This window comes from Pseudonocardia aurantiaca (assembly GCF_039526725.1).
Lineage (GTDB): Bacteria > Actinomycetota > Actinomycetes > Mycobacteriales > Pseudonocardiaceae > Pseudonocardia > Pseudonocardia aurantiaca.
Genome location: NZ_BAAAJG010000002.1, coordinates 114,645 through 226,066 on the forward strand (window position 1 = coordinate 114,645; position 111,422 = coordinate 226,066).

Annotated in this window: 112 protein-coding genes, 4 tRNA genes and 3 pseudogenes (1 of these 119 only partly in view); 66 read left to right on the top strand and 53 right to left on the bottom strand. The window is 71.5% G+C overall.

The features are described 5' to 3' along the window. Window positions 1–147 precede the first annotated feature (147 nt). Complete coding sequence (locus tag ABD143_RS02425) at window positions 148–963, top strand: DUF8083 family protein (protein ID WP_343970536.1); 816 nt, start codon at window positions 148–150, stop codon at window positions 961–963. Here the strand turns inward: ABD143_RS02425 and ABD143_RS02430 are convergent. The 3 genes from ABD143_RS02430 to ABD143_RS02440 all read right to left on the bottom strand — a co-directional run bounded on the left by ABD143_RS02430 (window position 906) and on the right by ABD143_RS02440 (window position 3,772). Further along, a complete protein-coding gene (locus tag ABD143_RS02430) occupies window positions 906–2,138 on the bottom strand; it encodes an MFS transporter (RefSeq protein ID WP_343970539.1) in 1,233 nt (410 codons plus the stop codon). The genes ABD143_RS02425 and ABD143_RS02430 overlap by 58 nt on opposite strands. 63 nt (window positions 2,139–2,201) lie before the next feature. Next, complete coding sequence (ygfZ, locus tag ABD143_RS02435; RefSeq protein ID WP_343970542.1) at window positions 2,202–3,311, bottom strand: CAF17-like 4Fe-4S cluster assembly/insertion protein YgfZ; 1,110 nt, start codon at window positions 3,309–3,311, stop codon at window positions 2,202–2,204. After that, on the bottom strand, window positions 3,308–3,772 hold the full coding sequence (locus ABD143_RS02440) for a Fur family transcriptional regulator (protein WP_343970545.1): 465 nt from the start codon (window positions 3,770–3,772) through the stop codon (window positions 3,308–3,310). Before ABD143_RS02440 ends, ygfZ begins: the two co-directional genes overlap by 4 nt. Window positions 3,773–3,957: 185 nt before the next feature. On the opposite strand from ABD143_RS02440, the gene ABD143_RS02445 reads away from it, so the two are divergent. Beyond that, window positions 3,958–5,838: a hypothetical protein gene (locus tag ABD143_RS02445; protein WP_343970548.1), complete on the top strand. Its 1,881-nt coding sequence runs from the start codon at window positions 3,958–3,960 to the stop codon at window positions 5,836–5,838. 45 nt (window positions 5,839–5,883) lie between these two features. Further along, on the top strand, window positions 5,884–6,783 hold the full coding sequence (locus tag ABD143_RS02450; protein WP_343970551.1) for a hypothetical protein: 900 nt from the start codon (window positions 5,884–5,886) through the stop codon (window positions 6,781–6,783). 94 nt (window positions 6,784–6,877) lie between these two features. Here the strand turns inward: ABD143_RS02450 and ABD143_RS02455 are convergent, their stop codons facing one another. From ABD143_RS02455 to ABD143_RS02490, 8 genes are all read right to left on the bottom strand, one after another. Beyond that, window positions 6,878–7,483 carry a heme-binding beta-barrel domain-containing protein gene (locus ABD143_RS02455; protein ID WP_343971597.1) on the bottom strand — a complete coding sequence of 202 codons (606 nt, stop codon included), beginning with the start codon at window positions 7,481–7,483 and terminating at the stop codon, window positions 6,878–6,880. A gap of 17 nt (window positions 7,484–7,500) precedes the next feature. Then, a complete protein-coding gene (locus ABD143_RS02460; RefSeq protein ID WP_343970554.1) occupies window positions 7,501–7,632 on the bottom strand; it encodes a hypothetical protein in 132 nt (43 codons plus the stop codon). A 130-nt stretch (window positions 7,633–7,762) separates the two neighbouring features. Continuing rightward, window positions 7,763–8,062: a DUF1416 domain-containing protein gene (locus tag ABD143_RS02465; RefSeq protein WP_343970557.1), complete on the bottom strand. Its 300-nt coding sequence runs from the start codon at window positions 8,060–8,062 to the stop codon at window positions 7,763–7,765. Further along, window positions 8,062–8,913, bottom strand: a complete 852-nt coding sequence (locus ABD143_RS02470) for a sulfurtransferase (protein ID WP_343970560.1) — start codon at window positions 8,911–8,913, stop codon at window positions 8,062–8,064. Before ABD143_RS02470 ends, ABD143_RS02465 begins: the two co-directional genes overlap by 1 nt. Beyond that, on the bottom strand, window positions 8,910–9,392 hold the full coding sequence (locus ABD143_RS02475) for a DUF4395 domain-containing protein (protein ID WP_343970563.1): 483 nt from the start codon (window positions 9,390–9,392) through the stop codon (window positions 8,910–8,912). The genes ABD143_RS02470 and ABD143_RS02475 overlap by 4 nt, the downstream gene beginning before the upstream one ends. Window positions 9,393–9,598: 206 nt before the next feature. After that, window positions 9,599–10,024: a thioredoxin family protein gene (locus ABD143_RS02480; protein ID WP_343970566.1), complete on the bottom strand. Its 426-nt coding sequence runs from the start codon at window positions 10,022–10,024 to the stop codon at window positions 9,599–9,601. A gap of 64 nt (window positions 10,025–10,088) precedes the next feature. Then, window positions 10,089–10,883, bottom strand: coding sequence for an LmeA family phospholipid-binding protein (locus tag ABD143_RS02485; protein ID WP_343970569.1), 795 nt, complete (start codon window positions 10,881–10,883; stop codon window positions 10,089–10,091). A 19-nt stretch (window positions 10,884–10,902) separates the two neighbouring features. Next, the gene (locus tag ABD143_RS02490; protein ID WP_343970571.1) at window positions 10,903–11,748 is read right to left on the bottom strand and encodes an alpha/beta hydrolase; all 846 of its coding nucleotides are present in this window, start codon (window positions 11,746–11,748) and stop codon (window positions 10,903–10,905) included. Between the two features lie 187 nt (window positions 11,749–11,935). Here ABD143_RS02490 and ABD143_RS02495 point away from each other — a divergent pair, with 187 nt between their 5' ends. From ABD143_RS02495 to pstB, 6 genes are all read left to right on the top strand, one after another. Continuing rightward, window positions 11,936–12,730 (top strand): winged helix-turn-helix transcriptional regulator, encoded by a 795-nt coding sequence (locus ABD143_RS02495; RefSeq protein WP_343970574.1) that lies wholly within the window; start codon window positions 11,936–11,938, stop codon window positions 12,728–12,730. Between the two features lie 42 nt (window positions 12,731–12,772). After that, window positions 12,773–13,639, top strand: coding sequence for a mycothiol synthase (gene mshD / locus ABD143_RS02500; RefSeq protein WP_343971600.1), 867 nt, complete (start codon window positions 12,773–12,775; stop codon window positions 13,637–13,639). Between the two features lie 248 nt (window positions 13,640–13,887). Further along, window positions 13,888–14,997: a phosphate ABC transporter substrate-binding protein PstS gene (locus ABD143_RS02505; protein ID WP_379659802.1), complete on the top strand. Its 1,110-nt coding sequence runs from the start codon at window positions 13,888–13,890 to the stop codon at window positions 14,995–14,997. A gap of 117 nt (window positions 14,998–15,114) precedes the next feature. Continuing rightward, window positions 15,115–16,047, top strand: coding sequence for a phosphate ABC transporter permease subunit PstC (gene pstC / locus ABD143_RS02510; RefSeq protein WP_343971603.1), 933 nt, complete (start codon window positions 15,115–15,117; stop codon window positions 16,045–16,047). Beyond that, window positions 16,047–17,126 (top strand): phosphate ABC transporter permease PstA, encoded by a 1,080-nt coding sequence (gene pstA, locus ABD143_RS02515; protein WP_379659785.1) that lies wholly within the window; start codon window positions 16,047–16,049, stop codon window positions 17,124–17,126. Before pstC ends, pstA begins: the two co-directional genes overlap by 1 nt. 27 nt (window positions 17,127–17,153) lie before the next feature. Continuing rightward, complete coding sequence (gene pstB, locus ABD143_RS02520) at window positions 17,154–17,933, top strand: phosphate ABC transporter ATP-binding protein PstB (protein ID WP_343970581.1); 780 nt, start codon at window positions 17,154–17,156, stop codon at window positions 17,931–17,933. Between the two features lie 80 nt (window positions 17,934–18,013). Here the strand turns inward: pstB and phoU (ABD143_RS02525) are convergent, their stop codons facing one another. The 5 genes from phoU (ABD143_RS02525) to ABD143_RS02545 all read right to left on the bottom strand — a co-directional run bounded on the left by phoU (ABD143_RS02525) (window position 18,014) and on the right by ABD143_RS02545 (window position 24,976). Then, window positions 18,014–18,673, bottom strand: a complete 660-nt coding sequence (phoU, locus tag ABD143_RS02525; RefSeq protein ID WP_343970584.1) for a phosphate signaling complex protein PhoU — start codon at window positions 18,671–18,673, stop codon at window positions 18,014–18,016. 14 nt (window positions 18,674–18,687) lie between these two features. Next, a complete protein-coding gene (gene phoU, locus ABD143_RS02530) occupies window positions 18,688–19,344 on the bottom strand; it encodes a phosphate signaling complex protein PhoU (protein WP_343970587.1) in 657 nt (218 codons plus the stop codon). Between the two features lie 73 nt (window positions 19,345–19,417). Then, a complete protein-coding gene (locus ABD143_RS02535) occupies window positions 19,418–22,963 on the bottom strand; it encodes an LCP family glycopolymer transferase (RefSeq protein WP_343970590.1) in 3,546 nt (1,181 codons plus the stop codon). Between the two features lie 387 nt (window positions 22,964–23,350). After that, window positions 23,351–24,487, bottom strand: coding sequence for a tRNA dihydrouridine synthase DusB (gene dusB, locus ABD143_RS02540; RefSeq protein ID WP_343970593.1), 1,137 nt, complete (start codon window positions 24,485–24,487; stop codon window positions 23,351–23,353). 21 nt (window positions 24,488–24,508) lie between these two features. Then, on the bottom strand, window positions 24,509–24,976 hold the full coding sequence (locus ABD143_RS02545; protein WP_343970596.1) for a superoxide dismutase: 468 nt from the start codon (window positions 24,974–24,976) through the stop codon (window positions 24,509–24,511). Window positions 24,977–25,278: 302 nt separating this feature from the next. On the opposite strand from ABD143_RS02545, the gene ABD143_RS02550 reads away from it, so the two are divergent. The 4 genes from ABD143_RS02550 to ABD143_RS02565 all read left to right on the top strand — a co-directional run bounded on the left by ABD143_RS02550 (window position 25,279) and on the right by ABD143_RS02565 (window position 28,670). After that, window positions 25,279–25,351, top strand: a tRNA-Lys gene (locus tag ABD143_RS02550). Between the two features lie 240 nt (window positions 25,352–25,591). Beyond that, complete coding sequence (locus ABD143_RS02555; RefSeq protein ID WP_343970600.1) at window positions 25,592–26,335, top strand: hypothetical protein; 744 nt, start codon at window positions 25,592–25,594, stop codon at window positions 26,333–26,335. Between the two features lie 435 nt (window positions 26,336–26,770). Next, entirely contained in the window at window positions 26,771–27,550 is a 780-nt protein-coding gene (locus ABD143_RS02560; protein ID WP_343970603.1) for a DUF5819 family protein, read from the top strand. Beyond that, on the top strand, window positions 27,540–28,670 hold the full coding sequence (locus tag ABD143_RS02565) for an HTTM domain-containing protein (RefSeq protein ID WP_343970606.1): 1,131 nt from the start codon (window positions 27,540–27,542) through the stop codon (window positions 28,668–28,670). Before ABD143_RS02560 ends, ABD143_RS02565 begins: the two co-directional genes overlap by 11 nt. Here the strand turns inward: ABD143_RS02565 and ABD143_RS02570 are convergent. After that, window positions 28,593–28,910 (bottom strand): group II intron maturase-specific domain-containing protein, encoded by a 318-nt coding sequence (locus ABD143_RS02570; RefSeq protein WP_343970609.1) that lies wholly within the window; start codon window positions 28,908–28,910, stop codon window positions 28,593–28,595. The genes ABD143_RS02565 and ABD143_RS02570 overlap by 78 nt on opposite strands. Window positions 28,911–29,344: 434 nt before the next feature. Here ABD143_RS02570 and ABD143_RS02575 point away from each other — a divergent pair, with 434 nt between their 5' ends. Beyond that, window positions 29,345–29,908, top strand: a complete 564-nt coding sequence (locus tag ABD143_RS02575; RefSeq protein ID WP_343970612.1) for a hypothetical protein — start codon at window positions 29,345–29,347, stop codon at window positions 29,906–29,908. 614 nt (window positions 29,909–30,522) lie between these two features. Here the strand turns inward: ABD143_RS02575 and ABD143_RS02580 are convergent. Next, window positions 30,523–31,182, bottom strand: coding sequence for a LacI family DNA-binding transcriptional regulator (locus tag ABD143_RS02580; protein ID WP_343970615.1), 660 nt, complete (start codon window positions 31,180–31,182; stop codon window positions 30,523–30,525). Between the two features lie 255 nt (window positions 31,183–31,437). Beyond that, on the bottom strand, window positions 31,438–32,865 hold the full coding sequence (gene rox, locus ABD143_RS02585; RefSeq protein ID WP_343971610.1) for a rifampin monooxygenase: 1,428 nt from the start codon (window positions 32,863–32,865) through the stop codon (window positions 31,438–31,440). Between the two features lie 633 nt (window positions 32,866–33,498). On the opposite strand from rox, the gene ABD143_RS02590 reads away from it, so the two are divergent. Next, window positions 33,499–33,801, top strand: coding sequence for a DUF3592 domain-containing protein (locus ABD143_RS02590; RefSeq protein WP_343970618.1), 303 nt, complete (start codon window positions 33,499–33,501; stop codon window positions 33,799–33,801). 87 nt (window positions 33,802–33,888) lie between these two features. Here the strand turns inward: ABD143_RS02590 and ABD143_RS02595 are convergent, their stop codons facing one another. Beyond that, on the bottom strand, window positions 33,889–34,182 hold the full coding sequence (locus ABD143_RS02595; protein WP_343970621.1) for a muconolactone Delta-isomerase family protein: 294 nt from the start codon (window positions 34,180–34,182) through the stop codon (window positions 33,889–33,891). 95 nt (window positions 34,183–34,277) lie between these two features. On the opposite strand from ABD143_RS02595, the gene ABD143_RS02600 reads away from it, so the two are divergent. From ABD143_RS02600 to ABD143_RS02630, 7 genes are all read left to right on the top strand, one after another. Then, a complete protein-coding gene (locus ABD143_RS02600; RefSeq protein WP_343970624.1) occupies window positions 34,278–35,201 on the top strand; it encodes a LysR family transcriptional regulator in 924 nt (307 codons plus the stop codon). A 109-nt stretch (window positions 35,202–35,310) separates the two neighbouring features. After that, on the top strand, window positions 35,311–36,024 hold the full coding sequence (locus ABD143_RS02605; RefSeq protein WP_343970627.1) for an SDR family NAD(P)-dependent oxidoreductase: 714 nt from the start codon (window positions 35,311–35,313) through the stop codon (window positions 36,022–36,024). Between the two features lie 301 nt (window positions 36,025–36,325). Further along, window positions 36,326–37,642 (top strand): ferredoxin reductase family protein, encoded by a 1,317-nt coding sequence (locus ABD143_RS02610; RefSeq protein ID WP_343970630.1) that lies wholly within the window; start codon window positions 36,326–36,328, stop codon window positions 37,640–37,642. A 22-nt stretch (window positions 37,643–37,664) separates the two neighbouring features. Then, on the top strand, window positions 37,665–38,153 hold the full coding sequence (locus ABD143_RS02615; protein ID WP_343970633.1) for an FMN-binding protein: 489 nt from the start codon (window positions 37,665–37,667) through the stop codon (window positions 38,151–38,153). A gap of 14 nt (window positions 38,154–38,167) precedes the next feature. Further along, window positions 38,168–38,950, top strand: coding sequence for an FAD:protein FMN transferase (locus ABD143_RS02620; protein ID WP_343970636.1), 783 nt, complete (start codon window positions 38,168–38,170; stop codon window positions 38,948–38,950). A 375-nt stretch (window positions 38,951–39,325) separates the two neighbouring features. Next, window positions 39,326–40,741, top strand: coding sequence for a type I glutamate--ammonia ligase (gene glnA, locus ABD143_RS02625; protein ID WP_343970639.1), 1,416 nt, complete (start codon window positions 39,326–39,328; stop codon window positions 40,739–40,741). A 475-nt stretch (window positions 40,742–41,216) separates the two neighbouring features. After that, complete coding sequence (locus tag ABD143_RS02630; protein ID WP_425563737.1) at window positions 41,217–41,759, top strand: HPP family protein; 543 nt, start codon at window positions 41,217–41,219, stop codon at window positions 41,757–41,759. A gap of 74 nt (window positions 41,760–41,833) precedes the next feature. Here ABD143_RS02630 and ABD143_RS02635 read toward each other — a convergent pair whose 3' ends face one another. From ABD143_RS02635 to ABD143_RS02650, 4 genes are all read right to left on the bottom strand, one after another. After that, window positions 41,834–42,589 carry a DedA family protein gene (locus tag ABD143_RS02635; RefSeq protein ID WP_343970645.1) on the bottom strand — a complete coding sequence of 252 codons (756 nt, stop codon included), beginning with the start codon at window positions 42,587–42,589 and terminating at the stop codon, window positions 41,834–41,836. A gap of 66 nt (window positions 42,590–42,655) precedes the next feature. Next, on the bottom strand, window positions 42,656–43,471 hold the full coding sequence (locus ABD143_RS02640) for a type 1 glutamine amidotransferase (RefSeq protein WP_343970648.1): 816 nt from the start codon (window positions 43,469–43,471) through the stop codon (window positions 42,656–42,658). Further along, window positions 43,468–44,727, bottom strand: coding sequence for a MurT ligase domain-containing protein (locus tag ABD143_RS02645; RefSeq protein ID WP_379659787.1), 1,260 nt, complete (start codon window positions 44,725–44,727; stop codon window positions 43,468–43,470). The genes ABD143_RS02640 and ABD143_RS02645 overlap by 4 nt, the downstream gene beginning before the upstream one ends. A 392-nt stretch (window positions 44,728–45,119) precedes the next feature. Further along, window positions 45,120–46,541 carry a sensor histidine kinase gene (locus ABD143_RS02650; RefSeq protein ID WP_343970654.1) on the bottom strand — a complete coding sequence of 474 codons (1,422 nt, stop codon included), beginning with the start codon at window positions 46,539–46,541 and terminating at the stop codon, window positions 45,120–45,122. Window positions 46,542–46,656: 115 nt separating this feature from the next. On the opposite strand from ABD143_RS02650, the pseudogene ABD143_RS02655 reads away from it, so the two are divergent. Beyond that, window positions 46,657–47,106 (top strand): annotated as a pseudogene (locus ABD143_RS02655) (ATP-binding cassette domain-containing protein); the annotation flags it as partial. Between the two features lie 14 nt (window positions 47,107–47,120). Here ABD143_RS02655 and ABD143_RS02660 read toward each other — a convergent pair. Further along, window positions 47,121–48,239 (bottom strand): zinc-binding dehydrogenase, encoded by a 1,119-nt coding sequence (locus tag ABD143_RS02660; RefSeq protein ID WP_343970657.1) that lies wholly within the window; start codon window positions 48,237–48,239, stop codon window positions 47,121–47,123. Between the two features lie 136 nt (window positions 48,240–48,375). Continuing rightward, window positions 48,376–48,789 (bottom strand): hypothetical protein, encoded by a 414-nt coding sequence (locus ABD143_RS02665; RefSeq protein WP_343970660.1) that lies wholly within the window; start codon window positions 48,787–48,789, stop codon window positions 48,376–48,378. A gap of 133 nt (window positions 48,790–48,922) precedes the next feature. On the opposite strand from ABD143_RS02665, the gene ABD143_RS02670 reads away from it, so the two are divergent. The 3 genes from ABD143_RS02670 to ABD143_RS02680 all read left to right on the top strand — a co-directional run bounded on the left by ABD143_RS02670 (window position 48,923) and on the right by ABD143_RS02680 (window position 51,420). After that, on the top strand, window positions 48,923–49,444 hold the full coding sequence (locus ABD143_RS02670; RefSeq protein WP_343970663.1) for a beta-class carbonic anhydrase: 522 nt from the start codon (window positions 48,923–48,925) through the stop codon (window positions 49,442–49,444). A 206-nt stretch (window positions 49,445–49,650) separates the two neighbouring features. Next, complete coding sequence (locus ABD143_RS02675; protein WP_343970666.1) at window positions 49,651–50,505, top strand: L,D-transpeptidase; 855 nt, start codon at window positions 49,651–49,653, stop codon at window positions 50,503–50,505. Window positions 50,506–50,520: 15 nt separating this feature from the next. Then, window positions 50,521–51,420 carry a choice-of-anchor P family protein gene (locus ABD143_RS02680; RefSeq protein ID WP_343970669.1) on the top strand — a complete coding sequence of 300 codons (900 nt, stop codon included), beginning with the start codon at window positions 50,521–50,523 and terminating at the stop codon, window positions 51,418–51,420. Between the two features lie 109 nt (window positions 51,421–51,529). Here ABD143_RS02680 and ABD143_RS02685 read toward each other — a convergent pair whose 3' ends face one another. Then, on the bottom strand, window positions 51,530–51,979 hold the full coding sequence (locus ABD143_RS02685) for an ATP-binding protein (protein WP_343970672.1): 450 nt from the start codon (window positions 51,977–51,979) through the stop codon (window positions 51,530–51,532). Window positions 51,980–52,201: 222 nt separating this feature from the next. Between ABD143_RS02685 and ABD143_RS02690 the strand changes: the two genes are divergently transcribed. After that, complete coding sequence (locus ABD143_RS02690; protein WP_343970675.1) at window positions 52,202–53,104, top strand: DMT family transporter; 903 nt, start codon at window positions 52,202–52,204, stop codon at window positions 53,102–53,104. A gap of 26 nt (window positions 53,105–53,130) precedes the next feature. Here the strand turns inward: ABD143_RS02690 and ABD143_RS02695 are convergent, their stop codons facing one another. Further along, the gene (locus ABD143_RS02695; protein ID WP_343970677.1) at window positions 53,131–53,496 is read right to left on the bottom strand and encodes an RNA-binding S4 domain-containing protein; all 366 of its coding nucleotides are present in this window, start codon (window positions 53,494–53,496) and stop codon (window positions 53,131–53,133) included. A gap of 122 nt (window positions 53,497–53,618) precedes the next feature. Between ABD143_RS02695 and ABD143_RS02700 the strand changes: the two are divergent. Next, window positions 53,619–53,720 (top strand): annotated as a pseudogene (locus tag ABD143_RS02700) (DNA-binding response regulator); the annotation flags it as partial. A gap of 32 nt (window positions 53,721–53,752) precedes the next feature. On the opposite strand, the gene ABD143_RS02705 reads toward ABD143_RS02700, so the two are convergent. After that, a complete protein-coding gene (locus tag ABD143_RS02705; protein ID WP_343970680.1) occupies window positions 53,753–54,532 on the bottom strand; it encodes a 2-keto-4-pentenoate hydratase in 780 nt (259 codons plus the stop codon). Continuing rightward, complete coding sequence (gene malQ / locus ABD143_RS02710) at window positions 54,525–56,492, bottom strand: 4-alpha-glucanotransferase (RefSeq protein ID WP_343970683.1); 1,968 nt, start codon at window positions 56,490–56,492, stop codon at window positions 54,525–54,527. Before malQ ends, ABD143_RS02705 begins: the two co-directional genes overlap by 8 nt. Window positions 56,493–56,701: 209 nt before the next feature. Between malQ and ABD143_RS02715 the strand changes: the two genes are divergently transcribed. Both ABD143_RS02715 and ABD143_RS02720 read left to right on the top strand, forming a co-directional pair. Next, window positions 56,702–58,282 carry an MSCRAMM family protein gene (locus ABD143_RS02715; RefSeq protein WP_343970685.1) on the top strand — a complete coding sequence of 527 codons (1,581 nt, stop codon included), beginning with the start codon at window positions 56,702–56,704 and terminating at the stop codon, window positions 58,280–58,282. A 14-nt stretch (window positions 58,283–58,296) separates the two neighbouring features. Next, on the top strand, window positions 58,297–59,199 hold the full coding sequence (locus ABD143_RS02720; protein WP_379659788.1) for an alpha/beta fold hydrolase: 903 nt from the start codon (window positions 58,297–58,299) through the stop codon (window positions 59,197–59,199). Here ABD143_RS02720 and ABD143_RS02725 read toward each other — a convergent pair. Next, window positions 59,151–60,194: an SPFH domain-containing protein gene (locus ABD143_RS02725; protein WP_343970688.1), complete on the bottom strand. Its 1,044-nt coding sequence runs from the start codon at window positions 60,192–60,194 to the stop codon at window positions 59,151–59,153. The genes ABD143_RS02720 and ABD143_RS02725 overlap by 49 nt on opposite strands. A 306-nt stretch (window positions 60,195–60,500) precedes the next feature. Between ABD143_RS02725 and ABD143_RS02730 the strand changes: the two genes are divergently transcribed. Together ABD143_RS02730 and ABD143_RS02735 are read left to right on the top strand one after the other, a co-directional pair. After that, a complete protein-coding gene (locus ABD143_RS02730) occupies window positions 60,501–61,004 on the top strand; it encodes a cysteine dioxygenase (protein WP_343970691.1) in 504 nt (167 codons plus the stop codon). Further along, window positions 61,001–61,417, top strand: coding sequence for a rhodanese-like domain-containing protein (locus ABD143_RS02735; RefSeq protein WP_343970693.1), 417 nt, complete (start codon window positions 61,001–61,003; stop codon window positions 61,415–61,417). Before ABD143_RS02730 ends, ABD143_RS02735 begins: the two co-directional genes overlap by 4 nt. On the opposite strand, the gene ABD143_RS02740 is transcribed toward ABD143_RS02735, so the two are convergent. Beyond that, complete coding sequence (locus tag ABD143_RS02740) at window positions 61,394–61,843, bottom strand: MarR family winged helix-turn-helix transcriptional regulator (RefSeq protein WP_343970696.1); 450 nt, start codon at window positions 61,841–61,843, stop codon at window positions 61,394–61,396. The genes ABD143_RS02735 and ABD143_RS02740 overlap by 24 nt on opposite strands. A 115-nt stretch (window positions 61,844–61,958) precedes the next feature. On the opposite strand from ABD143_RS02740, the gene ABD143_RS02745 reads away from it, so the two are divergent. Together ABD143_RS02745 and ABD143_RS02750 are read left to right on the top strand one after the other, a co-directional pair. Further along, the gene (locus ABD143_RS02745) at window positions 61,959–63,011 is read left to right on the top strand and encodes an SDR family oxidoreductase (protein WP_343970699.1); all 1,053 of its coding nucleotides are present in this window, start codon (window positions 61,959–61,961) and stop codon (window positions 63,009–63,011) included. A 29-nt stretch (window positions 63,012–63,040) separates the two neighbouring features. Further along, the gene (locus tag ABD143_RS02750; RefSeq protein WP_343970701.1) at window positions 63,041–63,454 is read left to right on the top strand and encodes a hypothetical protein; all 414 of its coding nucleotides are present in this window, start codon (window positions 63,041–63,043) and stop codon (window positions 63,452–63,454) included. 233 nt (window positions 63,455–63,687) lie between these two features. Here the strand turns inward: ABD143_RS02750 and ABD143_RS02755 are convergent, their stop codons facing one another. Beyond that, entirely contained in the window at window positions 63,688–64,470 is a 783-nt protein-coding gene (locus ABD143_RS02755; protein WP_343970704.1) for a phosphotransferase enzyme family protein, read from the bottom strand. Next, window positions 64,467–65,432, bottom strand: coding sequence for a sugar-binding transcriptional regulator (locus ABD143_RS02760; protein WP_343970707.1), 966 nt, complete (start codon window positions 65,430–65,432; stop codon window positions 64,467–64,469). Before ABD143_RS02760 ends, ABD143_RS02755 begins: the two co-directional genes overlap by 4 nt. A gap of 154 nt (window positions 65,433–65,586) precedes the next feature. Between ABD143_RS02760 and ABD143_RS02765 the strand changes: the two genes are divergently transcribed. The 5 genes from ABD143_RS02765 to ABD143_RS02785 are packed head-to-tail and all read left to right on the top strand — an operon-like array spanning window position 65,587 to window position 70,447. Next, window positions 65,587–66,954: an ABC transporter substrate-binding protein gene (locus tag ABD143_RS02765; RefSeq protein ID WP_343970710.1), complete on the top strand. Its 1,368-nt coding sequence runs from the start codon at window positions 65,587–65,589 to the stop codon at window positions 66,952–66,954. Continuing rightward, complete coding sequence (locus tag ABD143_RS02770; protein WP_343970713.1) at window positions 66,951–67,901, top strand: carbohydrate ABC transporter permease; 951 nt, start codon at window positions 66,951–66,953, stop codon at window positions 67,899–67,901. The genes ABD143_RS02765 and ABD143_RS02770 overlap by 4 nt, the downstream gene beginning before the upstream one ends. Then, window positions 67,898–68,776 (top strand): carbohydrate ABC transporter permease, encoded by an 879-nt coding sequence (locus ABD143_RS02775; RefSeq protein WP_343970716.1) that lies wholly within the window; start codon window positions 67,898–67,900, stop codon window positions 68,774–68,776. The genes ABD143_RS02770 and ABD143_RS02775 overlap by 4 nt, the downstream gene beginning before the upstream one ends. Continuing rightward, complete coding sequence (locus ABD143_RS02780; protein ID WP_343970719.1) at window positions 68,776–69,768, top strand: zinc-dependent alcohol dehydrogenase family protein; 993 nt, start codon at window positions 68,776–68,778, stop codon at window positions 69,766–69,768. The genes ABD143_RS02775 and ABD143_RS02780 overlap by 1 nt, the downstream gene beginning before the upstream one ends. A gap of 43 nt (window positions 69,769–69,811) precedes the next feature. Next, window positions 69,812–70,447: an NIPSNAP family protein gene (locus ABD143_RS02785; protein WP_343970722.1), complete on the top strand. Its 636-nt coding sequence runs from the start codon at window positions 69,812–69,814 to the stop codon at window positions 70,445–70,447. Window positions 70,448–70,457: 10 nt separating this feature from the next. On the opposite strand, the gene ABD143_RS02790 is transcribed toward ABD143_RS02785, so the two are convergent. Continuing rightward, window positions 70,458–71,783 (bottom strand): M20 family metallopeptidase, encoded by a 1,326-nt coding sequence (locus tag ABD143_RS02790; protein ID WP_343970725.1) that lies wholly within the window; start codon window positions 71,781–71,783, stop codon window positions 70,458–70,460. A gap of 220 nt (window positions 71,784–72,003) precedes the next feature. Between ABD143_RS02790 and ABD143_RS02795 the strand changes: the two genes are divergently transcribed. After that, window positions 72,004–72,657 (top strand): MEDS domain-containing protein, encoded by a 654-nt coding sequence (locus ABD143_RS02795; RefSeq protein WP_343970728.1) that lies wholly within the window; start codon window positions 72,004–72,006, stop codon window positions 72,655–72,657. A 41-nt stretch (window positions 72,658–72,698) separates the two neighbouring features. Then, a complete protein-coding gene (locus ABD143_RS02800; RefSeq protein WP_343970731.1) occupies window positions 72,699–74,801 on the top strand; it encodes a PAS domain-containing protein in 2,103 nt (700 codons plus the stop codon). Between the two features lie 11 nt (window positions 74,802–74,812). Here ABD143_RS02800 and hrpA read toward each other — a convergent pair whose 3' ends face one another. From hrpA to ABD143_RS02820, 4 genes are all read right to left on the bottom strand, one after another. After that, window positions 74,813–79,006, bottom strand: a complete 4,194-nt coding sequence (gene hrpA, locus ABD143_RS02805) for an ATP-dependent RNA helicase HrpA (protein ID WP_343970734.1) — start codon at window positions 79,004–79,006, stop codon at window positions 74,813–74,815. 29 nt (window positions 79,007–79,035) lie between these two features. Continuing rightward, on the bottom strand, window positions 79,036–79,296 hold the full coding sequence (locus ABD143_RS02810; protein ID WP_343970737.1) for a hypothetical protein: 261 nt from the start codon (window positions 79,294–79,296) through the stop codon (window positions 79,036–79,038). Window positions 79,297–79,971: 675 nt separating this feature from the next. Further along, window positions 79,972–80,808 carry a serine hydrolase domain-containing protein gene (locus ABD143_RS02815; protein ID WP_343970740.1) on the bottom strand — a complete coding sequence of 279 codons (837 nt, stop codon included), beginning with the start codon at window positions 80,806–80,808 and terminating at the stop codon, window positions 79,972–79,974. Then, window positions 80,801–81,481: an SDR family NAD(P)-dependent oxidoreductase gene (locus ABD143_RS02820; RefSeq protein ID WP_343970743.1), complete on the bottom strand. Its 681-nt coding sequence runs from the start codon at window positions 81,479–81,481 to the stop codon at window positions 80,801–80,803. Before ABD143_RS02820 ends, ABD143_RS02815 begins: the two co-directional genes overlap by 8 nt. 25 nt (window positions 81,482–81,506) lie before the next feature. On the opposite strand from ABD143_RS02820, the gene ABD143_RS02825 reads away from it, so the two are divergent. The 4 genes from ABD143_RS02825 (at window position 81,507) to ABD143_RS02840 (ending at window position 83,993) form a co-directional block, all read left to right on the top strand. Beyond that, window positions 81,507–82,391, top strand: coding sequence for a DUF72 domain-containing protein (locus tag ABD143_RS02825; protein WP_343971613.1), 885 nt, complete (start codon window positions 81,507–81,509; stop codon window positions 82,389–82,391). Between the two features lie 28 nt (window positions 82,392–82,419). Beyond that, window positions 82,420–82,908: a CinA family protein gene (locus ABD143_RS02830; protein WP_343970746.1), complete on the top strand. Its 489-nt coding sequence runs from the start codon at window positions 82,420–82,422 to the stop codon at window positions 82,906–82,908. A gap of 249 nt (window positions 82,909–83,157) precedes the next feature. Further along, a complete protein-coding gene (locus tag ABD143_RS02835; protein WP_343971616.1) occupies window positions 83,158–83,532 on the top strand; it encodes a nuclear transport factor 2 family protein in 375 nt (124 codons plus the stop codon). A gap of 14 nt (window positions 83,533–83,546) precedes the next feature. Further along, entirely contained in the window at window positions 83,547–83,993 is a 447-nt protein-coding gene (locus tag ABD143_RS02840) for a DUF1772 domain-containing protein (RefSeq protein ID WP_343970749.1), read from the top strand. Window positions 83,994–84,063: 70 nt separating this feature from the next. Here ABD143_RS02840 and ABD143_RS02845 read toward each other — a convergent pair whose 3' ends face one another. Next, the gene (locus tag ABD143_RS02845; protein ID WP_343970752.1) at window positions 84,064–85,668 is read right to left on the bottom strand and encodes an acyl--CoA ligase family protein; all 1,605 of its coding nucleotides are present in this window, start codon (window positions 85,666–85,668) and stop codon (window positions 84,064–84,066) included. A gap of 73 nt (window positions 85,669–85,741) precedes the next feature. Next, window positions 85,742–85,954 carry a helix-turn-helix domain-containing protein gene (locus tag ABD143_RS02850; protein WP_343970755.1) on the bottom strand — a complete coding sequence of 71 codons (213 nt, stop codon included), beginning with the start codon at window positions 85,952–85,954 and terminating at the stop codon, window positions 85,742–85,744. 113 nt (window positions 85,955–86,067) lie between these two features. On the opposite strand from ABD143_RS02850, the gene ABD143_RS02855 reads away from it, so the two are divergent. Next, window positions 86,068–86,259, top strand: a complete 192-nt coding sequence (locus tag ABD143_RS02855) for a hypothetical protein (RefSeq protein WP_343970758.1) — start codon at window positions 86,068–86,070, stop codon at window positions 86,257–86,259. A gap of 263 nt (window positions 86,260–86,522) precedes the next feature. Here ABD143_RS02855 and ABD143_RS02860 read toward each other — a convergent pair whose 3' ends face one another. The 5 genes from ABD143_RS02860 to ABD143_RS02880 all read right to left on the bottom strand — a co-directional run bounded on the left by ABD143_RS02860 (window position 86,523) and on the right by ABD143_RS02880 (window position 90,838). After that, window positions 86,523–86,738 carry a ferredoxin gene (locus ABD143_RS02860; protein ID WP_343970761.1) on the bottom strand — a complete coding sequence of 72 codons (216 nt, stop codon included), beginning with the start codon at window positions 86,736–86,738 and terminating at the stop codon, window positions 86,523–86,525. Between the two features lie 15 nt (window positions 86,739–86,753). Next, window positions 86,754–87,407 (bottom strand): class F sortase, encoded by a 654-nt coding sequence (locus ABD143_RS02865; RefSeq protein WP_343970764.1) that lies wholly within the window; start codon window positions 87,405–87,407, stop codon window positions 86,754–86,756. After that, complete coding sequence (locus ABD143_RS02870; RefSeq protein WP_343970767.1) at window positions 87,404–88,021, bottom strand: excalibur calcium-binding domain-containing protein; 618 nt, start codon at window positions 88,019–88,021, stop codon at window positions 87,404–87,406. Before ABD143_RS02870 ends, ABD143_RS02865 begins: the two co-directional genes overlap by 4 nt. Window positions 88,022–88,162: 141 nt before the next feature. After that, entirely contained in the window at window positions 88,163–88,960 is a 798-nt protein-coding gene (locus ABD143_RS02875) for an inositol monophosphatase family protein (protein ID WP_343970769.1), read from the bottom strand. A 3-nt stretch (window positions 88,961–88,963) separates the two neighbouring features. Next, window positions 88,964–90,838 (bottom strand): propionyl-CoA synthetase, encoded by a 1,875-nt coding sequence (locus tag ABD143_RS02880; protein ID WP_343971619.1) that lies wholly within the window; start codon window positions 90,836–90,838, stop codon window positions 88,964–88,966. A 219-nt stretch (window positions 90,839–91,057) separates the two neighbouring features. Here ABD143_RS02880 and ABD143_RS02885 point away from each other — a divergent pair, with 219 nt between their 5' ends. The 4 genes from ABD143_RS02885 to ABD143_RS02900 all read left to right on the top strand — a co-directional run bounded on the left by ABD143_RS02885 (window position 91,058) and on the right by ABD143_RS02900 (window position 95,543). Next, entirely contained in the window at window positions 91,058–92,317 is a 1,260-nt protein-coding gene (locus ABD143_RS02885) for a GDSL-type esterase/lipase family protein (RefSeq protein ID WP_343970771.1), read from the top strand. Between the two features lie 72 nt (window positions 92,318–92,389). Next, a complete protein-coding gene (locus ABD143_RS02890) occupies window positions 92,390–93,028 on the top strand; it encodes a TetR/AcrR family transcriptional regulator (protein WP_343970773.1) in 639 nt (212 codons plus the stop codon). After that, window positions 93,025–93,942, top strand: a complete 918-nt coding sequence (locus tag ABD143_RS02895; RefSeq protein ID WP_343970775.1) for an ABC transporter ATP-binding protein — start codon at window positions 93,025–93,027, stop codon at window positions 93,940–93,942. The genes ABD143_RS02890 and ABD143_RS02895 overlap by 4 nt, the downstream gene beginning before the upstream one ends. After that, entirely contained in the window at window positions 93,939–95,543 is a 1,605-nt protein-coding gene (locus ABD143_RS02900) for an ABC transporter permease (protein WP_343970777.1), read from the top strand. Before ABD143_RS02895 ends, ABD143_RS02900 begins: the two co-directional genes overlap by 4 nt. 27 nt (window positions 95,544–95,570) lie before the next feature. Here the strand turns inward: ABD143_RS02900 and ABD143_RS02905 are convergent, their stop codons facing one another. Together ABD143_RS02905 and ABD143_RS02910 are read right to left on the bottom strand one after the other, a co-directional pair. Then, window positions 95,571–95,954, bottom strand: a complete 384-nt coding sequence (locus ABD143_RS02905) for a hypothetical protein (RefSeq protein WP_343970779.1) — start codon at window positions 95,952–95,954, stop codon at window positions 95,571–95,573. 45 nt (window positions 95,955–95,999) lie between these two features. Then, entirely contained in the window at window positions 96,000–96,221 is a 222-nt protein-coding gene (locus tag ABD143_RS02910; protein ID WP_343970781.1) for a heavy-metal-associated domain-containing protein, read from the bottom strand. Between the two features lie 364 nt (window positions 96,222–96,585). On the opposite strand from ABD143_RS02910, the gene ABD143_RS02915 reads away from it, so the two are divergent. The 4 genes from ABD143_RS02915 (at window position 96,586) to ABD143_RS02930 (ending at window position 97,256) form a co-directional block, all read left to right on the top strand. After that, complete coding sequence (locus ABD143_RS02915; RefSeq protein WP_343970783.1) at window positions 96,586–96,822, top strand: hypothetical protein; 237 nt, start codon at window positions 96,586–96,588, stop codon at window positions 96,820–96,822. A gap of 144 nt (window positions 96,823–96,966) precedes the next feature. After that, window positions 96,967–97,039 (top strand) — tRNA-Glu (locus ABD143_RS02920). A 37-nt stretch (window positions 97,040–97,076) separates the two neighbouring features. Continuing rightward, window positions 97,077–97,150: transfer RNA gene (locus ABD143_RS02925), tRNA-Asp, on the top strand. Window positions 97,151–97,179: 29 nt separating this feature from the next. After that, a tRNA-Phe gene (locus tag ABD143_RS02930) sits at window positions 97,180–97,256 on the top strand. Between the two features lie 39 nt (window positions 97,257–97,295). On the opposite strand, the pseudogene ABD143_RS02935 reads toward ABD143_RS02930, so the two are convergent. Together ABD143_RS02935 and ABD143_RS02940 are read right to left on the bottom strand one after the other, a co-directional pair. Beyond that, a pseudogene (locus tag ABD143_RS02935) lies at window positions 97,296–97,424 on the bottom strand (tyrosine-type recombinase/integrase); the annotation flags it as partial. A 45-nt stretch (window positions 97,425–97,469) separates the two neighbouring features. Beyond that, window positions 97,470–98,186 carry a dienelactone hydrolase family protein gene (locus tag ABD143_RS02940; protein WP_343970785.1) on the bottom strand — a complete coding sequence of 239 codons (717 nt, stop codon included), beginning with the start codon at window positions 98,184–98,186 and terminating at the stop codon, window positions 97,470–97,472. Between the two features lie 463 nt (window positions 98,187–98,649). Between ABD143_RS02940 and ABD143_RS02945 the strand changes: the two genes are divergently transcribed. From ABD143_RS02945 to ABD143_RS02965, 5 genes are all read left to right on the top strand, one after another. Further along, entirely contained in the window at window positions 98,650–99,924 is a 1,275-nt protein-coding gene (locus tag ABD143_RS02945; protein ID WP_343970787.1) for a GGDEF domain-containing protein, read from the top strand. Between the two features lie 249 nt (window positions 99,925–100,173). Then, window positions 100,174–100,812, top strand: a complete 639-nt coding sequence (mftR, locus tag ABD143_RS02950) for a mycofactocin system transcriptional regulator (RefSeq protein ID WP_343970789.1) — start codon at window positions 100,174–100,176, stop codon at window positions 100,810–100,812. A 732-nt stretch (window positions 100,813–101,544) separates the two neighbouring features. Beyond that, entirely contained in the window at window positions 101,545–101,748 is a 204-nt protein-coding gene (locus tag ABD143_RS02955; RefSeq protein ID WP_142059975.1) for a cold-shock protein, read from the top strand. A 371-nt stretch (window positions 101,749–102,119) separates the two neighbouring features. Then, window positions 102,120–102,632 (top strand): hypothetical protein, encoded by a 513-nt coding sequence (locus ABD143_RS02960; RefSeq protein WP_343970791.1) that lies wholly within the window; start codon window positions 102,120–102,122, stop codon window positions 102,630–102,632. Window positions 102,633–102,975: 343 nt separating this feature from the next. Continuing rightward, window positions 102,976–104,313 (top strand): DUF445 domain-containing protein, encoded by a 1,338-nt coding sequence (locus tag ABD143_RS02965; protein ID WP_379659791.1) that lies wholly within the window; start codon window positions 102,976–102,978, stop codon window positions 104,311–104,313. 76 nt (window positions 104,314–104,389) lie between these two features. Here ABD143_RS02965 and ABD143_RS02970 read toward each other — a convergent pair whose 3' ends face one another. Then, window positions 104,390–104,767 (bottom strand): fluoride efflux transporter FluC, encoded by a 378-nt coding sequence (locus ABD143_RS02970; RefSeq protein WP_343970793.1) that lies wholly within the window; start codon window positions 104,765–104,767, stop codon window positions 104,390–104,392. Then, window positions 104,764–105,231 carry a fluoride efflux transporter CrcB gene (gene crcB / locus ABD143_RS02975; RefSeq protein WP_343970796.1) on the bottom strand — a complete coding sequence of 156 codons (468 nt, stop codon included), beginning with the start codon at window positions 105,229–105,231 and terminating at the stop codon, window positions 104,764–104,766. The genes ABD143_RS02970 and crcB overlap by 4 nt, the downstream gene beginning before the upstream one ends. Before the next feature lie 209 nt (window positions 105,232–105,440). Between crcB and ABD143_RS02980 the strand changes: the two genes are divergently transcribed. The 5 genes from ABD143_RS02980 to ABD143_RS03000 all read left to right on the top strand — a co-directional run bounded on the left by ABD143_RS02980 (window position 105,441) and on the right by ABD143_RS03000 (window position 107,851). After that, window positions 105,441–105,863 carry a helix-turn-helix domain-containing protein gene (locus ABD143_RS02980; protein WP_343971625.1) on the top strand — a complete coding sequence of 141 codons (423 nt, stop codon included), beginning with the start codon at window positions 105,441–105,443 and terminating at the stop codon, window positions 105,861–105,863. Continuing rightward, entirely contained in the window at window positions 105,853–106,620 is a 768-nt protein-coding gene (locus tag ABD143_RS02985) for a hypothetical protein (protein ID WP_343970799.1), read from the top strand. The genes ABD143_RS02980 and ABD143_RS02985 overlap by 11 nt, the downstream gene beginning before the upstream one ends. 171 nt (window positions 106,621–106,791) lie before the next feature. Beyond that, on the top strand, window positions 106,792–107,100 hold the full coding sequence (locus tag ABD143_RS02990; RefSeq protein ID WP_343970802.1) for a DUF2516 family protein: 309 nt from the start codon (window positions 106,792–106,794) through the stop codon (window positions 107,098–107,100). Further along, complete coding sequence (locus ABD143_RS02995; RefSeq protein ID WP_343970805.1) at window positions 107,097–107,648, top strand: YbaK/EbsC family protein; 552 nt, start codon at window positions 107,097–107,099, stop codon at window positions 107,646–107,648. The genes ABD143_RS02990 and ABD143_RS02995 overlap by 4 nt, the downstream gene beginning before the upstream one ends. Before the next feature lie 44 nt (window positions 107,649–107,692). Further along, window positions 107,693–107,851 (top strand): hypothetical protein, encoded by a 159-nt coding sequence (locus tag ABD143_RS03000; RefSeq protein WP_343970808.1) that lies wholly within the window; start codon window positions 107,693–107,695, stop codon window positions 107,849–107,851. Window positions 107,852–107,864: 13 nt separating this feature from the next. Here the strand turns inward: ABD143_RS03000 and ABD143_RS03005 are convergent, their stop codons facing one another. Beyond that, a complete protein-coding gene (locus ABD143_RS03005) occupies window positions 107,865–108,506 on the bottom strand; it encodes a TetR/AcrR family transcriptional regulator (RefSeq protein ID WP_343970811.1) in 642 nt (213 codons plus the stop codon). Between ABD143_RS03005 and ABD143_RS03010 the strand changes: the two genes are divergently transcribed. Then, window positions 108,505–110,127 carry an FAD-dependent monooxygenase gene (locus tag ABD143_RS03010; protein ID WP_343970814.1) on the top strand — a complete coding sequence of 541 codons (1,623 nt, stop codon included), beginning with the start codon at window positions 108,505–108,507 and terminating at the stop codon, window positions 110,125–110,127. The genes ABD143_RS03005 and ABD143_RS03010 overlap by 2 nt on opposite strands. Before the next feature lie 40 nt (window positions 110,128–110,167). Next, window positions 110,168–111,422, top strand: partial view of an endopeptidase La gene (gene lon / locus ABD143_RS03015; RefSeq protein WP_343970817.1) — the 5' portion only. It continues 1,052 nt past the right edge of the window; 1,255 of the gene's 2,307 nt are visible here — the first part of the coding sequence; its start codon is at window positions 110,168–110,170; its stop codon lies beyond the right edge, outside the window.

The following is a 111,422-nucleotide window of genomic DNA, read 5'->3' on the forward strand; positions in this document are numbered from 1 at the left end:
CGGCCGGATGTCTCGGCGGCCCCATTCATCTCATCAATGTCCTGGTGACCACCGTACCTTGCGAAGGGCCGGGTGTGCGACGTGGCACTGCTTGTGTGACAACGGACGCGGTGGAGGCCACCCGTGGGGCTGGCACCATCGTCGTCCATGCTCGCCCCGTTCCTCTCCTACCTGCGGGTCTATGAACCGCTCAGGGCCTTCGAGGGTCCGTCGGGTGATGCTGTGCGCGCCGCGCTGGCACGCGGAGCGGTACGCCCGGAGGCGATGGGGAACCGGGAGCGGGAGCTCTGCCTGCGGGCCATGCTCGGCTCCCGGCTGTTGCCGCCGCCGCGCACTGAGATCCTGGTCACCGAGCGCGGCCCGGGTGACGTGCTCGTCTGCCCGCTGGACACGAGAGCGCGGGCGGGTGCCGCCGTCCTCGGCTTCCTCGACACCGAGGCGCCGTTCCTCAAGTCGGTGATCCTGCCCGTCCCGGAGCCCGCGGCCCGGCGCAGCGCTGAACGTGCGGTCGCTGACCTCGGGGAGGCTGCCGCGCACGTCGTCTCAGCGACCTGGACGGTGCCGCTCCCGTGGTTCGCGCTCGTCGACCAGGAGGACCGGAGGGTCCGCAGGCATCCGCGCCGGGTCTGGTGGCAGGTGCCGATCAGCCGCGCTCGCGGCCGGGCGGCCCGAGCCGAGGAGGTGATCCGCGCCGGGTTCGCGGACGGCAGCGGCGCCGCCGATGTCCTCGCCGAGACCGGGGCGTGGCTGGATCGCTTCGACCGCGACTCGGTCGTGGAGCTGGACTACGGCGGTCTCGTCCACCTCATCGACGACGTGAGCTTGCGGTCGGACACGTCCGCGGCGCAGGTGCGGGAAGCTCTGCGCGCGTTGCGCGACGGCGACGTCGACGGCGCCAGGCGGGGCTACGAGCGGCTGCGGGCGTTCTGGTCGCCGGTGGTGGGCAAGCAGCGGTCCGGCTGAGCTGCCGGTTCCGCGAGCCGGCGCAGTGCAAGTACGGCGCCCAGCGCGGCCGCGGCGCCCATCGCGAGCATCGCGGGCCACCCCGCGACCTCGGCCAGCAGCCCGCCCAGCGCGGGCGCTGCGGCCGCGGCGGCGTAGTTGGCCGTGTTGGACGCAGCCATCGCGGTAGCCGCTCTCCCGGGCGGGGCGAGCTCGCCCGCCGCCGTGAAGACGAGCCCGTTCCAGCTGATCGCGAGCGCCGCCGACAGCACGAGCACGGCCGCGAGCACCGGCGCCGGGCCCGGCTCCAGCACCGCGGCCAGCCCGAACCCCGCGGCGACGGCGAGCGCCACGATCCGCAGCGGGCCCAGCCTGCTCCCGACGCGGTCGGACCACACCCCGTTACCGAGCCTGCCCAGCGCCCCGAGTACCTGCGTGAGCGCGAGCAGTCCACCTGCCAACGCGAGCGACAGCCCGGCGCCGTCGTGGAGGACCTCCACCATGAACAGCGAGCCGAGGAACTGCGGCACCACCAGCAGCAGGCCCGCGAGGCTGAGACGCAGCAGCCGCCGGTCCATCAGCACGCTGAGCGCGCTCGCGGCCGGCCGGGCACCCGATGCGGGGCGCCCGGGTGGCTCGCGCACCCAGACCGCCACGGCCGCGGCGGTCACGAGGCATCCGGCCGCCAGCGTCAGGAAGACGGCGGGTACGCCCGCCGACGCGGCGATCGGCGGCAGCGCGATGGCGGCGAGCGCGGTGCCGATCGGCACGGACGTCTGGCGCACGGCCATCGCCATGCCGCGGCGCTCCGCCGGGAACCAGGTCAGCACCGCCCGGCCACTGGCCGCGTTGACGCTGGCCCCGGACGCGCCCGCGACCGCGAGCAGCACACCTGCGAGTACGGGGTCCCGCACGAAGGCCGTGCCGCCGAGAGCCGCAGCGGACCCGACCAGGCCTGCGGCCATCACTCCGCGCTCGCCGAACCGGTCGGTGGCGCTGCCCCAGGCGATCAGTGTGGCGACGAGGCCGACGGAGATGACGCCGAGCAGCGTGCCGACGCCCGCGATGCTGAGCGAGAAGTAGTCGCGCAGCGCGGGGGTGACGGCGGCGAGGCCGAGGAAGTACGCGGCGGTCGCGGCCTGGGCGGCGGTGCCCACCGCGAGCACGACGAAGCGGTAGCGCGGTCCCGTAATCACCGCTCGACGGTAAGCCCGGCGCCCATCATTCGAGAAAACCTTCCCACTATGTGGGCCACCGGCTCAGCTCCGCAGGGACTGCTGCGCCAACCTGCCCCGCTGCGGGTCGTCCGCCTCCACCACGGACGACGGGTCGATCGCCGCAGGCGCCGCCCGATCGTCCGTGCCCGCCACCAGCTGCGCGTCCACTGCGACCGAGCGCTTGACCAGGGCGAGCGCCACCGGCCCCAGCTCGTGGTGCAGGGCCATGGTGCCCACGCGCCCGACCGCTCGCCCGTCGAGCAGCACCGGGTCGCCCGGCACCGGCAGGCTGTCGTCGCCCGAGTCGAGGTGCAGCAGCACCAACCGCCGCGGCGGACGCCCGATGTTGGCCACCCGCGCAACCGTCTCCTGGCCGCGGTAGCAGCCCTTCGTGAGGTGTACGGCCGAGCCGATCCAGCCGACCTCGTGCGGGATGGTCCGGTCGTCGGTGTCGACGTGCAGCCGCGGCCGCAGCGCCTCCACACGCATCGCCTCAAAGGCCATCGTTCCGGCCGGCCGAGCGCCCGCGTCGGTCAGCCGCTGCCACCACGCGTCGAGGTCGGAGCGCGGAACCAGCACGTCGGCGGCGTCGATACCGGGCCAGGCCATCCGGCGCACGAGACCGCCGCCCGGGAGAGCGAGCGCGCCGTGCGGTCGCTTCGGTACGTCCACTCCCGCCGCGGCGAGGACCGTGGGTGTCTCCGGGCCGACGACGCTCAGCACAGCCAGCTCGCCCGTGGCGTCGCGGGGCTCGACCTTCGACCAGAAGACCATCTTGCGCAGGTAGTCGAGCAGCTCGGCGAGGTCGCCAGGCTCGGTGTCGAGGTACACGGTCTCCGCGGTGTGCGCGACGACCATGTGGTGCAGCACCCGCCCGTTGATGTCGAGCACGAGCGCTTCCGTGCCGATGTCCGCGGGCAGCTCGCTGACGTGCTGGGTGAGCAGCAGGTGCAGCCAGCTCAGCCGGTCCTCGCCGGTGACCGCGATGACGCCGCGGTTGCCCCTGTCGACGACGGCAGCGGTGCGCGCCATGGCCCGCTGCTCGGCGAACGGGTCGCCGCGGTGGGCCGCGACGCCCGGGTCGGACTCGGCGCCCGGGAGGCCCGCTCCCGCGTTCTCCGCCGGGCCTGTCTGCTCCGTGGGCTCGGTCATTGCGGTTCCTCCTGCGGAGTGTCCTGACAATTGCGGCACACCCCGGAGAGCGCGACGTGGGACGGGTCGAGCTCGAACTGGGACTCTGCGCGCAGCCGCTCGGCCAGCTCGTCCATCAGGTCGGTCGGCGACTCCGTCACCGAACCGCAGCTGTGGCAGACGAGGTGGACGTGCTGGTGCTTCTGCTCGGAGTACGTCGGCGCGCCGTGGCCGAGGTGGGTGTGGCGCACCAGTCCGATGCGCTCCATCAGGTCGAGCGTGCGGTAGATGGTGGTGATGTTGACGGCCGGGGCGGCCGTCTGGACCTGCGCGCAGATCTGCTCGGGGGTGGCGTGGCCCAGCTCGCGGACGGCGTCGAGGATCAGCTGCCGCTGCGGCGTCATCCGCAGCCCCCGCTTGTGAAGCGTGTGCCTGAGGGCCGCCGATCCGCCCGCGTGATCGACAGTCGACGAGGTGTCCATCGCTTCGATGGTAGGCCGTGTGGGGGTGTTCCTGCCGCGCCGCGGCCTGCTCGCGCAACGCACCGAGAACGGGGATCCGTCCACGATCGGTATGCTCCATGAGGGTGAACGAACAGGTGTAAGCGCAACGATCTACCTACCCTCGACGTAGAGAGGGGAAGCACTGCGCTTGGGGAGGGCCAGGGATGACGAGTGATGCGGGCGCGCTCGGCGCGCCACAATTCGACGTCGTCCTCCGCGGCTACGACCGCAGGCAGGTCGACGAGCATCTCGCGCGGCTCCAGCGGGTCCTCGGCAAGATGCGCGCCGATCTCGACGTGGCGCGCAGCCACCCGCTCCCGGTCGTCGCGTCCGCTTCTGCCGGTGTGCCGCTTCCCGGCCAGCCGCCGCTGCCGCCCGGGGCGCGCCCGCGTCCCACGCCACGGCCCCGTCCCGGCGACTCCCCTGACGTCGTCGGCAACTTCACCGACCGCATGCAGAGCATCCTGCAGGCCGCCGAGGAGGAGGCCGCGGAGATCCGCAACAAGGCCCGTGCCGCCGCGCGCGCCGAGGAGGAGGGCGTCCGGCACCAGGTCGCCGACCTGCTGCGCCAGCGCGACGCGCTGCTCGCCGAGCTCACGCGGATGCGGGGCCAGCTGGAAGGCATGCTCTCGGCCCCCACGGGCCGCATCACGCTTCCCCCGCGGGACCCAGCGGGCACGCCCGCTCCCGCCCGGCCGTCGGGTTCGCAGTCGCCCGCCCAGCATCCCGGAGCGCCGCAGCCGGCGCTTCAGGGGCAGGGAGGTCCGAAGTCGGGGCCCGGCGGGGCGCAGGGCGCGCAACCGCAGGGCCCGCAGCAGGGCGGCCCCCACGGCCAGGCCCGCGCGCCCGTAAGCCCCACGCCGCGGCCGCGGCCGAGCCCCGGCCAACCCTCGGCCGAGGGTGCCGCGCCGGGCCAGAAGGGTGCCGCGCGACCCGGTCAGCCGGGCCAGCAGCCACCGCCGGGTCAGCAGCCACCGCCGGGTCAGCAGGGGCAGCCGGGGCCGGCCGGTCAGCAGGGCCACCAGCCACAGCAGGGGCAGCCGGGCTCCCACGGTCAGGGGCAGCAGCCGGGCCAGCCCGGTGCGGGCGGCAAGCAGGCACCCGACAGTGCGCACGGCGCCCCCGGGCAGCAGGCGCGCCCCGCGTCCGATGCAGGCAGGGCTCCGTCCGGGGCGCAGCCCTCGCCGGCCGGTCCGCAGCCGGCGCCGCAGAAGGGCCCTTCGCCGCAGCCCGCAGCCGCCCCGCAGCCCCACGGTCAGCAGCCGGGTCCGCAGCCGCCGGGTCCGCAGCCGCCGGGCCAGCCGTCGCGGGGGCAGCAGCCCCACGGGCAGCAGTCCCAGGGGCAGCAGCCCGGCTCGCAGTCGCCGGGTCAGCAGCCTCCCGGCCAGCAGCCGGGTGGCCAGAAGCCCGCGGGTGCGCCCACTGCGGGTTCCGCGCCGAAAAACGGCCCCGGTCAGCAGCCGTCCGGTCATCAGCAGCCGTCCGGTCAGCAGCCCGTCGGCCGTGGCACCGAGGCGCGTCCGCCTGCCGGCCGTCCGTCGGCGCCGTCGCCCGCAGGCGACCGCGGCGCGGGCGGGGCGCAGCCCAGCGGGCAGCGGCCCATCCCGGGTGCGTTCGGGTCGGGCGCCGATCAGCCGGCGTCCCAGTCGGCGTCGATGCGCCCCCGCAACGAGCCGGAACCGGAGCCGGGCGACCTTTTCCGCCCGTCCACCGATCAGGCGAATCGCGAACCGAAGACCACCGCTGTCCCGCAGACATCCGCACCCCGGCCCGGCGACCAGAGCGGCCCCAATGCGGACCGCACCACGGTCGTGCCGCAGGTGCAGCCGCTGCCGCCCGGCAAGCCGGCTGAGCAAGCCCGGCCGGTGCCGGTCGACGCCACCACCAAGGTCAGCCCGGCCCGGCCGCCGAACGGCGGCGGTCCTGACCAGCAGGACGGCGGCCGCGAGGGCCCGGACAGGGGCGGCCGTCCCGACGGGAGCAACGGCGGTTCGGCCGGTGCCGAACGTGCCGACCGTTCAGCATCGGCGTCACGCTCCGGTTGATCCCGATCGCGCACGGTGAGCCCAGAGGGCGTACGGTGCGCTGCCATGCAGCTGCCCCTGACAGCGGACTGGCTGGTCCCGCTGGGTGCGGGAGTGGTGATCCTCGCCGCGCTGGCCTACCTGTGGTTCGCCCTGCGCCGGGACAGACCGGTCCCGCGTGGTGCGAAGGCGGACAGCCCGTCGCCTCCGACGGCGGGCTCAATCGAGCGGCCCGCGGCGCCTGAGCGACCCGCCGTTGCCGTCCCACCGCAGACGAGGTCGTTCGCAACGGTGCCGGCGCACTGGTCCGGCGGTTTGCGACCGGCGGGCCCGGCAGACCGGCAGGTGGCGGCGCGCGAGCACGCAGTGCTGCCTCGCGTGGCGCCCGCTCCGGAGGACCCGCCGTCAGGGCCGGTGCCCGTCGCCCCGTGGGCCCGCGCGGCTGACGTCGAGCCGGCTGCACCGGAAGCCGACGGGTCCAGGGCGCCCTTCGACCACTCCGGGTCCTCGCGCAGCGTGGCAGCCGCAGTCGTGCAGGCGTTCGCCGCGCGGGTGGCCGCAGGTCACCCGGGTGAATCGGCGCAGATGGTGGCCGAGCAGCAGGTGGTACGGCAGCAGCCTGCCGAGCAGCGACCTCCGGCCCCCGCACCGCAGCCTGCCGACGCGCCCCAGCAGCAGCCGCAGCAGGCCCCGCTGCCGTCCACCCGGCGCGACGACGCGCGCGACCGGCTGCTCGCCGTGCTCCTGCACGACCCCGAGCTCGCCGTCGACGCCACCATCGATCTCGACGCCTGCCGCGCTCAGCTCGACCGGCTTTCCGATGCGATGCGCCGCGAGCGCGCCGCGCTCCGGGACGTGCTGCCCCGCCTGGCGGGCGCCGGACTGCGCACCGACCAGCTTGCCCGGCTGGCCGGGATGCCCGTGGGGGAGTTGCAGGCCCTGCTGGCGGCGGCGTCGTCGCGTTAGGACGCTGTGGGAGCTAGGAGGGTCCTGAAGAACTCCGCCCGTAGCGAGCGGCGCCTGGGCGTCGCGCAGTAGGGCCGAGTTGTTCAGGGCGCTCCTAGCCCGCGATGCGGTTCAGCCGGGCCGAGAGGTGCGGTTGCATGGGCTGGCCCATCATCGCGCGCTCGTCGACGTAGGCCAGGTCGCCGCCCTCGACGAGGCCGTACAGCCGATGCGAGCCGCCGACCTCCTTGGCCGTCGCCGTGCGCACGACCGCGTCGGTCTCGATCTCCCAGGAGGTCAGGTTGCGAGCCCGCCCGTAGTAGATCTCCGAGATGCCGGTGGCATGGGTGATGAGCACCTCGAGGACGCCGTCCGGCTGCGGGCGCCAGAACCCGGTCTCCCGAGCGGCGGGACGGATCACCTCGCCGTCGGGGCCGAGCAGCCAGGCCTTGGCCTCGTACGACAGGAACGGGCGCCCGTCGTGCGCGAACACGAGTTGCTGCCCGAACGTGAACGGCCCGTCGATCGTCGGGTAGACGACCTCTCCGGTGCCGCGCCACACTCCGATGAGAGGCAGCAGTCCGAGGCACTGCTCGTGCAGGTCGGGGCCCTCACGCAGGTTCGCGGTGTCGTCGGGGATGGGCAGGTCGTCGAAGCGCGGCCGGTTGCGCCGCGGGGAGTCGGGGGCGGCGTTCGCCGGGCCCGTGATCGTGCCGGGCAGCTCGCCTTCCGGGCCCGTCACGGCGTCTGCTCCGCAGGCACGTCGGGCGGCCCGGGTGGCGCGGTGAACAGGCGCCGCAGCAGGTAGCCGGTGTAGCCCGCGATCCCGGCGCTGACCACGATCAGGAGGCTGGTGAACAACCACTGCACGGCACAGGAGCCTAGTCCCTGCTCCGAATGCCGGTGCGGGCGCCGCGCCTGCGGCGCGGGTCGCTCTGAAGGCACGAGCGGCGCTCCCCGGCGGGAGAGCGCCGCTCGTACTGCCGGTGTGTGGACCGGGTCAGGCGACCGCGATCTCCGCGCGGTGGACGCCGGGGCCGTCCGCCGTCAGCTCCGCCTGGCCGTTGCCCGCCCGCGAGAGCGCCCTGACGGTCCAGGTGCCCGGAGCGGCGAAGAACCGGAAATGTCCCTCCTGCGAGGCCACGACCTCGGCCGTGAACTCGCCGGTGCCGTCCAGGAGCCGGACGAACGCGCCTCCGACCGGTTCGCCGCCCGCGACGACCCGGCCGGTGAGCACGGTCTCCTTGGTGAGGTCGGTGCCCGGAGGCAGCGCGACCGCCTGGTCAGGGGCGCCGCACATCAGGCGCCCGCCTTCTGGGGCGCGCCCAGCTCGATCGGCACGCCGATGAGAGAGCCGTACTCGGTCCAGCTGCCGTCGTAGTTCTTGACGTCGCTGTGGCCGAGCAGCTCGTGCAGCACCACCCAGGTGTGCGAGCTGCGCTCGCCGATGCGGCAGTAGGCGATGGTCGGGCGGGAACCGTCGAAGCCCTCGTCGCCGTAGAGCTTGGCGAGCTCCTCGTCCGAGCGGAACGTGCCGTCCTCGTTGGCCGCCTTGCTCCACGGGATGTTGATCGCACCGGGCACGTGGCCGGGCCGCTGCGACTGCTCCTGCGGGAGGTGGGCGGGGGCGAGGATCTTGCCGGAGAACTCGTCGGGCGAGCGCACGTCGACCAGGTTCTTGGTGCCGATCGCCTCGACGACCTCGTCGCGGAACGCGCGGATCGAGTTGTCCGGCTCCTGCGCGGTGTAGGTGGCGGCCGGGCGCTCGGGCACGTCCGTGGTGAGCGTGCGGCCGTCCAGCTCCCACTTCTTGCGGCCGCCGTCGAGCAGCTTCACGTCGCCGTGGCCGTACAGCTTGAACTGCCAGTAGGCGTAGGCGGCGAACCAGTTGTTGTTGCCGCCGTAGAGCACGACGGTGTCGTCGCTGCTGACGCCCTTGGCCGACAGGAGCTTCTCGAACTGCTCCTTGTTCACGATGTCGCGACGGACCGGGTCCTGCAGCTCGGTGGTCCAGTTGACCTTGACGGCGCCGGGCAGGTGGCCGCCGTCGTACGCGGTGGTGTCCTCGTCGACCTCGAGGAACACGACGCCGTCGGTGCCGAGGTTCTTCTCGGCCCAGTCGGCGGTGACCAGGACTTCCTGGCGGCTCATGCGGTGGCTCCCTGCTGGTTGTTGTTCTGGCTGGAACGGTTACGGAGGCGGGCGATCAGTGCGTACATCTCGCAGCCGAGGCAGAAGCCGAAGGCGGCGTTGAGGAAGGCGGCGGCCAGCGCGAAGGCTGTGGCCACGATGCCCAGGGCGGTGAGCCCGGAGAAGTAGCCGACGGCGCCGACCACGGCGAAGGTGAAACCGACGCCCTGGGAGAACCGCACCGGGGCGGCCTCCTCCCGCTCAGCCGGCTCCCCGAGCCGGTGGGCGAGCATCGCGCGATAGAGGACGGAGTACGGCGCGAAGCGCAGGCCGGCGAACGCGCCGAGCGCGAACACCATCGCCTGGGCCGCGAGCAGCCACGGGCTCCCGGAGAGCAGCACGAGCGCAAGCACGACGGTGGTCACGGTCGCGTTGAACCGGACACCACGTGGGTCGACCGGTGGGTCGCCACGGCGCGTGGGCTGGTCGGGTGACGACATAGGGGTGCTCCTGAGTGAAGATGCGTGGAAGAAGCGTCGAACGCTCAGGATGCGTGACAGAGGCAGCTACCGATACGGCACAGGTCAACTGCGCGGCGTCGGGTAAGCGGCCAGAACACGCTCGCGAGCGTAACCGAGGAAGCCGGTCCAGGGCAGTCCGGCGGCTGGATCATCCCAACGGGTGCGGCGCCTGTCACGTCTGGAGGTCACGCCGAGGGCAGCTGTGGGGCGATCCGAGCTTCGAGCTCGGCGGGGCGCGGCACGCCGGTCACACGCAGAAGCTCCCCGCCGCTCCGGTCGAAAACGACCACGGTGGGCGTGCGCATCACGCCGAGCTCCCGCGCGACGTCAGGCTGCTCGGCCACGTCGACCTCCCGGTGCACCACGCCCGCTCTGCGCCGCGCAAGGTCGGTGAGCAGCGCACTCGTCTGCCGGCACGGGGTGCAGACCGGCGAGGAGAGCTGCAGAAGGAGCACCCGGTCGCTCTCTCGCGGTCCGTCGCCTGCGAGCCGCCAACCGTTGGTGGCGCCGCCGCCCGTACGCAGTCGTCCTGAGCGGGCGCGGAGCACGAACCCGGCGACCGTCGCAAGCACCAGCGTGCCGATCAGCACCGCCACGCCGATCGCGTCCACCCGGTCCTCCCCGCTGCGCCGTTTGCTGTAGCCAACCAGGGCGCGCGGACGCGAATTCCCTGCCTCAGCCGGTGGCGGGGGTGGCACCTGCGCCGAGGGTCATGTTCTGCGCCGTCCCGCTGATCTCCAGCGCGCCGTTGACGGCCTTCAGGTCGGTCGGGGTGACCGCGAGGGGCAGCGCGCCGGGGTTGACGCGGATCGTGAAGAGCTGCTGCAGCGTGGACTGGGCCACCGCGGGGAGCGCCGGTGCGTCGTTGCCGCCCAGGTGGATGTAGCGCGGCTCGATCTGCACCTGGCCGTTGACGAGCTGCAGGGTCGCGATGAGCCAGACGTCGACCTCCTGGCCGAGCACCGTGACCGTGCCCCCGAACCGCGCGGCCCGTTCCGGGTCGAGCTGCAGGAGCGACGACGGGCCGCCGTCGTCCTCGACGGTCTGCTGGAGCGCCTCCTCGTCGATCGTCTCGATGCGCAGGTCCTGCACACCCTGGACGAGCCGCTGGACGTCGGTGGCCGGCACGGACACGGTGCCCTCGGCCTCTTGCACACTGAGCGTCTTGGGGCCGGAGCCGAGCAGCATCGACAGCGGCGCGTTGACGTTGCGCAACTGGGCGGAGACGCCGAGCTCCTGCAGCGGGCCCACGTGGATGCGGGACGCGGTGACGTCCACGCTGGAGTACCGGCCCGACACCGCCTGGGTGAGGAACGGGAAACCGTTGATCCGCACCGACGGGTCGTCGACGAGCCCGATCTGCTCGCGCATCTGGCGGGACACCGCCGACTCGGCCAGCGCCGCTGACCCGAAGTCGACAGCCACGAACAGCCCGACCAGGACGAGCAGCGCGATGATCAGCCGCCTCATCCGACCTCCGACCCTGTGCTTACCCGCCCCGCCGGCTTCGCAAGCTCCGCCGACTTCCATCCCCCGGGGCCCGGCGATCTGCCGGGACGGCTCCGACCGTAGAGCGGCTGCGCGCAGGGCCGTCATGGGGGCCGTCACCAGCGCGGGCGAGCAGCGCCCAGCGCGCGATCCGTCCGGCCAGTTCGGCGTCCGTGCCGCTCTCGCCGTGTCCGTCGCGGGGTTCGGTCCACACTTCGGCGTGCCCGGCCGCCGCCGCGAGGGCCGTGGCGTGCGCGGCGGAGAAATAGCGGTCGCCCGCGAAGTGCACCAGGAGCAGCGGGAGCGGCGCCACAGCCGCCGCCACCTCCACCGGCGACGGGGGCACGAGCTCCCAGCCGCCGTCGAGCCGCACGCCCATCAGGCGCGCGATGAGCCGTCCGTGCGGCTGTTCGAGCAGCCAGTGCAGCCGGCGCATCGGCACCGTCTCGCGGGAGTACCAGCGGGCGGGCCCGCTCACCGCGACCACGGCGTCCGGTCGAGTGCCGTGGGTGGAGCTCGCGGCCTGGCGCAACGCGACGGCGGCGCCCAGGGAGAACCCGACCGTGACGACCCGCTCGTACCCGGCCGAGCGGGCCCATGCCACGGCGGCGTCGAGATCGAGCGGCTCGAGGTTGCCGACGGTGCTGCGCCCGCCGGACCGCCCGTGGCCGCGCATGTCGAACGCGACGACCGGCGCGTGCCGCGCGAGCGCAGCGACCACCCTCCGGGTGCTGGAGTGGCGGGTGTGATGGGTGAAGCCGTGGCAGACCGCCAGCACGGTGGAACTACCGCCACCCGGACAATGCATTCCGGAGAGCGAAACCCCGTCGGAGGTGCGCACTCTCACCGCACGCACAGTGACCTCCACCGCGGATCTCGTGCCATCGCCAGTCACCCGGTTATCCTGCATCGATCCGCGTGGTGGTGTTCCGACCGGGTCACGCGGATGTGAACGGTGCGCCAGTGTCGCCCCGCCGTGATCGGACGAGGGGCGCCGCCCGGCGTCCCGGCTCCCGGTGGAGAGGAGGCACCTGGTGGAACTCCTTCTGCTGACGGCCGACCCCGACCCGGGGTCCGTGCTGCCGGCGCTCACCCTGCTCCCACACGGGGTCCGCACGGCTGCGCCCGAGGTCGCTGCACTGCTCGACGCGGGTCCGCACGACGCGGTGCTCGTGGACGCGCGCACCGACCTTGTGGCGGCCCGCAGCCTGTGCCGCCTTCTGGGCAGCACCGGGATGGACGTTCCCGTCATCGCCGTGCTCACCGAGGGCGGCCTGGTCGCGGTGTCCGGCGAGTGGGTCGTGGACGAGATCCTGCTCCCCGGCGCAGGCCCGGCCGAGGTCGACGCACGGCTGCGGCTGCTCAAGTCGCGCCCTGGCACCGATTCCGGCCGCGAGGGCGGAGCGCTCGTGCTCGGCGAGCTCGTCATCGACGAGGCCACCTACGCAGCCCGCCTACGCGGGCGCCTGCTCGAGCTCACCTACAAGGAGTTCGAGCTGCTCAAGTACCTCGCCCAGCACGCAGGCCGGGTCTTCACGCGCGCTCAGCTGCTGCAGGAGGTCTGGGGCTACGACTTCTTCGGCGGCACGCGCACCGTGGACGTCCACGTGCGACGGCTGCGGGCGAAGCTCGGCACCGAGCACGAGCAGATGATCGGCACCGTTCGCAACGTCGGCTACAAGTTCGTCCGGCCCAGCCGGGGCGGGCTCGGGACGTCCGGCGGAGTCGGGCTGGTCGAGGACGACGGCGGGGGTGACGACGGAGAGGAGACCGATCGGGCCTCCGGTCGGGCCTCCGGTCGTGTCTCCGGCGTCGCCGGGATGGCCTGAGCCGAGGGCATCCTCCAGAGGTACGTTCGCTGGGTGACCGAAATGTCGTGGCGGACGGATCTGACGGCTGCCGAGGCCGACGAGGTCGTAGCCTTGGCGGCCGCGGCGGAGGCCGTCGACGGGGTGGCCCCGCTCGGCGAGCACGTGTTCCTGCACCTGCGCGACGGCGACACCGTCCACCTGATGGCACGGGACGCCGACGGGTCGCTGACGGGTTTCGCGCACCTGGAGTACGACGCCGAGGGCGGCTCGGCCGAGCTTGTTGTCCACCCTGAGCACCGCCGCGCCGGCTGCGGCCGGCAACTGGTCGAGGCGCTCCTCGGTCGCGCGCAGCCGCTTCGGGCGTGGGCCCACGGCAACCACGCGGGCGCGGTGGCGCTCGCAGCGCGCCTGGGCTTCAAGCCGGTGCGCGAGCTGCGGCGGATGGGGCGCAGCCTGCTCGATCCGATCGCCGCGCCCGAACTGCCCGACGGCGTGCGCATCCGGCCCTTCGCCGTGGGTGTGGACGAAGCCGAGTTCCTGCGCGTCAACAACGCGGCGTTCGACTGGCACCCCGAGCAGGGCGGCTGGACCGTCTCCGACGTGACGCTGCGCGAGGGCGAGCCGTGGTTCGACGCGGAGGGCTTCCTGCTCGCCGTAGATCGGGACGACCGGCTGCTGGGCTTCCACTGGACGAAGGTGCACGGAGGCGCCGAACCGCTCGGCGAGGTGTACGTGCTCGGCGTCGACCCTTCGGCGAGGGGAACCCGTCTCGGTGCGGCGCTCACCCTTGCCGGGCTGGAGCACCTGCGTGGCCGCGGGCTCGGTCGCGTGATGCTTTATGTGGAGGCAGACAACGGTGCCGCCATTCGGCTCTATGATCGACTTGGGTTCATGCTCTGGGACTCAGATGTTTCCTACGAGCGCTGACCTCTGTTCATCCGGTGGTAACCAACGGTCCGAGGTCGTGGATCTCATCGCCGCAGGTCACAGGTAGATCACGACGCTCCATTTCCCGTATTGGGATGGCGCACGAACGGGGCCTGTTCATTTCGCGTTCACCTCAACGGGGGGATGCGGCCATCGGACCTGCCTACCGTTCGCGGCCGAAGCGGTCAGACCTAGCCGCATCGCCCCGTTCCACGGGAACTCACGACGGAGGAACACAGGTGAACACCCTGCGGCACGGCTCGCGTGCCCGATTCGCCGCGGTTGGCATTGTCGCCAGCGGCGCCCTTCTGCTCGCCGGTTGTGGCGCAGCCAACGAGGCCCCGCCGTCCGGCGGGGCCGGCGCCTCGAACGCCCCCACCGTCTCCGGCACGATCGCCGGCGCGGGCGCCAGCTCCCAGCAGGCGGCTCAGGAGGCATGGATCGCGAACTTCACGAGCGCCAACTCGGGCGCGAACATCACGTACGACCCGAGCGGTTCGGGTGCGGGGCGCACCCAGTTCCTCGGCGGCGGTGTCGCCTACGCCGGTAGCGACGCCTACCTCAAGCCGGAGGAGCTGACGCAGGCCCAGACCCGCTGCGGCGGCGACGTCGTCGAGGTGCCTGCCTACGTCTCGCCGATCGCCGTGATCTACAACCTGCAGGGCGTCAGAGACCTGCAGCTTGCTCCCGCCACGATCGCACAGATCTTCGACCGCAAGATCACCAACTGGAACGACCCGGCGATCGCCGCCGACAACCCCGGCGTCACGCTGCCGGACCTGGCGATCACCCCGGTCAACCGGTCCGACAAGTCCGGCACCACCCAGAACTTCGCCGACTATCTCAAGGTCGCCGCCGGCGCTTCGTGGCCCTACGACGTCAGCGACGCCTGGCCGGTGCAGGGTGGCGAGGCCGCCCAGGGCACGTCCGGTGTGGTCGGTGCGGTAAAGGCCGGCAACGGCGCGATCGGCTACGCCGACGAGAGCCAGGCGCAGGACCTGGGCCAGGCGAAGGTCAAGGTCGGCACGACCTACGCCGGACCGACCGCGGAGGCTGCCGCCGCCGTGCTCGAGGCCTCCACCCGGGTTGACGGCCAGGGCCAGTACGCCTTCGCCTACAAGCTCGCCCGCGACACCACCGCCTCCGGCACCTACCCGATCGTGCTCGTCTCGTACCTCCTGGCCTGCTCCAAGTACCCGGACGCCGCCACTGCGGACCTGGTCAAGGCCTACCTTGGCTACGTGATCAGCGCGGACGGGCAGGGCGTCGCGGCGCAGAGCGCCGGGGCCGCACCGCTCAGCGACACGCTGCGCACCCAGATCACGCCCGCCGTCGAGGCAATCGCAGCGGGGTCGTGAGCGTTCCAACACCTGGCCGCCGGGGCCGGATGACAGCCATGATGCTGTTATCCGGTCCTGCCGGTCTTTCTTCCTTACCCCGCGTGAACAGGGGACGTCGTGACCACCACTGAGAAGGTGCCCACCAGCGCCGCTGCCCGGCCCGTGGTACAGACGGGCGACCGGATCTTCGCCGGTACCGCGAAGGGCGCGGGGATCCTCATCCTCCTCGTGCTCGCCGGAGTGGCGGTCTTCCTGATCGCGCAGGCGGTGCCGGCGTTCCTCGCATCGCCGGCCGACCTGCCGGGCGGGCAGAACCTCGTCGCGTACATCGGCCCGCTGGTGTTCGGCACGATCCTCGCCGCGGTGATCGCGCTGGTCATCGCGACGCCCCTCGCGGTCTCGGTCGCGCTGTTCATCACCCATTACGCGCCGCGCAGGCTCGCACAGGGCCTCGGCTACATGGTCGACCTGCTCGCCGCCGTGCCGAGCATCGTGTACGGCCTCTGGGGCGTCGCCGTCCTCGCGCCGGCCACACTCGGGCTCTCGGACTGGCTCAACAGGAACCTCGGGTGGCTGCCGTTCTTCGCCGGACCCGTCTCGGTGACGGGCCGCACGATGCTGACCGTCGGGGTCACGCTCGCCGTGATGATCCTCCCGATCATCACCGCTGTGGCGCGCGAGGTGTTCCTGCAGACGCCGACGCTGCACGAGGAAGCAGCGCTCGCGCTCGGCGCCACCCGCTGGGAGATGATCCGGATGGCAGTGCTGCCGTTCGGCCGCTCCGGCGTCATCAGCGGTGCGATGCTCGGGCTGGGCCGCGCGCTGGGCGAGACGATGGCCGTGGCGATCATCCTCTCGGCGTCCGGCGCCATTACATTCAACCTGATCAGCTCCGACAACCCGTCGACGATCGCGGGGAACATCGCGCTCCAGTTTCCCGACTCGACGGGGCTGGCCGTCAACACGCTCATCGCCTCCGGGCTGGTGCTCTTCGTGATCACGCTGCTGGTCAACGCGATCGCCCGCTACATCATCAACCGTCGCCGCGAGTTCTCGGGGGCCAACTGATGTCCATCGAGACCGAACGCGGACTGCAGGAGTCGGTCGCCGACGTCGAGTCCCCCCTGCGCATGCGCGGCGAACTCCCGCGGTGGGCACCGTGGGCGCTCCTCGTCGGCTCGTTCGTGGTGGTCGGCGGGGTACTGGCGGCCACCGGCTTCTCGGTGCCCTTGCTGGTGGTGCTGTCGGCGGTGCTCTATGCGGTGGCCACCTACGTGCTCTCCACTGTCGTCGAAGGCAGGCGCAAGGCGACCGACCGGCTCGTCACCATTGTGGTGACCTCGGCGTTCCTCGTGGCGCTGACGCCACTGGTCTCCGTCGTGATCACCGTGGTCGGCAACGGCCTCGCCCGATTCGACGCCGAGTTCTTCAACTCGTCCATGCGCGGGATCGTCGGCGAAGGTGGCGGCGGGTACCACGCGATCATCGGCACCCTGCTGATCACGGGGCTGGCGGCGGTCATGTCGATTCCGATCGGCCTGCTCACCGCCGTCTACCTCGTGGAGTACGGCAAGGGCAGGCTCGCGAGGGCGATCACCTTCTTCGTGGACGTCATGACCGGCATCCCGTCGATCGTCGCGGGCCTCTTCGCCTTCGCGCTCTTCGCGCTGTTCTTCGGCCCCGGTGTCCGGCTCGGATTCGCCGGATCGGTGGCGCTGAGCGTGCTGATGATCCCGGTGGTCGTGCGGTCCACCGAGGAGATGCTGAAGATCGTGCCGAACGAGCTGCGGGAGGCCGCCTACGCGCTCGGCACGCCGAAGTGGCGCACGATCGTCAAGGTGGTCATCCCGACCTCGATCGCCGGGATCGCGTCCGGCGTCACCCTGGCCATCGCCCGCGTCATCGGCGAGACGGCGCCGCTGCTCATCGTGGCGGGCCTCACCACAGGGGTGAACTTCAACCCGTTCGACGGCCGCATGGCCACGCTGCCGGTCTTCGCCTACATCTCCTACGCGGCCCCTGGCGTGCCGCGTGAGCCGTACCTGGACCGGGCGTGGACCGCAGCACTCGTCCTGATCATCATCGTGCTGGTGCTGAACCTCGTGGCGCGGCTGGTGGCACGCCTGTTCGCACCGAAGACCCGATAGCTGCGAAGACCCGATAGAGGAACAACTGTGGGCAAAGCGATCAACGCCATTGACCTGAACATCTACTACGGGTCCTTCCTGGCGGTGCAGGGCGTCAACATGACCATCAGGCCGCAGATGGTCACGGCCCTCATCGGTCCGTCCGGCTGCGGGAAGTCCACCTACCTGCGCTCCATCAACCGGATGCACGAGGTGATCCCCGGCGCGTACGTGGAGGGCAGGCTCGAGCTCGACGGCAAGAACCTCTACGGCCCCGGGATCGACCCGGTGGGCGTGCGGCGCCAGATCGGCATGGTTTTCCAGCGGCCCAACCCGTTCCCGACGATGTCGATCTACGACAACGTGATCGCCGGGATGCGGCTCAACAACAAGCGAATGGGCAAGGACGCCACCGACACACTCGTCGAGCAGTCGCTGCGTGGCGCGAACCTCTGGAACGAGGTCAAGGACCGGCTCGACAAGCCCGGCTCTGGCCTCTCTGGCGGTCAGCAGCAGCGCCTCTGCATCGCCCGCGCCATCGCGGTGCAGCCGGATGTGCTGCTGATGGACGAGCCGTGCTCGGCGCTCGACCCGATCTCCACGCTCGCGATCGAGGACCTGATCAACGAGCTGAAGACCGACTACACGATCGTCATCGTCACGCACAACATGCAGCAGGCCGCCCGCGTGAGCGACTACACGGGCTTCTTCAACATCGAAGGCACCGGCAAGCCGGGCAAGCTCGTGGAGATGGACGAGACCAAGACGATCTTCTCCCAGCCGAAGGAGAAGGCCACGGAGGACTACGTCTCCGGCCGCTTCGGCTGACAGCAACTCGCGCACCTCAATTCAGCGACTCGCGGGCCGGCTCCCGCGAGTCGCTGAATTCGTGCGCCCGAGTTGCGGTGTCAGATGGGGATCGCGTCGGGTTCCTGGCCCGTGACGGCGTAGACGGTCTCCCGGGCCACCACCACCGCGTGGTCGGCGAAGCGCTCGTAGTAGCGCGCGAGCAGCGTGATGTCGACGGCGGCCGGCACGCCGTGCGGCCAGTCCTGGTCCATCAGCACCGAGAACATGTGCGCGTGCAGGCGGTCCATGGCGTCGTCGTCGGCTTCGAGCTCGACGGCCTTGATCACGTTGCGGGAGCGGACGACGTCGGCCGCCTTCATCGCGAGCTGAACCGCGATGCGGTTCATTTCGCTGAAGTGGTCGCGGACCTCGGCTGGCACGGCCGGGTGCGGGTGGCGCATGCAGACGACCTGCGCGACGTGCAGCGCGAGATCGCCCATGCGCTCGATGTCGCCTGCGGAGCGGATCGCCGAAACCACCGCGCGGAGATTGCCCGCCACGGGGGCGTGGAACAGCAGGGCGTCGACCGCGATCTCCTCCACCCGCGCTCGCAGAGCATCGATGGCGGCGTCGCCCGCCACCACCTGCTTGGCCAGCCGGACCCGTGAGTCGAGGAGCGCGGCCGTCGCGTTGTTCAACGCCCCTGCCGCCGCCAGGCACATCTGTCCGAGCAACTCGGCGAGATCGGCAAGCTGTTTCGGGAGCGGGTCGGCAGACATCGGACGATTCTTGGTCAGACGGTGAGTGGGCCCGGCATCTGCCCGGTCACCACGTAGACGATCCGGCGGGCGACGGCGACCGCATGGTCGGCGTAGCGCTCGTAGAACCGGGCCAGCAGCGTGATGTCGACGGCGGGACCGACGCCGTGGCTCCAGTTGCGGTCCATGAGAACGGTGAACATGTGCCGGTGGAGGTCGTCCATGGCATCGTCGTCGCTCTCGAGCTGAGCGGCCTGGGCGAGGTCGCGGGTGCGGATCACCTGCCCGGCCTTCCTCGCGAGCTCGACCCCGACCCGCCCCATCTCCGCGAAGTACGGCGCAACCTCCTCGGGCAGCACCGGGTGCGGGTGCCTCCGGCGCGCCGCCTGGGCGACGTGCAGCGCGAGGTCGCCCATGCGCTCGATGTCGCCCGCGCCGTGGATGGCGGAGACGACGGTCCGCAGATCGGTGGCAACCGGTGCCTGCAAGGCCAGGAGGGCGAACGCCTTCTCTTCGGCGGCTGCGCGTAGGTCGTCGACCCGGACGTCCTCCGAGATCACTTCCTCCGCGAGTTGCAGGTCGATCTCGAGCAGCGAACGGGTGGCCTTCTGCATCGCCGCGGCGACCTCGTCGCACATGCCCGCCAGGCCGTCGGCGAGTTCGTCGAGTTGCTCCTGGTAGGCGTCACGCATATGACGAGCCTAGAGGCGACTCGGACATTTGGCCCCTTGTAGCAATGAACTGCGGGTGAACGTCGTCAACAGGTCACGAGCATGCAGCGGACGGCACCTGCGCGACGGGCGCGGTTGTGGTGGCCTGCAGCGCGATCGGCTCGGACGGCGCTCGGACCACGTCGTCGAACGAGCGGCCCAGCACCAGCTGCAGCACGCCCGTGGCACCCGGGTCCGGCACGGAAGTCGCCGACGGGACGGTGGCCGCGAGCAGTGCCGCGGCGGCCGCCTGGTCCGGGGAGAAGCGGATCACGGTCTGGGCGCTCGGTTCGTCGGCGCTGGCCACGTCACCCACGCCGAAGCCGAGCGAGCGCAGGGTCTCGCTGACCTGACCGGCCAGGCCGGAGCGGTCGGAGCCGTTGAAGACCTCGACGGTGACGTCGCTGGGGGAGGGGCCCGAGCTTCCGGCGGGATCGCCGGCCTGGGTGGGGAGCGGCGCGTCCTTGCGGACGGCGGCGAACAGGTCGGCCGCTTCGGCGTCGCGCAGGACCGCGTTCCCTCGGTTGTTCGCCTCGGTCGTCGGGACCGGGGCGAACGTGACCCCGTTGGCGTCCAGGCGGTGCAGCGTGAGCGACAGCGCCAGCAACTCGTCGATACTGACCCCGTCGGTCACGACGGCCTTGCCGAGCGCGGTCCGCAGCGCCGCGAGCCTGCCGACGTCGAGCAGCGCGGTGTCCGACACCGACTGCTGCAACACCGCCGCGAGCACCTGTTGCTGGCGCTCCACCCGCCCGTACTCCGGCGACGGGTCCCCGGCGACGTCGCCGGCCCGCACGAAGTCGGCGACTCGCACACCCTCGATCCGGTTCGTGCCCGCATCCGGCACGACCGGGCCGAGCAGGCCGTCCAGCACAGGTTGCGGCACGCAGACCTCGGCGCCGCCCACGGCGTCGGTCAGCGCCCGCACGGAGTCGATGTCCAGCCCGACGTACTTCGTGATCGCGAGCCCGCTGAGCTGCTGCACGACACGCGTGACGCACCGTGGCCCGCCCAGGTCGAGCGCGCTGGCGAGGTCCGTGCGCGGCTCGGCCCGGATGGTCTCGTCGAGGTAGGAGGCCGTCTCCGGGTCCCAGCGCTCGCAGGGCGGCCGGTTGATCTCCAGGTCGTTCGGGAACGACACCACCGTGACCGGCCCGCCGCCGGCGGGGATGTGCGTCACGGCGATCGTGTCCGCCCGTGGAGTGGGGCTCTCCGCCCCGCTGGGTTGGGCTACGCCCGGCTCGCTGCCGACCACGAGCACGTTCTCGTCACCCGCCTGGGCTGTGGCGTCGACGATCGCGCTCGACTCCAGGTCGAGGGCGGCGGCGTCGCGCACCCCCGTCTCGAGCCAGGTCTTCGCACCCCAGCCGAACGTCGTGGCGGCGAGCACGACCAGCGCGAGCGCCCCGGCCACGATCCGGCCGGGTGTGAGGCGGATCCGGCGGCGGGGCACGGGCGGCTCGTCGTCGTCGCGGGCGGACAGGGTGAGCCCCGCATGTGCCGCGGTGAGCCTGGTGAGGGTCTCGTCGATCCGGGAGGCGCGGGTGCTGTGGTCCTCCTCCCGCTCCGCGCGGCGGGCCATCTCGGCGCGCTCGCTCCGGTCGGGCGCCGCACCGTTCCGCGGCTGCGCGCGCACGCGGGTGGTGGCGGAGCCGGCAACGTCGGGCCGCTCGGGGCCGTCGTCGCGTGCGCGCCTGCGTCCCCCGGCCTGGACGACGGCCGTGGCCTCGGCTCCAGCTCCGACCGTGTCGCTGCCGGCTGCCCTGCCCGGCACGGCTCGGACCCTGGTCGTCGCGGCTGCCTCAGGGGCCCCTGCCCCGCGCGGCTGGCGCACGTCCGGCCGTCGGACGGCCCGGGTCGCCTCCGCCCCAGCGGGCTCCGGCTCGGGCTGCCGGGGAGCGCGGAGGGCCCGGGTTGCCTCGGCGGTGGTGCCGGAACCGCCGCTCCCGTTCACAGCGTCAGGCCGGCGTGGCGCGTCGGTCGCGGGCAGCCGTTGTCCCCTGGTCGGCTCCGGGTCGGCTCGCCGGGTGCCGCCGGTGCCCTCTGACGTGGGGCGGCGGACGGCCCGGGTGGCCTCAGAGGAGGCGCCGAAGCGACCGCTGCCGGACTCGGCCGAGGTGCGGCCTCCGGGCGCGGCTCGTCGGGAGCCGGACGCTTCGGTGGCGGGCTGCGCGGAGGCCCGGGTTGCGTCGGCCGGGGCTCCGGTGCGGCGGGCTGCCGGTACGGACTCCGGGGGTGCCTGCTGGACGCCGTGCTGGATCCCCCCGTCGGGCCTGCGGCGGGAGCCACCGGTCCCGTCCACGGACGCGCGCCGGGTGGCCCGGGTGGCCGCGGCAGGCGGGTCGGGATTACGGGAGTCAGCGGTGCTGCGGCGGGCGCCGCCGGTGCCGTCGACGGACGGGCGGCGGGTGGCCCTGGTCGCCTCGGGGGCCGCGAAACGGCCGCCTGGTGGTTCCGGTGCCGCGCGGCGGGTACCGCCGGTCCCTTCCGGAGCCGGTCCGCGGGAAGACCTGGTCGTGGCGGCGGGCGTGCCGAAGCTGCCGCCGGCGCCATCGGCCGCGCGGCGGGTACCACCCGTTCCTTCGGCCGTCGGGCGGCGCGTGGCGCGGGTCGCTTCGGGCGCGGCGCCGTGCCGCCCGCTCGCCGCATCGGACCCAGCGCGACTGGGTTCCTCGGCTGGCGGGGGGCGGCGGACGGCGGCCCGGGTGGCCTCGGGAGCGGCGTCGTGTCGCCCGCTGCCGGACTCGGCGCCGGCGTGGCGGCTCGCGCGGGTGCCCTCAGCCGGGCCGACAGGGGGCGCCTGCCGGCGTGACGGCTCGGTACCCGCGCGGCGGACGCTCCCGGTGCTCTTCGGGGTTGCGCTCTGCGCGCCCGTCCCCTCCGCTGCTCGACGGCGGGCGGCGCGAGTGGAGCCGGTGGGGGAGTAGCCGGATCCGTTCGGCTCGGCGGGGGCGCGGCGGGTGCCACCCGTCCCCTCCGCACCGGGGCGGCGGGTCGCTCGGGTACCCGCGACCGAGGCGTCCGGGTCGGGCCGGCGCGGCGGCTCGACCGCGCGGCGCCTGCCGCCGGTCGCCTCGGGACCGGGCCGGTACGGGTCAGGGGTGGGGTCGGGTGCCCGTCGTCGTCCGCCGGGCTCGGCGGAGCGGGGGGCGCGGGCCGATCCCGAGCGGTCCGGCGGCAGGGGAGGGGCCTCGGACCAGGGCTCGGCCGACCCGTGGCGGGCCTGGCCCGACCCGTTGGACGACCCGGGCTCCGCGGCGCGGCGGCGCCCCGTGCCCGTGGCGCTCCACGTCTGCCCGAGATCGTCGGCGGGGCCCGGCCGCGAACGGCGTGGGCGTGCGGGCGGGTCGTCGTGGCCCCTGCCGCCGCCCGTGCGGTGATCGGTGCCGACCGGCCCGAACCGGTCGAGGGCGGCCCTGCGGTCGGAGGCTTCCTGTTCGTCGAGGGCGCGGCGCCGCGCCGCGCGACCGGCGGGCTGGGAACCGAGCAGCCCGTGGCGGGCGAGGACGTCGTCGGGGGACTCCTCCTCGCGGGCCCTCCTGCGGCCGCCGTCGCCACCGGGGCCGGTGAAGCGCTGAGCACGGTCCAGACCGTCCTCCACGCCACCTCCTCGGCACGAGCAAAGGGCGGGCGCGGGTCAGACCCGAACCCGCCCCTCAATGACTTGATCCGAGCTTACGGAGCAGAAGGGGTTCGATCACAGGCGGGTGTCGGCACGCCGGCGAACGGCCTAACAGTCCGTCGGCCACCGGCAGCTCCGGCGAGCCGGACGGCGCCTGACTGGTCTTCGCGGAACGCCACCGCGTTGCGTCCAAGGTCCTTCGCCGCGTACAACCGCGCGTCGGCCGACTCCACGAGCGGCTCCGGCAGGGCCGGGCCGGACGCGTGCACCACACCGACGCTGACGGTCACTCGCAGACCGGCAGCGAGTTGGTCCCACGGGTGCCGGTGAATGCGTTCCCGAGCCGCCGGGATTGGCCGGCGCCGGTCAGCCGCCGGAGTGCTCCAGTTCCGCGCCGAACGGCACGGCCGGGTCGTCGGGGTCGTCGAGCCAGCGCTCGGGCAGCACCACCCGGCCCGGCGAGCCCTGGCGCCCGCGGGGCCCGTCGGCGTCGGCGGGGAAGGGCTCGTGCACGTCGAGCTGGGCGAGCAGCTCGTCGAGCTCGTCGATGCTGCAGACCAGGCCGAGCCTGCGGCGCAGCTCGGGACCGACGGGGAAGCCCTTGAGGTACCAGGCGATGTGCTTGCGCACGTCCCGGATGCCCTTGTCCGGGCCCATGTGCTCCTGCAGCAGAACGGCGTGGCGGCGCAGCGTCGCAGCGACCTGCCCGAGCGTCGGCGGCGCCGGCAGCGGACGCCCGGCGAACGCGGCCTCCAGATCGGCGAACAGCCACGGCCGTCCGAGGCAGCCACGCCCAACGACCACGCCGTCGCAACCGGTGGCAGCGACCATGGCAAGGGCGTCGGCTGCGGAGAAGATGTCGCCGTTGCCCAGCACCGGCACCTCGGCGGGCAGGGCGTCCCGGAGCCGGGCGATCGCCGCCCAGTCGGCGGTGCCGGAGTAGCGCTGGGCCGCGGTGCGCGCGTGCAGGGCGACGGCCGCCGCCCCGGCGTCGACGGCGACGCGCCCGGCGTTCAGGTAGGTGTGGTGCTCGTCGTCGATACCGATGCGCATCTTCACGGTGACCGGGAGCCGGCCCGCGTTCTCGACTGCGGCCCGCACGATCCGCTCGAACAGGCGCCGCTTGTAGGGCAGTGCCGCACCGCCGCCGCGGCGTGTGACCTTGGGGACGGGGCAGCCGAAGTTCATGTCGATGTGGTCGGCGAGATCGCGCTCGACGATCATGCGCACGGCCTGTCCCATGGCCGCCGGGTCGACTCCGTAGAGCTGCATCGAACGCGGGTTCTCGTCGGGGTCCATCGCGATCATGCGGAACGTCAGCGGGTTCTTCTCGACGAGGCCGCGGGACGTGATCATCTCGCAGACGTAGAACCCGGATCCCTGCTCTCGGCACAGCCGGCGGAAGCCCGCGTTGGTGATGCCGGCCATCGGGGCCAGCACCACGGGCGTGTCGGACACGTATGGGCCGATGCGCAGCGGTCGGACGGCGGTCGGGGCACTCACAGCACCCCATTGTCCTCTGCGCTAGAAACCGACCGAGATGCAGGCGACACGCGCTCCCGCCGTGTCGACCCCAACCCGCTCGCCCGACGTCGGCATCGCGTGGACGACCACCGACCCCGCGCGCCGGTCCGCCGGGAACTCCCACTCCACCGTGGCCTCGGCGCTGCCCGCGCCGGTCTCGTCGGTGACGACGTCGAGCCAGATTTCGTTCTGCGGGTTCGCGAACCGCGGGTCGACGCTCGGCTGCATCGGGTCCACCGTGTACTGGAAGTGCGGCCCCGCGTCCTCGGGCCGGGCGCCACACGGGTTCGCGTGGAGGTGCGCGCCGTAGACGCGCCGCGGCTCCACGCCACGGACGGCGAGCCGGACCGTCGTCGAGCCGTTGCGCGAACGGGACTGCACCGCGGCGCGCGACCCGACCCGGACCAGTTCCGGGTCGTAGGTGACGGCGGTGCCCGGCTCAGCCTCGAAAGTCGCGGTCTGTTCCACCTCCTCAACGGCGGGAGCGGCTGGCTCGACGGGGAACAGAACGGCCGTGCACCCCGATAGTGCGAGGACACCGGCGAGCCCTGCGATGACGAGGCAAGGGGAGCGCATAGCACAAGGATGGGTGGTGACCGCAGGTAGCCTACGCTGACCCCGCGTTACGCCACGTGAGCGAAGAGTGAGCATGCGGATGGAGCATCGGCGCACCCCGGTTGTGGCGCGGCGTGTGCGTGAGAGCGATGACAAGCCCACGCGGCGCTGGCCGTATCCTGGGGGCGCCGTGGTCCGCAGGCGGACGGCGGCGCGGGCCTCTAGCTCAACTGGCAGAGCAGCGGACTTTTAATCCGCGGGTTCGGGGTTCGAGCCCCCGGGGGCCCACCCTCTGACCTGGCGGTTTGCTGTCCGGCGGTACCCGCGGACGCCCCGTGTGCTCGGCGTGTGCACAACAGGACCGCCGACCGCCCGCGGGATGAGCGCCGCCGCGGCCTCCGCAGCCTCGGCCGCGACCGTCGGGAACACGCTCGTGTAGGTGTCCTACGTGATCGACAGGTTGCTGTGCCCGAGCGTCTCCTGAACGACCTGGCCGCCGTGCCCCCCGAGCTCCCGCGAGAGGGTCGCATGACCGACAAGTTGCCCGGCGCTGAGGTGTCCCGCCGCCTGGCCGCCGAGGGCGTCGGGGCGGGTGGGCGCCACGTCGGGGTGGACGTCCCCGTCCACGCCGGAAACGCAGCCTTGCGCCTGCCGATCCTCCCTGACGAGTTCTGGGACGAACGGGAGGTGCACAAGAAGATCCGGGAGGCCGCTCACGTCCGCCTCGTCTCCGCCGACCTGGTCTTGCACGTGGTTTTCGCGCGGATCGCCGCCATGCGCTCCCACCAGCTGATGTTCGACTCCGGGCGCGGCGAGTCCAGCCTCAACTACTGCGTGGCCGGCGTCGGCCCGTCCGGGGTCGGGAAGACCACCGGAACCGAGGCCGCTGCCGACGTGGTCAACCTGCCGCGCTACCTCCGTCGCAAGCTCGACAAGGCGGGTCGCCCGCTCGACGAGGCGGAGCCGGACCCGTTCGCGGACGGCCTGCCGATCGGTTCCGGTGAGGGCATCGCCGAGACGTACATGGGCCTGAAAGACGAGACCGTCGGCGAGACAAAGAAGGGCGAGCCGATCACTCGGCGGGTGCGCACGATGGTGCGGTACAACGCGTGGTGCCGTCGCCAGTCGCTCTCGATTAGCGGTTCGATGAGGCGGCGGACGAGTCGACGATTACGCCTCGTTACCACCGGACCCCAACAACACTCGTTCGGGGCGTCGGCTTCGCCCGTTCGCCACACGACCGCGGCACGTACCTGGTCGTTTCCTCATTGAGCGCGGTGAGCGGTTAGAACTGGAGGAAGATTGGGATGTTCCCATCGTCCGGGTACCTGCCACGCAGGATAGGCATGCGTTTCGGCGCCGTGTTGACGGCGGCGCTTGGTCTCGGTGGGACTGTTGGCGCTCGCGGGTAGTGCCTGGCCGCGGCAAGGGTGGCCACGGCAAGGGTGCCAGAACTGATTACGGCCACAGGTGATCTATCGGCCAAGCTACAAAGAAGCAATGCCTCAGGCGGTCGTCGGTGCGGTGCAGGTGACGGGTGGCGCAACGGCGAATGGTAATAGATCCCGGCGCGCCGCTCGGCCCGGGGAAACCGCAGAAGCAGATCGGACGACGTCGCCCGTGACAACGGCCGCTCCTCAATGACGCTGTCTCGTACGTGTCTCGAGCGAGCTCTGTTGTGCGTATGAAAGCGCAGGAGAGGCAGAAGTGAGGGAAGCACTCATAAGGAACGGCCGCCTCCACTTGCTGGATGGCATAGAGCCGATGGATGTGAGGGAATCGGGTCGCGAATCGGCCGATGACGCGATCAGTAACGCGACGCCGACGAAGGAGGCGGCGGACCGAGCCTCCAGTAGGACGCCAGAACGTTCAGGACCGCCGCGCCCGCTGGGGGTGGTGATGGCTGCCGCGACGGTCCTGTGTCTGGCGGCGGCGTTCCTCCATGTACTTCTGGTATTTCTGTACGTTGCTCCACCGAATACCATTTCGCAGCGTTACAGCAGTCAGATCTACGGGTGGGTCGAACCGTTGTTCCAGCAGAACTGGAAACTCTTCGCTCCAAATCCGGAGTCAGTCAATCGGCAGATTTTAGCGAGGACCATGCAGACCGCCCCGGACGGCACTGAACAGGTCAGCGATTGGTTCGATCTGACCGCTGTCGACGCGTCCGCCATCGAGCACAATTTGTTTCCGAGTCATACGGCTCAGAACATGCTGCGCGTGGCTTGGAGCAATTATCTCGATTGGCACGGCAGCGACGATCGGTCGCACTCGCAGCGGGCTCTGATGATGAAGGAGTACCTGCGCAACATCGCGGTGGATCGGGTAGCTGCACAACGCCACAGCACGTTCGAGGCCATCCAGTTGCAGGTGATCACCCGACCGATCGCGGCGTCTGCCGCCGCGGACAGCGCGGAGCGCACTGCACGGCCACCGATAGATACTAGGTACCTGCCGTGGTGGAAGGCCGGGGCTCATGAAAACTGAGCAGACACCATTCGTGCCAACCTCGCCAGGCCGGCAAGCCCCGCGGGTTACCGACAACGTCAAGGAATGGTTGCGCCACCAGTTCGGTGCGCTGCACACGGCCCTGATCGAGCAGCCGATCTCGCTGTACGCAGCGTCGGTGCTGCGCATCGGGTACGGGCTGCTCTACCTCGCCTTCCTGTTGAGGGAGTTTCCGCACCGGGACGAGATCTGGGGCCCTGATTCACCGTGGACACCGGCTCTGGCGACCCAATTCTTCGACCTGACTGGCTGGTTCAGCATTCTCACGCTGTCCGACAGTCGGCTGTATTTCGAGGGCTGCTACGCGTTGGCTGTCGTCACGTGCGCTCTCTTCATGCTCGGTTGGCGGAGCAGGGCGGTGTCCGTCGTGTTCGCGATCGTGGTGGTGTCGTTCCACGCGAGGGCGCTGTTCATGACGGACGGCGGAGACAATCTGATGCGTCTCATGGCCGTGTACCTCTGCTTGACGGCGTGCGGTCGGCGTTGGTCCCTCGATGCGCGCAGAAATCGGCTACGGGCGTCCACAGTATACTGCGCAAGTCGGTCGGCAGGGCTCGGAGCGCCGGACCTCTGGTGCCAACTCGGGGCCGCCCGCCGGTCGCTGATCACAGTCGTACACAACTGCGGCATGTTTGTCATCGCTGCTCAGATCTGCATCGTGTACGGGGCTGCGGGCTTGTACAAGGTGCAGGGCGGACTCTGGGGAAGCGGGACCGCTCTGCACTACGTCGTGAACCTCGATTTGTTCCAGCCGTGGCCCATGTTGTCGCACATGGTGGACAGCCAGCAGATGCTGGTCGCCGTCGTCGGCTATCTGACCGTACTGCTGCAGGTGGGTTTTCCGTTCATCCTGTTCAGCAGGTTGAAGTATGTATTCGTGACGATGCTCTTCGGTATGCACCTGGGCATTGGGGTACTTCTGGGGATGCCAGTGTTCGCCGGCGCGATGATTGTCGCGGACGCCGTGTTCCTGCCCGACCGCTTCTACCGATTCCTGGGCCGGACGTGGCGGCGGACCTTCTCACGGGCAGCGCTCCGCAGAAAGGGAACCACTGCCAGGACAGAAACTCCACTTGTACCGGCACGGTCGACTGGTTGATAGCGGGATAGCGCTCCATCGACCGTGTGGTGTCGCAGCCGGACCATGAACAGTCGAGATGCGCTTCGACTTGTTCGGGTGGCTGTAGTGCGCCCATTTGTAGGTGAGCGTCCACAGGTAGGTGTCCAGCGCGTGGAATCTTCGACTTGACGCCGCAGTCCGGTAGTAGGCGGCCCAACCCTTGATGATCGGATTGAGGCGCTGCAGCACGGCTGGGGCGTTGGCCCCGCGCAGGGCCATCAACTCCCAAGGAAGTCGAACCGTCGCGGCGCCGACGAGCGGCGTAGAGGCTCAGTACGATGAACAGGTGGTCGCAGAACCACCTCGTCATCCCCGCACCAGCGCAACCTGCCGGCGGGTCCCGGCGCTGAAAGGCTGGAGTGCCCCGGTCACGGTGTGTCTCGATCGGAGAAGGATACGCGCGCAATTGGGTGATTCGTAATCACGGAACGTGGATGTTTCCGGCCCGGCAATACGCTCTACTGTTTGCAGGGACCCCCAAAAGGATGCGAAACTAAACGCAGAGTATTCGAATCACCTGATAGTGGCACTTCGTTTGTCTGTGCCATCCCCGGCACGCTACCTTTCTCTCGGTCAGCGAGGCTCCCCGGTCAAGCGCTGGCACTAAATGGAATCGGCCTCGGTCGACTCCGCACGAGCCAACAGGAGAAACTGTGCCGAAGAAGGCTGGAATCATCGTCGCGGCGTCCATCGCTGGTATGCTCGCGTTGTCCCCACTGGCTTTCGCGTCCGAGGGCGGACACGACGGCGACAACACTTCGATCGACTACCGCGACCAAAGCGGCCGCAACTGCAATGCGGGAATCATCAACTCCGGTGACGCTACCGGTGCGCCGAGGTCCAGCGGCCAGCATGTGGTGCCCGCCCCGCCCAGCATCCTCGGGGCGCTCGAACTGGTTAACATCTCCCCCCTCTCCTGCAACTACGACAACGACGTCGACCTCACAGTGGTGAGAATCCCCGGCAGTAGCGGCAGTAGCGGCAGTAGCGGCAGTAGCGGCAGTAGCGGCAGTAGCGGCAGCAGTGGCAGTAGCGGCAGTAGCGGCAGTAGCGGCAGTAGCGGCGGCAGCGGCGGCAGCGGCAGCAGCGGCAGTAGCGGCAGCAGCGGCGGCGGCGGCAGTAGCGGCGGCAGTAGCGGCGGCAGTAGCGGCGGCAGTAGCGGCGGCAGTAGCGGCGGCAGCGGCGGCAGCGGCAGTAGCGGCAGTAGCGGCAACTGATCTTCACTGAGCTCGGCGAGAAATGCCCAGACCGCTGGTCCGGGCATTTTCGCGTCATGACCCTTGGGCGAAAGATCCCGGCCGGGCGCACTGGCTTGATCGAGCTCGTTTCCGCCATGCGGGTGGGACTCTGCTGGTCGAGACGGCTTGTCGCAGGGGCCTCGCCGCGGCGCTGATGCGGCTGTTGGGCTCTGGCGGCGCCCGCTCGCCCGTCATGACCCGGGGAAGATTGTGCTGGACCTGGCGATCGCGGTCGCGTTGGGAGGGACGGCGCCGCCGAAATCGCGGTGCTGCGCGCACCGGACCGGGTGTATTCGGGTTGGTGGCCTCGGACCCGATGGTGTCCCGGCTGATCACCCGCCTCGCCGAGGCCCGGACTCCGTGCTCGCCGCGATCACCGCAGCGCGGTCGGGAGCGCGGGAACGTGTGTGGCACTGGGCCGGGGCGCCGACCCAGGACGGACAGGTAGTGATCGATCTGGACGCCACCCTGATCACCGCACACTCCGACAAATCGACGCGACTCGAACCTGGAATGTCAACGGACAGCGGTACTTGGATCTGGCACGGTTCCCGTGATCATGCCGACCGGGAAGCTCTGATCGACATAGTTGATCATGGTTCTGGTGTTCGGATCCTGAAGCACTCGGAGTGCTGTTCCCGCATCTGGCCGACCTGCGCATCGACGGCGTGCGTGCCGCGGGGCTGGTGGTGCGGTTCGACCTGAGCACTCCGCCCGAGCAGGTGACCGGTCGCCGCGTGGGCGCCGCCGTGGTTGTCGACTTGGATCGTCGTCGCCCCGACAGGGTGGCCCGGCCGGTCGAGCACGACCACGGGCGGCACGACGTCCCCGCGCAGCACGGCGGTCGTCTCGGGCAGGAACGCGTCGTCGGTGTTGGCGCTGCCGATGAAGATGATCCCCTCGACCCGCTGCTCGATAAACGTCCGCAGGTGCCGGGCCTGGCGGGCGTCGTCGTGCTTCGCGTTGCCGAACAGCAGCGTGCGCCCGCGGCGCAGCGCGGCGTCCTCCACGTCCATCGCGAGCTGGCCGCAGTACGGGTTGGTGATGTCGGCGGCGATCAGCCCGATCACCCGCGTGCTCGCGCTGCGCAACGAACGTGCGACGGCGTTCGGCCGGTAGCCGAGCTTCGCCACAGCGGCGAGCGCCCGCTCCCGGGTCGCCGCCGAGACGTTGCGCGGCCCGTTGTTGATGACGTAGCTGACCACGGCCGTCGACGTTCCGGCCTCACGCGCGACCTGCTCCTGGGTGACCACGCCGCTCCTTCGCCTACCACGTCTGCCGTCGCCGCACCGCGCGGCCGCGCCATTACACGGTGACACAACCGTCGTCACGGTGAGAGTTGACCCGTTATCGAACGCCTGGTCTACAAACTTCGCCAGCGGTGCGGATGCGGCCTGGTGGGCTCGGAGGGTGCCACGGAGCCGACGCTAGGGCGGGACCGAGCCGTGCCAGGACGTTCTCTGTACCTGTGGATGGCTGGTCCCGCCCTTTCGAGCCAAACTGCGCGCTCAGCTGACGGCAGCGCCGAACCACTTGGGCAGCTGGCTGAGCAGATCCTGCTGGTCTTCGCCGACCCACGCCACGTGGCCGTCCGGCCGCAGCAGCGCCGCGGGCACGTCCAGTTCCTCGCTGACGTCGACGACGTGGTCGACCCGGTCTGCCCAGCCGGCCACCGAGAGCCGGCCGGTCTGGTCGAGCAGTAGCCCGCGGCCGCCGTGCATCAGCTCGTAGAGACGCCCCCGCTTCAGCCCCACGTCCCGCAGCCGCCTGCCGAGCAGTTCGTGCCCCTCGCCGAAGTCGTAGCGGACCCCGATCGCGGTGATCTTCTCGATCAGGAACCGGTTCACCTCTTCGAAGTCCATCAGTTCCGACACCAGCCGGCGCACAGCCTGGGGCCCCGGCCCGAGGGACATCAGCTCCATCTGCGCGCGGGTGTTGTCCAGCACGTCGGCGGCCACCGGGTGCCGTTCGGTGTGGTAGCTGTCCAGTAGCCCCTCCGGTGCCCAGCCGTTGACCTCGGCGGCCAGTTTCCAGCCGAGGTTGAACGCGTCCTGGATACCGAGGTTGAGCCCCTGGCCTCCGGTCGGCGGGTGGATGTGCGCCGCGTCGCCGGCCAGCAGCACCCGGCCGGTCCGGTAGCGCTCGGCCTGCCGGGTGGCGTCGCCGAAGCGGGAGAGCCAGCGCGGTGAGTGCACGCCGAAGTCGGTGCCGGCGAGCATCCGAAGCTGCTGCTTGACCTCCTCGAGGGTCGGCGGGACCGAGCGGTCCTCGGCCATCCCCTCGGCGGGCACGACAATGCGGTACACCCCCTCCCCGAGGGGCATGGCGCCGAACCGCTTCTGGGTCTTGCGGACTTCGGCCATGACGGCGGCCAGCGTCTCCGGCGGCGCGGTCAGCTCCATCTCGCCCAGCAGCGTCTCGACCCTGCTGGGCTCACCGGGGAAGCCGACGCCGAGCAGCTTGCGCACCGTGCTGCGGCCGCCGTCGCAGCCGACGAGGTAGCGCGAGCGCAACTGCGTGCCGTCAGCCAGCTCGACGGTGACCCCGTGGTCGTCCTGGCTCAGCTCGACCAGTTCGCAGCCGTGCCGGATCTCGGCGCCGGTCTCGATGGCGTGCTCGGCCAGCAGGCGATCGATGACGGGCTGCGGGATGCCGAGGGCGTACGGATGTGCGGTGTCCAGCCGGTCCGGCGACGGCTTGGGGATGGCGGCGAAGAAACCACCGACCGGGTACTGCTGGCCCAGCGCGAGGAACCGCTCCAGCAGACCGCGCTGGTCCATCACCTCGACGCTGCGCGCGTGCAGGCCGAGCGACCGGACAACCCGGGTCGGCTCCGCGTCCTTCTCCAGCACGAGCGCGTGCACGCCCTGCAGCCGCAACTCACTGGCCAGCATCAAGCCGGTCGGTCCACCGCCGGCAACGATCACGTCAATCATGAGGCCCCCCATTTCAACAAGCTGCATTTCGGCCAGCTGCTCCGCGCAGTCCGGCGGCGCGCACATCCGCACCTCCGCACCGAGTGCCCGCAACTGCTCCGCGAGTCCCACCGGCGGTTCGACGTCCCGCGAGACCCGCACGTCGACAAAGCCCACGTACTTCGCGAATCCCCTGATTTCCGCAGGTTCTGGCTTCGGCCGGAGATTCTGCGGCACGACCCGGGTCTTGCCGCAAGGCCCCCGGTGCGCTATATGTTGTGAGTGGGAAGGAGTGGGCAACCTCTTTGCCTTTGCATTTGTGGTCCGCTGTGGACGGACAAGCTCCTCCCGTAGCGGTGACGCGCCGCGTACGGCGATGCCGCCGCCGGCTGAACACACCTGGAGCTCGTCCTCGTCGGTGTCGGCGGTGGCCGGGTTGCGCAGGGCGCCGCCAGCCGGGGTTCGTATTGGGTGCGGGCGCCGCTGAGGTCGCCGAGGTCGTGCAGCACGGCGCCGAGGTATATCGATCATCATCGACCAGGCCCGCGCCATGATCGCCGCGACGGCGGGCAGCCGGTTGGTCCGCGTGCCGCACACCTGCCGTGGCCGGCCAAGCCCGCCCTGGACGCAGGCGCCGCCGGGATCGTGTTCCCGATGGTCACCAGCCGGGACGATGCCGCTTCTCGGAACCGCTCGGAGGCCACGCGCCACTTCTTCACCTTCCGCACCGCCGACGGAACTGAGGTGGAGTTCGAGGACCTCGCAGGCTGGGGCATGATCACAGGGAGTCCCGTCACGGTCACCTACGTGCCGGAGAACCCTCGGAAGACCGCGACCATCGCGGGCCGCGGCAGCTGGTCGCCGGTTCTGCAGTGCACAGCGCTGGTGGCCGGGTGCGGGATGGCGACGGTCGGATTCACCACGGTTCTTCTCTTCAACGTCTTCGGAGGTCAGTGATCACGCGCTACGGCTACCGGCGGCACGCCCGCCGGCCGGCACGAGCGCAGTAGCACGAGCCCGGCCGGCCCGGTCATCAGCGGCCGGTCATGACCGGCCGGGGTCGTTCGGGTGCGGTTGTACGGCTGTGATGGTGAGCTCCATCCACGGCCGCAGGGGCAGCGTGTCGAGCACGTGCTCCCGCAGATCGGCCTCGTTCTCGGCGCGCCAGAGGCCGATGCTGCGCAGCTCGCCGGCCGGCCGCCACAGCCGGACCAGGTTGCCGCTGGACGCGAGTTCCTTGGCACGCACCGCTTCAGCCGCGCGGCACGCGTCCACCTCGGCCGGATCGGTACCTTCAGGGACGGTCGTCGTGATCTCGACGATGAACTCGTGAGTCATGGGCTGATCGTGCGGCGAGGCGGGACGGGGCCGCCACGACCGCTTTTCTCTCGGGTGAGAGGCGGACCCTCCCATTGCACGTAGCATGCCGGGTCGTGGAACTGCGCCAGCTGCGGTACTTCGTGGCGGTGGCCGAGGAGCTCAATTTCGGCCGGGCGGCGGCACGTCTGCTGATCGCGGGACCGTCGCTGTCGCAGCAGATCAAGGCGCTCGAGCAAGACCTCGGCGTAGGGCTGTTCATCCGCGACCGCCGCTCGGTCGCGCTCACCCCGGCCGGATCGGCGCTGCTCCCGGACGTCCGGGCGCTGCTGGAGCGGGCCGACGAGCTGCGTCGCCGCGCTGACCGGCTGTCCGGGGCCGGTTCGGTCCGCCTCGGCTACGTCAACTGGCTGCCCCCCAACCTGGCCGAGCTCACCTCAGGTATCGCGCAGCTGCACGTGGACACCTGGGTCCTGCCCTCGCACGCCCAGGCTGCGCGGGTCGCCGACGGCAGCCTTGACCTGGCGGTGTGCTGGGTGCGCACCACTGACCTCGCCGAACACGGCCTGCAGGCCCGGCTGCTCGGCGCGGAGCGGCTCTACGCCGTGGCCACCGGCGCGAACACGTCGCCGGTGCGGGCGCGGGACATAAGGGTGCTCGTGGACGACGACACAACGTCGTGGCTGTCGTGGAACGTCTTCGCCGGAGAGTTCGCCCACACCACCGGCGCCCAGATCGTGCGCATTGAGGACGGCGGTATCGCCGGACCGTACTTCTTCGACCACGTCCGGGCCAACCGCCGTCCGCTGCTCAGCTCACCCAAGGGCCGGACCACGACGTTGCCGCCGGACCTCGCGCGCCGACCGGTGATCGACCCCGAGGTGATCTGGACGTGGTCGCTGGTGTGGCGCCGGGACGAGGTCCGTTCCACCGTGCTGGCCGCTGCCGACGCCATGACCCGTGACGTCGGCGACCTCGGCATCTACGGCAGCGGGGTGTGGTTGCCCGCCGGCGACCCGCACCGGCAAGTCGGAGGCTGATCCTCCCACGCGGGAGAGAACAAGTCGTGGCGCGGGAACTCGCCTCGCGCACACGATCGGCTCGTGCTTCGGCACAAACAAGTTCCCCTCTCGAAAGCGAGTATTCGCCATGTTCCCCGAGCAGAAGGTGGCCATCGTCACGGGCGCTTCGCAGGGAATCGGCGCTGCGCTCGTTCCCGCCTACCGCAAACTCGGGTACGCCGTCCTGGCCACCTCGCGTTCCATCGGCCCGTCCGGCGATCCCGAGGTGCTCACCGTGCCGGCCGACGTCTCCCAGCCGGGGGCCGGCGCGCACGTCGTGCAGCGGGCGCTGTCCCGGTTCGGCCGGGTCGACACGGTGGTGAACAACGCCGGTGTCTTCGTCGGCAAGCCCTTCGCTGACTACACGGACGACGACTACGACACCGTCACCGGTGTGAACCTGCGCGGCTTCTTCGAGATTTCGCGCAGCGCGGTCGCTGCGATGCTGGCGCAAGGCGACGGCGGCCACCTGGTCAACGTCTCCACCAGCCTGGTGGACCACGCGAACTCGCAGGTGCCCTCCGCACTAGCGTCGCTGACGAAGGGCGGTCTGTCCGCCGTCACCAAGTCGCTGGCGATCGAATACGCGACCCGGGGCATCCGGGCCAACACCGTCGCGCTCGGTGTCATCCGCACCCCAATGCACCCGGACGAGACGCACGACTTCCTCGCCGCACTGCACCCGGTCGGCCGGCTCGGTGAGATCGACGAGGTTGTCGACGCGATCATGTACCTCGAACGGGCCGGCTTCGTGACGGGAGAGATCCTGCACGTCGACGGCGGCCAGAGCGCGGGGCACTGAGCCATGACCATAAAGGTCAACTCGAAGTCGGCCGAGATGCTCCTGCGTGATGTCCTGAACCGCTGGAAGGGCGTTGCCGACCGGGCCACGCTCATAGGCCGCAGCAGCCATCCCGCTCAGGATTCTCCAAGACTGGCGGCGGAAGCTGGCCAGGATGAACCTTCAGGCACCCGCTCCGCGGCCGCGACCGGACCTGGGGGAACGCTCACCGCACGCGAGCACGCAGCCAACCGAGCGGCCTGCCCGCTCCCGGTGGATGCACCGGAGACGAGTGCCGGACTGGTGGCGACATGTCGCGGGCGTGGCCGCCTGGACGAGCATGATGTTGGTGGTCGTGCTCTGGGTGTGGGGCCAGGGCGTGCGGCAGCTGGGCACGGTAGCCGGGTTGCTCAACTCGGTGGGCCGGCTGACCGGGTTGGTGTCCGCGGATCTGCTGCTGATCCAGGTGCTTCTGATTTCGCGGATACCGTGGGTGGAGCGTTCCTTCGGCCAGGACGAGCTGGTTCGCCGGCACCGGCTGGTGGGGTTCACCTCGTTCAGTTTGATGGTCGGGCACATTGTGCTGATCACCTTGGCGTATGCGGCCAGCGACCAGATCGGCGTGCTGGCCGAGGTGTGGAGTCTCGTGACCACGTACCCGGGCATGCTGCTGGCCACAGCCGGCACCGCCTTGCTGGTGATGGTGGTGGTCACCTCGGTGAGGGCCGTTCGCCGGCGGTTGCGCTACGAATCCTGGCATCTTCTGCACCTCTACGCGTATCTCGGCGTTGGGCTGGCCCTACCTCACCAACTCTGGACGGGTAGCGACTTCATCGATTCACCGATCGCGAGTGCCTACTGGTGGACGGTGTACCTCGCGGCGGCAGGCGCGGTGCTGGTGTTCCGGGTCGGCCTCCCGATCTGGCGCAACTGGACGCATCGGCTTGTGGTGGACCGGGTGGTGCCCGAGGGCCGCGGCGTCGTGTCGATCTACCTCCGCGGCAGGAACCTGCACCGGCTACGCGCCGAGGCGGGCCAGTTCTTCGTCTGGCGGTTCATGCACGGCGCGGGCTGGACGCGGGGCAACCCGTTCTCGCTGTCGGCCGCACCGAACGGCCGGCTGCTGCGGATCACCGCCAAGGATCTCGGCACTGGGTCTCGACGGCTGGCGAAAGTCCCGGTAGGTACCCGCGTGGTCTTCGAAGGGCCCTTCGGGCGGCTCACCGATTCGGTTCGACGCATGCGCAAGATGACGATGATCGCCTCCGGGATCGGGATCACCCCGCTGCGGGCGTTGTTGGAAGAGGCCGACTACCGACCCGGCCAAGCGGTGCTGCTCTACCGGGCCAGTGCTCCCCCGGGTTTGTTGTTCCGCCGGGAGCTCGACGCGCTCGCCGTGCACCGTGGCGTGCGCGTGGTGTACCTGCCGGGGCCGCGGATGCGCGACCGGCGCTCCTGGCTCCCTCGGCACTACGCCGTGACGGCGGACGGAAACGCCTTACGCAACATCGTGCCCGACATCAAGGAGCACGACGTCTTCATCTGCGGGCCCGACGGGTGGACCGAGGCCGTGATCGCGTCCGTGCGCCGGGCCGGGGTGCCGGCCGAGCAGGTCCATACCGAACGGTTCGCCTGGTGAACTCGCCGATGAAAGGCCACTGATGCGCAAAATCGCCGTCGCGATCGCGTCGACCATCTGCGGATTAGTTCTCCTGTTCACGTACCCGACCAGCACCGGCCAGACCGTGGCCGCGGCCGGCGCCCTACCAGTTGCACTGCCACCGAATGAATCCAGCCTCAGTTCTGGCGGAGTTTCGGCTCCGTTGCCTCAAACTTCGAACAGCTCCAGCGGGCCGGGCACCGGCGGTGCCGGCGGAACGTTTGCCGGTAGCACATCGAAGACCAGGTACGGGCCGGTACAGGTGCAGATCAGCGTGACTGGCGGCAGGATCACGGCGGCAACGCTGCTGCAGGTGCCGCACGAGGCCGGCCGCACCGACCGCATCAACTCGCAGGCGGTTCCGATCCTCAACCAGGAGACGGTTCAAGCGCAGAGTGCGCAGATCGACACGGTCAGCGGGGCTACGTACACGTCGGACGGATATATGCAGTCCCTGCAGTCCGCGATCGACGCGGCGCACCTGGGATGACGGCCGGTATGGAGATGCCCCGCCGATCGTGGGTCGAGCAGATCATGGGGATGCCGATCAGCGTGCACCTGCGCGGCCCCGGCGTCAGCACCGGCCCAGGCGTTGCGCGGGTCGTGGCCGCGGTGTTCGAGCAGCTGCGTCAGGTCGACCATTTGATGAGCACCTACCGGGCCGACAGCGAGGTCATCAGGCACCGACGCGGTGAGCTGACCCTCTCGCGGTGCCACCCGTGGGTGCGCGAGGTGGTGGAGCTCTGTGAGCAGGCGCGACTGCGGACCGACGGCTACTTCGACGCGCGCCTTCCTGGCGGATTCGACCCTTCGGGCCTGGTCAAGGGCTGGGCGGTCGAACGGGCCGCACGGCTTCTCGCCGGCATCGACGCCTGCGACTACTACCTGAACGCCGGGGGAGACATCGCGCTTGGAGTGGCGGCGCCCGACGCGCCAGGTTGGAGGGTGGGTATCGAGGACCCTCGGGACCCCACGCGGATCCTCGCGGTGCGGGAGGCCCGCTGCGGCGGGGTCGCCACGTCCGGAAGCGCCGCACGGGGCGCGCACATCGTCGACCCGCACACCGGGCGACGTCCCGACGATCTGCTCGCGGTGACCCTGATCGGTCCGACATTGCTGTGGGCCGACGTGTACGCCACGGCCGCATTCGCCCGCGGGGCAGACGCCCTGCACTGGCTGCGTACCCACGCACCCGCGTACGAGGCTCTGGTCGTGTACCGGGACGGCCGCGCGGCACCCGCTGACGGGGCGGACCAGCACCCCGAACCACCGGCTTGGCAGGCATGACCCGCAACCCGCGCACCCGGCGCGGGGTAGGCACGGCGCGTTGGTCCTCCCGGCATTTCGCGACGTTGGGCCGTAGCGCTGGGCACCGGTAGGGCGTAGGACTGTCCCCGACGCAGCGTCAGCAGCATCGGGAAGGACGAGCATGCGCGCCTGCGCGGCATTGGCCACCAGAGGCGTCTCGTACGCGCTGGCACCGGCATGGGCGGCAACGCACATGCCCCCCGGCCGCGGGCCACTGCCCGTCGATGCGCTGACCATGAGCGCGACGCTCGTATTCGCACTTGATCACCCTCTCCCGCTCCCTGCCGTTCAGGGTGCCGATCAGGGCCCCTGGCGATCTTCAATGCGCCGGCCAGGATGGACAAGGAGATGGTTATGCCTGAGACGCCTCAAGACGTCCTCACACTCGCGCAGGAAAATGGCGCGCGGATCGTTGACCTTCGGTTCTGCGACCTTCCCGGGCTGATGCAGCACTTCTCCATTCCTATGGAGGAGCTCACCGAGGAAGGCTTCGAGTCGGGCTACGGCTTCGACGGCTCCTCGATCCGCGGGTTCCAGGAGATCCACGAGTCGGACATGCTCCTGATGCCTGATCCGAGGACGGCGGTGATGGACCCGTTCCGCGAGGTGCCCACGCTGCAGATGCACTGCTTCGTCGCCGACCCGATGACGCGGGCCAGCTACTCACGCGATCCCCGCTACGTCGCCAAGAAGGCGGAGGACCACCTCCGGGAAACCGGCATGGCCGAGGTCTCCTACTGGGGGCCCGAGCTTGAGTTCTACATCTTCGACGGCGCGCGCTTCGACCAGAACCAGCACGAGGGCTACTACCACGTCGAGTCGGTCGAGGGTGTCTGGGCGTCCGGCGAACCGGGGAGTCGCGGCTACCGTCCCCGGTACAAGGAGGGGTACTTCCCGGTGCCTCCCATGGATCATTACCAGGACCTGCGCAGCGAAATGGCCTTGACCCTCATGGATCTGGGCATTCCCATCGAGGTCCAGCACCACGAGGTGGGCACCGCAGGCCAAGCCGAGATGGACATGCGCTTCTCGTCCCTGCTCAAAATGGCCGACAACGTCATGAACTACAAGTACGTGGTCAAGAACGTCGCCTGGCGGGCCGGTAAGACCGCCACCTTCATGCCCAAGCCGGTGTTCGCCGACAACGGTTCCGGCATGCATGTCCACCAATCGCTGTGGCGCAACGAGCAGAACCTCTTCTACGACGAGGCGGGATACGCGGGGATCAGCGACGCGGGCCGGCACTACATCGGCGGGCTTCTCGAACACTCGCCCGCGCTGTTGGCGTTCTGCGCACCGACCACCAACTCCTACCGCCGCCTGGTCCCCGGCTTCGAGGCGCCGATCAACCTCGTCTACTCGCAGCGGAACCGCTCCGCCTGCGTGCGCATCCCCATGTACACCCAGAGCCCCAAGGCGAAGCGCCTCGAGTACCGCTCTCCCGACCCCACCGCGAACCCCTACCTCGCCTTCACCGCGATGTTGCAGGCCGGCCTCGACGGGATCCGGAACAAGATCGAGCCGCCCGACCCGATCGACCGGGACCTCTACGAACTCGCACCCGAGGAGGCGGCATCGGTCAAGCAGGTGCCGGGGTCACTGGAAGCCGTCCTGGACGCCCTGGAGGCGGATCACGACTTCCTGCTCGAAGGCGGAGTCTTCACCGACGACCTGATCGAGACCTGGCTCGACTATAAGCGGACCAAGGAGCTGGACCAGATTCGCGTACGGCCGCACCCTTGGGAGTTCATGCTCTACTACGACCTCTGATCGGGCGCATTGACTGCCGCGCTCGGCCGGGACGTCGACGAGCACGACTTTGGTGACCTGGGCGAAGCCCGACCACGACCTGTAGCCCAACAGGGCGAGCGCCAGCCTCAGTCCGGCGCGGATCCGGCCGAGCGCGGAGATGAGCCGGGCTGCGTCCGCTTGGGGCTACTCCGGGCGCCTGCGCATGCTCCGGAGCTGCGGTGACTAGCTGAATCTGTGCCTGCCCCGCAATGAGCTTCATGCCACATGCCTTGCCCCTGAGAACGAGGGTTCTCCTGCCGTACCGTCTCATGGGACTGATCGTTCCCCAACCGCCGCTGAGCTGCCTCCCGGCACGGCGACGCGGTAGGCAATAGCGCCTGGCTGCGCCCGCACAACCGGTGACGGGATGGCCGCACATTGCGCTGAAAGACACAGGTACGAACGTATGGCTGATCCGCGCGCGGAATCCCCGCCACACACGAACTCGGCAACCATGGCCGGGCCGACCGCTGCGGATGCCGACAAAGGTGCCGAGGTCGGGACTGCCGCCCCCTGGTACCGAAGCAAGGCTCCCGCCCGGCCGAAACTTCGCGCGCTGGCCGTGGCGACGGCCACCAGCATCGTCGCGCTGGTCGTGCTGGTGGCGGTCGGGCAGCTGCTCGGTCAAACCATCCTGATCCCGTCGCTCGCGGCCACCATGGCACTCGTCGCGGGGGGCAGCTCGCTCCCGATGGCGCAGCCCCGCAACGTCATCGGTGGTCAACTCGTCTCGGCGGTGGTGGCATTCGTCGTTCTGGCGATCGCCGGGAGCAGCGTCTGGGCAGCCGCAGTCGCCGGCGGCCTCGCGCTGGGTGTGATGTTGCTGCTGAGGGTGTCCCACTCGCCGGCTACCGCCACCGTCGTCATCGTGGTGCTCGAGAAGCCCGAGATCGTTCGGTTCCTCGCATTGCTTCTGCTCGGCACGGTGATCCTGGTCGCCGTCGGCGCGGTCTCGGCGCGTGCCAATCGCACGACCTACCCGCTCTACTGGTGGTGACCTGCCATCGCCCGTGTCAGGCGGCCAGGCGGGCGTAGCGGCCGTGTTGGGCGCTGAAGATCGTCCCCGCGGGGTCAGGGGTGCAGGGTCCTGCGCCGTATGTGCACCAGCACCCACCCGACAACCAGCAGCGCGATGAGCACGAGCGGTCCCCAGGTCAGGTAGCGCCCGACGGTGGCCAGCGACGTGGAGAACAGATATCCGAGCAGCACGCAGCCCGCGCCCCACACGATGGCGCCGGCGATGTTCCAGGGCAGGAACGTGCGCAGATACGGCATGCGCGTGATGCCGGCGATCCCAGGGGTCAGCGCGCGCAGCACCGCCGTGAATCGGCCGAGCAGGACCGCCTTGCCGCCGTGGCGGCCCAGAAACTCCTCGGCGCTCTTCCATCGGTCCGGCCCGATGCGACGGCCTACCCAGGAGACGCGCAGCCGCGGGCCCAGGGTGCGCCCGAGCTCGTAGCCGACGGTGTCACCGAGCGCCGCCGCGCCGACCGCGATGGCCAGCATCGGACCTAGCCCGATGTAGCCCTGATGGGCCGCGACTCCGGCCACGAGCAACGCGGTCTCCCCCGGGAACACCACCCCGATCATGATCGCGGCCTCTGCGAAGACGAGGAACCCGGCGATCAGATACAGCCAGCCGCCTTGTTGCTGCCCCAACTGCTGCAGATACTGAAGCACGATCCGCGCCGCCCTTTCGCTGCCCGTTTCCTCTCGAGCCGGAGCCGGTCCGGCACCGTCGGGGCGGCCGTGCTCGACGTCCCGGCCGGTGACGGCCGGGACGACTGCGCGGCGACGACGACGGCTCCCGCCCACCGGATCCAGCATGCGCCTCTGGCCTAAGAGTTCGATGAGCACACCGTCACGGCGTCGCTCAGCGGGCCCTAAGGAGGGTCACCGCGTTCTCAGGAGGGTGCGGAACCGGGCACGCCGTTGCGGCGTCGGCGAGAGATAGCCGCGGCGCAGATCCTGCAGGTCGGGCACATCGGGCGGATGCGAGTCGGGGAACTCCCGGCCGACGACGCGGGACAGGATGTGGTCGGCCAGCGCCGGGTTGCGAGCCAGGACCGGGCCGTGCAGGTAGGTGGCCACCACGCGATCGGTGACCGCTCCCTCGATCGCACGGCTCGACGACGGTCCGGCCGACGACGACTTGCGCCCCGGCCTTCTGCCCTGCTGCGCGGCACCGTTGCCCACGCCGAGCAGCACCTCGCCCAGGGGGCTCACCCCGGCACCCAGGGCGGTAGCGCCGCGGTGGTTCTCGAACCCGGTGAGCAACCCGATCTGGGGAAGCGCGCTGCGCGTGATCACCTCACCGACGGCACGGCGCTTGCGCGGCGCGGTGGTGAGGTCGAGCAGGCCCAGTCCGGCGTGGCAGCGGCCGTGCATGTCGGTGAGGGTGGAGCCGAGGATCTGCAGTCCGGCGCAGACCGCGAAGGTGACCGCCGTTTCCGACAGGGCGTGGCGCAGAGCGCGGTGGCGGGCCAGCCACTCGATCGCATAGAGCTGCGCGGTGTCCTCGCCGCCCCCGAGCAGGTAAATGTTGCATCCCGCCGGCGGTGAGGTATCGGCGGTGATGCGGAGGATGCCGGCGTTGATGCCGCGCCAGCGGGCGCGCTGGGCGAGCACGACGGCGTTCCCGGCATCGGAGTAGGTGCCCAGCATGTCGGGCAGCAGCACCCCGATCACGAGATCCGGGGCCGCGCTCATGTCGTCGCCTCCGCGCCGGCGGTCTCGGCGATCAGCCGGCGGCGTAGCCCGTGGAACGCGGTGTAGTTCGCCACGACATCGACGTCGCCGGTCGGCAGCAGCGCGATCGCGGCGAGCGGATCGGCCGCGGTGACGTGCTCGATCCCGGCGTAGGTCAAACGCACGCCCAGGTCCGCCGCGTGTTCCCCGGCGGCCACCACGGGGCGCCCGGTGAGCTCTTCGAACGGCACGTCCCACAGCCAGGACGTGTCGCGGCCGTCGGGCTCGCGCGCGTTGACCACCACCAGCAACGGCCGAGGCTCATCGAGCAACCCGAGCATCTCGGCCCACCCGGCGGGGTTCTTCGCCAGCAGCAGCCGCAGCTTCCGCCCGCGGTAGGTCACGATGGTGTAGCGACCGGCCACATCCGGGAGCTGCGACATCGCCGCGGCAGCCCGGCGTGGTTCGATCCCCAGCTGCGCCGCGGCAGCCATCGCCGTGACGGCGTTGCCCATGTTGAACCGCCCGGGCAAACGGAGCCCCACCGGGATCTCGAGCCCGTCGCTGGTGACGGCCGCAGCCTCGGCGGCCACCCATTCCGGGACGGGCCGGGCGAGCCCGCAGCGGCATCGCCACAGGTCGCCGTCGGCGCTGCCGACCACGTTGACGCCGCGGCGCAGGGTTGTACCGCAGCGCGGGCAGCTGGTGGCGTCCCCGTTCCAGCGGCCCCCGGTCGAGACCCACACCGTGGACGCGCGCGTGGACTGACTGGCCGCCCAGACCACCATCGGGTCATCGGCGTTCACCACCGCGACCGTGCGCGGATGCGCGGCGAGCGCGCCGGCGAGCACCGAGGCGACGGCGCGGACCTCGCTGCCGCGGTCGAGCTGGTCCCGCGAGAGGTTGAGCAGCACGACCACGGCCGGATCCACCGCCGCGGCGACCGCTGCCAGGTGCAGTTCGTCGATCTCGAGCACGGCCATCGGCGCGTCGCGGTCTGCGGCGAGCGCAGCCACAGCTCCATCTGGCATGTTCGCGCCGGTGGCGTTGTGTGCCACCCGGCCCGCGGTGCGCAGGGCGGCGGCCAGGAGATGGCTGGTGGTGGTCTTGCCGTTGGTGCCAGACACCAGCACGACCTGCCGCCCGGCCGCGAGCCGCGACAGCGCCGATGGGGCCAGCGCGAGGGTGACGCGGCCGCCGATGACAACCCCGGCGCCGATTCCGAGTCGTCGCGAGACCCAGCCGGCCGCGCGCCCCACACGCACCGCCACCGGCATCCACCGATCTCGTCTGCGCCTCGGGGCCAGGACCAGCGGAAGGGCCTGTGGCGGCAGGCGCATCGGCGCCGTGTGCGCCCAACCGAGAACGGCGCCGAGCATCACGTGCTCGCCCTGGCGGCGCCGGGCAGGCTGGACGACCGGTACGCACCCATCCTCACAGCTCCTGTAGTACGCCGAGCAGTGGACGGTGTCATGGACGCTACAGGATTGGGCGCAAGCACGAACCTCTCCTCTCATGCTGCTCGCGTATCGGTATGGCTCGAGCGCCGTCCGCGGGCATGCCGGGCCGAGCCGTTGCGACTGTCGTGGGACACCATCCGCTCGGTCACGACACGGGGTACTCGCAGGTCGAGGCGTTGGGCGTTACCCCCCAGTCGGGCGAACCGGGTTCAGCCGACGAGCGGGAGCTTGACGTGCAGGGCGGTCCCCGCGCCGGCGGGGCTGTCCACGGTGATGGTGCCGCCGAGCGCTTCGACACGGTCCTTCAGCCCGATGAGACCGGAACCGCGCAGCGGGTCGGCCCCGCCGGTGCCGTCGTCGCGGACGTCGAGGTGCAGGACCTGGCCTGCCGTCGCCGCGCTGACCTGGACGACCGACGCGTGCGCGTGTTTGGCCGCGTTCGTGAGTGCTTCGGACGCCACGTAGTAGGCGGCGACCTCGACGCGCTCGGGCAAGCGCGCGTCGGTCTCCACGCTGATCTCCACCTGGACGGCGCTGCGGCGCGCGAGCGCCTTCAGCGCCGGGGCGAGGCCGCCCTCGGAAAGGATCGCGGGATGAATGCCGCGCGCCATCTCGCGCATCTCGTCCATGACGGCCGCCAGTCCGTCGCTCACGTCCGCCAACTCGGTCCTGAGGTCGCCGAGCCCAGGCGGAACCGTCTCCTGCGCGCTCCGCAGTGCAAGCACGAGTGAGACGAGCCGCTGCTGGGCGCCGTCGTGCAGGTCGCGCTCGATCTGCCGGCGCGTCTCGTCCGCGGTGGCCACGACACGGGCGCGGGAGGCTGTCAGCTCGGCGAGGTTCTCGGCGTTGGAGATGGCGGTCGCCACAAGCTCAGTGAACGAGGCGAGGCCCGCCTCGGCGTCCGGGACGAGCGGCTGCTCATCGACCGAGCCTGCGACCATGACACCCCAGAGGCGGCTCTGGACGATGATCGGGGTGCCGACCGCTGAACGGAAGCCGACCGGGCTGCGCGCCGGGCCTGAGGCGTCGCGGTAGTCGTCGATCCGGGCCGGACGGCGGGTCTGGGAGATGATCGTGACCAGGTTGTTTCCGCCGAGCTGTTCCCGTGCGCCGAGGGGGACGTCGTCGCCTGCTTTGCTCCAGCAGCCGACCAGCACGGCCGTACCATCGGGCTCGAAGCGGGTCATCGTGGTCTGGCCGGCTTGGAGTAACCGGCCGGCCTCCCCGGTGACCGCCGCGAACAGCCGGTCCGGCGGGGCGCCACGCGCCACCAGCGTCGCGACCCGCCGCAACGCCCGCTCGACCCGCGAGGACGCCTCCTGTTCCTCGGCGAGCCGCGCGAGCTCGCCGATCAGGATGGCGGCCGCGACCCCGACGACCGCGAATGCAGCCAACGAGACCGGATCCGGGCTTAGGTCGACACCGGGTTGGGTGAAGGGGGGAGCGAACAAGAACACGCGCGCAGCGACGCCGATCACGACCCCGGCAAGCGCAGGACACCTGCCACCGATCACCGCGACGGCGATGACCACCAGCAGCGTGCAGAACAGGAACCCGCCCATCACCGGGGGCAACCGGATCCCGGCTAGCGTGAGCACCACCGGGCCGGCGACGGCGAGGACCCACCCCACGACCCGGCGGGTAGGCGACAGCTGCCTTGTCCACCGGCCACTCCGGCCGCCCACCAACCTCACCACATTGAGGCTAACCAGTTGCGACGGGCGGCGGCACGGCTTCCTCTCGTGCCTGCCATTGGACGACACTCCCGTCTTCCATGAGCTGTCCTTCACTGTGGGCGGTGGGCGCACGGGCCTCGTCGCACCGAACGGCGCGGGTAAGAGCACCCTGCTCTAGCTGATCGCCGGGGAGCTGCGGCCGACCGGCGGCACGGTGACCGCCACGGGCGTGCTCGGCTACCTCCCACAGACCCTGCCGCTCGTCGGCGACCTGACCGTCGCCGAGGTCCTGGGTGTCGCACCGTTGATCGAAGCGCTCGCCGCCATCGAGGCCGGAGACGCGAGCGAGCAGCATTTCACGACGATCGGCAACGACTGGGACATAGACCAGCGCACCAGCGCCGAGCTGGACCGGCTCGGACTCGGGGACCTGCGGCTCACGCGGCGGCTGCACACCCTGAGCGGCGGCCAGGTCGTGCCCAGGCGCCCGTCCGGGATGTCGGGCGCGGTCATCCGACGATGGGCGCGCGCGGCTCAGCCGCCCGGTACCACCACTGCGCGACCTCTCGCCCCCTCGCGCAGCGCCCGGTAGGCCGCGTTGACCTTGTCGAGCGGGTACTGCTCGCCGAGCAGCGCGTCCAGCGGGAGCCGGCCGGTGAGGTACAGCCCGAGGATCCGGGGGAGGTCCACCGGCGGGTTGGCCGAGCCGTAGAGGCTCCCCACGAGCCGCTTCTGCTGCTGCACGAGCTCGTTGACCGGCACCGTCGCGCTCGCGTCCACGGCGGTGAGGCCGACGGCGATCGCGGTGCCGCCCGGGCGCAGCGCGGAGAAGGCCTGGCCGAGAGTGCTCGGCAGGCCGACCGCGTCGACGGCCACCTCCGGCCCCCCACCGGTCAGGTCGCGGACGGCCGCCACCACGGCGTCACCGTCCAGCCCTGCCGCGTCCACGGTGTGGGTGGCGCCCAGCTCGCGGGCGAGCGCGAGCTTCTCGGCGGCCACGTCCACGACCACGACGGGCGCGGCGCCCACGAGTGCGGCGCCCATCACCGCGGAGAGGCCGACACCGCCCGCACCGATGACGAGCAGCGGCTTGCCTGCGACCTGTCCGGCCACGTTCACGACCGCGCCGACGCCGGTGATCACTGCGCACCCGGTGACGGCGGCGATGGCAGGCGGCACCCCGTCGGGGACCTTCACCAAGGCCCGCTGCGACGCGACCGCGCGCTCGGCGAAGCACGAGACGCCGAGGAAGTGGTGCAGCGGGCCGCCGCCGAGCGACAGCCGGGAGGTGCCGTCCATCAGCCCGCCGCTGCGGGCCTGTACCCGCCCGTAGACGCACATGACGGGCCTGCCTGTGACGCAGAACTCACAGAAGCCGCAGCGCGGGCGCCAGGTGAAGGCCACCCGGTCGCCCACGGCGACGGCGTCGACGTCCGGCCCGACCTCCTCCACCACCCCGCTGCCCTCGTGGCCGAGGACGATCGGGAGCGGGCAGGGGATGTCGCCGGACATGTAGTGCAGCTCGGTGTGGCAGACGCCTGCGGCCTCCACCCGCACCAGCACCTCGCCAGCGTGCGGTTCGTCGAGCGTGACCTCCTCGACGGACAGCGGGGCACCGGGCTCGCGCAGGACCGCGGCACGCACATGCCTCATCAGGATTCCTTCTCCGTCATGCGTGCATCGTGCCTTGCGCGGGCCGCGCGTGCCTGGCGCCGCCGTCAGCCGCCCTGGTCGCCCGTCTGGAGGTCCGGCGAGCCGATGGTGACGGAGCGGCTGCCGCCGCTAGGACCTAGTCGATGTCGTCCTCCGGTGTCCGGCCAACTGGCCGCTGCGACTCGCCCTTCGTCCCGACGTCGTCGCGGTCGGGCGCCAGGTCCTCGGCGCGGCCACCTCGGCTGCGGCCGACGCCCAGGGGCGGCTCCGGGTCGGTCTCGGTCGCCGACATCCCGCGGCGCTCCTCGTCGGAGACGGGAGGCGGCGGGCCCGGCTCGCCCGCGTTGTTGGCGTCGAACGCCTTCCGGACGCCCTCGGCGCCCTCTCCGGTGTTCTCCCCGCGCAGGTCGTCGTACGGCGGGACCAGGCCCTGGGGCTCGTCGACCGCGGCGGTGCCGGTCTCGGGCCCGCGGCTCGACCGGCCACCGGACATTTCGTCGTGCGCTTCAGCGGCTCGATGGCGGCCGGTAGTCGGGTCGTCGTTGACCATGTCATCACCTCGCCTCTGGCTACCCGCCACTCGGCGGCCGAACCGGGCCGGTCGGGTGATGCTGTTCGCAGGTGAGAGCGCTTTGCATGAAGACGGCGTGCCAGCGTTGGACGGCGCTCATAACATGATCCGCATGGGTCACGAGGAGTTGCTGCGCCGTTATCAGTCCGAGGGGCGCAGCCGAGCCGCCGCCGCGGCAGAAGGTGCCGTAGCCGCGCCCGCGTTGCACACCGTGGTCATCACCTGCATGGACGCACGCATCGACGTGGCTACTCTGTTCGGCCTTCACCCGGGTGATGCACACGTGCTGCGCAACGCGGGCGGTGTCCTCACCGAGGACGTGCTGCGATCGCTCACGATCAGTCAGCGCAAGCTCGGGACCCGTGAGGTGCTCCTCGTCCAGCACAGCGGCTGCGGGCTCGCGACGTTCACCGACGACGAGTTCTCCGACGAGCTCGCCACCGATGTCGGAATGCGGCCGCCGTGGCGGGCCGGCACGTTCACGGACCCCGTAGCGAGCGTGCGTCGCGGAATGGCCCGCATCAGCCGCGACCCGTTCCTGCTGAAAGACACCGTCGTCCGCGGGTTCGTACTTGACATCCAGGGTTTTGGTCTCGACGAGGTGCAGCCGGAGCCCTCGGCCGCGGACTCGTAGTCCGTTCCAGCACATGGCATCCGGGCCGATCGGGTAGTACGGACGTGATCACCCAAAGTCACGTCTGTTACTTCGGACGGTAATCGGACAACTTGCAGTAACCCGGACGCGCGCCTGTCGTTTGATCATTTGCGCGCGCTGTAACCGGGCGACGCTGTCGTCACCCGGTTGCAGTCATCCCTGTCCGAACTGCTCTGTTGGGTGCCATGTCACAGCACACCGCGCCGCCGAAGGCTGCGCCGTCCAAAGGCCCGTCCCGCCGCGCCCTCCTGACCGGTGCGGTCGTGGGCGTTGTCGTGATGTTCGTTGCCGTCCTCGGGTTCGCCTTCTTCAGCGGCGGCAGCGACCCGGCCGCCACCGGGCCGTCTGCGGTGGCGGCCAACGAGCTCGGGCCGGCCGCCCCCGGTGCCGACCTTCTGGCAAGCACCACGTTCACCACCATTGAGGGTGCGCCCTCGGACCCGAACCCGGACCAGGTGAACGACGGCATCGTCGTGCACCCGCTCCGGGAGACGCCGGTCTACGACGCTCCGAACGGGCAGGCCATCGCCCGCATGGAGCCGACGCAGTTCGGCGACACCTGGCTCCCGGTCATCGCCGAGGAGTCCGGTTTCGTGCAGGTCCTGCTCCCCTCGCGGCCGGACGCCTCCACGGGCTGGCTGCGGGCTGACGACGTCGAGCGCGCCAGGACGCCCTTCGTCGTCAACGTGCACCTGGGCTCGAAGCAACTCGAGCTGCTCCGCGACGGCAAGAGGGTCGACTCGTGGTCGATCGCCGTCGGCAAGCAGGAGACCCCGACTCCGACGGGCCGCACGTTCCTGCTCGGTGCGTTCTCCGACCCGAGCCAGAACTTCTCGCCGGTGATCCTCCCGCTCGGAACGCACAGCCCAACGCACGACACCTTCGGTGGTGGTCCCGGGACCGTCGCCATCCACACCTGGCCTTCTGCGGACGCCTTCGGTTCCGCCGTCAGCGAGGGCTGCATCCGTGTCCCCGCTGACGCGCTCGACAAGCTGGCCGAGGTTCCGCTCGGCACGCTCGTGATGATCGACCAAGATTGAGGGGTTTCGACCACTGTGAACACCAAGACGCTCGCCCGCGCGGCGGCGGTCGGCGCGGTTACGTCCGTGACGGCTCTGCTTCTCGGCAACACCGCCGCCGTCGCGCAGGAGGACACGTTCCCGGACTACGCGTACGGGATCGCGGCCTCCGGCGCGCTGACGATCGACCCGCTGCCCTACGTCGCCTCGAAGGACGGCAAGTTCGTCGGGGACCAGCTGCTGGGGATCGGTGACGTTCTCGGCGAGCACGAGGACGACATCGCCCTCGGCGTGCTGACCGCCGAGGCCGAAGCGGGCAAGGCCGAGACCTCGGTCACCGAGCTGAACCTGCTCAGCATCCTTCGCGCCGACCTCGTCCGCACCTGGTGCGAGGACGGCAAGGGTGGCCTGGAGATCATCAACGGCACTCTCCTCGGCCAGCCGCTGCCGGACACCTCGGTGCCGGGCACCAAGGTCGACCTCTCCCCGCTCCTGACCGTGACGCTGAACGACCAGCGTCGCAACTCCGACGGCTCCCTGACCGTCACGGGTATCGAGCTGAGCGTCCTCCCGGGTGCCACCAGCCCCGACGAGGAGCTGAGTGACGAGGAGAAGGCAGCCCTGCCCGGCCTGAGCGCCCTGCTCGGCGCCCCGCTGGACGCGGGTGCCAGCACCGTCGGTGACGTCCTCGACGGCGTCAACGGCGCCCTCGGCACCGACATCGCCCTGGGTAGCCCGCTGCAGACCATCACCGTGGGTGCGGCGAACTGCCACGAGTCCGGTGACGGCAGCAGCGACGACGGCAGCAGCGACGACGGCAGCAGCGACGACTCCGGTGACGACTCCGGCGCCGACGATGGCGCTGCCGGGTCGTCGACCCTGCCGGCTGCCCCGGCCCCGTCCATCGTGGCGGCGGCCCTGCCGGTGACGGGCTGACCCGCAGCACCGCAGCACGTCATTGCACCTGGCAATGACAACGCAGTAACGCAGTGACCGCCGGCGGGCGGGAGCCGAACGGCTCCCGCCCGCCGTGCTGTTTCCGGGTTCAGTGGGGCCTGAGGTGGTCTCTCGCCGCGAGGCTGTTCGTCGATCCCGGGAGAGGCCACTGCATCTTTACGGTCGTGCCGGCATCCCCGTGGCGGACCTCGACGCGCTCCGCGAGCCCGTGGATGATCATGAGGCCACGGCCGCGCCACCCCGGGTCCCCAGGCGGTGGCTGCCACTGCCCGCGGTCGCGCACCACCACGAGCACCGTGCCGCTGCGGCACTCGGCGTCCACGAAGGCCTCGCCGACACCTTCGGGGTACGCATGGTCGGCCACGTTCGCGAGCGCCTCGTGGGTCGCGAGCACGAGATCGTCCACTGTGTCGGTGCCGAGGCCCACCGCCTCCGCCCAGGCCGCCATCCGCCCGCGCACCGTGGACAGCTGGGTCGGCAGCGACGGCGCTTCGAGACGAAGTCTCAGCGGCTCGGGCCCGCGAGCGAGCGCTGGCATCAATCACTCCCAGGTCGGCACCGTGGCCACGGTCGGTTGTCGGGCAGGGGACGTTCTCGTCGACGTCAGTTAGTGGACAACTGGCGCAGGCGTACCCCGCCCCAGCGACGTCCAACCGGACGCGCTGCGCTGTCGGAAGAACGGGCCGCTCGGAGCAGGGGCAGGACCGGGTATGGATCGCCCGCCCCGTGCGTTGGGGCCGATGTGGATCGACCTGGGAACGTGCCCGACCGCACGTGGCTGATCGCGGTGGCCGCCGCGCTATGGGGTACTGACGGCCTGCTCCGCCAGCCCCTCGCCGGGCAACTGCCGGCCGCGACGATCGTGTTCTGGGAGCACCTGCTGATCGTGGTGGTGCTCGTGCCGTTCCTGCCGTCGGCGGTGCGGGCGTTCCGCACCGCCACCCGCCGCGAGCGCGTCGCGCTGGTGGTGATCGGGGCGGGGGCGTCCGCCGTGGCGACGGCGCTGTTCACGCAGGCCTTCAGCTACGGCGACCCGGTCACGCCGCTCGTGCTGCAGAAGCTCCAGCCGGTGATTGTCATCGTCGCGGCGGCCCTGCTGATCGGCGAGCGGATGCACCGGGGCTACTGGATGTTCGCCGTGCCCGCGTTCGTAGGCGCGTGGTTGATGGCGTTCCCCGACCCGCTCGACGCCGCACCGCAGGCCGTCGCGGCCGCCCTGCTGGCGGTGGCCGCCGCGGCGCTCTGGGCGGTCGGCACGGTACTCGGGCGGATGGTGAGCGTGCGCATCGCGAGCCGCGACGTCACGGTGCTCCGGTTCGCGATCGGGCTGCCGGCCAGCGCGGTGGTGCTGGCGGTGCAGGGCGCGCCCCTCGCAGTGACGCCCGCGCAGCTCGGGCCGCTGGTGCTGCTCGCGCTCGTGCCCGGCCTGCTCGGGCTGATGCTGTACTACATCGGGCTGCGATCCACCGCCGCCGCCCGCGCGACCCTCGCCGAGCTGGCGTTCCCGGTGACGGCCACGCTGATCGGCGTCGGCCTGCTCGGCACGGACCTGCAGCCCACCCAGTGGCTCGGGCTGTTCGTGGTGGTCGCGTCCGTCACCGCGCTGGGGCTGCGGGAGCGGACGAGGGAGCCCGTGGTGGCCGTCGAGCCCGCCGTCGGCTGAGCCCCGCCTCGTCGTTGGGCGGGACACTAGACGTTCCCCGCCCGGAAGGCGTCGAGCACGCGGCGTTCGCGCTTGGTCGGCCGGCCCGCGCCGCGCTCGCGCCTGGCCACGGGGATCGCGGCCTCCGGCGGGGGAGCGGGGGTGCGGTCGATGAAGCAGGTGGCGGCGTCGGCCGCGCCCACTCGCTTCTGGATCACCCGCACGACCTCGACGATGCGAGTGGCGTCGTTGACGCGGGCCCGCACCTCGTCACCCGGGTGCACGGGGGTGGCGGGCTTCGCGGGTTGGTCGTTCACGCGAACGTGCCCGCCGCGGCACGCCGCCGCGGCGTCCGGACGGGTCTTCGTCAGCCGCACCGCCCACAGCCAGCGGTCCAGTCGGGTCGACTCCACGCCCTCGATGATGGCCGCTCCTGCCCACCGGGGGCGAGCGGGATGCGGCCTTCGCGGTCATCTTCGCCCGGCCCGCGCCAGCCGATAGCGCTGGATTCGGCGGGTGTCGCAACGTTAAAACGTACGTGGGCCAACTGCGGCGCAATCTCGAACCGGTCCCCTCCCGCCCCCGCCACCTGCTCACCGAGCCCGATATGGGCTACCGCTACCAGCCCGGGTCCTAGAGACGGAAGTCCACCGCACTAGAGGCACGGGATCACGGAGCGAAGCGGAACTCCACCTCGCCGAGCTCGCCGAAGTCGGCGCGCACCTCGTCGCCGGGCCCGATCGGCACCGGGGTCGTCGTGGTGCCGGTCGTGACGATGTCGCCGGCGCGGAGATGCAGCCCGTATCGGGCCAGGTCGCCCACGAGCCAGGTCAGGGCCGTGCGCGGGTCGCCGAGGACGTTGCCACCACTGCCCGTGGCGGCCTCAGCGCCGTTGATCCACAGGCTCGTCCCCCATGTGGACAAGTCCAGACCGGTCCATCCAGGCACGCCAGGTCCCAGCACGAACCGCCCGGCGCACGCGCAGTCGGCGATCAGCTGTGCGGCGCCGACCACCTCGAACCGGGTGAAGCGCGAGTCGGGGATCTCGACGGCGAGATGCAGCGCGCCGACCGCGGCGAACACCTCGTCGGCGCTCGCGCCGGGCTCGACGGCGGCGTCCATCCGGTAGGCGAACTCGGCCTCCACCACCCGCATGTGCAGATCACCCGAGGGCAGGACGTCGCCCGGCTCGTGCCGGAAGCGCTCGAAGAGCCGGGCGGGCAGCGGGCCGTCGACACCGATGTGTGCCGCTCCGGCGGCGTTCGTGGCCGCGAGCTTCCAGCCGTAGCCCGGACCGGCCAGCCCGGCCACGGCCTGCTGGACGGCCATCCCCTCCGCGGCGTCCTGGGGGCGGACGTCGGCTGGGAGCTCGGCGATCCGCTCGCCGGTGGACCAGGCCTTCCAGATGACGTCGGCGGCGGTGCCGGCGCGGGACAGGTCATCAGACATGCGGCCCATCCTGCCCCGAGTGGTGCAGCCGCATCTCGTCCACCACCACCCGGACCCGGGGGTCGTCGTAGAGCTCCTCCACCGAGACCGGCAGCGGCAGCCGCCAGTTCGGGTACTGGTCGACGGTGCCCGGCAGGTTGGGTTGGCGGACCTCGCCGACCACGTCGTAAGGCGAGATGAGCGCGAGACGCGAGCGGCTGCGGGCCAGCAGCGTGTGCAGCCCGACGACGAGCTGGTCCTCGCCTGGGTGCTCGCCTTCGACGAGGCCCTGCTCGCGCAGCAGCTCCACCAGCTCCAGCCGGTCGACCTCGGCCTTCGCCGCCTCGGCCGCCGGGTCGTCGAGCAGGTCGAGCTCCGCCCGCGCCCGCACGTGCTCGCCGCGCAGGAACCCGGTGGCCGTCGGCAGGTCGTGGGTGGAGATCGTGGCCACCGACTTCTCCGGCCACTCCTGCGGCGGGAGCAGCGGCTCGCCGGGCGCGTCCCGGTCGCGGGTGAACCACAGCACCGACGAGCCGAGCATGTTGCGGGCGGCCAGGCCCTCGGTGACCTCCGGCTCCACCGTGCCGAGGTCCTCGCCGATCACGACCGCGCCGGCGCGGTGCGCCTCGAGCGTCAGGACGGCGAGCATGACCTCGGCGTCGTAGTGCACGTACGTGCCACGGTCCGGGGTCTCGCCCGGAGGCACCCACCACAGCCGCCACAGCCCGGCCACGTGGTCGATGCGCAGCCCGTCGGCCTGCCGCAGGAGTGCACGCAGGAGGTCGCGGTAGGCGGCGTACCCGGTGGCGGCGAGCCGGTCGGGACGCCACGGCGGCAGGCCCCAGTCCTGCCCCTGCTGGCTGAACGCGTCCGGCGGCGCGCCCACCCGCACGCCGAGCGCGAGGACGTCCTGCAGCGCCCACGCGTCGGCACCCTCCGGGTCGCACCCGACGGCCAGGTCGTGCACCACCCGTACCCCCGCCGCGCGCGCGGCGTCCCGCGCCTGTGCGAGCTGGATCTGCACCTGCTGCTGCACCCAAGCGTGGAAGGCCACCCGAGGGGCGAGGGCCGCGCGGGCCGCGGCGACCCCCGGCGCGTCCGGGCTACGGAGGTTCACGGGCCAGCGGCTGAAGCGGCCCCCGTACCGCTCGGCGAGCGCGCAGAACGTGGCGAACTCCCAGAGGTCCGCGTGCGCGTCCCGGGGTTCGGGGCGGCCCTCGGAGCGCCACAGGAGCTCCAGCGCGGAGCGCTTCGCGGCCCACACGCGATCGTGCTCGATGCGCCCGCCGACAGTCTCCGGGCGCAGCGCGTCAACCTCCGCCCTGGTGGGCGCGTCCGCGCGGGCGTAGGCCTCCAGGTCGGTGACGCGCAACGCGAGTGGGGTGCCGAACCGCCTGCTCGACGGCGTGTACGGCGACGGCTGGACCGGCGGAACGGGGGTGAACGCGTGCAGCGGGTTGAGCACCACCGCGCCCGAGCCGTGCTCGGTGCCTGTCCACCTGGTAAAGGCGCGCAGATCGCCGAGGTCCCCGATGCCCCACGAGCCCGCCGAGTGCAGCGCGTAGAGCTGGAGCATCCAGCCCCACGACCGCGGTGGTTCGGGCAGCGCAGGTGGGGCGACGACGACCGTCACCTCCTGGTCGCCGGTCTCCAGCCGGTACCAGCCGGGCTCGAGACCCGCGGGGATCTCGGTGACCTCCCGGCGCGCGCCCCGCTCGTCGACGAGCACCCCAGGCACCGGGAGTGGGTGTGCCTGGTCCATGCGGGCGGCGATCGTGCCTGGCAGGCGGCCCGCCGCGGCGTCGGCGCGCGCGGTGGCGAGCGCGGCCCGGCACGCCTCCGGCGAGGTCGCGTCGACGTCGAGCAGCCCGAGCACCCGGACCACGACGTCGTCGTCGACCTGCACCGGCCGCCGATCCCCGTCGCGGTACTCGGTGGCCACGCCGTGCGCAGCCGCAAGTTCCCTCAGGTCCGTGTTCACACCGCTCCTTCCCCGCCCGGCCCCGCCCGTATTCGCAGACGCGGCACCTGATCAGCATGCCGCGCCACAATTGATCGTGATAAGCGGCCCTGACCTGCGATAACACGCTCCCGCCCGCTCCCCGATCCGGGCACCGCGGGGTGCTACGTTCCATGGTCACGGTCCCCGTGGCTCGTCGGCGGGGTGGGCAGGCGCAGCGAGGGAGAGCCATGGATCTGGGTCTGCTCGGCCTGTTGGGTGCGCTCGGGCTGGTCCTCGTCGTGCTCGCGGCCGCGGTTGTCGTGGTGCTGGTGGTGTGGCGGCAGCAGCGGGCAGCGGCCGCCACTCGTGGGCCCAGGACCGTCGCTGACCTCGTAAGACTGCGCGCCGAGGCGCCCGACCCCGCGCTCCGGCCCGTCGCGGTCGCCGCCCCTGCCATGCCCGTGCGTCTTGAGCGACGGGCCGAGCCATCGCCGGCGCCCCCGGCTGAGCCTGCTGCCGCCCTTACGCCCGCGCCCGAGCCCGCGCCGCTCCCGGAGCCGGTCGCCCAGCGCGCCCCGGCACCCCCGCCTGCCGAACCGCCTCCGCCCCTTGTCGCCGCGCCGGCACCGGTCGAGCAGGCACCAGTGGTCGAGGAGCCCGCCGAGAAGGCACCGCGAGCGCAGGGCCCCGACGTCGCGGGTGCCGACACACCGTGGCATCGGGCCTCGCTCATGGCCGCCGGTGACGGCGGGGCGGGCACGTGGCATCCGCCGCCCGAGCCGGTCGCCGCCGTGCCGGCCCCGGCCAACCCGGTGCCAGTGGTGCTGCGGCTCGTGCCGCCCATCGCGGCCGCCGGCCACGACGCCGACCCTGAGCCCGACCCGACATGGACCGGGTGGGCCAACTGGGCCGAGGTCGACGCCGAGGAAGCCGGCGCCGAGACTTCCCGCTCCTCGCTCGCCAGGGGGGAGTCCGGGCCTGTAGACGGAGGCCCTCCCCCCGAACCCGAGCCGGCGCCCGCCGCCGTCCCCACCCCCACCCCCGCCCCCATCCCCAGCACAGAGCCGGAGGCCGAGTTCGTGGCGCTACCCCTGGGCCGTCGGACCCCCGAGGAACGGGCGGCCGAGCAGGCCGCCGCCGACATGGCCCTCCTCCGCACGTTCGGCTACGACCCCAGCGCACGTCCCGACAGCGCACCGGTGATCTCCATGGTCGGCCCGGACGCCCAGGACGAGGTGGTCGTGAACAAGGGCCTCGCCCAGCCCGTGCGGTTCCGCGTGGTGCGCCGCGACGGGGCCACGGTCGGCGGCGCGGCCGTCGCGCTGCTCGACGACTGCGGCCTCCGCGTGGCCGACGTCATCGCCGACGCGGACGGGCTCGGTGAAGTGCTCGCCCCGGCCGAGGGCAGCTTCATGCTGATCTCCACGGCCGCGGGCCACCAGCCGGGCGTAGTGGCCGTCACGGTCGGCGACGCTCCGGTCGAGGCCGAGGTACTGCTCGCGCGGTCCGCGTCGGTGTCGGGCGCCGTGCAGGGTGAGGACGGGCCGATCGTGGGGGCGCGCGTCACGCTCGTGCAGGACGGCGAGGTCGTCGACGCGGTCATGACCGACGCCGAAGGTGCCTATCGCATCGCGGACATCGGATCGGGCGAGTACGGGATCTCGGTCGCCGCGGCGGGGTTCGTGCCGGCGGCAGGGTTCGTCGAGGTGCCAGACGAGAAGCACCTCCGGCACGACGCCATCCTCGCGTCCGCCAGCCCCACCGCGGCCCGGTACGACGGGTACGACGACGCCGACGACGGCATGATGACCGGACAGCGCTACAGCTGACGGAGGGGACGCGGATGGCCGATCGGCTGGAGCACGTCGAGGGCAGGCTGACCGGGGTCCGCGACGTCGAGCTGTTCTGGCAGGCGTGGCTCCCGCCGGAGCCGCCCACCGGGGTGCTCCTGCTCTGCCACGGTCTCGGCGAGCACTCGGGCCGCTACGGCCACGTCGTCGACGCACTCGTCCCCGCCGGGTGGGCGGTGTACGGGCTCGACCTGCGCGGCCACGGACGGTCCGAGGGGAAGCGCTGCCACCTCGTCGACTATGCCGACTGGCTCGCCGACTTCGACGCCTTCCGCCGGCTCGCCGCCGCCCGGCACGATGGGCTGCCCGTCTTCCTGCTCGGCCACAGCATGGGCGGCAGATCGCGCTGGCCTACGCGCTCGACCACCAGGACGACCTGCGCGGGGTCGTGCTGTCGGCGCCCGCGCTGGCGAACAGCTCCCTGCCCGCCGCGGTCGTCCCGGTGCTCATGCAGGTCGCCCGGTTCGCCCCGACGCTCCGCCCGGCGGGCATCGACGCGTCCAAGATCAGCAAGGACCCCGCGGTGTACGCGGCCTACCAGGCCGACCCGCTGGTACACCACGGCCACCCGACGCTGGGGCTGTCTTCGGCGCTGTTCCGGCAGTTCAGCGTGCTGCCGGAGCGGTCGCGGGAGCTTCGGCTGCCGCTGCTCCTGCAGTACGGCGAGCTGGACGCGATCACCGACGTCTCCGGCTTCCGCGCGTTGGAGGAGGCGTGCGGATCACCGGACTTCACCGTGCAGCGGTACCCGGGGCTCTGGCACGAGATCTACAAGGAGCCGGAGCGCGACGGACCACTCTCCGACCTGCGGGAGTGGCTCGCCGCGCACCGCTGAACGGGTGCTCTCTCAGCCCGGCGTGTTGACGTTGATGCCGGTGCCGCCGCCGGGCGCGTAGACGGTCACCCCGGAACCCTGCAGCGCCTCGTTCGCCTTACGCTGCGCCTCGCCCTGCTCGCGCACCAGGTCGATCTGGGCGCACACGTTGCAGGCGAGGTAGCCGCGCTGGCGCTCGGCGTTCGCGTCGGCGTCGAGCCTGGCCTGGTTGAGCCGCGCCTGCGCGGCCGACGCCCCGGCGAACTCCGCCTGCGCGGCCTCGATGCGCTCGCGCAGCTGTGCAGGGAGGTCCACGCCGGTGAGTGAGAAGCTGATGTTGGTGAGGAAATCACCGCCGAGCGCGCGGTTGATGTTCGTGGCCAGCGCGGTCTGCACGTTGGTCTGGATGCGCTGGAGTACCTCGGCGTTGTTCGCGCCCTGCCCGGTGGCCGCCGCGTTCGCCACCTGCTCCGGCGTGGAGTTCTGCACCAGCGCGCAGGACGCCTGCAGCTCCGCGCAGTCCACCGTGCCGATCTGCTGGCGCAGCGTCTCCTCGAGCACCGGCTTGATGACCACGTCGAGGAACGCGCCGAACCCGGCGTCGCCCTCCCACACGGCCAGGCGCTCGTCGGTGCCCGGCACCTGGAAGGTGCGCGTGCCGTAGGCGTCGTCGAACGCGCGCAGCACCGGCTCCGCGGTGTTGAGCCGGAAGTTCAGCCGCGCGGTGAGCCCCACGTCGACGCCGTCGCTTGTGGGCGTCCGGTAGGCATTGACGCCGGGGGTGTCGTCGCCGGCGGGGACGATGTCGTAGAACCGCTGCTGCGCGGGGTAGGGATGCTCCTCCGAGAACATCCCCGAGTACGTCCGCGGGCTTGCGGGGGCGAGCACCTGCCGGATGTCCTGCGAGTCGAACGGCCCGCCGTTGCGGATGACCAACGTCGTGCCGCCGTCGGTGCGGGAGAACGACGTGAGCGCGATGAACCCGAAGATCGCCCCGATGATCACCGCGACGACCACCAGTCCACCTACCAGCCGTGAGATGGGGGAGCCGGACTTCGCTCGGGCTTTCGTGGACATGCGGATCCTCCGGCTGGGCGGGTTGGGGTGATCGTCGGGATGATCCTTTCGCTCCCGGCCGGGAGGGCGCTACCCCGGGTCTGCGGTCTCATGCCCGGACATTTACCCCGGCCAGGGCAAGCTCCTCCCGCGCCGTGGGAAGGATTGGAACCAGGGGATCCGGTGTGCTCAGATGTGGTTGTGCACGCGCCGGCCGCCTTCCTCGGAGAAATCTGGGGCACTCGCCGTGCCGACGCGTTCGACCAGTGCTGTCGCCCGAGCTGACGTCCCCGCCCGCTCGTTCGCCGTCACCACTGGAGCACTGCCGTGCTGCTGCACGCCCCCACCCCGCTCTCGCTCGCCGATCTCACCGCCCTGACCCGGGACGTCGCCGACGAGGTGCGCGCAGGCCGACACCTCGTCCAGGTCGATCCGGAGCGCCGCTGGTACCGGCTGCTGCGAAGCGACAGTTACGTCGACGTCTGGCTGATCAGCTGGGCCACCGAGCAGACCGCCGAGCTGCACGACCACGCGGGGTCCATCGGAGCGCTCACCGTCGTGTCCGGGAGCCTCGTCGAGCAGCGCTGGGTCGGCGACGGGCTGCGCTCGCGGCAGCTGCGCACCGGCCGCAGCCTTGGCTTCCCGCTCGGGCACGTGCACGACGTGGGTAACCCCGCCGCGGCGCCCGCGGTGTCCGTGCACGCGTACTCGCCGCCGCTCACGGCGATGTCGTACTACGCGGTCGAGCCCGGTTCCGTCGAGAAGGGCCCGCGGCTGCGGCGCACGCGCAGTGTGCTCGTCGAGTCGGGATCGTCGGAGGGAGTGGGATGACCACCGTCAACGACCTGCTGGCGGCGGCCAGGGCCCGCCTCGACCGCCCGGACCCGCGCCGCGCGGCCGAGATGGTGGAGCGCGGTGCGATCCTCGTCGACACCCGCCCCGCCTGGCAGCGCGAGCAGGAGGGCGAGCTGCCCGGCGCGCTGCTGATCGAGCGCAACCACATCGAGTGGCGCCTCGACCCCGCGTCCGATTCGCGGATCCCGGAAGCCGTCGACCACGATGTCACGTGGATCCTCGTGTGCTCGGAGGGCTACGCGAGCAGCCTGGCGGCCGCGTCGCTGCAGGACCTGGGCCTGCACAACGCAACCGACCTGGATGGCGGCTACCAAGCCTGGAAGGCGACCTTCACCCCCACCTCCTCGCATCTGCTCAGGAGGGGGTCAGGGGCGGGGGAGGGTCCCTAGGAGCGCCTCCACCAAAGGTGTCAGCTCGGGGCTCTCGCTTGCCTCGTCCAGGGCCTTCTTCAGCGTCGCCGCGTGCACCGGGCGGGCCCGTTCGAGCAGTTCCTTGCCGTGGTCGGTCAGCGAGCTGTAGATCCCGCGCCGGTCGTCCGCGCACAGGGTGCGGTTGAGCAGGCCCCGGTTCTCCAGACGCGTGACGAGCCGCGTGGTGGCGCTGTGCGAGAGGGCCGCGGCGCGCGCGACCTGCTGCATGCGCATGTGCCAGCCGTCCTGCCGGGCGAGGGTGTCGAGCACCGTGTACTCGACGACCGACAGGTCGAACCCTGCCTGCAGCGCCTTCTCGAGCGCCTCCTCCAGGCGGCCGTGCAGAGCGGCCAGCGTCCGCCAGCCCTGCGCGCGCACCTCGACCGCGTCGTCCGCGATGACCACCCGGCACCTCCTCTTGTGCGCAGAGCCTACCTGCTTGCAGTGATAGGAAGCGTGTGCAAATGTTGCGCACGCGCTCTAACGGCGCTCGCTCAAGCGTTGAGGGCAGGAGGCACCCATGGACAAGAAAGCACTCGTGGTCGGCGCCCGGGGCGTCATCGGCGGCACGCTAGCCGAGCACCTCGCCACCCAGCCGGACTGGGACGTCGTCGGGCTCTCCCGGCGTGGCGGGCCCGTCGACGGCCCTGTGCGGCACGTTGCGGCCGACCTCTTCGACCCGGAGTCCGTGCGTGCCGCGCTGCACGCCGAGCCGGGCGTGACACACGTGTTCTACGCGGCCTACCAGGACCGCCCGACCTGGTCCGAGCTCGTCGAACCGAACGTGACGATGCTGCGCACCGTGCTCGACGCGGCCGAGACCGCGGCTCCCGGGCTGCGGCACGTCAGCCTCATGCAGGGCTACAAGGTCTACGGAGCCCACCTCGGCCCGTTCGCCACCCCGGCTAGGGAGAGCGACCCGCCGCACATGCCGCCGGAGTTCAACGTCGACCAGCAGCAGCTCGTCGAGGTGCGCGCGGCTGCAGGCGGCTGGACGTGGTCGGCGATCCGTCCGTCGGTGGTGGCCGGGTTCGGGCTCGGCAACCCAATGAACCTCGGTGTGGTGCTCGCCATCTACGCGTCGATCAGCAAGGAGCTGGGCGTCCCGTTGCGCTTCCCGGGACGGCCCGGCGCGTACGACCCGCTGCTGGAGCTGACCGACGCCGGGCTGCTCGCCGAGGCGACGGTGTGGGCGGCCACCGACCCGCGCTGCGCGAACGAGGCCTTCAACATCGCCAACGGCGACCTCTTCCGATGGAACCGGATGTGGCCCGTCGTCGCAGACGCGTTCGGGCTGGAGGTTGCGCCACCGCTGCCGATGTCGCTCGCGAGCGTGATGGCCGACAAGGAGCCGGTCTGGAACGCGATGGTGGCGAAGCACGGGCTCGCCCCCACCCCGTACTCCGACGTGTCCTCGTGGGCCTTCGGCGACTTCGTCCTGTCCTGGGACTACGACATGTTTGCCGACACGTCGAAGTCACGCCGGTACGGCTTCCACCGGTATGTCGACACGAAGGAAATGCTGCTTGGGTTGTTCGACGACCTGCGCAAGCGCCGGATCATCCCGCGGTAGCGTTCCCCGGACGACGGGGAGGCGGGGCCGTGGGTGAGGTCGAATCGGTCGAGCAGGTGACGGGCTGCAGCAGCCGGCCCGTGGCCGGGAGCATCGCGACCGACAGCAGCATCGCCGTGGCGGGGAGCGTCGCCACCGGGGGCAGCGTCGCGGTCGCGGGCAGCGTGGCCACAGCGGGCAGTGCGGCGGTCGCCGGCAGCGTCGCGACGTCCGGGAGCGTCGGGGTGGCCGGGAGCGTGGCCACCGCCGGGAGCGCCGGGATCATCGCCTCGCTGCTCACGCTCCTGAGCGTCGGGCTGATCGCCTGCATAGCGTGCCTGGGCTGCGTCGGCTGCCGCCGCTGCGTGGCCTGCGTGGGGTGCATCGACTGCGTGGACTGCGTCGGCTGCGTGGGCTGCGTAGGCCTGCGCGGCGCGGTAGGCAAGGTCGGCACCACAGCCTGACGCCCGCGAGTCGGGGTCTGAATGCGCGCGAGTCGCTGGAGAAATGTGCGCGAGTCGCTGGAAAAGTGCGCCCGAGTTGCGGCTCCTCGTGCACGGCGAGCAGCGACTCGCTCGCACGAATGCAGCGACTCGCTCGCACGAATGGCGCGACTCGCGTGCATTCACGCCCCGACTCGCGTGCACTCACGCCCCGACTCGCGCGCACCCAGACCCCGACTCGCGGGTGTTGCTGTTCAGGTCACGGCGTTCGTGATCTCGTCGGCTGCGCTTTCGAACCAGGCTCTTGCTCGTTCGGCGCGTGCCTCGGCCTCCGCCGTCCAGTAGGCCGCGAAGCCGGGGACGCCGTCGGCGGCTCCCTCGCGCACGATGTCACGCATCCAGCGGTGGCTGTCGCGCAGCGCGGGGAGGAAAGCAGCGCGTCCCTCGGCGTCGAGCCCGTAGGCGTCGACGAACTGGCGCAGCCGGTGCAGCTCCCGCCCGCGTCGGACGTCAGTGACGTCCGACGGATCGCGCAGCGGCGCCCACAGCCGTGCTGCCGCCGCCACGTCCCACACCGGGGTGCCCGGGCCTGCCAGGTCGAAGTCGATCAGCGCGATGGCGGTGCCGCCCCGGAAGACGACGTTGTCGAGGTTGAGGTCGTTGTGCGCTATTCCGCCGTCTCCGAAAGGGGCGGGCACCTGGGGAGACCATTGGTACGGGGACGGGTCGAAGTCCGCCGTGGCGTCGTGGAAGCGGCGTACGAGCCGGCCGACGCTGCGCAGCGCCTCGTCGGTGAGCCCCCAGCACGGCGGCGGGGCGGTGACGGCCTGGCCGGGCACGTAGCTGAGTACCTCGCGGCCGGCCTCGTCCACCCCGAGCACCCGGGGCGCCCCGTCGAACCCGACCTCCTCGAGGTGGCGCAGCAGCGCATGGGCGGCCGCGCTCGTGGGTCGCAGCGGCCTGCGCACGGTGTTGCCGACCCGGTGCACGCGCCCCTGGTTGGCCGTGCCGCCCAGGAGCTGCACCTCGACCGTCATGGACCAGGCGCCGAGATCAGCGCCTCGGCCAGCGTCGAATGCGTCACCAGGCTGTCGACCATACCGCCGCGCACGGCGGCGAGCACCGCCTCGACCTTCGCCGTGCCGTAGACGATCGCGATCACCTCGGGCACCGTGCGCATCTGCTCGGCGGTGATGCCGATCATGCGTTCGGTGAGCGAGGACGGCACCGGCGCCCCGTCGGAGTCGACGAGCACACCGGAGATCTCCGCACAGACGCCCTGCCGGGCGAGCTCGCGGCGTTCGGCTTCGGAGGTGGCGTCGTAGAGCGTGGACTGTTCCGGGGTCCACGCGCCCACCCCGGCGACGGCGCAGGTGACCGTGTCGATCCGCGAGAACGCCTGCGCGACCTCCGGTTGGCGGCGCAGGGCCTGCGCGGTGGTGGCGTCGGGCACGGCCATCGGCGCGTAGAAGAAGTAGGCGGGCCCGCCGGCGACCCGGGCGACGTCGCGGACCACCTCGATCGAGCTGTCGTCCACACCCGGGCGGGCGAGCGCCCCGGTGAGCTGGACGACCGGCACGGTGGCGAGCCTGTGCAGCGCCGCGGCCATCGCGCTCACCGAACGGGCCCAGGACAGGCCGAGCACGTCGTCGGGGGTGATGATCTCGGTGAGCAGGTCAGCGGCGGCTGCGCCGAGGTGTTCGCGCAGGGACTCCGGGTGGTCGTCGGGGGTGTCGGTGACGACGCAGTGCTTGAGGCCGAGCGCGGTCATGAGCCGCCCGGACAGGTCGACGTCGACGGTGCCGGGGTGGCCGATCTCGATCCGGACGAGCCCGCTCGCGCGCGCGTCATCGAGCAGCCGCGCCACCTTGAACCGGCTGAGCTCGAACTCCTCGGCGATCTCGACCTTGGAGCGGCCGTCGAGGTAGTACCTCCGCGCCACGGAAGCGCTGAGCACGAGATGGGCGGGCCCCCGCGTCCCCCCGCCGACCGCGACCACAGTGCCTCCCAGACTTCCCGGCGCTCATCTGAGCGCTATGGCGCCCATTCTGTCACGACCCATTGCCCTGCACGGGGAGTCGTTGCCACACTCTCTTGTGATCAGGGCGGCGCTCATCTGAGCGCGCGTCTTCGGGCATGTCGGGAGGATCGCGATGAAGCGTTCGGGCATGCGCGCGGCGCTGCTCGCCGCCGTCGTCATGATGGCGAGTTCCGCCTGTGCCGGCTGGGGCGGCAGCGTCGGTGGGGGCGGGGCGAACAGCATCAACGTGCTGATGGTCAACAACCCCCAGATGGTGGACCTGCAGCGGCTCACGGCCGAGCACTTCACCCGCGACACCGGCATCACCGTCAACTTCACGGTGCTGCCCGAGAACGACGTGCGCGACAAGATCAGCCAGGAGTTCTCCAGCCAGGCAGGCCAGTACGACGTCGCCTCGCTGAGCAACTTCGAGATCCCGATCTACGCCCGCAGCCGGTGGATCGCGCCGATGGACGACTACATCGCCGCCGACCCGGCCTTCGACCAGGCCGACATCCTCCCCTCGATGACGACGTCTCTCACCGGAGATGACGGGAAGATCTACGGCCAGCCCTTCTACGGCGAGTCGTCGTTCCTCATGTACCGAAAGGACGTGCTCGACGCGGCCGGCATCACGATGCCCGCGAAGCCGACGTGGCCGCAGGTCGCCGACATCGCCGCCCGGTTGGACGGCGCGCGGCCCGGCATGGCCGGCATCTGCCTGCGCGGCCAGCCCGGCTGGGGCCAGGTCATCGCCCCGCTGACGACGGTGGTCAACACGTTCGGCGGAACCTGGTTCACCGCCGACTGGCAGGCCCAGGTGAACGCGCCGGAGTTCAAGAAGGCGGTGCAGTTCTACGTCGACCTGGTGCGCCAGCACGGCGAGGCGGGCGCCCCGCAGGCCGGGTTCACCGAGTGCCTCAACAACCTGGTGCAGGGCAACGCGGCCATGTGGTACGACGCCACGTCGGCTGCGGGCTCGCTCGAGGCGGCCGACTCGCCGGTGCGCGGCAAGATCGGCTACGCGCCCGCGCCGGTGGTGGAGACCAACAGCTCCGGGTGGCTCTACGCGTGGTCGTGGGGCATCCAGGCGGCGAGCCAGAAGAAGGACAACGCGTGGCGGTTCATCTCGTGGGCGTCGAGCAAGGACTACGAGCAGCTCGTCGGTCAGGAGATCGGCTGGTCGGACGTGCCGGCAGGCAAGCGGGCGTCGACCTACGAGAACCCGGCCTACCTGGCTCAGGCGTCGGCGTTCGCCGCGCCCACGAAGGCTGCGATCGAGAGTGCCGACCCGCGCAACCCCGGGGTCCAGCCGCGGCCGGCGATCGGCATCCAGTTCGTCGGCATCCCGGAGTTCCCCGACCTCGGGACGCAGGTGTCGCAGTCGGTGAGCTCGTCGATCGCCGGGATCGTGACGGTGGACCAGGCGCTGGATCGGGGACAGCAGCTGGCTGACGACGTGGCGGAGCGGTACCGGTCTCGGCTGAAGGGCACCTCATGACCACCGAACTTCAACCGCAGACGGGCCCCACGTGGGACCGCTCGGCCGAGGAGAAGCAGGCTCTGCGGCGCGCAGGCGACTGGGCCCGGCGTGCCCCGCTGCTACCCGCGCTGATCTTTCTGATCATCGTGACGCAGGTGCCTTTCGTGATCACGCTCGTGATCTCGTTCATGAACTGGAACGCCTACTACCCCGACGAGCGCGGGTTCGCCGGGGTCGACAACTTCCGTCGCGTGCTCACCGACGTCAACACGCGCGACTCGATCATCACCACGATCCAGCTGACCGTCTCAGTGGTCCTGGTAAGCGTCGTGCTCGGCCTGCTCATCGCGCTGCTGCTGGACCGCGCGTTCCGTGGCCGCGGGGTGGTCCGGACGATGATGATCACGCCGTTCCTCATCGTGCCGGTGGCAGCCGCCCTGGTCTGGAAGCACGCGCTCTACAACCCGGAGTACGGCCTCCTCAACGGGGTGCTGACCTGGATCTTCGGGGCGAACGCCCCGCAGCCGGACTGGATCTCCATGATGCCGCTGACGGCGATCGTCGTGTCGCTGGTCTGGCAGTGGACGCCGTTCATGATGCTGATCATCCTGGCCGGGCTGCAGAGCAAGCCGCTCGACGTCATCGAGGCCGCGCGCATCGACGGCGCGTCGACCTGGCAGATCTTCCGGTTCATGACACTCCCGCACCTGCGCCAGTACCTGGAGCTGGGAGCCCTGCTCGGGTCGATCTACATCGTGCAGAACTTCGATGCCGTCTTCACGATCACATCCGGCGGGCTCGGTACGGCGAACCTGCCGTACACGATCTACCAGACCTTCTACAACGCGCAGGACTACGGTCGGGCGTCCGCCGCGGGCGTGGTCGTCGTGATCGGGACGATCGTGATCGCCACCTTCGCACTGCGCACCGTGTCGTCGCTGTTCCGCGAGGAGGGGTCCCGATGACCACCACAGTGGAGGCGCCGCGCGTCGCCCCGCCGTCGGCGCCGCCGGCCAGGCGCAACCGGACCGGCACGCTGCTCACCGTCGTGGCGTGGTTGGTCGGCATCCTCTTCATCATCCCGGTGCTGTGGATGGTGCTCACCTCGTTCCACAGCGAGACCGACGCCGCGACGAACCCGCCGTCGCTGTTCGCGCCGCTCACGCTCGACGGCTACGCGAACTTCTTCGGCGCCCAGACCGGCGCCAGCCCGTGGCCGTCGCTGCTCAACTCGCTGACAGCGAGTGTGCTCTCCACGGCGCTCGTGCTGCTGCTCGCGATCCCGGCGGCGTACGCGCTGTCGATCCGGCCGGTGCGCAAGTGGACCGACGTGCTGTTCTTCTTCCTGTCCACGAAGATGCTGCCGGTCGTCGCAGGCTTGCTGCCCGTGTACCTGATCGCGCAGCGCATCGGGATGCTCGACAACATCTGGCTGTTGATCATCCTCTACACGTCGATGAACCTGCCGATCGCGGTGTGGATGATGCGGTCGTTCCTCGCCGAGGTGCCGGTCGAGGTGCTCGAGGCGGCGGCGATCGACGGCGCCGGGCTGATGCGCACCCTCCGCACGGTGGTCGCGCCGATGGTGTTGCCCGGCATCGCGGCCACGTCGCTGATCTGCTTCATCTTCAGCTGGAACGAACTGCTGTTCGCGCGGGTGCTCACCGCGACCGTTGCCCAGACCGCCCCCGTGTACCTCACCGGCTTCGTGACCAGCCAGGGCCTGTTCCTGGCCACGGTGTGCGCGGCGGCGGTGGTGGTGTCGCTCCCGGTGCTCATCGCCGGGTTCGCGGCGCAGGACAAGCTCGTGCAAGGACTCTCGATGGGAGCCATCAAGTAATGAAGGCTGCAGTCATCAGTGCAGACGCCGTGACCGTGGAGACGGTGCCCGATCCCACCCCGGGCCGCCGGGACGTGGTTGTCGCAGTGGCCGCGTGCGGGATCTGCGGCACCGATCTGCACATCGCCGAGGGCGAGTTCGCCCCCACGTTGCCGATCGTGCCGGGGCACGAGTTCGCGGGTGAGGTCGTGGCGCTCGGCTCGGACGTCGACGAACTCGCCGTCGGCGACAAAGTCGCCGTGGACCCGTCGCTGTACTGCCACGAGTGCCACTACTGCCGGCGTGGCCACAACAACCTGTGCGAGCGCTGGGGTGCGATCGGCGTGACGGTGGCGGGGGGCGCGGCCCAGTTCGCGGTGGCGCCGGTGGCCAACTGCGTCAAGCTCCCGGAGCACGTGCAGCTGAACGACGCCGCGCTCATCGAGCCGCTGTCCTGCGCCGTGCGTGGGTTCGACGTGCTCGCGCCGCAGCTCGGCGACCACTACCTCATCTACGGGGCCGGGACGATGGGCCTGATGATGATGGAGCTGGCCAAGCGCGCGGGCGCGGCGAGCGTCGAGATGGTGGACCTCAACCCGCAGCGGCTCGAGACGGCCAAGCAGCTGGGCTGCACGGCCACCGTGACCAGTGCGGACGAGCTCGACCGGCCCCGCGGATGGGAGGTCGTGATCGACTGCACCGGCGTGGTCGCCGCGATCGAGGACGGCCTCGGTCGCGTCGCACCGGGCGGCACGTTCCAGCAGTTCGGGGTGGCGAACGAGGACGCGACGGCGACGTTCTCGCCGTTCCGCGTCTACAACAAGGAGATCAGGATCGTCGGCTCGATGGCGGTGCTGCACAGCTACGAGCGGGCCGCCGAGCTGTTCGCCGACGGCGCGCTGCGTCCGGAAGTGATGATCAGCCACCGGATGAGCCTCGACGAGTTCCCGCAGGCGCTGGAACAGTTCCGGGCCGGCGTGGGCCGCAAGATCCAGGTGCTGCCCGGGAAGTGAGAGACCGGGGCAACTGTCGGACCCACGCGCTAACGTCCGGCGTGTGACGGTCCTGGAGCTGCGGCAGTACTCCCTCCATCCCGGTCGGCGCGACGAGCTGGTCGCGCTGTTCGAGCGGGAGTTCGTGGAGTCGCAGGAGGAGCTGGGCGCCCGCGTGGTCGGCACGTTCCACGACCTCGCCGATCCCGACCGCTTCGTCTGGGTCCGCGAATTCGCCGACATGGGCGTCCGGCTGGCGGCGCTGCGCGGCTTCTACGGCGGCCCGGTATGGAAGGAGCACCGCGACGCCGCCAACGCCACGATGATCGACTCCGACGACGTGCTCCTGCTGGAGCCGGTCGGCGCCGGGTTCCCGACGGCATCGCGGGCCGGCGTGGGGGAGGGGCGGCCGGGCCCGTCGCGGGTCCTGGCTGTGCTGCGGCTCGGGTCCGGCGGCGAGCCCGACGCGGCGGCGGCCCAGCGGCTGCTGGGCGCACCGGTTGTCGTCGCGCGCACGGCGTCCTACGTCAACGACTTCCCGGCGCTCCCGGTCCGCGACGAGAAGGCGGTCGTCGTGTTCGCAGCCTTCCCGGGTGCGAAGGAGGTGGCGGCGGCCCGCCGGGCCGTCGAGCACGCGTGGCAGGGCGAGCACCTGCAGGTGCTGGAGCTGGAGCCGACCGCGCGCTCGGCGTACCGCTGACGGTTGCCGATCAGTCGAAGTAGTGGGGTACGTCGAGCGGGCCGCCCGCCGCGGCGAACTCCGCGCGCACGGCCTCGCGCAGCCCGGGGTCGGCGAGGTAGTCCACGGCCGTGAGCGCTAGCCCGAGTGCGCCGTCTCGCACGGCCCGGTCGCCCGCCTCCGAGCCGGACGCCGCGGCGAACTCGACGGTGTGCAGTGCCACGGTCGGTTCGGACACCGCGATCATGGGGTGGATGGCCGGCATCCGATAGCTCAAGTTGCCCAGGTCCGTCGAGCCGGTGAGGAACTCCGGCACCACTCCGGGCGGCAGCGGCTTGCGGCCGGCGGGCTCCTGGTTCACGGCCCAGCGTCCGGCGAGGGTGTGGTTGAAGCGGATCGGCAGGTACGCCGGCCGCTCGTCCCAGCGAAGCTCCACGGTGCAGCCGGTCATGGTCGCCGCGGCGCGGGCGACGGCGTCGAGGCGTTCGGCGAGCTCGCGCAGCGTCTCGGGGGCTGCAGAGCGGAAGTAGAACAGCAGCGCGGCTCGCTCCGGCACGATGTTCGGCCGGGCGCCGCCGTCGGTGAAGATCCCGTGCACGCGGTCGGTGCCCGGCAGGTGCTGGCGCAGCGCGGCCACGCCCTGGTAGGCGGCGACAGCGGCATCGAGCGCGTTGCGGCCCATGAACGGCTGTGCGGCGGCGTGCGCCGCGACGCCGTGGAACACCATCTCGACCTGGCGGCGGCCGAGGAACGGGTGCATCGCGATGTCGTGCGTGAACGGGTGGAGCATGATCACGGCGTCGACGTCGTCGAAGACCCCGGCGCGCGCCAGCGTCTCCTTGCCGCCGCCGCCCTCCTCGGCAGGCGTGCCGATCAGTGACACCCGCCCGCCGACCCGCTCCTGCGCCTCGGCGGCCGCGAGGAACCCGCCGACGGCAGTCGCGCAGATGATGTTGTGGCCGCACGCGTGCCCGACGCCGGGCAGTGCGTCGTACTCGGCCAGCACTGCGACGTGCGGGCCGTCGCCCCCGCGGGTCGCGACGAGCGACGTCTCCAGCCCGCCGACCCCGACATCGGCGCGGTGGCCGTGCCGCTCCAGCAGGTCCGCGACGGCGCGGACCGAGCGGTGCTCGCCGAACGCCTCCTCGGGATGGGCATGCAGGTCCTGGCTCAGTGCGACGAGCTCCGCACCCTGCTCCCGGACGAGCGCGGCCACCGCGTCGCGCACGTCGGCCGGGGCGCCGTCGTGGGCGGACCCGAGCGGTTCCGCCTCGGCAACCGCCCGCTCCGTGGCGGCGGTGATGGCGCGGAGGTAGCTTTCGTCGGGGGCCGGGGGCCGGCCGAACACGTCAGACACGATCGAACCCTAGCCCGTGAGTCCCGGAACGGATGAGATCGACGTGAGCCTCCGGCCCCAACCACGTCGATCTCGCGTGCGGAGCCGGCGGGGCTCGCAACGTAAGTGGAGGCCGGCCGCACCGTCGACAGCCGGGAGGCTGGAGCGTAGCCTGATTGGCTGGCCGCGAACAGGTCATCCGGGAAGGAATGCGGCCCTCTCTGTGTGATGGGTGAGAAATATGCAGACCGCCGCCCGATCTCAGCAAGACACCGGGCACACCTTGGGTCGGTATCGTCATATCTGTGCGTTCTTCAACAGCGTGGAGGAACAGCGCCGCGTACTCCGCCCGTTCATCACGGAAGGGTTCGAGCACGGGCACTCGGCGTATCACTACGTTGACCCCGAGCTACGGGAAGAACACCTCAGGTGGCTTGCCGAGGCCGGCGTCGACGTGTCAGAGGCGATGGGCAGTGGACAACTGGAGGTGCGGCCCTGGCAGGACAGCCTGCTCCGCGGAGGCGGCTTCGACCTCGACCCCTGGCTGGCCTCCTTCGAAGAGGTGTTCAACGCCGCGTCGGCAGCCGGGTACAAGCAGACAAGATTCCTCGGGCACATGGAGTGGGCACTCCAAGACCTCCCGGGCGTCGAGGACCTCATCGAGTACGAGGCGCGGGTCAACTACCTGATTCCCAGGTACGACCACGCAGTGATCTGCACGTACGACCTGACGAAATTCGGCGCGAGCGTGGTGATGGATGCCTTGCGGACGCATCCGGCGGTGATCATCGGGGGGCTGCGTCAGGAGAATCCGTTCTTCGTTTCTCCTGAGGAGTTGCTGCTCGAGGTCCGGGAGCGGCGGTCAAACCACAAGATCCCGAGCGTGGGGCGCTGATCCCGATCGGGGCCGATAGCGAGATCCGCGAGCTGCGAGCCGTGCTCAGGGATCTCGTGGCGCTTTCCGCGGTGCCGACGGCGTGGGTCGGTAGAGCGCCGGCCGCCGTAGCAGCCGGACTTGCCGATGCATTGATCGACCTCATGTGGCTTGACTTCGTCTTCGTCCGGTTGTGCGTTCCGGGCAGCCCCGACGGAGTGGACATCACGCGGGGGACGGCATGGAAGAAGTTCCCGGAGTGGTTGGACAGTCATCTCGACGAGAGCGGGCGGCTCTCCGCCATGACGATCGTCCCCGATGTCGACGCCGCCGGAGAGCCGTGCCGCGGTGTAGTGATGCCCATCGGAGTGGACACCGAGGGTGGTGTTGTTGCTGCGGCGGCTGCGCAGCGCACCGAGTTCCCCACCGAGATCGACATCCTGTTGCTTCGACTGGCCGCGAATCACGCCGCGACAGCGTTTCAGAGCGCACGACTCGTCGACGACCGCAGGAGGGCCGAAGAGGAGGTCCGGAAAGCCCGGAACGACCTCGAGGTGAAGGTGGCGGAGCGGACAGCCGAACTGCGCCGGATCGAAGCCTATTTGGCTGAGGCGCAGCGGTTGACCCACACTGGTACGGCAGCCTTTGACGTCGCCACCGGCCAGTTCACGCACTCGTCCGATGAACACTCCCGCTTGTACGGCTTCGACCCTGAACGCGGAGTGCCATCATTGGAGGAGTTCCGTCAGCGCATCCACCCGGACGACCGCGCGAAGTTCGACGCGGCGCACGAGCGCGGAATCCGCGAAGCCCGGAGCATCGATTTAGAGATCCGAATCCTTCCGCCGCAGGGCGCACTGAGGTATCTCCACGTGATCTCGCATCCCCTCCTTACCACGGCCGGCGACGTTCAGGAATTCCTCGGCACCGTCGTGGACGTGACGGAGCGCAAGCACGCCGAGGAGGAACACTGGGCGCAGTTGTGGTTCCTCGAAAGCATGGACCGGGTCGACCGCGCCATCCAAGGTGCCAGCGACCTCGAGCAGATGATGGCTGATGTTCTTGACGTCGCGCTGGAGGCCTTCGCATGCGATCGAGCCTGGCTGATCTACCCCTGCGACCCGGATGCCGCCTCCCACGAGGTGCTGATGGAGCGAACACGGCCCGAATACCCTGGTGCCTTCGCCCTGGGCGTCGAGATCCCGAATGACGCGGCGATTGTCGAGGCGTTCCGAATCACGCTGGCCTCGAGCGGTCCCGTGCGGTTCGATCCCGAATCCGATTGCATGCCCCCGGCTCAGTCTGCGGCGCGTTTCAACGTTAAATCCATGATGTGCTTGGCTGTTTACCCCAAGGTGGACAGGCCCTATTCGTTCGGCCTGCACCAGTGCTCCTACGCACGGGTCTGGACGCCGCAGGAGGAACGGCTGTTCCACGAGATCGGACGGCGGCTGGCCGACGGGCTGGACACCCTGTCGATGTTTCGTAACCTGCGTGAAAGCGAGCGCAACCTCGAACGGAGCCGGGCTGAGCTCGCCGCCTCGCGCGCCAGGATCGTTACGGCAGCAGACGAGACGCGGCGCCAGATCGAGCGGGACCTGCATGATGGGGTGCAACAGCGGCTCGTCTCACTCGCGCTCGTCCAGCGGAGTGCGGAGGCGATGGTCCCGGACGAACTGCCCGAGTTGCGGGCGCAGCTGTCCCGTGTGGTGGACGGACTGACGGGCGCGCTCGATGAGCTGCGGGAGATCTCGCGCGGCATCCACCCAGCCATCCTCGCCCACGGCGGCCTCGGCGCCGCCCTCAAGACGCTTGCCCGGCGGTCAGCCGTCCCCGTCGAGCTCGAGGTGAACACCGAGACACGGCCGCCCGAACCGGTGGAAACGGCCGTCTACTACGTCGTGTCGGAAGCGCTCACGAATACCGCCAAGCACGCGCAGGCAACTGAGGTGCACGTCGTCGTCGAAGCGCGTGACGGTGTCCTCGAGGTCTCGATCCGCGACGATGGCTGCGGAGGGGCGGATCCGCACCGTGGGTCCGGGCTCATCGGCCTCACCGACCGCATCGACGCACTCGGGGGGACGATCGAAGTCGTCAGCCCCGTCGGTCAGGGGACGACGCTGCTCATCACGCTGCCCATCGAAGCGGGCCAAGGAGCGCCCTGAACAGGCCCCTCCTAGCCCAGGTCGTCGATGGCCTTCTGAATCCGTTTGATCGACACCGGGTACCGCGTGCGCATCGGGTGCGCGTAGAGGCTCACGCGGAGTTCCTCGATCATCCAGCGGATCTCGCGCAGCTCCGGGCCCGGCTCCACACCCGGCGCGAGCGCGGCCAGCTCGGCGGCGTACTCGTCGGCCACCACCCGCACCTGGGCGGTCCACTCGGCGTCGCGGGCAGGGTCGGCGCGCAGCTTCTCGATGCGCCGCTCCGCCGCCTCCAGGTACCGGGCGACGTCGGCGAGCCGGGTGGCGCCTGCCGCCGTGGCGAAGCCAGGTCCGACCAGCGCGTTGACCTGCGCCGTGAGGTCGGCGAGCCCCGCGGCGAGCACGGGTGCGCGCAGGTCGCCGAGCTGGGCCTGCACCCGGTGCCAGACGCTCAGCACCCCGCGCACGGCCTGCAGCACCTGCAAGGTGGTGGACGCGAGCCGGTCGGCGAAGAGCTTCGCCAGCCGGGCGTAACCGCGCTCGTCCCACGCCGGGCCGCCCGCGGCGGCGATCAGGGCGTCGGCGGCGGCGGTGACGCAGTCGTCGAGCAGGGCGGCGACGGAGCCGTGCGGGTTGCGCGACAGCGCGAGTTTGGTGGGGTTGTCGAGGTCGCGTTGCACCTGCCGCACCGGGCTCGGGGTGCCGAGCAGAAGCAGCCGCCGGAGCCCGCGGTGGTGCGCCGGGTCGCGTTCGGCGGCCGTCGGGAAGACGCGCACGTCGACGGTGGTGCCGCGGTCGACCAGCCCGGGAAACCCGGTGACCGTGTGACTGCCCCGACGGATGGGGTGCTCGCGGGGGAGCGTGCCGATTGCCCACGTGGTGAGCGCGGTGCGCTCGATGTCGACGCCCGCGGCGGCCAGCTCCTCCCGGACCTTGGGGGCGAGCTTGCGCCGGAGCGCGTCCAGATCGGTGCCGGTGGCGATCTCGCGGCCGGCCTCGTCGATCACCCGGAACGTGACGGTCAGGTGCTCGGGGAGCCGGTCGAGCTCCCACGCCGTACGCGGGATGTCGACGCCGCGCATGCGGCCCAGCTCGCGCTCCAGCCCGTCGAGCAGCGGTTCCTGCCCGGCCTGGAGGCGGGCGAGCACCGCGCGGGCGTGGTCGGGCGCGGGTGCGAAGAGCCGCCGCAGCTGCTTGGGCAGCGTGCGGATCAGGCCCGTGACCAACTCCTCGCGCAGGCCCGGCACCTGCCAGGTGAACGGGGTGGGGTCGACCTGGTGCAGCGCAGCCACCGGCACGTCCACCGTGACGCCGTCGGAGTGCGCCCCCGGTTCGAACGCATACGAGAGCGGCAGCGTGAGCCCGCCCGCCTCGACGTGGTCGGGGTAGGCGGTGCGGTCGACGCCGGCGGCCTGCGCGGTGCGCAGCATCTCCTCGGTGAAGTCGAGGAGGTCTGGACGACGGCGGGACTCCTTCTTCCACCACGAGTCGAAATGGCGGCCCGACTCGACGTGCGCCGGCACGCGCTCCTCGTAGAACGCGACGAGCGTCTCCTCGTCCACGACCAGGTCGCGGCGCCGTGCGCGGTGCTCCAGCTCCTCGACGTCCTCGAGCAGCTCCCGGTTGGCGTGGAAGAAGCGGTGGCGGGTGTCCCAGTCGCCCTCGACGAGCGCGTGCCGGATGAACAGCTCGCGTGCGGTCTCGGGGTCGATGCGGCCGAGGTCGACGCTTCGGCCGACGACGATCGGGATGCCGTGCAGCGTGACGCGCTCGGTGGCGACGGCGCCGGCGCGTTTGCGTGACCAGTGCGGTTCCGAATAGCTGCGCTTGACGAGATGCTCGGCGAGGGGCTCGATCCACTCCGGCTTGATCCGGGCGACGGTGCGCGCGAACAGCCGGGAGGTCTCCACCAGCTCGGCGGCCATCACCCAGCGCGGCGGCTTCTTGGCCAGGGGCGAGCCCGGGAAGATCATGAACTTTGCACCGCGGGCGCCGAGGAACTCCTTGGCCTCCTCCTGCCGCAGGCCCACCTGCGAGAGCAGCCCGGAGAGCACCGCGGTGTGGATGCGGTCGGGGTCCGGGTCGGTGTCGTTCATCGTGAGCCCGGCGTTGCGCGCCGCCTGGCGGAGCTGGGCGTGCAGGTCCTGCCACTCGCGGATGCGCAGGTAGTGCAGGAACTCCTCGCGCAGCGTGCGGCGGAACCGGTTGCCCGACAGCTCCCGGCGCTGCTCGGCCACGTGGCGCCAGAGGTTGAGGAAGGCGAGGAAGTCCGAGCCGGCCGCGTCGAGCGTCACGCCGTCGGCGGTCCACTCGCCCGCGAACCGGGCGTGCTTGGCGTCTGCGGCCTGGCGCTGCTCGGTGGGCCGCTCGCGCGGGTCCTGCACGGACAGCGCGGCGGCGATGACGAGCACCTCGCGCAGACAGCCGTTGCGGTCGGCCTCCACGAGCATGCGGCCCAGCCGGGGGTCGACGGGCAGCGCGGCGAGCGCCCGCCCGACGGCAGTGAGCTTCCGGTCGGTCTCCAGGGCGCCCAGCTCGTGCAGGAGCGCGAGGCCGTCGCCGACAGCCCGGGAGTCGGGTCGCTCGACGAACGGGAACTCGGTGAGCTCGCCGAGGTCAAGAGAGATCATCTGAAGGATGACCGACGCGAGGTTGGTGCGCAGGATCTCCGGGTCGGTGAACTCGGGGCGCGCGTCGAAGTCGTCCTCGGCGTAGAGGCGGATGCAGATGCCGTCGGCGACGCGCCCGCAACGGCCCGCGCGCTGGTTGGCGCTGGCCTGCGAGACCTTCTCGATGGGGAGTCGCTGCACCTTGAGTCGCCGGGAGTACCGGGAGATGCGCGCTGTGCCCGGGTCGATCACGTAATGGATGCCCGGCACGGTGAGCGAGGTCTCGGCGACGTTGGTGGCGAGCACGACCCGCCGCCCCGGGTGTGGGGCGAAGACCCGCTGCTGCTCCGCGGTGGACAGGCGGGCGTACAGCGGAAGGATCTCCGTGTTGCGGAAGTCGCGCTTGGCGAGCGCATCGGCGGTGTCGCGGATCTCCCGCTCGCCGGGGAGGAACACGAGAATGTCGCCGTCTCCCTCGCGCTGCAGCTCGGCTACGGCGTCGCTGATGGCGTCGAGCTGGTCGCGGTCGGGGTCGGCCTCGGGGTCGTCGGGATCGACGATCGGCCGGTAGCGGATCTCGACGGGGTAGCTGCGCCCGGAGACCTCGACGATCGGCACGTCGGTGCCCAGTGCCTGGGAGAAATGGCCGGCGAAGCGCTCGGGGTCGATCGTCGCCGAGGTGATGACGACCTTCAGGTCGGGGCGGCGGGGGAGCAGCTGCGTGAGGTAGCCGAGGATGAAGTCGATGTTGAGGCTGCGCTCGTGGGCCTCGTCGATGATCAGCGTGTCGTACTGGCGCAGCATCCGGTCGCCGGTGAGCTCCGCGAGCAGGATGCCGTCGGTCATCAGCTTGACCAGCGTGTTCTCGCCGACCTGGTCGGTGAACCGCACCTTCCAGCCCACGAGGTCGCCCAGCTCGCTGCCGAGCTCCTCGGCGATGCGGGCGCCGACCGTGCGGGCGGCGAGGCGGCGCGGCTGGGTGTGGCCGATCATCCCGCGCACACCGCGGCCCAGCTCCAGGCAGATCTTCGGGATCTGCGTGGTCTTCCCGGACCCCGTCTCGCCGGCGACGATTACGACTTGGTGGTCGCGGATCGCGGCCGCGATCTCGTCGCGGCGGGCGCTGACGGGCAGCGCTTCCGGGTAGCGGATGGCCGGAACGGCGGCGCGGCGGGCGGCGACTCGCTGCTCACCGGCCTCGAGCGCGGCGGCGACGCCGGCCGCAGCCTTCGTGCGCGCGTTCGCGTCGCGGGTGCGGCGGGCGGTGTCGAGCCTGCGTCCGATGCGGTGCTCGTCGAGAAGCGAGAGGGAGGCCAGCCGGTCGGCCAGCGCGTCGATGTCGGCGTCGGCGACGGGAGGCAGCTCGCCGTCGGTGGCTGCGGCTACCGCGGGCGTCTCGGCCCCGCTGCGGCTGCGCGGCCTGCGACGGCGCGGCCTGCGGGGGCGGGACGGGGTGTCGGAGCTCCCGCGGCCCGGGCGGTCGGCGCCGTCACGCGCCGCCTGCCCGCCGTGCGTGAGGTGCGCAGCTGCGGCGCCGTCGCGGGAGGGGACGGCGCCTGCGGGCGGCTCGAGCGGCGCGGAGCGCGCGTCAGCGGCACGGGTCGCGGGAGAGGACATCGTGAAAGGAGTCTGCCTGGAGTGAGGGCTCAGACCGAGCGCAGGGTGGGCACGATCTCGTCGGCAACCGGATCGTCGGCGGCCGGGTGCTCGACGAGTGCCAGGACGCGGTTGGAGAGGAAGCGCGCCGTGCGCACGGTGCTGCCGCCGCGGGTGGTCTCGCTGACCTCGATCACGCCGCGGCCGTGGGTGACGTTCACTCGCCGCCCCGCGCGGGTGGCCACGACGTTGTACGTGCGCGTGGTGCCGCTGCCGGCGTCGATGACGATCTCTACGCGGTCGCCCTTCATGACAGGTCCTCAAGGTTGTGGAGGTGGATGTCCGAGCCGGACGCCGGTCGCCTCTCGGCGGAGCGCACCCCGTGGGGCGGCAAGTCGTGAGACCCGGGACTTGTCACATCAAGTGCCGAGGATCCCCCGGCTCGGACACCTGATTCAACCACTCCTACCAGCGGGTTGTTCCCGAGTTTCGGAGTGGATGTAGAGGAGGGCGGCGCTGTCGGGGCAGCGCCGCCCAGGCGGCCGCGTCGCTCGGCGGCGGGAACGCCGGACGCGGCAGGTGGGAGAAGGGCGGCGCTGTGGGGGGCAGCGCCGCCCTGGCAGCCGCGCCCGGCGGCGGGAACGCCGGGCGCGGCAAGTCTGTGAGGGCAATTCTGTGGGGCAAAGACTGTGGGGGCAGAGCGCCGCTCAGGCGGCCGCGCGCGGCGCTGAGGCCGGGCGCGGCAGAGTGGATGGGAGCGTGTGGGTGGGTGGGATGGGTGTCCGGACCAGGCGCTGGTCGCCTCGCGGCGAGTGGCACGACACGGCTCCAGCCGCACTGGTTTTCCGTGAAGGCTCTTAATTTGTGAGACCCGGGGACACAGGTCGCCCGGTCCGGACACGGGTATTAACGGGCCACCCCGCCAGATGATTCCCCCGGCGCCGCGCAAAACCCCGCGCCGCCGCCGGCGTCCGGATCTGCGCTGGTCAGCTCCGCAACGCCGCCAGCACCCCGTCGGTGAACGGGGGCCAGGCCTCGACCGCCCACGGGCCGAAGTCCCGGTCGGTCAGCGCCACGCACGCCGCCCCGGCGTCTGGATCGACCCACAGGAACGTGCCCGACTGGCCGAAATGCCCGAACGTGCGCGGTGAGCTGTGCGCCCCGGTCCAGTGCGGCGACTTGCCGTCGCGGATCTCGAACCCCAGCCCCCAGTCGTTCGGCTTCTGCCGCCCGTAGCCGGGCAGGATCCCGTCGACGTCCGGGAAGGCGACCGTGGTGGCCTCCTGCAGGGTCGAAAAGTGCACCAGCTTGGGCTCTTGCAGCTCGGCGGCGAACCGGGCGAGGTCTGCGACCGTGGACACGGCGCCGGCCGCGGGGGAGCCGTCGAGGCGGGTGTCGGTCATGCCGAGCGGGGCGAGCACGGCTTCGTGCAGGTACTGGGCGAACGGCATCCCGGCCGCCGCGGCCACCGTCTCGCCGAGTGCCTCGAAGCCGGTGTTCGAGTAGATCCGGCGGGTGCCTGGTTGTGCCTGCACGGCCGCGTCGGCGAACGACAGCCCGGACGCGTGCGCGGCGAGGTGGCGGACCGTCGATCCCTCGGGACCCGCCGGGGTGTCCCATTCGACCGCGCCCTCCTCGACGGCCACGAGCACCGCGTACGCGGCGAGCGGCTTGGTGACCGAGGCCAGATAGAAGACCCGGTCCGTCTCGCCCGCGGTGGCGAGCACCGTGCCGTCCGCGGCGACGACGGCCGCCGCGGCGTGGTCGACGGGCCAGTCGAGGACGGCGCCGACGGCCGTGGTCAGCTCACTGGGCTCAGGCATCGCCGTACACCGGGATCGCCGCGCCGCTGATCGGGGCCGCGTCGGGGCCGCAGAGGAACGCGATCACCTTCGCGATCGCCTCGGGTGCGACGGCCCGCGCCACCTGTTCCGACGACATCCATGCACGGTTGGCCGGGGTGTCGATGATCGAGGGCAGCACAGCGTTGACGCGGATCCGCTGGGGCCGCAGCTCGTTGGCCAGCAGCGTCGTCAGCCGGACGACCGCGGCTTTGCTCACCGTGTACGCCACGGGGCCCGGTCCGGTGAGGGCCGGGCGCGAACTGACGGTGACGATCGACCCGCCACCGCGCTCGGCGAACCGCGGGGCGGCCGCCTGTGCCGTCCACAGCACGGACTCGAAGTTGGAGCGCCACATCGAGTCGAGCTGCTTCTCGTCGACGTCGGCCAGCGCGCCGGGGGCGAACCCGCCCGCGAGTCCGACGAGCGCATCCGATGTGGCGGGCAGGGCATCGATCTCGGCGAACGCCGCCTGAACCGCGCCCCGGCTGGACAGGTCGACGGCGACGGCGTGCACACCGTCCTGCTCGGCGAGCGCGTCGAGCCGCGCACCCGGCCGACCCAAGGCGACGACCGGGCGGCCGGCCCCGAGGAACTCGGTGACGACCGCATGGCCGAGGGGGCCGGCAGCACCTGTCACGATGACTGCGTCCATCCGGCCATCCTGCCTCTCGGGTGGAATGCTCGCCCGGGTGGCACGGGCATGGGTGGGGACCTCGGGGTGGCGCTACCCGCCGTGGCGCGGCACCTTCTTCCCCGAGGGCCTCGCGCAGCGTCGTGAGTTGGAGCACCTGTCGGGCCGGGTGGACAGCATCGAGATCAACGGGTCCTTCTACTCGTTGCAGCGCCCGGAGAGCTACCGGTCTTGGGTGGCCGAGACGCCCGACGACTTCCTCTTCTCAGTAAAGGGCGGCCGCTTCATCACCCACATGAAGCAGCTGCGCGACGTCGAGACGCCGCTGGCCAACTTCTTCGCATCCGGCGTGCTCGGCCTCGGGCCGAAGCTCGGGCCGGTGCTGTGGCAGCTCCCGCCGCGGATGCGGTTCGACCCCGACCGGCTGGCGGAGTTCCTCACGATGCTGCCGCGGAGCACGGGCGCGGCTGCCGAGCTGGCCACCCGGCACGACGAGCGCATGGACGGGCGCGCGCTCACACAGATCGACGCCGACCGGCCGCTGCGGCACGCCCTGGAGGTGCGGCACCCGACGTTCTGCCGGCCCGAGTTCGTCGAGTTGCTGCGGGAGCAGGAGTTGGCGCTGGTCGTCGCGGACACGGCGGGGACGTGGCCGCACCTGGAGGACGTGACCGCGGACTTCGTCTACGTGCGGCTGCACGGCGACACCGAGCTCTACACCAGCGGGTACACCCCGGACGCGCTCGATGAGTGGGCGGAGAAGGTGCGCGCGTGGCGGGCCGGTGAGGCTCCGACGGGGGAGTTCACGGTCGCGCCCGAGGCGCCGCGGCGCCCTGAGGGCCGTGACGTGTTCGTCTACTTCGACAACGACGCGAAGGTGCACGCCCCGTACGACGCGATCGGGCTGGCGGAGCGTCTGCGCGCGGGTTGAGCGGACGGCGATCGGGTAACGGGACGGAGTGCAGTCGACCACCGAGCAGGAACGCCGCGACGAGATGGCAGCCCGCGTGTCCGAGCTCGCCCGCCGCCACAACATCACCGTAGCCGTCGCCGAGTCGCTGACCGGCGGAAACGTCGCCACCGCCCTCGCCGCCGCGAAGAGGGCGAGTCAGTGGTTCCGCGGGTCGCTCGTGGCGTACGCCAGCGAGGTGAAGCACGAGGTGCTCGGTGTGCCCGAGGGCCCGGTGGTGAGCGCCGAGGCCGCCGAGACGATGGCTACCGGCGTGCGCAAGCTGCTGCGCGCCGATGTGGCGGTGGGGGTGACCGGCGCCGGAGGCCCGGAACCTCAGGACGGGCAGCCGCCGGGCACGGTCTTCGTCGCGGTGGACGATGGCAGCGAGCGGCGGGTCCAGCACCTGTCGCTGCAGGGGGAGCCGCCGGAAGTCGTGATCAAGGCGGCGGCCAAGACGCTGGAGATGCTGGTGGACCGCCTGGAGGCGAGAACCTGACCGTCCGCTGACCTGCCCCGGGTCTCACAGGCTCTGCCTGGGATGGCGCGCCCGCCCCCCGCGATTGCCTGACCGGGAGACGTGGCCCGCGCCTTCCAGGCTCTGCACACACATACGCGTCCACCCACTCGCGCGCGGGCCGTGAGATGCACACCTGAGCTGTTCGACCTTGGCTTGGGTGCTCTCGTGCGCATCTCACGGGTCGGGGCGGTGCGTATTTGTGTGCAGAGCCTGGGATAGGACGACACACTGCTCGGAACCACCGACACGTCAAACCTCGTCCGGTACCTCGAGCGCTTCCCGGAGGAGATGGGGTTGACCGAGGACGACCCGGACGCCGTCCTCGACCGCTACTGCACCCGCGACTTCGAGCATTGGAACGACGGGATCCGGCTCGACCGCGAGCGGCTCATCGCCCACGCCCGCCCGGCCCGGCGGAACGCGGTCGACGTGCGGGTCGAGGTGCACGACGCCTTCGTGGCCGGCGACCGCGTGGCCGCCCGCTACGCGTTGCGGGCCAGCCTGCGGAACGGCCGGGTCGTGGCGACCGAGATCTGCATGATCGGCCACCTCGCACCCGACGGCAGGCTGCGGCGGATCGATTCGATCACCCGCACCCTCTGACTGGAGGACCTCGCATGGACGCACGCCGCACCCTGCTCGCAGCGGCACGGCTCGGGACCGCGCACTGGCTGTTCGGCAACCTCTATGAGGAAGTCGTCGACATGCCGGGCCGGGTCGCCGACGGGCCGCGCGACGGCGGCCTCCTCGGCCGCAGCAGCCCCGTCCGCTACTACATCCCCGCCGCGCCACTCACGTTCGCCGCCACAGCGGCGTCCGTCGTCAGGGGGTGGGACCGCCGGGAGGACCGGCCGGTCCTTGTGGCGGCCGGGGCGCTGACGGCGGTCGGGGCTGCGATCACCGGCTACCTCGTCCGGACCGTCGTCGTCCGGCTCTTCGACGACCAGCTCCCCGCAGTAGAGCGGGACAGGCTGGTGGCGCGCTGGCACCGCGCGAACCGGGTGCGGCTGCTCGCTGCCGCGGGCGCTGGGCTGGCGTTGCAGGCCGTGGGCAGGAGGGGCTAGGAGCGCGCTGACAAGCTGGCCCGCTGACAGCCTGGGATGGCAGGCGGGTCCGGCCGCAATTGCCCTCCTGTCACCCCCGAACGCGGCTCTGCTGCCCCGCCCACTCCCGCTCCCGCAGCTCGAACTTCTGCACCTTGCCCGTGGAGGTCTTGGGCAGCTTCTCGACGAACTCGACTTCCCTCGGCGCCTTGTACCGGGCGATCTTCGACCGCACGTGCTCGATCAGCTCCGGCGCGGTGGCCTCCTCCCCGTCGACCAGCACGACGAACGCCTTGGGTCGCTCGCCCCACTCCTCGTCCGGCACGCCCACCACGGCCACCTCCAGCACCGCCGGGTGACTGGCGAGCGCCTGCTCCACCTCGATCGTCGAGATGTTCTCCCCGCCCGACACCACCACGTCCTTGGCCCGGTCGCGCAGCTCGACGTACCCGTCGGGATGCAGCACGCCGAGGTCACCGGAGTGGAACCAGCCGCCTTCGAACGCCTTCTCCGTGGCCGCCGTGTCGTCGTAGTAGCCCAGCATCACGTTGTTGCCGCGCATCACGACCTCGCCCATCGTGGTGCCGTCGGCCGGCACGTCGTTCATCTCGCTGTCCACGACCCGCATCCACTCGGCGCACAGCATCCCGACGCCCTGGCGGGCCTGCTTGCGGGCGCGGTCCTCAACGTCGAGGTCGTCCCAGTCGGGCTGGTACTGGTTCACCGAGTACGGCCCGTAGGTCTCGGTGAGCCCGTACACGTGCACGATCCGGAAGCCCATCCGCTCGGCGTGCGCGATGGTCGTCGGGCTCGGCGGGGCGCCTGCGGTCGTGATCGTGATCGGCCGCTCCAACGGCGCCGCCGCCGGCGATCGCAGGATCATCGTGACGACCGTCGGCGCGCCGTTGAGGTGCGTGACGCCGTGCTCGGCGATCAGCCGCCAGATCACGTCCCCCCGCACTTCGCGCAGGCAGACGTGGGTGCCCCCCACCGCGGTGACGGCCCACGGAGTGCACCACCCGTTGCAGTGGAACATCGGCAGCGTCCACAGGTAGACGCTGTCGAACGTGTGGCCGGAGTGCACCACCTCGCCGAACGAGTTCAGGTACGCCCCGCGGTGCGAGTACTGCACGCCCTTGGGCCGGCCCGTGGTGCCGGACGTGTAGTTGATCGAGATGCAGCTCGTCTCGTCCTCGACCTCCCACGGCAGCGGCGTGTTCCTGCCCCGGGCGAGCAGGTCCTCGTAGGTGACGCCGCTGCCGGTGGCGTCGCCGGGGACTGCCGGGTCGATCACGGTGATGACCTCCTCGACGGTCTTCAGTCCGCGGGCGACCGGCGCCACCGTCGGGTACAGCGCCGCGTCCACGATCAGCAGCTTCGCCCCGGAGTGGTCGAGGATGTAGCGCACCTCCTCGGCGGACAAGCGCGTGTTGATCGCGACGAGCACCGCCCCCGCGAGCGGCACCGCGAAGTGCGCCACGAGCATCTCGGGCACGTTCGGCAGCATGTAGGCGACCCGGTCACCGCGCTGGATGCCGGAGCCGCGCAGCGCGTGGGCCACCCGCGTGACTTCGGCGGCGAACTCTTCGTAGGTGTGCCGCCGCTCGCCGTAGACGATCGCCGTGCGCGCGGGGAAGACCTCCGCGGAGCGGCGCAGGAACGCCAGTGGAGTCAGCGGGGTGTTCCAGACGGTCATCGGCTTCTCCTCGCGCGGGCACCGCAGGCTCACGATCCTGAGTGCTGCTCGCGCCCCGGGCAACCTCCCGCCGTCACTCCTCCTCGTTCGTGCCCCGCTCGCGCAGCTCCCGCATCTGACGGCGCAGGTCATCGAGGCTCCACCGGAGGTGCCCGCTCGGGAGGACGATGGTCGGCCTCAGAAGGCCGTCCCGGGCGTAGCGACCGAGGGTCGTCCGGTCGATGCCGAGGATCTTCGCCGCCTGGGAGGTGGTTACCAGCTCCTCGCCCTTCGATGCCTCGGCCACCCCTGCACGCTAGGTGCTACAACCGCCACGAACGACACGTCATCGTCAAGTGACGCAAACACATCTTGCACCGCAGTATCCGCGTCTGCATCAGTTTGCCCTACAGTTGGCCCGTGCTTCTCGCCAAGCCGATGCGGCTGTGCGCGCACGGCCGCTACCTGCTCTACCTCACCCGCGACGGGGGCAAATGGTGCTTCTGCGACGTCCCGGTGGACCCCGCGTACAGGCACCTCGACGACCGCATGGAGGGGATCCGTGCGAAGTGGGAGGCGCTGGGCCGGGCGAAGGAGTGGGCCGATGGATGACGGGCCCTGGACGCGGTTCGTCGCCGAACTGTCGAGGCAGCCGACGGTCATCGAGACGCTGTTGTCGGCGCACGTGCCGACTGCGGAGGGGCTGTGCCGGGGATGCACGACACCCGGTCAGGGCACAGCTCAGAAGCCGTGGCCCTGCGCCCTCTGGATGGTGGCTGACGCGGCTACCCGGATGCCTGGAAAGCCACGTTCATGACCGCTGACGCCCTGATGTGGCTTCCAGTCGTTTCGGTCAGGATGCGTCGTCGCTGCGCTCAGTCGTCGACCAGCTTGATGGCCGCCCGCGGGCAGCTCATCACGGCTTCCTCGAGCTTGGGACGCAACTCCTCGGGAGGGTTCTCGTCGAGGATGTAGAGGAAGTCGTCCTCACGCACCTCGAACACCTCAGGCGCGATGCCCATGCACACGGCGTTGGACTCGCACAGATCGAAGTCGACCACGACCTTCATGCCGACATCGTCCCCTCCCATGGCCCCGCGCGGTAGTCAGGGCTCCCTCACGACTCGGGCGTAGGCGACGACGTTGTCGCGGTAGTGGCCGGTGGCCGGGTCGAACGCACCGCCGCAGGTGATGAGCCGCAGCTCGGGGCTCGCGGTGTTGCCGTACACGCGGTCGCTCGGGAACTGGTCCTTCGGGTAGCTCTCCACGCTGTACGTGCTGAACACGGCTGTGGTGCCGTCGGCGCGGGTCACGCTGACCTCGTCGCCGGGGACGAGGTTGTCCAGCCGATTGAACACTCCGGGCACACCCCGGTAGTCGACGTGCCCCGCGATCACGGAAGGACCGGTCGCGCCGGGCGTCGGCCCGAGCGTGAACCAGCCGGCGGTGCCGGCGTCAGGTGGTACCTCCAGCGCGCCCCTCGGGTCGAGGCCGAGCGCGAGCAGTGGGCCCGTGCGCACGTCGATGGCCGGGACGGTGAGCGCGACCGGGTCGTCGGGGGAGAGCGGCGCCGGTACGGGCCGGGGCCCGGCCGGGTCCGGTGCGGGCTCGGCCACGGGCCCGGTGGGTGGCACGACGGCCCGCGGTGCAGCGTGGTGGTCCGGTGGCGCGGTCGGCGGGAGGGACGTGCCGCACCCCACGAGGAGCACCACCGGCACGGCCCAGATCGCGCCTGCCCAGCGCCTCGGTCGCCCGCTCACAACTTGGGCGTTCCCCCGGTCGCCACGCCGCCGACCGGGACGACCGCAACCTGGTTGCCCTCGGTGCCGAACTGGTCCTCGCACGCGATGCCGTCGTTGTCGGCGTCGAGCCGCTCCGGGTCTCCGGGGGCGCTGACGAATGCGACCTGGGCGTCGGCCTGGGTGGCGAAGTCGGGGCAGTCGCGGTCGACGGCCGGCGCCTCGACGGTCGTGGGGGACGTCGAGGAGGACGGCGTCGTGGGTGTTGCGGTCCCGGATTCGGCCACCGCGCCGACGTCCGACTCGTCGACGTCCGGCACGTCGCTGGGTGTCGTGTTCGGCCGCAGATTCGTCGGTGTCGTGGTGCTGGTGTCGTCCACGACGTCGGACGTGCTGGTCGTGTCTGCCCGCCGCGGCAGCGACTCGCACGCCACGCCGTCCGCCGGTCCGTCCGGGCCGCCGTCCAGCCCGTGCGGGTCGCTCTTGTCCTGGTCGAGCAGCTTCTGGGCGTCCTCCTGGTAGGCGAAGTCGCTGCAGCCGACGTCCTCGAAGGCGATTGCGGTGCCGGCCATGGCCACGACGATCGCGGCGCTGAGCGCGGCGGCAACCGCGGCGATGCGGGTCGAAACGGCCACAGCAGGTCCTTCCGGTGATCAGATGCGGCCGTGGAACGAAGGTCGGCCGCTCTATCAGGCCTTTCTGCTTCCGCCAACGTGGTGTTACGAGTCGGTCACCAGTTGCTCCATCCGGCCGTGCCCGAGCAAGCGAATGCCCGGTCAGCCGCGCCTGCGTCGGAGCAGCGCCATTAGCTCGTCCAGCAGCGTCGGCGTTACCGCGACCGTGGACGCCGAGCGAGTGGTGTGGGAGTTCCCGTCCAGGTCGACGATCACCGCGCCGGCCTCGCGGGCCACCGCGACCCCCGCCGCGGTGTCCCACGGCAGATTCGTCTGCATCACGGTTGCGGCGATCCGGCCGTCGGCCACCCAGACGAGATCGACGGCCGCCGAGCCGAACATCCGGATCCGCTGCACCGAGGCGGCGAGCAGCTCGGTGGTCCGCAGCCGTTCCACGTTCTTCTGCGAGGCGTCGGCGCCGACGGCGTAGTCACCCAGTGCGACCACCGCGTCGGCCAGCCGGTCGGCGTCGCGCGCCGCGGCGATGCGGTCGCCGTCCCGGTACGCGCCGAGGCCGTCCACGGCCGAGTAGCGCAGCCCGAGGAACGGGAGATCGATCACGCCGAGCACCGACCGGTCGCCGCGCACCAGCCCGAGCGAGACGGCGCACAGCGGCACGCCGTGCATGAAGTTCACGGTGCCGTCCACCGGGTCCAGCGCCCACACCAGCTCGGCGTCGTCCGCGCCGAAACGCCCGTCCTCCTCGCCGAGGAAACCGACCTCCGGGGCCTCGGCGAGCAGGAACTCCCGGACGGCCCGCTCGACGGCGTAGTCCACCTCGGTCGCGGGGTCCCGGTCGCCCTTGGCCGTGACCGTTCCGGGCGCGCGGTTCCGGACGACTTCGCTCGCCCTGGCGACGGCCTCGAGCGCGATCGGGAGGAGCTCCTCCGGCGTGGGCACCGCCTACGCCCGGCGCAGCACCGGACGCAGCGCGTCCAGCACGGCCGGGTCGTCGATTGTGCTCGGCACCGGTTCGTCGGCGCCGTCTGCGATGCCGCGCATGGTCTTGCGGAGGATCTTCCCGGAGCGTGTCTTGGGCAGCGCGGGCACGACTGCCACGTCCCGCAGCGAGGCGACCGCACCCACCTGGTCGCGCACGAGCTGCACCAGCTCGGCGCGCAGCTGCTCCTCGTCCACCTCGACGCCCGCCTTGAGCACCACGAAGCCGCGCGGGATCTGCCCCTTCATCGCGTCGGCCACCCCGATCACCGCGCACTCGGCGACCGCCGGGTGGGATGCGAGCACCTCCTCCATCCCGCCCGTGGAGAGGCGGTGCCCGGCCACGTTGATCACGTCGTCGGTGCGGCCCATGACGTAGACGTAGCCGTCCTCGTCGAGGTGGCCGCCGTCGCCCGTGAGGTAGTAGCCGTCGAACGCCGACATGTAGGAGGCGACGAAGCGCTCGTCGTCGTTCCAGAGCGTGGGCAGCGACCCCGGCGGCATCGGGAGCTTGACGACGATCGCGCCGTCGGTGCCCGGCTCGACCGGCCTGCCGGAGGTGTCGAAAACCTGCACGTCCCAGCCGGGCAGCGGGCGGGTGGGGGAGCCCGGCTTGATCGGGAGCAGCTCGATCCCGGCCGGGTTCGCGACGATCGGCCAGCCGGTCTCGGTCTGCCACCAGTGGTCGATCACGGGGATGCCGAGCAGCTCGGACGCCCAGCGGTGGGTCTCGGGGTCCAGTCGCTCGCCCGCGAGGAACAGATACTTCAGTCCGGAGATGTCGTACTGGCGCGCGAACTCGCCGTCCGGGTCCTCCTTCTTGATCGCCCGGAACGCGGTCGGTGCGGTGAAGACGCTCTTCACGCCGTGCTCGGCGACCACCCGCCAGTACTGCCCCGCGTCCGGTGTGCCCACTGGTTTGCCCTCGTAGAGCACGGTCGTGGCGCCCGCGAGCAGGGGCGCGTAGACGATGTAGGAGTGCCCGACGACCCACCCGACGTCGGAGCCGGTGAAGATCGTCTCGCCCGGTCCGACGTCGTACAGGTTGGGCATCGACCAGGCCAGCGCCACCGCGTAGCCGCCGCCGTCGCGCACCACGCCCTTCGGTTTCCCGGTCGTGCCGGACGTGTAGAGGATGTAGAGCGGGTCGGTCGCGCGCATCGGCACGCAGTCGGCGGGCTCCGCGGCGGCGACGGCGTCCGCCCAGTCCACGTCGTCGGGGCCCATCGCCGCCTCGGCCTCCGGACGCTGCAGGATCACGCGCTTGCCCGGCTTGTGCTCCGCCAGCTCGACTGCCTTGTCCAGCAGCGGCTTGTACTCGATCACCCGCTTGCCCTCGATGCCGCAGGACGCGGAGACGATCACGCTCGGCGCGGCGTCGTCGATCCGTACCGCGAGCTCCTTCGGCGCGAATCCGCCGAAGACGACGGAGTGGATCGCGCCGATGCGGGCGCAGGCCAGCATCGCGATCGCCGCCTCCGGCACCATCGGCATGTAGATGACCACCCGGTCCCCGCGGCCGACGCCGAGGCCGGCCAGCACACCCGCGAACCTCGCCACCTCGTCACGCAGCTGCCGGTAGGTGTACGTGCGCTGCGTGCGGGTGACAGGGGAGTCGTAGACGAGCGCGGGCTGGTCGCCGCGGGCCTCGACGTGCCGGTCGAGCGCGTTGTGGCAGACGTTGAGCTCCCCGTCGGGGAACCAGCGGTAGAACGGTGGGCGCGACCCGTCGAGGGCGCGGGTCGGCGGCACGTGCCAGTCGATCGCCTCCGCCGCCCGGAGCCAGAAGCCCTCCGGGTCGTCCGTGCTGGCGCGGAAGATGTCCTCGTACTCGCCCACGCGCTTGGCCTCCTCGCCCCGCTGCCTGTCCTCGTCGAGACAGTAGGCGGAGTAGGAGTCGGGCGCAGGATCGTGCGCCGCGTGGGCGATCTCCACCTGCCCGGGTGGCGAGGGCGGGCCCCATGACCGCACAGCCCGGCGACGCTCGACGGAACGTAGCCGTCACCACCCGATCGGCCGACTACCGGAAGTGGCACGCCGCTCGTTCCACATTCCGTAATGAGATGCCTACTCAACGTCTTCACGGGGTCGCGGCCCGCGCACTGGCTGCCACCGGGCCTCGCGGTACCGGTGGCGCTCGCCTGCACCGTTGGGCTCACGGTCGCGATGGGCGGCGCCGCGGCGCAGGCCGGTCCGGCGGCGGCGCCGGCATGCTCACCGGCATGGGTGACGGCGTGGGAGGCCGCGACGCTGCCCGCCCCCGCTGACCCGTCGCTCGAGGGTGCGACGCTCCGGATGGTCGCGCGTCCCCAGGTCGGGGGGTCCGAGGTGCGCGTCCGGCTCTCCAACGCGTTCGGGGAAACGCCGCTGCAGGCCGCCGCGGTCACGGCCGCCGGGCCCGACGACCGCACGCGGCCGGTCCGGTTCGCGGGCCGCGACGAGGTGACGATCGCGCCGGGCTCCGACGTACTGAGCGATCCGGTTCCGCTCGCCGTCGAGGCGGGGCACCCGCTGGTGGTCGGGATGCACCTGCCGGTCGTCCCGGACGTGCTCACGCAGCATGCGGTGGCCCTGCAGACCTCGTACGTCTCGCGGGCGGGCGGGACCACGCCGGTGGACTCGTGGCTGGTGCTCACCGGCGTCGACGTGCTCGCGGCACGCCCGGTCAACGCCGTGGTGGCGGTCGGCGACTCGATCACCGACGGCGTCGGCAGCGACCCGGACGCGGACCAGCGCTGGACCGACGCCCTCTCGGCCCGGCTCGCGAGCCGGGGCGGGGCAGCCGCGATGGCCGTGCTCAACGCGGGGATCTCCGGCAATCGCCTGCTCGGCGACGAGGCGCCGCTGCGCCGGTTCGACCGGGACGTCGCCGCCGCGGCGGGCGTGTCCGACGTCGTGCTGCACATCGGCACGAACGACATCGCGACCGGCCGGGGCGCCGTGGAGATCGTCGCCGGGATGCAGGGGTTTGCCGAGCGTGCGCGGGCGGCCGGCAAACGCGTGTTCCTGACGACCGTGACCCCGTCCGACGCCGGGCTCCATGGGACGCCCTCGGCGGTCGCGGTCCGCGAGGCGGTCAACGCCTGGGTGCTCCGCCACGGGAACGAGCACGCCGACGGGGTGTTCGACTTCGCCGCTGCCGTCGCCGACCCGGCGCGCCCCACCCACCTGCTCCCCGAGTACGACTCCGGCGACGGGCTGCACCTCTCGCCCGCCGGCTACCGGGCGCTCGCCGCGGCCGTCGAGCCCGCGCGGCTGAGCGGCAGTGCGTGCCTCGCGGACACCGCACCCGTCCGGGTCCGGCTCACAAACGGCTGACCTCCGCAAAAATCTCGCAAAGAATCAGCTGTACGTCTGTACAGCTGGCTGTACAGACGTATTGTCGGCGTTGTGGCAGACCGAACCGACGACCTCACCGCCCGCGCCCGGATCCGGGACGCGGCCATGGCCGAGTTCGCCGCCCGTGGCGTCAGCGGCGCCACGATCCGCGGCATCGCCCAGCAGGCCGGGGTCTCGCCCGCGCTGGTGCAGCACCACTTCGGAACGAAGGAAGGGCTGCGGGCGGCGTGTGACGCGTACGTCCTCGACTACCTCCGCGCCGGCGTCAAAGAGGGCATCGACGGCGGCCAGATCGGGGAGGTGGAGTTCCTCGCCGCCATCTACCGATCGGCGCCGCCGGTGCTGCGGTACCTGGCGCGGGCGCTCGTCGACGGCTCGGCGGCCGCAGCCGCCGTCTTCGACGAGATCGTGGCGCTCACCGAGCAGTACCTCGCGGGCGTCCCGGCGCAGTCGGACGCGCACACCCGCGCGGTCGTCTTCACGGCGATGCGGCTGGGCCTGACCGTGCTGCAGGAGCACGTCTCGCGCGGGCTCGGCACCGACATGCTCTCGCCGGAGGGCAGTGCCCGCGTCGGCCTCGCGACGCTCGACGTCATCGCGCCGCAGATCATCCCGGACGGCGCCGCCGACCAGGTCCGCACCGGCCTCGCCCGGTACACGCGGGAGCATCAAGGAGAAGAGGAGCGATGAGCACTGCCATCGTGGCCAGAGGACTGGTGAAGACCTTCGGGAGCACCAGGGCGCTGGACGGGCTGGACCTCGAGGTGCACGCGGGGGAGGTGCACGGGTTCCTCGGGCCGAACGGCGCAGGCAAGACCACGACGATCCGCATCCTGCTCGGCCTGCTGCGGGCCACCGCGGGCGAGGTGCGGCTGCTCGGCCGCGACCCGTGGGCCGACGCGACCGCGCTCCACCGCAGGCTCGCGTACGTGCCGGGCGACGTCACGCTCTGGCCGACGCTGACCGGCGGCGAGGTGATCGACCTCCTCGGCAGGCTCCGGGGCGGCGCCGACCGCGGGCGCCGCGACGAGCTGCTGTCGCGCTTCGAGCTCGACCCGACCAAACGCTGCCGGACCTACTCGAAGGGCAACCGGCAGAAGGTCGCGCTTGTCGCGGCGCTCGCGTCGGACGCCGAGCTGCTGGTGCTGGACGAGCCGACATCCGGGCTGGACCCGCTGATGGAGGCGGAGTTCGGCGCCGCGATCGGCGAGGAGCGCGCCCGTGGCCGCACGGTGCTGTTGTCGAGCCACATCCTGTCCGAGGTCGAGACGCTGTGTGACCGCGTCAGCATCGTCCGCGCCGGCCGCACGGTGGAGTCCGCGAGGCTCCCCGAGCTCCGCCGGGCCCGCCGCACGGTCGTCAGCGCCGAGCTGGCCACGCCGCCTGCGGGACTCGACAGCCTGCCCGGCGTGCACGACCTGGAGATCGCGACCACCGCCGACGGCGCAGCGGTCACGTGCCGCGTCGACGCCGAGCACCTCGACGACCTGCTCCGTGCGTTCGCCGCGGCCGGGGTGCGCAGCCTCGCCAGCCGACCCCCGTCGCTGGAGGAGCTGTTCCTCGCCCACTACCGGCAGGACGTCCCGGTCGGGGCGGCGAGATGACCGCCGCGGTCGCCCGGCACGCCATCGTCCCCAGGCGCGAAGCTGCGTTCGCCGGCACGCGGGAACTGGTCCGGCTGATCGTGCGGCGCGACCGGGTCGCGCTCGGACTCTGGGTGATCCTCATGGCCGCCCTGCCCACGGGGCTCGTGTCTGCCGTGGAGCAGGGTTATCCGACCGAGGCCGACCGCGTCGCTTTCGCGGCGGGCGCGGCCGTCAACCCCGCCGAGCTGGCCACCCGCGGCCCGGTGTTCGCGGCCACCGTCGGCGGGCTCACCGCGTGGACGATCGCGTCGTCGGCGGTGCTGCTCGGGGGAGTCGTGAACATCCTGCTGGTCGTCCGGCACACCCGGGCGGAGGAGCAGGCGGGCCGGCGCGAGCTGGTCGGCGCCGGCGTCCTCGGCCGGTACGCCCCGCTCGCGGCTGCCCTGGTCGTCGTGACGGTCGGGAACCTCGCGATCGCGGCGCTGGTCACCGCGGGGCTGGTGGCGGCCGGGCTGCCCGCGGCCGGGGGCGTGGCGCTCGGCCTGGCGATCGCGGCGGGCGGGCTCCTCTTCGCCGCGGTCGGGGCGGTGGCAGCGCAGGTCGCGGAGGGAACGGGCGCGGCCAACGGCATCGGGTTCGCGGTGCTGGGCGTGCTGTTCGCCCTGGCCGCGGCGGGCGAGGTCTCCCGGTCGTGGCTCGTGTGGCTCTCACCCTTCGGATGGTCCCGGCGCGTGCAGGCGTTCGCGGGGGAGCAGTGGGCCGTGTTCGGGCTGTTCGCCCTGGCGACGGCTGTGCCCGTCGTTGCGGCCTTCGTGCTGTCCGCGCGCCGGGACGTCGGGGCCGGGCTGCTGGCGGCCCGGCCGGGGCCGGCGACGGCCGCGCGCGGGCTGCGCAGCCCGATCGCGCTGACCTGGCGGCTCGACCGCGGCGGGATCCTCGCCTGGACGGCCGGGCTCACGCTGCTCGGCCTGCTGCTCGGGGCCGCGATGGCCTCGATCGGCGACCAGCTCGACACTGCGGCGTTCCGTGACCTGACCGGCACGCTCGGCGGCGGCGACCCGGCCGAGGTCTTCTTCCGGTTCATCCTCTACGTGCTCGCGCAGGTCGTGACGGCGTTCGGGCTGGCGACCGTGCTGGAGATGCGGGGCCAGGAGACCGGGGGTCTGGCCGACGCGGTGCTCGCCACACCGGTTCGCCGCGCGCGGTGGGCGATCGGACAAGTCGCCGTCGCGGCGACCGGCGTGGTCGTCGGGCTTGCCGGGCTGGGACTCGGCGCCGGTGTCGGCTACGGCACCCCGCTCGCCGTGATGGGGACGACGCTGGCGTACGCGCCGGCCTGCCTACTGTTCGCCGGCCTCGCCGTGGCGCTGTACGGGTGGGCTCCTCGGCTCGCCGCCCCGCTCACATGGACGGTGTTCGGCCTGGTACTGCTCCTCGACCTGGTCGGGGAGTTCGGCCTGGCCGACGCGTCGGTGCTGGGGCTCTCGCCCTTCGTCCGTACGCTCGGGCCGCTCACCGTCGGCAGTGGGCTGGCCGGAGCGCTGCTGGTGATGTCGCTGATCGCCGTGGCGCTCGTCGCCGTCGGGCTGGCCGGCCTGGCCCGGCGCGACCTCGACTGAGACCGAGCAGCGTAGTGAGGAGCGAGGTCAGCGGCGGCCCAGCCTGCTGCGCAGGCCCCGGCGTTTGGGCTGGTCGCCGCCGCCGTCGACGACGGGCAGCGGGCCGGTGGGGGTGTCCTCGCGGTCGAGCCGGTCGATCACCCAGTCCACGGCGAGCGCACCGGGGGAGACCCCTCGCTCCTCCGCGATCCGGCGCAGCTGCTCGATCCGCAGCGCAGGCAGCCGGAGCTGGAAGACCTGGGCGTGCCCGAAGCGGCCGGTGAGCTCCGTCGGGTGTTCGTCACCGGACCCGGACAACGCCGCGAGGTAGGAGTCGAGCTCTGGGTCCGCCACCGCCTCCTCGGCCGGCCCACGGCGTTCGGACTCGGGGGCGCGGTGACGAGGGCGGGGCCGCGGGGCGGGCGGAGGCATGCCAGCAGCGTACGACCGGCCGGGTCATGCGGGCCCGGCGCCGGTTCAGTCCGTCAGGTCGTACCCGGCCTCGGTGACCGCTGCGGCGATCTCGGCGCGCCCGATCTCCCGGTCCGCGAGCACCGTGACGGCGCCGGAGTCCAGCGAGACGTCCACCGCGCTGACGCCGTCGATCTCGCCGACCTCCTCAGTCACGGACATCACGCAGTGCTGGCAGGTCATCCCCGCGACGGTGACTCGGGTGCGGAACGGTGCCTCGACGGACATGCGGGTGTCTCCTCGGACGCAGCGCGGGTGGTGGCCGGGATCGTCGCAGAGCCGGGAGCCGGCCGGACGACCGGGCGCGACAATACCCGCGCGGGGTACGCGACACGCCGGTGCGGGCGGCGGTCCCGGTGTGTTGTCCGCTTCACCATATGCGTCGACCCTCACTCGCGAAGAGGGGTGCGGTGCGATGCCCCGAAAAGGTAACGTGCCGGTCACGGCCACGGGGGTGGCTACGGGGCGTTCCGACTCGGGGTGGGGATCCCGGGACGCGCAAGGCAACCGATTTCCGGTGGACGTCGCAGTCCGCGGGGATGTGCGCCCCTCATGGCCGTGTCCTGGTGACGACCGCTCGGGGAGGGCGTCGATGAGCAGTATCGGGAGTACGCGGCAGGGGATCAGTGAGGAACGGCTCGCGTCGAGCGGGTCGATCCCCAGCCAGCGCAATGCGGCGGACGCCTACCGCGTCTCGGACCAACAACTGCGCGCGGCGCGTCTCGTCGTCGCGCGGAACTCGGACGATTCGGAGGATCTCCGCCAGCTACTCGACATGCTCGGCCTGATCTCCGGGAACCCGGATCTGCCTCCACCCGTCACGCGCTGACGAGCCGGCCGGCTCGGCCGTGACCTGCGGCCGAGCCGGGCAGACCCGAAACGGCACCCCGGGTCGGGGGGCGCCACCGGACTGTCCTATGCTTGTCGTGCTCCCAACGGACAGCCGTTGCGAGGCGGGGACTTCCGAGTCCAAGCCCCCATCGTCTAGCGGCCTAGGACTCCGCCCTTTCAAGGCGGCAGCGCGGGTTCGAATCCCGTTGGGGGTACGTTCCACCAGCACGACAAGTTCATGATGTACAGCAAGGCCCAGTGGCGCAGTTGGTTAGCGCGTCGCCCTGTCACGGCGAAGGTCGCGGGTTCGAGTCCCGTCTGGGTCGCTTCACCGCCCGGTGTGTACCGGGTGCCCGGCCAGGTAGCTCAGTTGGTACGAGCGACCGCCTGAAAAGCGGTAGGTCGGCGGTTCGACCCCGCCCCTGGCCACCACGTCTTCCTCAAGGGGCCCGGGCGACGGTGGGCTCGTCTCAGCAGGAGCTCCCCCGCTGCGGTGTGTTGTGCGTCATGTAGCCGGGCCTCGCGGACGCCAGCTTCCTGGAGGAGCTGCTTTCCCTCGGTGAGATCCCGTCGCGGGTCGATCGGACGCCCGTTCTCCTGATCGCATGTCAGCGCTGCGGGAAGATGGCGTCCTGCTCGTCGCGATCAGACCGGCCGCAATCGCTCGTCGAGGAAGCGCACCGTCCGGTCCCAAGCCGTGCGGGCGGCGGTCTCGTCGTAGAGCGACGGGGCGTCCCAGTTGGAGAACGCGTGCCCGGCGTCGTAGCGGTGCAGGGTGACGTCGGGGCGATCGGCCAGCGCCCGCTCGACCTCGTCGATCTGCTCCGCAGGGATGTATGGGTCGTTGGCGCCGTAGTGGAACAGAACCGGGCACTCGACTCGGTCCGCCGAGTCGAGCAGACCGTGCACGCCTGAGCCGTAGTAGGAGACGACGGCGTCCGGGCCGCGCCCGTCCACCCGTGCGGTGGTGGCGAACAGGTAGGCGAGTGTGCCGCCGAGGCAGAAGCCGACCCCGCCGACCCGCCCGTTGCAGCCCGGCATCGCCAGTGCGTGCGCCATGGTGGCGGTGATGTCGGCCGCGGCGAGGTCGAAGTCCAGCTGCTGGACCATCGCGAAGCCGTCGGCCAGCCCCGACTCGTCCTTGCGCTCGAAGCGCGGCTCGATGCGCCAGAACACATCCGGCGCGAGCGCCAGGAAGCCGGCCTCGGCAAGCCGGCCGGCCAGCCCGCGAATGTTGTCGTTGATCCCGAAGACCTCCTGGAAGACCAGAACGGCCGGGGCGTTCGGGGCTTCGGGCACGGCACAGAACGCGTCGAACGCGCCGTCCGGTGTCGTGATCGACTCGTAGCGGGTGTGGACCATGAGGGCAGCCTAGTTAGACAAGGAGATCGCCGGGTGCGGCAACGAGGGCAGTCGACCCGGACCGGGGGCCGGCCAGGGCCGAGGACCGGAAGCGGCGGGGCAGAGCCTCTTGCTTCCCCCCACCTGACTTCAAGGGAGCGCGCCTGCGACCCGCGGTCGGGGGCCTACCGCCTCACACCTGCTCGGTTAGGCTCTTCCGTGCGCGGGGGCGATGGCTAGTTGGTCCCGCCCATTGCGGTCTCTCCTCCGCGCCCGGGCACGGTGAGCCGTTCGCCGCTCGACGCCTTCCGATGGGCCGCCGCCATGATGACGTAGGGTCGTCATCCGGCTACCATCCGCCCGATATGAGGGACCGCCGATCGAGCCGACGGCCTGGGTGAAAGGGTTTCGGGGGATGCGAGAGCCACCGCGTAGCCCGAACGGGCCGAAGCGTTGGGCCGTCTGGTCACTGCCGTACCCGGTGTTGGCCATCGTCCTCCTCGTCGAAGTGCTCGCCGTCGGCATATTGGTCGCTCCGCTCCGTGACGGCATCGGCCCGCTTCCCGAGTCGTGGGTGCTCACGCTCGGCGTGCTCGTCGCGGCCGGGATCATCAGCACGGAGGCGTCCCTCGGCGTCGAACGCGTCCGCCAGAAGTCGAGCGACGAGAGCCCGCACATCGACCTCAGCAGCGTGTGGGCGTTCGCGGCGGCTGTGCTGCTGCCAGGCGCGCTGGCCAGCGCCGTGGCGCTCGCCATCTACGGGCACCTCTACGCGCGGGTGTGGCGGCACTCCGGCGTCCCGCCCTACCGAGCCTTCTTCTCCACCGCCACGGTCGTGCTCGCGGTGGAGGCGGCCGCCGGGGTCACCGAACTGGTGGCCCCCGAGGCGCTGTTCCACAGCATCGCCGGGCTCGGCGCCGTGGTGCTCGCTCTGCTCGCCTACGCCGCGGTCAACATGGTCCTGGTCGTCGGCGTGATCGTGCTGAGCGGGCCCAACCGCGACCTCGCGACGTTCCGGCAGATGCTCTTCTGCGGCGACGAGGCCGTGCTGGAGTTCGCCACCCTCTCGATGGGCGCGCTCGCGGCGGGCGCGATGGCGGCGCTCGGCCCCGCCTACGCCGTGCTGGTGCTCCCGCCGTTGATCGTGCTGCACCGCACGGTGCTCGTGCGCCAGTTGGAGGAGGAGGCCAGCGTCGACGGCAAGACCGGCCTCCTCAACGCGGCCGCCTGGCACGCCAGAGCGGGTCGTGCGCTGCGCCGCGCCGAGCGCGAGGGCGGCCACGCGACGGCGCTCGTGCTGGACCTCGACCACTTCAAGCTCGTCAACGACCGGTACGGGCACCTCGTGGGCGACCAGGTGCTGGCCGCCGTCGCCGACGCCGTGCGCGCCGAGGTCCGTGAGGGCGACGTGGTCGGCCGCTTCGGCGGCGAGGAGTTCGTGGTGCTGCTCCCCGGCGTCGTCGGCGAGGACGGGCGAGCGGTCGCGGCCGCCGTGGCCGAGCGGATTCGCAAACGGATCGACTCGATGTGCGTCGACGTGCTCGACGGGCCGGTGCCGCTGATGATCAACCACCTCACGGTGTCGATCGGCGGCGCCACGTTTCCCCGTGACGGCGCGGACCTCGGCCGGCTGCTCGAGGTGGCCGACACAGCGATGTACGCCGCGAAGCGCGCGGGCCGCAACACGGTGCGCATGGGTATGCACGCCGTGCCGAACGGCCCGATGGTGCCGCGGCCCACGCCCTACCGCCGAACCTAGTGTCCCGCGCCGCAAGTCCACCACATATCTCGACGGCCCAGCTCCCCGCTGGGCGCACCGGCGCACGCCCGAGTACGCCCGGTACGAGGACCGCGCCCCGGCACACCCAGCGGAAACCTGGATCCGCCGATATACGCACCGGACTTCCGGCGCGGGACACTAGCCGTCCCGTCGTCCAGCGCCCGGCCGTGGGACGATCGGGGGTGGGCCCAGGCCGAGCTGGGCCACCGCGCCCGTCGAGGAGCCCCGATGCCCGTAGCTCCGCACCGCGGCCCCGCCGCACGGCGCCGATCCGGTCGCCGCCCCGTGACGTCCCGCTCGGAGATCGAGCACATCGCACTCGATCTGTTCAGCGAGCGCGGCTTCGACACCACCACCGTCGACGACATCGCGGCGGCAGCCGGGATCGGGCGCCGCACGGTCTTCCGCTACTACGCGTCGAAGAACGACATCCCGTGGGGCGCGTTCGACGAGGAGCTCGACCGGATGCGGGAGACGTTCGCGGCCCTGCCGGACGGCATTCCGGTGATGGCCGGGGTGCGGGAGGCCGTGCTGGACTTCAACGAGGTGCACCCCGATGAGCAGCCGTGGCACCGCAGGCGCCTGCGGCTCATCCTGGGCACACCGGCGCTGCAAGCGCACTCGACGCTCCGGTACGCCGCGTGGCGGCAGGTGGTGGCCGACTACGCTGGAAGGCGTCTCGGCCTCCCGTCCGACGATCTGCTGCCCCAGACGATCGGGCACGCGAGCCTCGGGGTCGCATTGGCGGCGTACGAGCGCTGGCTCGCCGAGGACGCGTCCGCGGGTGCCGGCGCCGAGCTGCGGGACCTCCTCGACGCCGCGTTCCGGGCCCTCGAACACGGACTGACCCCGGAACCGGTGCGGTAGCACCCGTCCCGGGGTCGGTCGGCGACCGGCGCGGGTTCGGCGCCGGCCGCCGAGGCCGTCGGGTCCGGGGACGCAGCCGCAGCGGGCGCCCCCGCAGGAGGGGGCAGCTCGGCCGGAACCGCATCGGAGCCTCCCCACTCGGACCACGTCCCGCATTTGTGAGCTCCTAGGAATTGCCACTTCCGTGAATAGTCGGTGATGCATTCACGGACGACGGTCCGTGGTCGACAGCGCGCTGATCACCTGTTCGAGTGGGACCGGTCGGGTCGGCCGGTGGCGATCTCGTCGCACCCAGGGGAGCCGGACCGAGGGGTGCGGCACGACAGGGCGCAATGATCACCCGACCGAGTGGGACTTGCCGCGGACCCGTACCCCGGGCGTCGGCGTCACCCATCGTGGAGCTGGACGCCATGCACCGCTACGTGCGGTGATGATCAGGCGGGTCCCCGGGCAGCGGGCGGCCGGCGGCCCCCCGCGGCCCCGGCGGACCGGCCCGCCCGCACGCCCGGTGAGCAGCGAAACCACCGTCAACGGCCCTTGCGCGGGGAGATCTCCGTGATAGGTTCTCCCGCGGTTGCAGTCGTGTCTTCCTCGATCGTTGTGAAGCGTCCGTGGAGAGTGACGGTGGGCTTCACAGGCGTACGAGGACATCCTCTGCGTTCGCCGGTAGCCCCGTGCAGCCCCCCGTCGACGCCCAGTCGGCAGGGTCCGCTTCACGTATGGAGAACAGGTATGCCGCAGGGCACCGTCAAGTGGTTCAACGCCGAAAAGGGCTTCGGCTTCATCGCGACCGATGACAACGGTCCGGATGTCTTCGTCCACTACTCGGCCATCCAGTCCGATGGGTTCCGCACGCTCGAGGAGAACCAGCGCGTCTCCTTCGAGGCGAGCCAGGGCGCGAAGGGTCCGCAGGCCGACACGGTCCGCCCCATCTGAGGCTCCCTGCGAGCTGAAACGGCCCGGTGCCGGCGACCCGACGGGGTCGCCGGCACTGCTCGTTTCCGGGCGTTGTAGGACCGGGGGCCCTGCGGGCTCGGCCCGTGTGGCAGCCGCTGGTCGACGACGACCGGCAACGGCACGTCATGACCAGCGGGGCGCGGGCCGCCGGTCCACGGACGGGAACCGGTCAACCACCGTTCACCGCTAGTGAGTGCTCGGTGCCCGAGGGTGTCGCCCACTCGTCTCGGGGCCCGGCGCGGTCGCCGCTATGGGCTCCACTCCCCGAATCCGACCCGTCATGCTCAGTGTTGAGCCTCACAGAGATGCGTCACGTACGGCGCATCCGGGCGATGCGACGGAGGTCGGAGATGCCGGGCTGGGACAGCTACCGCGTGGTGTACGGCGCGGAGCTGCGCGCGGCGGCGCGGGAGTTCGCCGACCACGGATGGCCGGTTGTGGAGTCGACGCCCACGTCGCTCCTGCTGGTCACCGGTACCGCCTTCGACGTGTTCGAGGTGCCGGCCGCAATCGGCCGCCTGGTGTGCGCGCAGCTGCGCGACGCGGGCGCGGTGGTGCCGGTCGCCGCCACACCGACGGGTTCATGGTGGTTCCCGGTCGAGTCCGGCGCGGTCCTGCCAGCCGAGCTCGGCGGGGTCGACGGCGTCGTCCTGCACACCGCGGGCGCCGCGGTGCTGGCCCCGCCTTCCGAGGTGCCCGATGGCTGGGTGCACTGGCGCGTCGCGCCCTCGCTCACCGGCTACCAGGTGCCCGCAGCAGACCTGATCCTCCCCGCCGCCGCCGCCATCGTGCGGTGGCGGGCCGGCCGACACCCGGGCACCCAGCGGCCCGCCGGTGCGCTGGTGATCGGAACGCGGTTCTAACCGGACCGCGCGACCGGCATCTCCGGTTTCCCTTCCGCTGACGCGGCACGTCGCCGCCGCGCCGGAGGGGCCGGGGACGCCGGTGGTGCGGCGCCCCGGGGAGCACTCCTCCCCGAGACGCGCAGCCGCACCACGAACGTGGCCGGGGTCGGCGGAGCACCACCGACCCCGGCCAGTCCCACCCCGGCACGGCGCCACCGCGCACGCCCCACGTCGTGGGGCAGCACCACCTAGGAGACGCACGCTTCCGGCGCGAAGGGGTCCTTCGGGGAGCTGTGCCGGCCCTGCCCGTTCGATCCGGACACCAGTCCTACGAGCGGGCAGGCACTATAGGTGCGTGCAGATGTCGCAGTCCCCCCGCACGGACGTGCCGGAGTCGCCCGCCGCGCCCCGGCGGCGGCCGGTGGTCGAGGTCGGCCTCGGTCTCGGCCGCATGGATGCCGTCCGGCTGCGCGACCTGCGCCGGATGAAGGCACTCGCCACCGGGCTGCTGCTCGCCGCCACGGTCGTCTTCCTGCTGTCGCGGTGGTGGGAGGTCAACGACGGGCCGGTGTGGATCGGCTACATCAGGGCGATGGCCGAGGCCGGCATGGTCGGCGCGCTCGCCGACTGGTTCGCCGTCACCGCGCTCTTCCGGCGGCCACTCGGGTTGCCGATCCCGCACACGGCGATCATCCCCACGAAGAAGGACGTGTTCGGCGACAGCCTCGGCGACTTCGTGGGCGAGAACTTCCTCGCCGAGGACGTCGTGCGCGACAAGCTCTCCCGCGTCGAGGTCTCGTCCCGGGTGGGCGCGTGGATCGGCCAGGAAGCCAACGCCGACCGCATCACCGCCGAGCTGGCCACCGCGGCCCGTGGGGTCGTCACCGTGCTGCGTGACGACGCCGTGCAGGAGGTCATCGAGCAGGTGCTCGTGCGCAAGCTCATGGAGCGGCCGGTCGGTCCGCCGCTGGGCACGGTGCTGGAGGGCATCCTGGCCGACGGCGCTCACCACCGGCTGGTCGACCTGGTCTGCGACCGCGCCTACGACTGGGTCACCGCCAACCACGACACCGTGCTCCGCATCGTGCACGACCGGGCGCCCACGTGGTCGCCCCGGTTCGTCGACGACCTGATCGCCGACCGCGTCTTCCTCGAGGTGCAGAACTTCGCCTGGGGGGTGAAGACCGACCCCGAGCACCCGCTCCGCAAGGCCATCGACACGTTCCTCGTCGAGTTCGCCGCCGACCTGCAGAACGACCCGGAGACGATCGAGCGGGCCGAGCGAATCAAGCACCAGATCGTCGGGCACCCGGACGTCCAGAAGTTCATCGGGCAGGCCTGGGGCACCGTCAAGGGGCTGATCCTCGATGCCGCCGCCGACCCCTCGAGCGCGCTGCGCACCCGAGTGCGTGACGGGCTGGTGGCATTCGGCACGCGGCTGTCCGTCGACGCCGAGCTGCGGGCGAAGATCGACGGCTGGCTCGGGGACGCCGCCGGCTACGTTGTGCGCCACTACCGCGGCGAGATCACCACGCTGATCACCGACACGGTGGCACGCTGGGATGCCGAGGAGACCTCGCGCAAGATCGAGCTCCAGGTCGGCCGTGACCTGCAGTTCATCCGCATCAACGGCACGGTGGTCGGCTCGCTGGCCGGTCTCGTCATCTACACGGTGGGCCAGCTGGCGTTCGGCTCGTGAGGCTACGGCCGATCGCGTCGACGACTGTCGGTGGGCGACCGTAGGGACATGCGTGTCGTCAGCGGTGGTGGGGCCGTCAGCTCGCGACCGCCGAGCCGACCGTCAGACCCAACCCGGCCGCGCCCAGGCCTGCCAGTACCGAGCCGACTGCGTTCAGCGTGGCCAGGAGCCTGCTGGCCCGCGCGCCGGGCTGCCCGCTCCCCAGCTGCACCGTCTCGTAGCTGAACGTCGAGTAGGTCGTCAGCGCGCCGCAGAAGCCGGTGCCCACCAGCGCGACCACGTCGGGCGACGCGGCCGCGCCTGTCACGAGGCCCAGCACGAACGAGCCGGTGACGTTCACGACGTACGTCCCCCACGGGAAACCCGTGCCGTGGCGCGCCTGCACCAGCCGGTCGGTGAGGTAGCGCAGCGGGGCGCCGACGGCCGCGCCGAGCGCCACCAGCAAGGTGGTCATCGGCCCACTCCGGTTGCGGCGCGGGTGAGGCGGATGCCGAGCCAGGTGGCGGCGAGCGCAGCCACCAGCGTCCCGACGAGATAGACCCCGGCAGTGGCCAGGTGGCCGCCCTGCAGCAGTTCCTGCGCGTCCACGGCGTAGGTCGAGAAGGTCGTGAACCCGCCCAGCACACCCGTGATGAGGAACGGCCGGACGAGCGGGTGCGCCTGCCGCACCTCGGTGATGGTCACCAGCAGCGCGCCGATCAGCAGGCAGCCGAGGACGTTCACGAGGAACGTGGCGAGCGGGAACGTGCCAGGCGCGTGCGGCACTGCTACCTCGGCGCCCCACCGGGCGAGTGCGCCGAGAACTCCGCCAACCGCCACGGCGGCGAACGCGGGCCCCTGCCCGGCGAGTGGCCGCATCGGCGGGGTGGGCGGGACACCGACGTCGTCCTCACCGGTGGGGGGCAACGCGCCACTCATCGGGGCGAATCTACACCGTCCACCCGTTTGGCCTCTGTGGTCGAGGGGATCCACCTGCGCAAGCATTGTGCTTGCAAGAGCTAGCAGGGCGGCGTACGTTCGGTTGTGACGGACGGAGGTGAGCGCCGGTGACCCGACCGGACAACGCGAACTCGAAGGCCGAAGGGCCCGGGGAGCGCGTCGGCCACGCCGTCGAACAGGTCGGCCAGGTGGTCGAGCAGGCCGGCCAGGCCGTCGGCCAGGCGGTGGACGACATCGGTGGCTACATCCGCAGCCAGCGGGAGAGCGCGCAGGTGTCGGTGCGTCAGCTGGCGCGCATCGCCGGCGTCAGCAACCCCTACCTCAGCCAGATCGAGCGGGGGCTGCGCAAGCCGTCCGCCGAGATCCTGCAGCAGATCGCCAAGGGGCTGCGGATCTCTGCCGAGGCCCTGTACGTGAAGGCCGGGATCCTCGACGAGAAGCCGGCGAGCGCCGTCACCGATGCCGTGCGCGCCGACCCCGGCCTGACGGAGCGCCAGAAGCAGGTGCTCCTGGACATCTACCAGTCCTTCCGACGGGAGAACGACTACGACGTCGTCCCCGCGTCCGACGTGTCGTCGTCATCATCAGAGGAGCATCACCATGGCCGTTGAACTGCCCACCAGCGCCGACGTCCGCAAGGCCCGCCAGAACGTGGCGGAGCGCGCCGAGGCCGCCCGTACCCCGCTGCTCGCCGTGCTGGGTGCCGGCGACGTCGCCGTCACCGCCCTCTCGAAGGCCGTTGCCGAGGCGCGTGCCCGCGCCACCGCCGCCCGCGCGAAGGCCACCGAGCAGGCCGAGGACGTGCAGCACCGCGTCGTCGAGCTGCCGCAGAAGCTGAACTCCGACGAGCTGCGCAAGACCGTCGCCGACCTGCGTGTGCAGGCCGAGCACGCCTACACGGGCTTCGCCGAGCGCGGCGCCGACACCTGGGGCCGTATCCGTAAGCAGCCGCAGGTCAAGGAGGCGCTCGCGCGCATCGAGACCTACACCGAGAAGCTCGACGCCCGCGTCGACGAGCTCGTCGACGACGCTCGCGACGCGGCCGAGAAGGCGCTTGGGGCCGTCACCACCCAGACCCGGTCGACGGGCGAGCGGGTGGCGCGCGTCACCCAACGCTTCTCCGGTCAGGCCGCGACGGCCGTTTCCGAGGCCGGGAGCGAGGCCGCCGAGGCCATCACCGAGGCCGGGGACGAGGTGGCGCACGAGACTCGCAGCACCACCCGCAAGATGGCCAACCGCACCGCGCCCAAGCCGGAGCCCACGGCCGAGACGAAGTCCGAGCCGGAGGCCGAGCCCAAGGCCGAGACCAAGCCTGCCGCCCGCAAGCCGGCCACCCGCCGCACGACGAACGGCTCGCAGTCCAGCTGACCCACCAGCCGCTGCGATCGGCAGCGCCCCCGGAGCCTCCCGCGCTCCGGGGGCGCTGTGCTGCGTCGGCAACGATGCCGGTGGTCAACCAACGTTCGCGTCGTGTTGGTCCGAGCGCTGTAAACCGCCCCGGGGATGTGCGCAATGGGTGATCACACGTAGTCTGGGCGTGTGAGCCTGCTGTACAACCTCGATACCTGGGTGCTGTGGGTCATCTGGGTGCTCGCCATCCCGGTGGGCGCCTACGCGTTCATCCACGCCGTGCGGCAGCGTGCCGACGCCTTCACAGCCGCCGACAAGCTCACCAAGCCCGCCTGGCTCGGCATCACCGGTGCCAGCCTGCTGGTGCTCGTCGTCTTCCAGGGCCCCATGAGCAGCGGTGCTCTCTTCTGGATCGCCGGGTTGGTCGCCGTCCTCGTCTACATCGTCGACGTGAAGCCCGCCGTGGTCGGCGTGCAGGGAGGCGGTCAGCGCTGGTGACCGCCTGGTCTGTCCTCGGCACTCTGGAGGCCGTCCCCGCGCTCGACCGGCCCGATCTGCTCGGCGATGCGGTCGCGCACGCCCTCAAGTCCCTCGACCCCGCCGACGCCAACCTCGTCGGCGTGGCTGAGATCGACCCGACGCTCGCCGACACTGCCGCGTTCTGCGAGGCCTACGGCTCCCCGCTCGACGGTTCGGCCAACTGCGTCGTCGTCGCGGGCCGCCGCGGAGAGGAGACCCGCTACGCGGCCTGCCTCGTCCTCGCCACCACTCGCGCCGACGTCAACGGCCTGGTCCGCAAGCGCTTGAACGCGCGGAAGGCCTCGTTCGCGCCGATGGACGACGCGGTGGCGCTCACGGGCATGGAGTACGGCGGCATCACGCCCGTCGGGCTGCCCGAAGGCTGGCCCGTGCTCGTCGACACCGCGGTCGCCGCCGCGGCGGCTGTCGTGATCGGCAGCGGGGTGCGGCACTCGAAGCTTGCCCTCCCGGGTGAGCTGGTCGCGCGCCTGCCCGGCGCCGAAGTGATCGAGGGCCTGGGCCGCTAGACCAGCGGGCCTGGCACGGCCACATCCGAACGCTCATCTCGGCAGTGCGGCCGGACCTCGATGCCGAGACCGCTGCCGACGTGCTGCTCGGTTCCCTCCAGAGCGGTCCAGTTCTGGAGATGCTCGCGCGGGATGAGGGCGGCCGGTTGATCGCGGTGCTGGAGGCGATGACAACCGGCCTGCTGGCGGGCCCGCGGTCGTGACGAACCGCCGGGCTCAGGTGTGGTGCGGCAGGCCCCCGCGCAGCAGGTCGAATGCGTGGTCGGCCGCCGTGATCGCCTCCGGGGCCAGGTCGTCGGCGCTGCTCCCTGCGCTGATCCGGCGCTGGTTGCGGTCCGCGAGCGTCCGCAGGACTGCGAGCACCTGGACCGCGGTCAGGCGGGACGTCAGCTCGGCGTCTGGCGCCGGCGCGGTGGTCTCCAGCAACGCCGAGGTGAGCGCGTCCTCCCCGCGCGACTGGTAGCGCACCCGGGCCCCGGCCAGGGCGGGTGTGTCGATGACGAGGCGGTAGAACGCGACGACCTGCGGGATGTCGCAGAGCCCGGTGATGGGGTCGCGCTCGTCGAGGCGTGACCGCAGATGTCGGTGGAGCGCGTCGAGCGGCGCCTCGCCCGCACCGCGCTCGCGGACCACCCGGGCCGGTTCGTCCTCGTGGTCGGCGAAGCGGTGCAGGACCAGGTCGTCTTTCGAGGGAAAGTACGCGAACAGCGTGCGCTTGGAGACCTCGGCAGCGGCCGCGATCTGGGCCACCGACACGGCGTCGTAGCCGCGTTCGAGGAACAGGGCGATCGCCGACTCGGAGATCGCCTGGCGCGTCCGCGCCTTCTTCCGCTCCCGCAGACCGGGCTCCACGTCCATGAGCGCGATCCTAAACCCGGTTAAAAACTGCACTAGGTCTACTTATGCTCTCGGTGTGGAAATCTTCGAGACTGACGTTGTGGTGGTCGGCGCCGGGCCCACCGGCCTCATGCTGGCGGCTGAGCTCGCGCTGGCCGGGGTGGCCGTCGAGGTCGTCGAACGCCAGGCTGTGCCGAGCGGGCAGTCCCGCGGGGGCGGGATCAACCAGCGCACCGCGGAGGTGCTCGCCATGCGGGGGCTGCTCGACGCGGTCGCCGATCACGCCATCCCGCGGGAGTCCGTCGGCGGGCACTTCGCCCACCTGCCCGTCCCGCTCGACACGCGCCCGTGGCGCACCCGCTACCCCGATGGGATCCTCACTCCGCAGGATCGCCTCGAGGAGATCCTCGAAGCGCGGTTGCACACCCTCGGCGCGGGCGTGCGGCGGAGCACCGAGTTGGTCGGCCTCAGCCAGGACGCCGACGGCGTCGAGGTGGTCGTCGCCGGTCCGGACGGGGAGTTGCGGCTGCGCGGGCGCTACCTAGTCGCCTGCGACGGCGCGCACAGCACCGTCCGGAAGATCACGGGCGCGGAGTTCCCCGGTCGGGCCGGAACGATGGCCGCGGTGAGCGCCGACATCGAACTCGATGTGGTGTCGGAGACGGTGCCGCGCGCCGTCGGGCACGTCAGCTCCCTCGTGCGGTCCGGTGGCGGGTACTGGATGATGCTGCACCCGATGGACGGGGACGGGGGTCGCGTCTCCGGCTTCCGGGTCGTGTTCGGCGGGCCGGAGCAGGCTGCGGTCCCGCGTGAGTCGCCGGTTACGGCGGAAGAAGTCGCCGCGGCGCTGGCCGCCGTCCATGGTCCGGGGACGGTGCTCGGGCGGCTGCGGTGGGGCACGCGCTTCAGCGACGCTAGCCGGCAGCTCGCGCAGTACCGGCACGGCCGCGTCCTCTTCGCCGGGGACGCGGCGCACATTCATCTGCCGATCGGCGGGCAGGGGCTCAACCTGGGTGTCCAGGACGCGGTGAACCTGGGTTGGAAGCTTGCCGCGGAGGTGCGGGGTGACGCGCCCGCCGGCCTGCTGGACAGCTACCACGCCGAGCGGCACCCGGTGGCCGCCCGCGTCCTCGCGACGACCAGGGCGCAGGGCGCGATCATGAATCCCGCGCCGGACTCCGACGCGGCCGCGCTGCGGGAGATCCTCGCGGAGGTGGCTGCACTGCCCGACGCGAACCGCTACCTGGCCGGGCTGATGTCCGGCCTCGCGATCCGCTACGACCTCGGCGACGCCCACCCGCTCGTCGGCTCCCGGATGGTCGACCTGTCCCTGGAGACGCCGGAAGGTCTCACCACCGTCAGCGCGTTGATGCAGACGGGAAAAGGGCTGCTCCTGGACGTCGGTGCTCCGGCGCCCGGCACGGCAGGGGATCGGGTGGATCGGGTGGCCGCTCGGGTCGTGGACTCGCCGGTCGGCACGGACATCGGCGCGGACCGGGTGCTCGTCCGTCCCGACGGGTACGTGTGTTGGGCCGGGTCCGGGCCGGACTCGTCGCCCGCCGAAGCGCTCCGTCGCTGGTTCGGTGACCTTGAGCCCAGGGGGCGCAGGGTTCCTGCGTTCGCTGACAGCGGACTTACTTGAGCGCTGGAATGTGTTCAACGGTGTAAGCGTTGACACAGGCATGACAGAGACGCTGAAGCTGCCGGTGCTTCCGCTCGCCGACTCGGTGGTGCTGCCCGGCATGGTGGTTCCCGTCCGGCTCGACGAGCCGGAGATCCAGGCAGCGGTCGATGCAGCGAACAGCGTCGATCGCAAGGTCCTGGTGGTCCCTCGCCTCGACGGCAAATACGCCGCCGTGGGCACGATCGCCGTCCTCGAGCAGGTCGGCAGGCTCCCCAGCGGCGAGAAGGCCGCTGTCGTGCGCGGTGAGGGCCGCGCGCAGATCGGGTCCGGTGTCCCGGGCCCCGGCTCGGCACTGTGGGTGGAGGCCACCCCGGTGGAGGACGGGCCCGTCACGGGGCGGGCCACCGAGCTCGCCAAGGAGTACAAGGCCCTCGTGATCGGCATCCTCCAGCAGCGCGGAGCGTGGCAGGTCGTCGACTCGGTGCAGCAGATCACCGACCCCGGCCAGCTCGCCGACACCGCAGGCTGGGCCTCCTACCTGGACGTCGAGCACAAGGCGCAGCTGCTCGCCGAGACCGATGCGGTCAAGCGGCTGGAGCTGCTGATCGAGTGGACTCGCGCGCACGTCGCCGAGCAGGAGGTCTCCGAGAAGATCGCCAACGACGTCCGCGAGGGCCTGGAGAAGACCCAGCGCGAGTTCCTGCTGCGCCAGCAACTCGCGGCGATCCGCAAGGAGCTGGGTGAGGACGAGCCGGAAGGCGCCGACGACTACCGCACGCGTGTCGAGAGTGCCGACCTGCCCGAGCACGTCCGCAAGGCCGCGCTGACCGAGGTCGGCAAGCTGGAGCGGGCGTCGGACCAGAGCCCGGAGTCAGGCTGGATCCGCACATGGCTCGACACCGTGCTCGACATCCCGTGGACCACGCTCACCGACGACTCCGACGACCTCGTCGCGGCGAGGGCGGTGCTTGACGCCGACCACGCCGGCCTCGACGACGTCAAGGAGCGGCTGATCGAGTTCCTCGCCGTCCGGGCGCGGCGCAACCGCAAGGGCATGGAGAAGGTCGGCGGCCGCGGCTCGGGTGCCGTGCTGTCGCTGGTCGGCCCGCCCGGCGTCGGGAAGACGTCGCTGGGCGAGTCCGTCGCCAGGGCGCTGGGCCGCAAGTTCGTGCGTGTCGCCCTCGGCGGCGTGCGCGACGAGGCCGAGATCCGCGGCCACCGGCGCACCTACGTCGGCGCGCTGCCCGGCCGGATCGTCCGGGCCATCCGCGAGGCCGGTTCGATGAACCCCGTGGTGCTGCTCGACGAGATCG

Coding starts and splice junctions, on each gene's coding strand:
- ABD143_RS02425 (WP_343970536.1), top strand. CDS start 148: ATGCTCGCCCCGTTCCTCTCCTACCTGCGGGTCTATGAACCGCTCAGG.
- ygfZ (WP_343970542.1), bottom strand. CDS start 3,311: ATGACCGAGCCCACGGAGCAGACAGGCCCGGCGGAGAACGCGGGAGCG.
- ABD143_RS02440 (WP_343970545.1), bottom strand. CDS start 3,772: ATGGACACCTCGTCGACTGTCGATCACGCGGGCGGATCGGCGGCCCTC.
- ABD143_RS02445 (WP_343970548.1), top strand. CDS start 3,958: ATGACGAGTGATGCGGGCGCGCTCGGCGCGCCACAATTCGACGTCGTC.
- ABD143_RS02450 (WP_343970551.1), top strand. CDS start 5,884: ATGCAGCTGCCCCTGACAGCGGACTGGCTGGTCCCGCTGGGTGCGGGA.
- ABD143_RS02465 (WP_343970557.1), bottom strand. CDS start 8,062: ATGTGCGGCGCCCCTGACCAGGCGGTCGCGCTGCCTCCGGGCACCGAC.
- ABD143_RS02470 (WP_343970560.1), bottom strand. CDS start 8,913: ATGAGCCGCCAGGAAGTCCTGGTCACCGCCGACTGGGCCGAGAAGAAC.
- ABD143_RS02475 (WP_343970563.1), bottom strand. CDS start 9,392: ATGTCGTCACCCGACCAGCCCACGCGCCGTGGCGACCCACCGGTCGAC.
- ABD143_RS02485 (WP_343970569.1), bottom strand. CDS start 10,883: ATGAGGCGGCTGATCATCGCGCTGCTCGTCCTGGTCGGGCTGTTCGTG.
- mshD (WP_343971600.1), top strand. CDS start 12,773: ATGTCGTGGCGGACGGATCTGACGGCTGCCGAGGCCGACGAGGTCGTA.
- pstA (WP_379659785.1), top strand. CDS start 16,047: ATGTCCATCGAGACCGAACGCGGACTGCAGGAGTCGGTCGCCGACGTC.
- phoU (WP_343970584.1), bottom strand. CDS start 18,673: ATGTCTGCCGACCCGCTCCCGAAACAGCTTGCCGATCTCGCCGAGTTG.
- phoU (WP_343970587.1), bottom strand. CDS start 19,344: ATGCGTGACGCCTACCAGGAGCAACTCGACGAACTCGCCGACGGCCTG.
- ABD143_RS02555 (WP_343970600.1), top strand. CDS start 25,592: ATGACCGACAAGTTGCCCGGCGCTGAGGTGTCCCGCCGCCTGGCCGCC.
- ABD143_RS02565 (WP_343970606.1), top strand. CDS start 27,540: ATGAAAACTGAGCAGACACCATTCGTGCCAACCTCGCCAGGCCGGCAA.
- ABD143_RS02570 (WP_343970609.1), bottom strand. CDS start 28,910: ATGGCCCTGCGCGGGGCCAACGCCCCAGCCGTGCTGCAGCGCCTCAAT.
- rox (WP_343971610.1), bottom strand. CDS start 32,865: ATGATTGACGTGATCGTTGCCGGCGGTGGACCGACCGGCTTGATGCTG.
- ABD143_RS02590 (WP_343970618.1), top strand. CDS start 33,499: ATGGTCACCAGCCGGGACGATGCCGCTTCTCGGAACCGCTCGGAGGCC.
- ABD143_RS02595 (WP_343970621.1), bottom strand. CDS start 34,182: ATGACTCACGAGTTCATCGTCGAGATCACGACGACCGTCCCTGAAGGT.
- ABD143_RS02605 (WP_343970627.1), top strand. CDS start 35,311: ATGTTCCCCGAGCAGAAGGTGGCCATCGTCACGGGCGCTTCGCAGGGA.
- ABD143_RS02615 (WP_343970633.1), top strand. CDS start 37,665: ATGCGCAAAATCGCCGTCGCGATCGCGTCGACCATCTGCGGATTAGTT.
- ABD143_RS02620 (WP_343970636.1), top strand. CDS start 38,168: ATGCCCCGCCGATCGTGGGTCGAGCAGATCATGGGGATGCCGATCAGC.
- glnA (WP_343970639.1), top strand. CDS start 39,326: ATGCCTGAGACGCCTCAAGACGTCCTCACACTCGCGCAGGAAAATGGC.
- ABD143_RS02630 (WP_425563737.1), top strand. CDS start 41,217: ATGGCCGGGCCGACCGCTGCGGATGCCGACAAAGGTGCCGAGGTCGGG.
- ABD143_RS02635 (WP_343970645.1), bottom strand. CDS start 42,589: ATGCTGGATCCGGTGGGCGGGAGCCGTCGTCGTCGCCGCGCAGTCGTC.
- ABD143_RS02640 (WP_343970648.1), bottom strand. CDS start 43,471: ATGAGCGCGGCCCCGGATCTCGTGATCGGGGTGCTGCTGCCCGACATG.
- ABD143_RS02645 (WP_379659787.1), bottom strand. CDS start 44,727: ATGCCGGTGGCGGTGCGTGTGGGGCGCGCGGCCGGCTGGGTCTCGCGA.
- ABD143_RS02660 (WP_343970657.1), bottom strand. CDS start 48,239: ATGAGGCATGTGCGTGCCGCGGTCCTGCGCGAGCCCGGTGCCCCGCTG.
- ABD143_RS02665 (WP_343970660.1), bottom strand. CDS start 48,789: ATGGTCAACGACGACCCGACTACCGGCCGCCATCGAGCCGCTGAAGCG.
- ABD143_RS02670 (WP_343970663.1), top strand. CDS start 48,923: ATGGGTCACGAGGAGTTGCTGCGCCGTTATCAGTCCGAGGGGCGCAGC.
- ABD143_RS02675 (WP_343970666.1), top strand. CDS start 49,651: ATGTCACAGCACACCGCGCCGCCGAAGGCTGCGCCGTCCAAAGGCCCG.
- ABD143_RS02685 (WP_343970672.1), bottom strand. CDS start 51,979: ATGCCAGCGCTCGCTCGCGGGCCCGAGCCGCTGAGACTTCGTCTCGAA.
- ABD143_RS02705 (WP_343970680.1), bottom strand. CDS start 54,532: ATGTCTGATGACCTGTCCCGCGCCGGCACCGCCGCCGACGTCATCTGG.
- ABD143_RS02715 (WP_343970685.1), top strand. CDS start 56,702: ATGGATCTGGGTCTGCTCGGCCTGTTGGGTGCGCTCGGGCTGGTCCTC.
- ABD143_RS02720 (WP_379659788.1), top strand. CDS start 58,297: ATGGCCGATCGGCTGGAGCACGTCGAGGGCAGGCTGACCGGGGTCCGC.
- ABD143_RS02725 (WP_343970688.1), bottom strand. CDS start 60,194: ATGTCCACGAAAGCCCGAGCGAAGTCCGGCTCCCCCATCTCACGGCTG.
- ABD143_RS02735 (WP_343970693.1), top strand. CDS start 61,001: ATGACCACCGTCAACGACCTGCTGGCGGCGGCCAGGGCCCGCCTCGAC.
- ABD143_RS02745 (WP_343970699.1), top strand. CDS start 61,959: ATGGACAAGAAAGCACTCGTGGTCGGCGCCCGGGGCGTCATCGGCGGC.
- ABD143_RS02755 (WP_343970704.1), bottom strand. CDS start 64,470: ATGACGGTCGAGGTGCAGCTCCTGGGCGGCACGGCCAACCAGGGGCGC.
- ABD143_RS02765 (WP_343970710.1), top strand. CDS start 65,587: ATGAAGCGTTCGGGCATGCGCGCGGCGCTGCTCGCCGCCGTCGTCATG.
- ABD143_RS02770 (WP_343970713.1), top strand. CDS start 66,951: ATGACCACCGAACTTCAACCGCAGACGGGCCCCACGTGGGACCGCTCG.
- ABD143_RS02775 (WP_343970716.1), top strand. CDS start 67,898: ATGACCACCACAGTGGAGGCGCCGCGCGTCGCCCCGCCGTCGGCGCCG.
- ABD143_RS02780 (WP_343970719.1), top strand. CDS start 68,776: ATGAAGGCTGCAGTCATCAGTGCAGACGCCGTGACCGTGGAGACGGTG.
- ABD143_RS02795 (WP_343970728.1), top strand. CDS start 72,004: ATGCAGACCGCCGCCCGATCTCAGCAAGACACCGGGCACACCTTGGGT.
- hrpA (WP_343970734.1), bottom strand. CDS start 79,006: ATGTCCTCTCCCGCGACCCGTGCCGCTGACGCGCGCTCCGCGCCGCTC.
- ABD143_RS02810 (WP_343970737.1), bottom strand. CDS start 79,296: ATGAAGGGCGACCGCGTAGAGATCGTCATCGACGCCGGCAGCGGCACC.
- ABD143_RS02815 (WP_343970740.1), bottom strand. CDS start 80,808: ATGCCTGAGCCCAGTGAGCTGACCACGGCCGTCGGCGCCGTCCTCGAC.
- ABD143_RS02820 (WP_343970743.1), bottom strand. CDS start 81,481: ATGGACGCAGTCATCGTGACAGGTGCTGCCGGCCCCCTCGGCCATGCG.
- ABD143_RS02825 (WP_343971613.1), top strand. CDS start 81,507: ATGCTCGCCCGGGTGGCACGGGCATGGGTGGGGACCTCGGGGTGGCGC.
- ABD143_RS02840 (WP_343970749.1), top strand. CDS start 83,547: ATGGACGCACGCCGCACCCTGCTCGCAGCGGCACGGCTCGGGACCGCG.
- ABD143_RS02845 (WP_343970752.1), bottom strand. CDS start 85,668: ATGACCGTCTGGAACACCCCGCTGACTCCACTGGCGTTCCTGCGCCGC.
- ABD143_RS02860 (WP_343970761.1), bottom strand. CDS start 86,738: ATGGGAGGGGACGATGTCGGCATGAAGGTCGTGGTCGACTTCGATCTG.
- ABD143_RS02885 (WP_343970771.1), top strand. CDS start 91,058: ATGAGATGCCTACTCAACGTCTTCACGGGGTCGCGGCCCGCGCACTGG.
- ABD143_RS02895 (WP_343970775.1), top strand. CDS start 93,025: ATGAGCACTGCCATCGTGGCCAGAGGACTGGTGAAGACCTTCGGGAGC.
- ABD143_RS02900 (WP_343970777.1), top strand. CDS start 93,939: ATGACCGCCGCGGTCGCCCGGCACGCCATCGTCCCCAGGCGCGAAGCT.
- ABD143_RS02905 (WP_343970779.1), bottom strand. CDS start 95,954: ATGCCTCCGCCCGCCCCGCGGCCCCGCCCTCGTCACCGCGCCCCCGAG.
- ABD143_RS02910 (WP_343970781.1), bottom strand. CDS start 96,221: ATGTCCGTCGAGGCACCGTTCCGCACCCGAGTCACCGTCGCGGGGATG.
- ABD143_RS02915 (WP_343970783.1), top strand. CDS start 96,586: ATGAGCAGTATCGGGAGTACGCGGCAGGGGATCAGTGAGGAACGGCTC.
- ABD143_RS02940 (WP_343970785.1), bottom strand. CDS start 98,186: ATGGTCCACACCCGCTACGAGTCGATCACGACACCGGACGGCGCGTTC.
- mftR (WP_343970789.1), top strand. CDS start 100,174: ATGCCCGTAGCTCCGCACCGCGGCCCCGCCGCACGGCGCCGATCCGGT.
- ABD143_RS02955 (WP_142059975.1), top strand. CDS start 101,545: ATGCCGCAGGGCACCGTCAAGTGGTTCAACGCCGAAAAGGGCTTCGGC.
- ABD143_RS02960 (WP_343970791.1), top strand. CDS start 102,120: ATGCCGGGCTGGGACAGCTACCGCGTGGTGTACGGCGCGGAGCTGCGC.
- ABD143_RS02965 (WP_379659791.1), top strand. CDS start 102,976: ATGTCGCAGTCCCCCCGCACGGACGTGCCGGAGTCGCCCGCCGCGCCC.
- ABD143_RS02970 (WP_343970793.1), bottom strand. CDS start 104,767: ATGACCACCTTGCTGGTGGCGCTCGGCGCGGCCGTCGGCGCCCCGCTG.
- crcB (WP_343970796.1), bottom strand. CDS start 105,231: ATGAGTGGCGCGTTGCCCCCCACCGGTGAGGACGACGTCGGTGTCCCG.
- ABD143_RS02985 (WP_343970799.1), top strand. CDS start 105,853: ATGGCCGTTGAACTGCCCACCAGCGCCGACGTCCGCAAGGCCCGCCAG.
- ABD143_RS03010 (WP_343970814.1), top strand. CDS start 108,505: ATGAGCGCGATCCTAAACCCGGTTAAAAACTGCACTAGGTCTACTTAT.
- ABD143_RS03005 (WP_343970811.1), bottom strand. CDS start 108,506: ATGGACGTGGAGCCCGGTCTGCGGGAGCGGAAGAAGGCGCGGACGCGC.